Here is a 115,343-nt window from a genome sequence, read left to right on the forward strand (position 1 = left end):
CTTCAAACGGCGATCAAAGTCAGGATGCGCAAAACTCGTCATCACAAACAGCCAAAGATGAGCAGAACCCGTCCCAGCCGTCGAATCAGTCGTCGAATCAGTCGTCGAATCAGTCGGCACAAAACTCAGATTCTGCCAACCCGTCAGAGGCGCAGGCCAATTCGCAGCAAAACCCGCAGAACGCACCTGAGCGTTCCCAAGGGCAGCATTCAAAGCCACAACATGGCGAGCAAAATACGCCGAAAGGATCGCAAGCCAAAGCTGATCATGAGCAATCAGCGCAAGCAAGCCAAGCCCAAGCAGAGTCTGCCCCAGCGTCCGACCCGCATGCGCAGCCGACAACTCAGAGCGTTGATCCGCAGCTCAGAAAACTCGAACAGGTCGAAAGTGCGCGCGATCCAAGCCAATTGCTGCGCGCGCAACTCTATTTGCAGGCGCAAGACAGAGAGCCTCCACAAACTCAAGGTAAGAAGTGGTGATCATGAAATTGTTACAACCTCGTCTCTCCCCGCTCAATCGTCTTCTTGTCGGATTGAGCACCCTGCTGATGTGCCTCATCAGTGTGTCAGCACACGCTGCAACGGTTTACGCCAGTGTGAGCAAAAACAAAGTCGTCAAGAACGAAGTGTTCCAATTGACGGTGGTCAGTGATCAAAAAGCGTCCGGTGACGACCTGGATTTCAGGGCGCTGGACCAAGATTTTTTTATGAGTCGTCCGAGTTTCAGCTCATCCATGAACATCATCAATGGTAGCCGCAGCAACCGCAGCGAATGGACGGTGTCGTTGGCGGCCAATCGCCTCGGCGTGGTGACCATTCCGAGTTTCGAACTCCATGGTGCTAAAACACAGCCGATTGCAATTCAAGTGACGCAGGATGAACAAGCGCCCAGCAGTGACGATCTGGTTGAAGTTCGCAGCCAATTGTCGCGTTCGACGCTGTATCCAAACGAAAGTGCACTCTTGAAAGCACGTTTGATCATCAAAGCCGATCCACGCCGTTTGCAAGATCCGAAAATCGCGCCACCGACTATCGACGGCATGGAACTGAAAGCGGCGAGCGAGCCCAATCAATACCAAACCGTCATGGATGGCATTCAGGTCACGATTGTCGATCAAGATTTTCGCATTACCGCAAGCCAAGCGGGTGACTTCACCCTCACCGAACCGAGCCTGCAAGGCGCGCTGATCTACGGCAGCAGTTACAACGGCGGCACACGAATTCTGCCACTGAAAACCACGCCAAAGACCTACACCATTCATGTGGAACCCAAACCCGCCGACTATCAAGGCACTTGGCTCCCCACCAGCCAACTCACCTTGCGTGAGCAGTGGCTCGACAGTCAAGGCAAGCCGATTACCGGCAACCGCTACGCCACCAAAGTGGGCGATTCGATCACGCGTGAAGTGACCGTGAAAGTCACCGGTTTGACGCAAGAGCAACTGCCCAACATTCATCTCACCTACCCCGATTCGGTGCGGGTGTATGATGAAAAGCCGCAGTTTGCCACGCTTGATAACGGCGATGTCACCATGACGCTCAAACAGGTGCTGATCCCACGTCAAACGGGCGACATCACGCTGCCGAAGGTGGCGATGCAATGGTGGGACACCGTCACCAAAGCGCAGAAAACCGCCAGCGCTGATGGCCTCACGTTGAGCGTGGCGGCAGGTGAACCGAGCACCGTGACCGCATCAACGCCGCTGCCTGCTGCGCCCGTGCAAGTGAAAACGGTCACTGTCAACGATGCTGGATTTTGGCCTTACTTGACCGCGCTGTTTGCCCTGCTCTGGCTCCTCACGCTGGGGCTGGCTTGGCGCTGGAAATCCTCGTCCAACGTGACGCAACAAGCGCCCGTTTCGCCTGCCGACCTGAGCGCCTATGCACAATTGCAACAAGCGCTGAAAAATGACGACGGCATTGCCATTTCACGCGCCCTCACGGTGTGGATGCAACAGGCCACGCTGACCGATGCAGAAACGGCGCAATTAACCTTGGCGCTGCACGAACTCAACCAAGCGCGCTATTCCGCCCAGCCGAGCACCTATCGTAGCGGTGAACTGAAACGTGTGGTGAAAGCCATTGAACAGCAGCAACTCAAACGTAAGAAACAAGTCAAATCACCGTTAGCCAATCTATGAACGTGATCTGACGCCTAACTCAACGCCGATGGTTTGGTCTACGCTGTCGGTGTTGAGTGGAAAGGAGACCGACATGACGCAATTCAACACCAAATCAGCGCTGACACTCGGCGTCAGCCTCTTACTGGGGCTCGGGCTGCTGGGCTACTTCGTGCAACAGGCAGCGGTGAAGTTCAAGGAATACGACCGCATCGTCACGGTCAAAGGCCTCTCCGAGCGAGAAGTACCTGCCGACACCGTCATCTGGCCCATTCAGTTCACCTTGGCCGACAACGACCTGCCCAACCTATTGACCGCTTTGGATGCACAAACCCAACAGGTGATGCAGTTCCTGGCGCAGCAAGGTATCGATGCCGCCGCCATTTCGCTCTCGGCGCCTTCGGTCATCGACAAAAAAGCGCAGCAATACGGGGGCGAAGCGCGCATTGAATATCGCTATCTTGGCACGCAAACCGTCACCGTCTATAGCACGCACGTGGAATTGGTCCGCCAAGCCATCAGCCAAATCGGTCAATTGGGTAAACAAGGCATCGTGTTTAATCACGACAATTACAACAATCGAGTGGAATATCTGTTTTCTGGTTTGAACGACATCAAACCGGCGATGATTGAAGAGGCGACCAAACAGGCGCGTGATGTGGCCGAGAAGTTTGCCTCTGATTCGCAAAGCAGCCTCGGCAAAATAAAGCGCGCGACCCAAGGCCAGTTTTCGATAGTCGATCGCGACAACAACACGCCGTATGTGAAAAAAGTGCGCGTCGTGTCAACGGTCGAATATTTTTTGTCTGATTAATGACTTGCTGTCTGACGAACGACTTCCTGTCTGACGAATGCACTTCAGGCCTGTGCGTGGGCGCAGGCCATTTGATGCGCCCCAACCACACGGTTACGCCCGCGATTTTTCGCGTCATACAAGGCTTTATCCGCCTGGGTGTACATTTGATCAAACTGAATTTCACTTGGCTGAATGCGCGCCACGGCAAAGCCAATCGACACCGTCAACCAATCGCCATCAGGATTACAACCGTGCACAATCCGTTCATTCTCAACGCTGGCACGAATGCTCTCGGCCAAGGCTTCCACTTGCTGCGGTGAATGATCCGCCAGCAGCAAAATGAACTCTTCACCGCCAATACGGCAGAACCCTTCATCGTGCGCCGCCGTGTGCTGGCTGAGAATATTGCTGATACGCATCAACGCAATATCCCCTTCCAAGTGGCCATATTGGTTGTTAAACAGACCAAAGTGGTCGATATCGAGCAGAATCACCCCAAAGTCGACACAGCACGCCTCACGGCGTTCGCACGTTTGTTCTAACAGATGAGTCAACATGCGGCGATTGCCAAGGCGAGTTAACGGGTCCATTTTGGCCAGCAGGTCGAGCTTCTCGTTGGCTTTTTGCAGATCGCGTGTGCGATTGCGCACCTCGCGCTCCAGATTCTCGTTCAGCTCGCTAATGGCCTGCTGCGCTTTGGCGCGCAGTAACACTTCGGTGAGGTTGGACGCAAACATGCGAATCACATCGCGCAACTGCGACGATAAAGGAGAACGACGAATCAGGTTGTCCGCCGCAATAAAGGCGATCGGTTTGCCTTTGTCGGCCAGCATGGTCATCGCAGTCCAACCAAAGCCGACAATACGGCTGTCGTGATAAATCGGCACTTGCTCTTTGAAGACCACATCGCTCGGGTGGCTGCGCGCCAACGCCACGATGTCGTTGTGTTCCACCGTTGAGCGAAAATAGGATTCATCCACAATGTTGCCCTGAATGTTGGTGCCCCAAGTCCCTTGCAGATAGGTGCACGCTTCATCGGTCAGAAACACCGCCATGCGATCAATGCCCATGCGGTTGATGGCAAACCCCACCGCTGATTTACACACATCGCTGACCGTCAAACAGCGCGACAATTCCACCATGCTGGCGTGCAACATACGCACGTTCTGCTCCTGACGTTTGCGAATGTAGATTTGCGCCAACAGCGACCCAAACGACTCCAGCATCTGTTTTTGATACGCATCGATCGGCTGACGATGCAGGAAGTTATCCATCGCGATCCAACCAAACACATCCTCGCCATCGCGCAGCAGCAGCATGCCATTCCAACCTTGGCCAATCACCTGCCCCGCGGTATACAGCGGTGCATCGTCAATCACCACCAAGGTGGAATTGCCGTCGGCCATCGCGTCGAGATAACGTGCTTCCAACTGATGTAAATCGTACTGGCTGTGATGTTCGCTGATGGTTTGGCCGTGTTCATCGGTGCCATAAGTACCAATGAAACAGCGCTTTTTCATGTCGAGCAGAAAAAACGCCACGCGGTCAAAGCCCAAACGATCGCGCACCGCCTCCACCGCTATGCGATGCAATGCATCCAAACTGTCGGGGTTCGCCAGTTCCAGCGTCAGTTGGTGTACCAGCTTCATGTTGTCGATAAAGGTTTCACGCTGGGTGATTTCATCGCGGTATTTGGCTTCACGAATGTCACGATGTTTGAACTCTTGCGCCGCATCCGATTCAGCGCGAATGCACTGCCAACGAGTTGCAATCAGGTGCAAACTATCCAGCTCGCCCTCATTGAGCATCTGCGTCACGCGATCCTCATCCACTGCTTGAATCAGTAAATAGCGGCGCCGCTCGGTATGGTCGTCGAGCGTGAGTAGGTAGCTTTCGCCGCCCATCAAAGCACGATACTCCCAGCCACACGTATTGGTCGCCAGTGGAATGAGGCTATCAGACGTCTCGAATTGTGCCGCCCACGACCAAAATGTATCGGGGAACTCGCTTAACGGCGTCGCATCGCCGCACGCAAACAGTATTTCTGGGCGGTGTGATGAGGATGGCGCGTAGCAGATCGACATCGCACGCGGTGTGAGTAACGGTTGCAGAAATGCAAACGTCGCGTCAGCCAGCATCTGATCGTTGCGGCAGGAAGAGAGCGATTTCAGCAAAGTCCGTGAAAGCATAAAAAAGCCTGAAAGTGGAAGTCTTAACCAAGAGCTTAAAAAATCCACCCAAAGCTTCAATCATTCGCCGAAACCGATGTTAAGCACGCCGCAAATCAACACCGAGAATTTTTGCATTCTGGAGCCAAACGGCATTTTTGGGATGTTGTTTCCAATTATTTTCATCCTCAGATCGCCAGTCATACGCCAATCTCATAAATAAGACAGGATAAATTCACACTTTTCGAGCCAAAGCAAATCATCGCTGGCTCAAACAATCGCTTGCCACGCATAATAGCGGGCACTGTTTGCGGAATCCTGTGTATGCTCAAAATCGTCTGGCTTTGCCTCTTTTCTCTGTTGAGTACCACCGCCTTCGCCGATGTAGAATTGGTGAAAGTGGACAAATCAAAACGTCGCATGTATCTCATCGACGACGGACACGTGATCCGTGAATTTCGCATCGCGCTGGGAAAATCCCCCAAAGGCCACAAACAACAAGAGGGTGATCAACGCACGCCGGAAGGACGCTACTACCTCGACTTCATCACCGAGCACTCCAATTTTTATCGTTCGATGCACATCAGCTACCCTAACCTGCGCGATCAGCGCCACGCGGAAAGCTTGGGCGTTGACCCGGGCGGCGAAATTAAAATTCACGGCTTAAAGCTGGATTATCAAGGCCGCCCCGAGTTTATTCAGAGCTTTGACTGGACCAACGGCTGCATTGCCATCACCAATCAGGAAATGGATGAATTCCTGCGCTTAGTTAAAATTGGCACTCCCATTGAAATTCAATGGTAAAGCGGACGTCAACACGACGTCAGCCAAAGCCATTGTGTGATTCCTATTCACTTTCTCCGCCACAAAAACCACCACTAATCCTCTGATTGAGCTACAGTATTTGTTAACAACAGTTGCCAATGATGTGTTACAAAAGAACAACATCAAGAGGGTCTCCCTCTGCACATCGATCATGTTTGGTTGTGTGGTGCAGCCGCAAGACCGGTTCCTGTCACTGGGCACTGGCCATTGCCGACGTCATAAAATGCACGACATGCCATGTTCAACAGGGAAAGGTTGAAGGGAATAATGCCTAAGCAAACGCCCCCCATTTACAAAACTCTGCTCAATGTTCTCTGGTTACCGCTGATCATTTTTGGTCTCGGTTATCTGGTCGCCACCTATCTGGATAGTCAACAACAGCAGCAAAACCGTCAGACCATTCAACGCGAGCTGGATGTGCGCCTCAAGCAAATCAGCGAAGGGGTGGTCGAACGCGTGACCCTCTACCAATACGGCATTCGCGGCGTGCGGGGCGCGGTCATGACCGCGGGGCTAGACAACTTCGATTACGATCAAATGCAAACCTACACCAAAACGCGTGACTACCCGTTGGAGTTTCCCGGCGCGCGCGGGTTTGGCTTGATTCGCTTTATTCTTCCCGATCAAAAAGACGCGTTTGTCGCCAAAGCCGCGGCGGAGCGTCCGGATCAACACTATGACATTCGCACCCTCACGCCGCACAACGATAGCCTGTTTTTGATTCAATACATTGAACCAGAAAATCGTAACCGAGAAGCCGTCGGGCTCGACATCGGTTCGGAATCGATGCGACGTGATGCGGCGCTTAACGCAGCGCGTTATAACGAAGTGCGCCTCACCGCCCCGATCACACTGGTACAAGCGAGTAAAAAAACCAAACAGGGCTTTTTGATTCTGATGCCGATCTACCAGCACAACGACGTGCCGGCACGCATCGACCAGCGTTTACAAGAACTGGCAGGCTGGAGTTACGCCCCGATTCTGATTGATGAAGTGCTCAGCTCGGTGTCTGGGCTCAAAGACGATGTCTCCCTGAGCATTGCGGATGTCACCAACGGCGCGCCGCAGCCGTTTTTTTCACGCGGCACCAATGAAGCCGATACGCCCTATCAAACCCAACAAATTATCTGGCTGTTTGGCCGTGACTGGGCGCTGAACCTGACCGCCAAACAGAGTTTTGTCGATTCGCTGCCGTTGCCGCCGAATGAGTATATTTATCGCGAAATTCTTGGCAGTACCTTGGTGATTGTGTTGATCGTCTTCAGCTTGCAACTGGTCACCACGCGTCGCGCGCAAGCCGCGAAGCATGAAGCGGAACTGGCGCTTGCCACCGAACAAGCGCTGAAAGAGGCCAACGCCAAGCTTGAACAACAAGTTGCCGAGCGCACCGAAGCGATGGCGCAGATCAACGCCATGCAGCGCACCATTCTCAGCAGCGCCGGTTACGCCATCATCGCTTCCGACCTTGATGGCATCATTACCGTGTTTAACCCGTCGGCAGAAAAACTATTGGGCTACACCGCCGCCGAAATGGTCGGCGTGTGCACCCCGTCCCGCTTCCATCTGATGGAAGAAGTGGCCACACGCGCCAAGCAATTGTCCCAAGAGCTGGGCGAAACCATTCACCCCGGTTTCGATGTGTTTGTGGCCAAAGCGCGCCTTGGTTTTGTCGACATCACCCGCTGGACCTATGTGCATAAAAATGGCCATCACATTCCGATTCGCCTGATCGTCAGTTGCCTGTTGGATGACCATCAAGAACCGGTGGGTTACCTAGGCATCGCTTACGACTTAACCGAAACGTTGCAGCGTGAAAAAGAGCTGGCAGAAGCCAAGGAACTGGCTGAGCAAGCCAACCGCGCTAAATCCGACTTTTTGGCCAACATGAGCCACGAACTGCGCACGCCGATGAATGCCATTCTCGGTTTGCTGCAAATTGCGCAGAATACCGATCTCAACAAACAGCAGCGTGATTACCTCAACAAGACGCAAAATGCCGCGCAATCGCTGCTGGTGCTGCTCAACGACATCCTTGATTTCTCCAAAGTTGAAGCGGGCAAAATGGAGATTGAGCAGCAACCCTTTTCTCTGCCCGAACTGATGCATGAAACCGGCATTCTGCTCTCCTCCAACCTGCAGCATAAGCATCTGGAGATCATCTATCAGATTGATGAAGACGTGCCGACGTACCTGATTGGCGATAGCTTGCGTCTGCGTCAGATCCTGCTCAATTTGGCGGGCAACGCGATCAAATTCACCGAAGCCGGAGAAGTCAAAGTATCGATCCAAACCGAATCTCACGACGGCGATCGCTGCGTGCTGCGCATCACGGTCTCCGATACCGGCATTGGCATGACCGAAGAGCAGCAGCGCATCGTGTTCCAAGGCTTTAGCCAAGCAGAATCTTCCATCAGTCGCCGCTATGGCGGCACGGGGCTTGGACTTTCCATTGTGAAGCACTTGGTCGGCTTAATGGAAGGCAGCGTGCAGGTGAAAAGTGAGCAAGGTGTAGGCAGTGAATTTAGCTTTACCGTCAACCTCGGCTGCGTTGATGAGGAGCGTCAACCCGAGCCCATTGCGGAGTTACCCGACGGCCTTCAAGTCCTGATCGTGGAAGACAACAACACCGCGCGCCTGATTTTCGACGATCTGTTACAACGCTTGGGTTGCCATGTCATCGCGGTTGCCGATGCCGAACACGCCCTCGACACCATTGAACAAGCGGATGCCAATGGCCAGCCGTTTGATCTGCTGTTTATCGACTGGAAACTGCCCGGTATGGACGGCCTGAGCCTGACGCAATCAGTGCGCCACGGCATGGCGCTGAGTAAAACGCCGTTGGTGGTGATGGCAACTGCGTTTGGCCGTGAGCTGTTGGATGAGCACTTGGAAGAGACCCAGTCACTGCTCGATGCGCTGTTGGTGAAACCAGTCACGCCCGACATGGTGAAAAATACCCTGCTGGATGTGGTCAACAACCGCAATCAGCCACGCGATGAGCAACTCGGCTACAGAGCACAATCGCAAGCGCTGTTAGGCTTGAAACTGCTCTTGGTGGAAGACAATCCGACCAATCGCTTGGTCGCCACCGAACTGCTCAGCCAGCAAGGGGCCACCATTGTCGAAGCGGAAAGTGGCGTGGAAGCGCTGGCGGCACTCGACCAACAGGAATTTTCGCTGGTCTTGATGGATGTGCAGATGCCGGATATGGATGGTTACGAAACCACGCGGCGCATTCGCCAAATGGCGCATTTTGCCGACCTGCCGATTCTGGCCATGACCGCCAATGCCATGCCGGAAGACAAGGTGGCGTGTCTGAATGCCGGCATGAACGATCACATCGCCAAACCCTTCCACATTGGTGAAGTGGTCGAAAAAATCCTGCAATACACCAGCGCCGTGCAGCAAGAAGCGCCTTCGGTCGCAGCCGAAGAGACGCAGTCGGCGCGCCCGTTACAGGCGATTGCATACGGAGAGACCCATCATATTGATGTGACGACCGCCATTGAACGCCTTGGCGATCGCAGCATTTACGCACGCGTTGTGCAGCAATTTGCCGATGACATTCAGCAGGCGATTCCACAATTTCAGCAACCCCATCTGCCCGCGAAAACGGCGCGTTTGCTGTATCACAGCCTGAAAAGTGGTGCGGCCAGTTGTGGGCTGGCCTCTCTGGCGAAAAAACTGCAACAGGCCGAGCAATACTGCGCGCAAGATCCCGACAGTGTCATCGCACGCAACAGCAGTTTGCTGGCAGAGGTCTTGGTGGCACATTCTCGCTTGCGCAACCTGCATGAATTGCTGCTCGCCGACCAAGCCGACTCAAATCACCCTGACACCACTGGGGTTAAATTTTCTGAACTGGATTCAAAAATCGAGCAACTTTTCCATTGTTTGAAGACATCGAACATGGCTGCAATGAGTTTATTTGATGAAATTCATGAGCAACTTCAATATATTGATGCATATCAGACAGAGGAACTGTCTACGCATATGCAGAATCTGGCGTTCGAACAAGCCGCTGCAATTTTAGGACAAATCAAAACGAAAAAAGGCTTAGCCGATGCATCATAACTCTTTTTCTCCAGAGTTAATGGCAGAACCCAAATTCACCGTGTTAGTGGTCGATGATCAGCCCACCAATATTCAGTTGATCTACCAGTTACTAAAAAAAGAGTACGATGTTCTGATGGCCACCTCCGGCCAACAAGCGCTCGCGGTATGCCGCGAACACAAACCGGATCTGATTTTGATGGATGTGTTGATGCCAGACATGAACGGCTGGGACACCTGTCAAACCCTCAAACGCGATCCGGACATCGCCACCATTCCGGTCATTTTCGTCACCGCCCTCACCGATCAAGACGATGAAAATGCCTGTTGGGATGCGGGCGCAGTCGATTTTCTACAAAAACCGATCAACGCCAATACCCTTAAACACCGCGTTCGCGCGCACCTGACCTTAAAGCATCAATCCGATTTGCTGCGCTCACTGGCTTATGTCGATGGCCTGACGGGGGTGAGTTCACGCCGCCATTTTGATCAGTACCTCGACACGCAATTGGGCCATGCCTTTCGTAAACAGGAAAGTTTGGGCGTGCTGTTAATCGACATCGACTTTTTCAAGCAGTACAACGATCGCTACGGCCATATCGCCGGAGATGACGCGCTGCGCCAAGTCGCGCAAAACCTCAAGCAGAGCTGCCTGCGTTCTACGGATCTCGTGGCACGTTACGGCGGTGAAGAGTTTGTGATGGTGCTGCCCGATACCGACGAAGCGGGGCTGGCGCACATTGCCCAGCGCATCAAACATCAACTTGAACAGCAGGCGATCGCGCACACCGGTTCGCCAACTGCGCTGCTCACCGTCAGCGCGGGCGGCGCGATTTATTGGCCGGGAGAGCAGCCGGGCAGCACCGAAACGATGTTGATGCTCGCCGACACCATGCTCTACAAAGCCAAAGCGCAAGGACGCAATCAAAGCTGCGTCGAAGCGCTTCAGCTCAAATAACGCCCCGCAAAATAGCGGGCAAAAAACGGAACCCCAGCCTAGCTGGGGTTTTCTCTAGACAAAAAAGAGCCACGACTTAGCGTGGCTCTAGGTGACCGTGATGCGACTCAGGTAATCCATTCATCTAGCGACGAGCGGGTCAGCATCAATCCAGCGCGTAGGCCCGGACGAACGCCGCTATTCGGGAAGATCAGCCATTCCTTTTCCTGCTGAACGCGGTATTCCTTGTCCCCATCTTGCGCCAGCAGTTCACCCCGTTCAAATGCGGTAAAGTTCTCGACGCTTTCGGCGAAATTGAGCCTGAACGCTTCCGAGTGTTTCGTCAGTTCCTGACTCACTTTGTACACCAGCATGGCCTCGGCGCTGTGATCTGGCGTGACTTCATCGCTGACCAGCGCCTGCAACCCCTGCTCGATACCGACAAACTGGCTGAGGTCGTTTTCGCCAAACGGCAATGCTTTCCCCAGCTCCAAGGTGCAGCTGTCTGCACCGCATTGTTGGCTGGAGAAGTAGCTGAACGTCGCGGCAGGCGCATGGTTGATCACCAGCGCTTCGAGGCCCACACGGCGCAGCCATTCGAGGGTTTCTGCCGGATAGGTGCCACAGTCGACATGCGGCATCAGACCAAAGCGGACATGGAACGACGGTTTGCGCGCGGTGTGCAGGTCAAAGTGCACGCGTTGCGTCTCTGGCGCAACCTGATAAAAAGCGCTCACCAGCGTTTCAATCAGTGCGGCGCGACGGGTTTCGTCACACGGCTCATAATTGTGATGCTTGCCACTGAACAAACGGTTCATGTCCACATCCAGATAGCGTTCACCACGGCGCAACGCCGGCAGATTTCCCAGAATCACCAGCAAGCGCACCGCCAGTTTGCGCTCGCCACTGAGCAGATCCTGCACCAGTTGCGCCACGATCTCGACTGGTGCCGTTTCGTTGCCGTGAATACCGGCAGAGATCACGACACTCTTGTCGCACGCGGCTTTCGGCGTGAATTCAATCACGCCGAGTGCACTGCGCTGCCAATGTAGCGCTGGTGTTTCACCAGACTGCGGGGAATCGGCATCCCCCGCCAATGTTTCGTGCAGAAATTGCATCATCGCAACCTCTTAGCGCTGGAACGGATAAATTGAACCCAGACCCATGATTTGAGTCAGCTCGTCCAGTGCAGTGCGGTTTTCCACCAGCAATTGTGGGTCTGCCAGATCCGCCTCGGTCAGACGATCACGGTAGTGTTTCTCAACCCACTGCGTCAGGGACAGATACAAGCCATCGTTCATCAGGGCTTTGGGATTCGCCGCGCGCAATTCGTCGTCGTTTAAGACCACACGCAGACGCAAACACGCAGGACCACCGCCGTTGCACATGCTTTCACGCAGGTCGAACACTTTCACTTCGTTGATCGGGCCGCCGCTGGTCACCAGTTCATTGAGGTACGTCCACACGCGCTCGTTCTTGCGTGACTCTTCCGGGACCACAATCATCATGCGACCGTCAGCTTTGGTCAGCAATTGGCTGTTAAACAGGTACGTCCCGACCGCATCTTGCACCGACACTTTCGCGGACGGCACTTCAATTGGAGTGAATTCACAGTCAAAACGGCCCAATTTGTGGCGAATTTCGTCAAACACTTGCGCTTGATGAATAAACGCTTCCTGATGGTGGAACAGCACCGGACCATTGCTCACCGCAATTACATCGTTGTGGAACACACCTTGGTCGATCACCTCCGGATTCTGTTGCAGGAACACAGTTTGCGATTCATCCAGTTGATGCAGACGCGCCACCGCTTCACTTGCTTCACGGGTTTGACGCGCTGGGAATTTCTGCGGCTCAACCTGACCACCAAACGCCTGACGACCATAAACAAACACTTCCACACCCTGCTCGCCGTAGCTGCGGCACAGACGGTTGTGGTTCGCAGCGCCTTCGTCGCCCATCAGCGCTTGTTGAGGCAGCGCCGCGTGGTGCGCAAAGTGGTTTGCATCGGCAAAAATCGCCTGCAGCGCATTACCGGTGGTGATGTCTTCAATCGAGCGGTGGAACTTGTTGTTCAGGTTCGCCACGGTAAAGTGCACTTTGCGATCCGCCGTGTCAGCTGACGGTGACACCGTCGCCGCGTTTGCGACCCACATGGAAGAAGCCGAGCTTACGTTCGCCAGCAGTTGCGGCGCTTTCTTCGCGGCCTGCGCAATCACTTCAGCATCGGTGCCAGAAAAGCCCAGTTTACGCAGCGTGTGCACGCATGGACGTTCTTGGGGTGGCAGTACGCCTTGTTTGAACCCCATGTCGGACAGGGTTTTCATCTTTTGCAGACCTTGCAGCGCCGCCACTTTCGGGTTTGCGACCGCATTTTTGTTGGAAGTCGAGGCCACGTTGCCAAACGACAGACCGGCATAGTTGTGCGTTAAACCGACGAGACCATCGAAGTTCACTTCATACGCTTGTTTCACTGACATAGGGGAATACTCCTTCTCGCCTTTTTAGTTAAATTGTAGGCCGGGTAAATGTTTTTCTGGCAGGGTCAAATGATCCTGTTCCAGTGACGCCATCGGCCAGGAACAGTAATCCGCGGCGTAGTACGCGCTCGGGCGGTGGTTACCGGATGCGCCGGTGCCACCAAATGGCGCGTTGCTGGAAGCGCCAGTCAACGGCTTGTTCCAGTTCACAATCCCGGCACGCGCTTCAATCAGCAGTTGTTCGTATTTTTCACGTTGTGGAGAAATCAGGCCGGTCGCCAGACCGAAACGGGTACGGTTCGCCAATTTGATGGCTTGATCATAGCTGTCGTAGCGAATGATGCTCAGCAGCGGACCAAAATATTCGTCATCCGGCAGCTCGCTGACCGACGATACCTCAAGAATGCCCGGCGACAGCATGGCGCTGTGATCATTGAGCTTTGCCATACGCAGCAACGGCTCAGCACCAAGGCCAATCAGTGTGTCCTGCGCCGCCAGCAGTTGCTCTGCCGCCGCGGTTGAAATCACCGGGCCCATGAATGGCGCCGGATCGTCGTTCCACTGACCGATGCGAAGATCACGCGTCACGGCAATCAGGCGACGAATCAGTGCATCACCCTGCGCGCCAGCGCGCACCAGTAAACGACGTGAACAGGTACAACGCTGTCCGGCACTGATAAAAGCCGATTGCACCACGATGTTCACAGCGGCATCCAAGTTGTCGTATTCATCAACGATCAGCGCGTTGTTGCCGCCCATTTCCAGCGCCAGAATCTTCTCCGGCTGGCCGGAAAGCTGACGATGGAGCAGATAACCGGTATTGGCCGAGCCGGTAAACAGCAGACCATCGATATCGGTATGTGAAGAGAGGGCAATCCCAGTCTCTTTTGCGCCCTGAACCAAGTTGAGTACGCCAGCCGGTAGACCCGACTGCTGCCAGATTTCCAGCGTGACTTGCGCCGTCCACGGCGTCAGCTCACTTGGCTTAAACACCACGCAGTTCCCCGCAAGCAGCGCGGGCACAATGTGACCGTTTGGCAAATGGCCCGGGAAATTATACGGACCAAACACCGCCAGCACGCCGTGAGGACGGTGGCGCAACACGGCCTGACCTTCGGCCATCGCCGTCACTTTCTGCCCGCTGCGTTCGTGATACGCCTGCACGGAGATCTGCACTTTGTTCATCATCGCCTGCACTTCCGTCAGCGCTTCCCATTTGGGTTTACCCGTTTCTTGAGCAATCACGTCCGCCAGGCGATCGCGCGCTTCATTCAGGTTGGCAACAAAACGGTTCAGAATCTCGATACGCGCTTCTAGCTCCGTGCGCGCCCAGCGTGGGAACGCGTCACGGGCGGCTTGCACCGCTTGATCCACCTGCGCATCGCTGGCCGCATTGCCCGACCAGATGGTTTGCAGATCGCCCGGGTTGTATTTCGACAGGGCAGCGCCTTGGCCTTGCAGCCATTCGCCGTCAATCAACAGATCACGCGAGGTCATGACGTTTCTCCTTGGCAAACAGCGGCGCAATGCGCACATGGTCACCATCGCTCACCTGCAGCGCTTTCGCCTGCGCTGCCGACAGCACAATGTCCGTCTCGGTGCATGGCTGATTGCCAATCAGCGCGCGGTAGTTCTGGTAGCTTTCGTTGCCGATCAGTAAGGTGGTTTCAGTGTCTTCGATGTGCTCAGCAATGACGACTTTACGGGTTTCAAAATCACGCACGATGCGCAGATCTCGGGTGTACGCTTCCAGCGTCGGGCCCGCATCAAAGATGTCGATGTAGCCTTCGTAACGCATGCCTTCACCTTCCAGAATCTTACGGGCTGGCAGCGTGTTTTCATGCACTTCGGCAATCACGGCTTTGGCTTCTTCCGTCAGGAAATCGACGTACAGCGGGTGCTTTGGCATCAGTTCGGCAATGAAGGCTTTCTGGCCGATCCCCGTCAGGTAATCCGCTTCGCTGAAATCAATCGCAAAGAAATGGCGGCCCAAACTTTCCCAGAATGGCGAGTGGCCGTTTTCATCCGACACGCCGCGCATTTCAGCGATCAACTTGTCAGCAAATTTGTCCTGAAACGTCGCCATAAACAGCATGCGCGACTTTGACAACAGGTGACCGTTCTTACCCTGGCGGTAATCCGGGTCAAGGAACAGCGTACACAGTTCGCTATAACCGGTGTGGTCGTTACTCAGAAACAGCGTCGGCATCTGCGTATACACGTTCAGCTCTTTGGAGGCATGAACCAGTGTGCCGACACGAAAATCGTACCAAGCTTCCGTCAGGCCAATCGCGACTTCCACGCCGCTGATCCCCACCACTTCACCGGTTTCGGTTTCTTCCAGCACAAACAGGTAACCCTGATCGTGCAGTGGCGCGTCCCCTTCCCAGGTCGCCATCATCCGTTCGATCCGATCGGTCAGACGCGCTTCGTTGTTTGGCAGAGACGTAAATCCTACCCCGGTTTTGGTCGCCAGCTTCAGCAGCGCCTGTTTGTCATCCCTCGTTACCGGGCGAATTACCATCATAGTCCTGATTCCTTGTTCCTTGTTCCTTGTTGACGATGAAAGCGTTACAGCGAGACAATCCACACCGGCTGGCCAGATTGCAGCCCCGCTTCTTCCATCATTCCTTGCTCGATACTCAACTGGTTCCCTGACAACGTGCCTTCAGCAATCATGGCGCTGAAGCCGTGCAAACCTTCAAAGCCGACCAAAAACGGCATGCCTTTTCCACCGAGTGGTTGCGCTGCAATTTTGCCGCGCTGCATGCCATGCCACACCGACAACGTATTGCGCGGTGCGGTCAGGATTGGACCTGCATCGAAGATCTCAACGTATTTATCTGGTTCAAACCCTTCATCGCTCAGCAGCTGGCACTGCAATTCCGCATCCGGGTGAACCTGCCCCATCACCGCTTGCGCTTCTTCATCAATCAGCGGCACGTACAGCGGGTGGTGTGGCATCAGCTCGGCAACAAAGGTTTTGTCGCGCGTGCCGTTGTAGTACTCGACTTGGTTGTAATCCATGCCGAAGAATTTTCTGCCGACATGCTCCCAGAACGGGGCTCGACCGTTCTTGTCTGCAATACCGGGCAGAACCGCCATCCACTCACTGGCAAAACGAATCGGAAACGCGCTCATATAGAGCAGACGACCGAGGGTGATCAGTGAGGGGTAGGTGGTCGCTTTGAGTGAGGGAACCACATAAAACGAGCACAATTGGGAGTGATCACTCAGATCGTGATTCAACGTCAGCGCATGGATGCGGCTGTGAACATTCAACGCTCGTGATGAGTGGATCAGAATGTCATTGCGAAACGCGTAAAACGGTTCGCGGTAGCCCGCCAGTGCGTTGATCGCTCCCGTGCCCAAAAGGCGTCCGGTTTGGGTCTCTTCCAACACAAAGAAGTAAGACTCTTCTCCCGGACAAATCACATCCTGCTCAAAGGCGGAAACCGAACGTTCCACTTTTTTCATCAGGTGATCACGCATGGCGGGCAAGGTGCACACCATCGGCCCACTGTCGTGTGCCAGACGCTCGATCTCGTTCAGATCACCTAAGTTTGCAGGACGCAATAAAATCATGATTTATTCCTTATGCGTAAAGGCTTCCAGTGCCTGTTCCAATCGATCCAGACCGGTATCGATTTCGTGGGTTGTGATATTCAGTGCCGGCGCAAAACGAACCACGTTCGGGCCGGCAATCAGCGTCATCAGGCCATGCTCGGCCGCCATGTTGCTGATGGTTTTCGCCTGCCCCGCGTGTTCTGCAGTCAGTTCGCAGCCGATCAACAGACCAAGACCACGCACTTGCTTGAACACGCCAAGCTTGGCATTGAGACTTTCCAGACGCGTTACAAAGTGATCGTGCTTAGCTTTCACGCCTTGCAGGAACGCGTCCTGATTAATCTCGCTCAGCACGGCACCCGCAACAGCCGCAGCCAGCGGGTTACCGCCGTAGGTCGTGCCGTGCGTGCCAACCGACAGCGCCGGGGCAAATTGATTGGTGGTCAGAATACCGCCAATCGGGAAACCGCCCCCCAGAGCTTTGGCCGTCGACAGCACATCCGGCGCCACGCCATAGTGCATGTACGCATACAAGTGTCCGGTGCGGCCAACGCCCGTTTGAACTTCATCGAAAATCAGCACGGCATCGTGCTCATCACACAGCGCGCGCAGGCCTTGCAGGAACTCAGGCGTTGCCGGAACAACACCGCCTTCGCCTTGCATGGGTTCCACAATGACCGCACACGTTTGTGGGCCGATCACCTGTTTCGCCGCATCCAGATCGTTGAAATCAACGTGGTGAATCCCCCCTGGCAGCGGCGCGAAATCTTGTGAGTATTTTGGCTGACCGCCCGCGGTCACGGTAAACAGCGTGCGGCCGTGGAACGCATTGCGAAAGGCGACAATCTCATTCTTATCGCTGCCGTGTTTATCCAGCGCGTACTTACGAGCCAGTTTCAGCGCCGCTTCATTCGCTTCCGCACCTGAGTTACAAAAGAACACTTTGTCTGCGAAAGTGCTTTCCACCAGCGTGCGAGCCAGCGCCAGCACTGGCTCGTTGGTGTAACCATTGCCGAGATGCCACAACTTGTCCGCTTGCTCGGTCAGAACCGCTTTCAGCAGCGGGCTCGCATGACCCAGTGCGTTCACCGCAATGCCGCCAGCGAAATCGATGTATTGTTTGCCTTGCTGGTCGTAAACGGTCGAGCCTTCACCGCGAACCGGAATAAACGGTGCAGGAGAAAACATTGGGATCATGTATTGGTCGAAATCGGTTCTGTTTGGCGTGAGCGTCATGTTGTGTGCCTCATTGTGTTATTCCATTGCCACCAGATTACTCAATCGGTTACCAGAATTCGTTCGGATTTCCGACCAAAACTTATAGATTTTCACCCCCGATTTAAACGGACGACTTAAACGAGCTGCTTTATGAAACGGACTGTTTTATTCAATGGACGACTTTAAAACGGACAGCTTTAAAACGTTTTGAAGCGTTTTGCCCGCTCATCCCGCGGCGTCATGTCGTAGTGTGCCTTATAGGCCGAGGAAAAATGAGGCCCGCTGGAAAAGCCACACATCAGGCCAATCTGCACCACCGACTGGTTGGTGGTTTGCAGCAGATGACGCGCTTTTTTCAGCCGCAGCTGCAAGTAGTAGCGCGCTGGCATGGTATCGAGGTAACGCTTAAACAAGCGTTCTAACTGGCGACGGGAAATGTGCACCAGCTCTGCCAGTTCATCGCTCGACAGCGGCTCTTCGAGGTTGCTCTCCATCAGCGCGAGCGCCTGTTGCAGCCTCGGTTGCATCTCTGCGCCGCTGGTGACGCGCTGCTTGTCACTGCCCAGTCTGATCCGTTCGAGACACAATGCATCTGCCAACGTTTGAATCGTCTCTTCGCTTTCAAAACGGCGGAGATAGGCCAGCAGGCAATCGAGCGCGGCCGCCTGACCGCAGCCACTACTGAGGCGTTCACCGAGCACGTAAAGTTCGTGACTGAGCGCCAGTTGCGGATAACGCTGCGCCGCCGCATCCAGCGTGTGACCATGCCACGCCCACGTCGCGTCCAGCCCGATGCCACTCTCCACCAGCCACCAGCCGCCGTTATCCAGCGCCAGCAGGTGTGAATCGCCGCGGGCGGCATACACCGCCAGCGCTCGTTTGACGTCATCGCTCAACGCTGCTTGCGGCGCATGGCTTGCTAGTACAATCAACAGTTGGCAATCGAGCGCGTCGCTGATGACCTGTTCGGTAGGAAGCGTCAGCCCCGCAGTCATCGTCACGGGTTGGTCGGTTTGTTCGGCGATGTAAAAGAGCGTGTATTTGTCTTCGTCCAGAATCTGGTTGATGCAGGCCAGCGACTCGGTGATCGCACCCAAGGTCAGCAGTGAGCAAGGTTGAGGGACATAGAGTCCGATTCTGTGAGGCGAGGAAGATGAGGTCATATCGTGATTACTACGTTCCATGTTGAGTGGCCGACTCACGCACCCATTTTCGGTTGACCATTCACCTTCACTCACCGCAGCAATCTGCTTGCTCGGCCAAGACGGGGCAACACACCGAAAGTCCTTTCGCGTCGATTTGCATGAGCGGTGATCGAATCACCTAGGCAGCGACCTAGGTAGCGACCTCAGTCCAGCCTGAACCGGTTTGACCAAGAAAAAGCGAATAATTAATCAGCTTTATTTCTTCATCATGAAAACTCATGCAAATAAAACAAATAAAATGAATTTTTATATTCCATTCCGCCCATAATAAATACCCACAGGGCTCGTCACATAGTAAATTTAAACACAATAAAATATCAACACATTAAACAAAATCGAAACATATTCCTTTGAATTCATTTCAAATTAATTCAATTAACCAGTTGTTTTATAATGCTTATTTATAGAATAAATCGAGAAGAGAAACGCAATGATAAGATTATTTTCAACTTGCGCATCAATGCAACACTTTGATTAATTCAAATTCAGATTTTTATTTAATTATTTTGAATAAAACATCAAACTAAATATGAGCTATAAATAACAGTTCAATCCGAATGGCGATAGATTCAAGAAGAGACGTCACGGCGAAAATTCATCCGCAAAAACAAAAAAGCCATGGCGAATGCCATGGCTCAAGGGGAATAACAAACAATCACACCGTGGCAGGCAATCCGCCTCAGCCCCACACGCCTTCACTCGGTTCCACCACACTGTCACGGTAGTGGAGCGAGGGAGAGCGATCTTCTGACAACAATAAAGGCCCGTCGATGTCCACCCAGCGCGCTTGCTGCGCCAGCAGAAGTGCCGGAGCCATCGCCAGTGACGTCCCAATCATGCAACCGACCATCACCTCAAAGCCCATCGCTTGCGCCTCTTTGAGTAGTGCCAGCGCTTCCGTCATGCCACCGGTTTTATCCAGCTTGATATTCACTGCCTGATAGCGTCCTTTGAGCGCCGCCAGCGAGGTGCGATCAATGCACGATTCATCAGCGGTGATCGGCAGAACCGGCGTAATGGTTTCCAGCAGATGCTCTTCTTCAAACGCCAGCGGCTGCTCCACCATTTCCACCCCCAGTTTTGCCAGCTCAGGCAGATAGTCGCATAACTGAGCAAAGCTCCAGCCCGTGTTCGCATCAATCACCAAACGCGTATCAGGCGCGGCGGCGCGTACTGCTCGTACCCGCTCTAAATCGCCGCTGCGGCCCAGTTTGAGTTTGAGGATCGGTCGATGCTTCTGCGCGGCAGCGGCGCGGCCCATATTCTCCGCGCTGTCGAGTGACAAGGTAAAAACGGTCGTCACGGGGTGCGGTGCGGCATCAAATCCGGCCATCTGCCAAGCAGGCTGCTGCTGTAATTTGGCTTCAAGTTCAAACAGCGCGCAGTCAATGGCGTTGCGTGGTGCGCCGGAAGGCAGCAGATCGCGCAGTGCATCACGGCTGATGCCGCCTTCAACCGCCGCCACTGCAGATTGCACATCCGCCAGCACATCGAATGGATAATCGGGCTCGAAAATGTCCATGCGCTCGCATTCGCCGCGCCCCACACAACCATCCTGCTCAATTTCAACCACCACGACTTCGCCATGCAGCATCGGCGCCATGCGAGAAATGACAAACGGCTCGTGCAGCGGCCATTGTTCAACGCGTACGCTCATCTTACGCATAACACACCTCAGTCAGGCCATCGACGATCTTCGCCACGCCTGTGCGCACTGGATCAACCACGGGTACACCAAACTGCTTCTCAACGCGGGCGATTTCAGCCAGCGCTGCTTCCTCAGTCAGGTTGACCGTGTTCAACGCAATGCCACCTAAACGAATGTTCGGGTTCGTCACGCGGCCCATGGTCAGGTTGATGTCGATGGTGGTTTGTAGATCCGGCACGCTAAAGCCCGGCATTTCGTCCATCTGCGTGCGGCCCGCTTCGTGGCACACAATGATCACATCCGCCTGCGCGCCATGCAGCAGACCCAAACTCACGCCCGCATAAGCCGGATGCAGCAGCGAACCCTGACCTTCAATAATGTCCCAGTGCTCCGGTGCGTTGTCCGGCGACAGGTTTTCCACCATGCCGGAGATAAAATCAGACACCACGGCATCGACCGGAACACCGCTGCCTTCAATCAGAATGCCGGTCTGACCGGTCGCGCGAAACGTCGCGGCCACGCCACGTTGTTCCAGTTCACGATGAATCGCCAGCGTGGTGAACATTTTGCCTACACAGCAATCGGTGCCGACACTCAGCAGACGTTTCCCACCACGGGGTAACCCCGTGCCACACACCATCGACCCTTGGGGAACACGCACATCAATCAGTTTTTGCCCAGTGCGTTCAGCCGCCGCCACCAGCTCAGGAATGTCGTTGAGGCGCATGTGCAGGCCGCTGGCGATATCCATGCCCGCTTCCATCGCATCAATCAGAATATCTAACCACGCCATTGGCAAAGTACCACCCACCGGTGCCAGACCGAGAATGAAGGTTTTGGCGCCGCACGCCGCCGCTTCACGCGGGGACATTTCCGCTAAGCCCAAATCGGCTTTGGCACCCGGCAGACGAAATTGCGCCAGGCATTTTTCTGGGCGCCAATGCGCCACACCTTTCGCCACTTTCGCCATCAGCAGGTCGTTGGCATCGCCCAGAAACACTAAGTAAGGGGTTTTCAATTCAATCTTGTTCATTGTGTTAGTCCTTTTTAAAGTCAAACGAGCCCACAAGAGCCATCACTCCCGGTGCCATCAGGTGGTGGTAAACGTGGAAAAATCAGGTCGCAGCAGCGGTCACGGGATTTGCTTCCGGCGTTCGCTGAATCTGATGTCGGTAGAGGTAACGCTCTGCCTGACGCCAGACCATCACAAACACCGTTGCGATGATGAGGTACAACCCTGCCGCCAAAAAGTACGTCGAAATATCAAAAGTTTGTGAGAAAGCGCGCCGTGTTTGGCCCATTAAATCCATCACGGTGATCACGCTGGCCACCGCGCCGCCTTTGAGCATTAAAATGCATTCATTACCCAGTGCCGGAAACGCAATCCGATACGCCAGCGGCAGCACAATGTGGCGATACAGCAGGCTGTTGTTCATCCCCATCGACTTGGCCGCTTCAATTTCACCAGCGTCGACCGACTGAATCGCGCCGCGCAGAATTTCCGTCTGATAAGCCAGCGAGTTGAACGTGAACGCCAGTAGCGCGCAGTTAAACGGGTCGCGGAAAAAGTGCCACAGCCCCATCTCCATCAGCCACGGACGAAATTGCCCGGAGCCGTAATAGAGTAAAAACAGTTGTGCAATCAGCGGCGTGCCGCGAAAGAACGAGATGAACCACTGCACCGGCCAGCGATACACGCGCGCACGCTGAATGCGCAGCAGCGACATCGGCAGCGCCAGCAACGCCGCCAGTGACACAGAGATAAAGGTGATTTTAAGTGTCATCCATGCGCCATCCAGCAACATCGGTGCGACTTTAGCGATAAATTCGGTCATGACGGTCTCCTTATCGACTCACGCGAATGCCGCGTTTGGAACGCACTTCCATCGCAGCCAGTACCCGCTCACAGCAAACGCATACGGCCCAGTACGCCAGGCACACGGTGAGATAAAACAGGAACGGTTTCTTGGTTGCGCCTACCGCGATATTCGCCGCGCGCATCAAATCATCCAGCGCAATCACCGACACCAGCGCGGTGTCTTTGAGCAGGTTGATCCAGAGGTTGCCCAGCCCCGGCAGTGCCAAGCGCAGCAGTTGTGGGCGCTCAATCAGCCAAAAAATCTGCCCGCGGCCCATCGCCAGTGAATAGCCCGCTTCGCGTTGGCCTTTATCCATGGCTTTCCACGCGCCACGCAGCACTTCCGCCGCATAGCCACTGAAGACCAAGCCCAGCGCAATCACACCCGCACCAAACGGATTGAGTTCAAAAAAGCCGTTGCTCGGATCAAGCCATTTCAGGGTTTTGTTAATCAACAGACCGACGCCGTGGTAAATGATGAACAGCGTCAGCAGCTCCGGTAGGCCGCGCAGCACCGTGGTGTACACGGTGGCAAACCAGCGGTGGCCTTTGTGCTTGCTGATCGACAGTGCGGCAACGCCCGTGCCAAGCACCATCCCCACCGGTAACGCACACAGCGCCAACCCGAGCGTAATCGCCAGCCCTTTGAGCAGTTCGTCGCCCCAGCCACTGTCACCCAGACTCAGATACATCAAATCATCCATCGCGTCGCTCTCTTCGTGATTCCATTCAAGTGGCGACTCACGCCGCCACCCGTCGGCTGACTTATTTCAGCGTCAGCAGGTTAATCTTGAAAAACTCGTCGTTGATTTTCTGATAGGTGCCATCTTTGATGATGTTCGCGAGCGCCTGATTGACACGCTGACGCAGGGCGTCGTCTTCTTTGCGCAGCGCAATGCCCACGCCGTCGCCTACGTATTTGCTGTCGGTAATCAGATCGCCCGCTTTGTGGCAACACGCGCCGTCGTCTGAGCTCAGCCAGTCGGTCATTGGCATGATGTCGCCCGCCTGCGCATCAATCCGGCCACTGGCCAAATCGAGATTCACCGCGTCCTGAGTCGGATACAGGCGCACATCCGATTCCGGATAGTTGGCCAGCAGATATTCCGCCTGCGTCGTCGAGCTTTGCGCACCGATGATTAAGCCTTTCATCGCTTTCGGCGACACATCTTTGATGCCTGAGTTTTTATCAACCACAAAGGTCATCGCAGAAGCCTGATACGGCGCGCTGAACGAGACCTGCTGTTTACGTGCTTCGGTAATAAACATCGAGGCGAGAATCATGTCGTACTTACCCGCGAGCAGCGCCGGAATAATGCCGTCCCAATCCTGAGCGACAAATTCACATTCCACTTTCATTTCGCTGCACAGCGCCTTACCAATTTCAATATCAAACCCCGCCAACTGACCATCAGCGGTGTAGTAATTGAACGGCGGGTACGCGCCTTCGGTGCCAATTTTAATTATTTCTGCGCTGGCTGACGCCGCGAATGCCACTGAGGTTGCGAGTAATGCGCCCCATCCTTTTCCTTTTGTCATCATGGATTCCCTTCTACTTTTGTTATGCCCGTACGACTCATAATACGCCCGGTCGTTTGGGTGAATGATTTCATTCCAGACTGTCGTTTGCCGTGAAGACCGCTTCCTTTCACAACCGCAAACGATGCAAGCTCACTCATGAGTATGTTGAAAGTTGGATAAAATCCATAATGATGAATAAGTATGATATACATAGCGTATCGCTATGGATAACTCATCAAGGACATCACGCCATGCTCAACGCCAAAGATCGCCTGCTGCGCAATCTCGACTGGAATCTGCTCTATACCTTTCTCACGATCGTGAATGAAGGCGGCATCAGTGCGGCGGCGCGAAAGCTGTCACTCAGCCAGCCCAGTGTCAGCAATGCGTTGAAGCGGCTGGAAGAGCATGTCGACAAGCGGTTGATCCTGCGTAAAAAAGGTGTGTTCGCCCTGACGCTGCACGGCATGCGAGTGTACGAATACGCCTCTTCGGTGGGACGAATCATCGGCAACATGGCGGATCAGTTTGTCGATCAAACGGATAATATTCAGGGCGAGCTGAATATTGAGATTGCCAGCCATCTACAATGCCCGGCGTTTGACGCTACCCTCGCCCAATACCATGCGCTGTTTCCCAACGTCATTTTCAACGTCAACACGCACCCGAGTGCCGACATTGTCAGCCATGTGGCCGATGGCCTGCTGCATATTGGCCTCAGCAACAAAAAAATCGCTAAAACCGGGATCCGCTGCGATTTTCTCGGCTATGAGCAGATGGGTTTTTACTGTGGTCGTACCCATCCCTGCTTTGGGCGCGATGACCTGACCTTGGACGACATCAAAGGCCTGCCCTATATCTCGTTTGAAAGTGACCAACCCGGCGAAGGCTTGGACGCGATTGCTCACTTTCGCGATCAGCAGCAGTTTTGGGGCAAATTGGTTGCCGTATCATCGAATTTAGAGGAAGTTCGCCGCATGATTATGGCAGGACTTGGTTTTGGTGCGCTGACGGTGGAAAGCGCCAAGCCGTATGTGGCGCAAGGGTTATTATGGCCGCTACCGCCGTATGAGTCGCTACCGGTGACCGAAATGTATCTGGTGACGCCGGACACCGTTTCGCTGAATGATATCGAGGTGCATTTTGTGCGCCTGCTGAAACAGCAAACCCAAGCGCTGGTGCGCAGCACGCTCAATGCGATTCAGAGCGCGCATCACCAGCCATTGAGTGACTCACCATTGAGTGAATAACCGATGCATACTGTGTGAATATCGCGCAGTTATGCGTCAATAAAGGGCAAAATCACCGACATCGCGTGTTGCACGGTCTGCTCCTTGACTGATAGATGAGGTTAAGGTGTCAGTGGTTTTCCATGCGCTCTTTTAACGCGTTGAGATCGTTGATGACCGCCATTTTGTCGCGAAAGAAGGCTTCATCGCTCATGCCATCGCGGCGAAATAGGGTGAAGGTGAATTCGCAACCTTCGCCATGGGGCACAACGCGCATCGGGTTATACACCCGTTCGCCATCTTCAAGTTCGACCGTGTGGTCCATGACACCAAAGGGATTGGCCGGAGCGAATTCAATCCGCACCTGGCCAAACGGCGCCTCAACCAACCAGAGGTTGCCCTCTTGAATCACGTTGGACTGCGCCAACCCAGCCGCCCACAAAGGCAGATTGACGGGGTTCGACGCAAATTGATACACCGTCTGCACGGGGCAGTCGATGTAAAGACTGAGGTGGTGCACTTCGTTCATACGACGCCTTTCAAGACTGGCTATTTTAACGCCAGTCTACGAGGTAAAAAGTGCACAAAGCAAGCGAAGAACGTGCTTACTCGCCGTGGTTGATGTCAACCAGTGCTTCCACCTGCACCTGTGAGCAGATCGCGTGTTCGTTCAGCCACTTTTCAACCGCTGCACGGTCTTCATCCGTTGCTGAATCGTAGCGGCCTTCGGCAACCACAAACCCATCAAACGACTCGTGATTCGCGCCACCGCCCATCACCAGATTACGGCTTTCAATGAAATCGATGAAGCTGTCGAGCAACACGTCGTATTGCGTGTCGTCATCGGCGTTCACCTTGCACGAAAACGCGAAGCCCAGTACCTGAAATTCGCCCACGTAAAGTTTCTTTCTCAGTCGTTTGCTTCTGTTGGTTGTCATTGTTATTTCCTCGTTACTATCAAAAGTGCAATGCGCTCGTTACCGCGGTTATCGTGTGGATAATCGCTGTTTTTTCGAGCATTTTTCTTCAATCTGTTACCGCTGCGACACAATTTTTTTTCGCGCGTTCTATGATGACGTTATCGCCCGATCACGCCCCGCAAAAGTTTGCAAACCCAGTCATGGTGCGCAATCTGTTGATCGGCAAACCGTGTCTAAGCATAAGGAGTGTCGTGATGAAATACCAACATATCCTGGTCGCGCTCGAACTCTCAGACGACAGCAAGCCGCTCATCGATAAAGCGGTGTCGTTTGCCGAGGGAACCGGCGCGGATGTGTCATTTATCCATATCGATGGCACCATTGGCGAGATCTACAAAGAGTTGATCGACATTCAGGCCGATCCGAACCAGAAACCGCTCAATGACCACTCAAACAAAATGCTCAAATCGCTACAACAATACAGCGATTTTCCGATCAAACATTTCTATGTTGGCACGGGCGATCTGAGTGACAAACTCGGCCAAGTCATCATCGATAACGGTTTTGATCTGCTGATTTGCGGTCATCACCATGACTTTGTCAGCAAGTTAGTCTCCTATTCTCGCCATCTGATCAACAAATCCCCCATCGATATTCTGGTGGTTCCGATCTGACTTCTGGTCATCAATACGCGAAAAAAAACGATAACCCCAAGCAACCTCAACCGACTTGGGGTTATCGTCTCTTCACTTCATTCAATAATCGACTTTCTTTCTCAAGACTTTGGTTTCGCCACGTTTGGATTTACCATCCATACGGCGGCGTTGTGAGCCCAACGTCGGTTTGGTCGCGCGACGCTTTTTCTGCACGACCATCGCGGACAAGATCAGCTCTTTGAGTCGCTCCAACGCGGCTTCTTTATTCTGCACTTGGGTGCGAAATTCCTGCGATTTAATCACGATCACGCCCTCGGTCGTGATACGGCTGTCGGACAATTTAAGCAATCGTTCTTTGTAAACCGCAGGCAGCGACGAACGCTTGATATCAAAACGCAAATGAATCGCAGTGGCAACCTTGTTGACGTTCTGGCCGCCATTGCCCGCCGAACGAATCGCGTTGATTTCGATTTCCCAGTCGGCCAGCGTGACGCTGTTTGAAATCACCAACATGCCGTTACATCCGTTTCAGTGGCTTGACCACACTGTCGAGACCTTCGATTTTCAGCGCCAAGCACAACTGCAACAGTTGCCCCAACTCGCCTTCCGGAAAGCCTTTTTTATCGAACCACAACAGATACTCTTCCGGCAGGTCAATCAGCACACGTCCGGCGTATTTGCCAAACGGCATTTGCATCCGAGCCAGTTTCAGCAGGTTTTCTTTTTCTAACATAAGCTTGACGGCCTTTTGTTTCTGTTCCGATATTGAGGAAGTACAACGTAATGGAGCGAAGGGCCAAGTCTAACCCTTAACGATGTGTAAACCAAAAGGTCTCGTATGAAAAAGTTCGTAATGCCTTGCCTCGGTCTGATTCTACTGGCCGGGTGCGATCAGGCTCAGCAATCGACAGCAGAAGGCAACTCGACCCAAAATGCAGCGCCGCAGGTGACCGACAATGCCAGCAGTGCCATGTGCAGCAATGAGAAGCTGGCCGGAGGCTGGCACGACGCCGAAGTCTCTCCGGAATCAGAACAAGCGGTAGACGCAGTGCTGGCGCAGATGGGCAACAATGTGCGGCTGAAATCGATTCTTGCCGTGAAAACGCAGGTGGTGAATGGCACCAACTACGCACTGGCGTTCGACACGCAGGATGGCCAAGTGTGGCACGCGGTGGTGTATCGCACGCTCGATGGTGAGCTCACCATCACCCAAGGCGCAACACTGGGCGATTTATGTGGCTAAACGCGTGTGAGGCGACACAAGAAAAAGGGGCGAAAGCCCCTTTTTGTCATATTCGGTCAGATTACGCCGCCTGAGATTGCGCGGGCGGCGCTTTCTGTGCGATTTTCTGGCAGATGTATTCCCCAATCGGCATCGCCGAGGTTGCGGCGGGCGATGGTGCGTTGCACACATGCAGGCTGCGCGGGCTTTCGGCAAACAGAAAATCATGCACCAAAGTGCCATCCGACAACACCGCCTGAGCGCGAATCCCCGCCGGATAAGGTTGTAAGTCCGCCAATTCAATGCTCGGGCAATATTTGCGCACCAGTTGCAGGTAGCCCGGCTTCCACAGCGAGTTTTTCATCTCCACCAACCCGGTCTTCAGATTCTTCGCGGTGACTTTCCAAAAACCACTAAAGCGAAGCATCTCCCACACATCGCGCACGCTGATGTTCACTTTGCCATAACCTTCGCGCTTAAACCCTTGCACTGCATTCGGCCCAACCGTGACCGAACCATCAATCATGCGTGTTAAGTGCACGCCCAAAAACGGCAGTTCCGGATCCGGAATCGGATAGATCAGGTGTTTCACCACCTGATTGTGTTTGGGCGCCAAGCGATAGTATTCACCGCGATACGGAATGATCTGAAAATCCGTCGCCAGCCCCAGCATCTTAGTCATGCGATCGGCCATCAGGCCAGAGCACGACACCAGAAACTGACTGTGGAAGGTGATCGGCGAGCCTTTGTAACGACACTGCACGCTGATCTCCTGCTCGGTTTCGTTCAGCCCCACCACTTCGGTGCTTAGGCACACTTCGCCACCCAATGCTTTGAACTCTTCCGCCATTTTCTCGGTCACTAAACGGTAGTTGACGATGCTGGTTGTTTTGACATAAATCGCGCCAAGCCCCGTGATGTTGGGTTCCGCCAATTTGAGCTGCGCTGCATCGAGCAGTGCCACATCGAGTTCGTTTTGCTGGCAACGCTCAAACAGCGCCTGCATGCGTTCCAGCTCAACCGCATTGGTCGCGACCAAGAGTTTGCCGCAGTTCTCCACCGGAATATCGTGTTTGGCACAGAACGACACCGTGCGCTCGACGCCGCGTTTGCAAAAGTCGGCTTTGAGGCTACCGGGCGCGTAGTAGACGCCCGCGTGGATCACCCCGCTGTTGTGCCCGGTTTGATGGCGGGAGAAGCCCGCCTCTTTCTCCACCAGCAAAATCGACTTGTCGGGGTATTGCTGCTTGAGTTGCCAAGCCGTCGAGACGCCCACAATGCCGCCGCCAACAATCACATAATCAAAATGAGTGTTCATGTGTACTCCTTAAGCCGACGCCGCTTTCATCGCGACGTTCGGACGTCGACCACTGTAGATGAAAATCGCCACAAACAATGCCACACACACCACGCGAATCGCCAATGGGATGTTTGGCCACACCAGCGCAATCCCGATCACCGCCAAGACAGCGCGGATCAACCAGTTGAGCGGGCCTTCCAAGAAGCCTTCGATCGCCCCGATCATGGCGTACGTGCCCACGATGGCAAAGAAACCGATCGTCATCACGGTGACCGGATCCCAGTCGATCAACTGCGTGTACGCAATCAGCAACGGCACCAGATACAAGCCTTTGGCAATTTTCCACGCCGTCAGGCCGGTGCGCATGGGCGGTGTTTTGGCAATCGTCGCCGCGGCAAACGCAGTCAGACACACCGGTGGCGTCACGTTACTGTCTTGCGACAACCAGAAGATGATGAGGTGCGCAGAAAGGAGCGCTAAGCCCACCGCTTCAAGACCCAAGCTTTGTTGTAGCAGCGTATCAAGGAAATCCGCCGGCACCAGATCGACCAACGCTTTGGCGTTTTCCAGCGCCATCGGCGCATTGAGCAGTTCCAGTTTATCCGGCGCTGCCAGCATGAAGATCGCTTTGGCCTGTTCAGGCAACTGGCCCGCAGCAATCATGTCGACCAACTGGCTCTCTGCAATCAGTTTGTACAGCGCAGGCGCAGAGAGTGTACCCAACACAATGTACGCCGCCGTGACCGGTAGCCCCATCCCGAGCACCAAAGACGCCAGCGTGATCAGCACCAACATGGTGAGCAGATCGCCGCCCGACCAGTTATCGATCATCAGTGAGAAGGTGTTACCGATGCCGGTGGTACTGATCACGTTAATGACCAACCCGATGCCCACCAAAAGCACGGCGGTCGTGGCCATGTTCTTCGCGCCTTGCTCCAGCGCATCAATGATTTCCTTGAAGCCCATACGATGCTCTTTCGAGAACCAAGAGGCAACAATCACCGACAAAATCGACAGGCCCGCGGCATACGTCGGGGTAAATCCTTTGACCAACAGCGTCACCAACACCACCAAGGGGATCAGGTTATGCCAGCCCGAGACCAAGACTTTGAGGAACGATTCCTCACTGGTGGTCACCTTCTGCACACCGCTGCGTTTGGCTTCAATACGGACGAAAAAGGCCACAGACAAGAAATAGATCAGCGCCGGAATAAACGACACCGCGACAATATCGACATAAGGAATTTGCGTGTACGATGCCATGATGAACGCCCCCGCGCCCATCACCGGTGGCATCAACTGCCCACCCGTGGATGCAGCCGCTTCAACCCCGGCGGCAAATCGCGATGGGAAACCCGCTTTCTTCATCATCGGAATAGTGATCACGCCCGTCGAGACGGTATTCGCCACACTAGAACCCGACACCGATCCCATCAAGCCCGAGGCAAGCACCGCAATGAATCCCGGGCCGCCAATCACTTTACCTGCCGCCGCTCGGGAAACGTTGATGATATAATCGCCCACCCCGGAGCGCACCAAAAAGGCGCCAAACAGAATGAACATGAAGACAAAGCTCCAACTGATACGGGAAATCGACCCGAACATCCCTTCCGACGAGTAGAAACTACGGTACAGCAGGGTTTCCATACTCAGTCCCGGAAAGTGGAAAATGCCACTCGCCCATTTGCCCCACAACACCACGTAGCTTAAACACACGAGGATTAACATCGGAATGAACCAGCCCATGGTGCGGCGAATCATTTCAATCACAATCACAATCGCCAGAATAGCAAACACCCAATCGCTGGTGACGAATTTCACGCCGCGCGCATAGAGTGCATCTTCCGCCAAAGGGATATAAATCAGACATGCCAACGCCGCCAAGGCGATGATCACATCAACGCCAAGCGCGATTTTGCTATCGCGCCAACGAATATTGGCCGGGTACCACAGCGCGCAGATCATCGCAAAGCCAGCAAAGTGGGTGGCAGAGATCCACAGCTCCGGTAAGGTTGAAAAGGTATTAAACCAGATGTGCGCCAGCGACAGCAGCACCCCCAGCGTGGCAATGGTTTTGGCGACCCACGGAAACGCATCGCGGGTCGGCAGTTCATATTTTTGTAGTTCTTGATCCAGTGGTTCACTCATCATCATACTCCACGGCTCTACAGCTAATGCCCGTTGCACGCCGGGCACAATTAACCATAGAAAATGAGAAATACCGCCTCGCACGACACGAGGCGGCTTGCAGCATTACTCAGCGATTAACTGAGCCGGAATGTTGATACCCACTTCTTTGTAGTAACGCGCCGCGCCCGGATGCAATGGCAATGGCAGGCCAGCGATGGCTTTTTCAATCGCCATGGCTTTGGTTGCTTTGTGAATGCCTTGCAGGAACGCGAGGTTTTCGTACATGGTTTTGGTCAGTTGATATACATCTTCATCAGAGACGTCGTCACGCACCGCCAGGAAGTTTGGCTGCGCAATGGTGGTGATCGGCTTATCCAAACCCGGGTAGGTATTGGCTGGAATCACATATTTGGTCCACAGCTCATAGTTGCCGTTCGCCTGTTTAATTTGCTCATCGGTGAACGACAGAATTTTGATGTCGTTGCCCAGCGCCGCAAACGCCTGAGTCACCGCGCCCACAGGCACACCCGCTGGCGTGTTCATGCCATCAATCGTGCCGTTTTGTAGCGCGCTTGCACTGCCGCTGTAACCTAGATAGGCCAGATTGAAGCTATCGGGATCAACATTCAGCCCTTTCATGATCTGACGACCAGAAAATTCCGTGCCGGAGTTTTTTGACCCGATAGAAAACTTCTTGCCAGCCATATTACTCATGTCAGCAATGCTGCCGTTGGGCGCTAAATCAGAACGCACAATGAAGTGCTCGACGTTTTGCCACAGCATGGACACTGAACGCAATTGAGTTTGACGCTCTTTGTAAGGGCCTTCACCCGCCCAAGCCCACGCGCCGTACAAGCCTTGCAGAATCGCAAATTGCGCTTCATTTTCGTTGAGCATTTTGACGTTTTCGCCCGACCCCGCAGAGCTGATCGCAGAAAGGGAGAAGTGGTAAGTCGGGCTAAGTTTAACTTTGCTCAGTGTCGCCAGAGCAACACCAACTGGGTAATAGGTTCCGCCCGTTGAGGCAGTCGCCATAATGTAGCTGCGTTCTTCTGCCGCGTGCGCGCCAGCAAGCAGGCCAAAAGAAGCGGCAGCAGCCAGTAGGGTTTTGGCAAGGCGTTTGTGTTTCATCTTTACTCTCCGTGTCATTCTTGTTGTTCGCCGGAAATAGCGAGTCACCCTTCCGATCAACCGCGCGGTGATGGGCTGAAAACGAATGCCCGCCGCCCGAGTCGATTGTTTAGGTCTATCCCGATAGAGCAAAGAAGATGCCAAAAACTAAGTGATTGAATTGATTTAAAATAATGAATATAAAGCAGCAAAATGAGCAAAAATCCGCTGATTCGCCCGATGAGGCATAAGCAAAATTTCGCCGATGGGGACGCATAAAAAGCCGTGCTGATTGCGGTTTTTGATCACAACTCATTAACGAATTGTGATCAATGTTAATAAATACCTCAAAATCTATATGAGCAAAATTTTGCCTATCCCAAATTACTTGCCGTTGGATTGGGAACGCGGCTCCTCTTCATCCTGCGTATAATCGCTGCGATTGAGGCCATACTTCTGCATTTTCTGATTGAGCGTGCGGCGCGGCAGATCCAGCTCTCTCATGGTGTCGCTGATGCTGCCGCGATGGCGAGTTAATGCGTCGTGAATGACTTTGCGCTCAAAGGTTTGCAACTGAATCGACAGCGGCAGCCCGGCGCTGGCTTCTTCGGTGGTGGTATTCGGGCGACTGGCCAGAATTTCCCCCACCGTTAGCGATTCATCCAGTGCGAAACGCATCGCAACGTTGCGCAGCTCGCGCACATTGCCCGGCCACGCATAACTGAGTAGCGCATGCTGATCTGCATCACTGGCCACACGGGTGTGTGGGCTGGCTTGCTGCGTGAAGTGTTCAAACAGCAGCAACACGTCTTCGTCACGCTCACGCAGCGGCGGCAAATAGAGCTGCGCCACGTTGAGGCGATAGAACAAATCTTGACGAAATTCAGGATGCTCCAACAGATCGTCTTTGGCCGCCGCAATCACACGTAAATCGATCGCCACTTTCTGATTCCCGCCGACGCGTTCCACCACATGCTCTTGCAGCACCCGCAGCACTTTGACCTGCATCGACAGTGGCATACTTTCGATTTCATCGAGAAACAGCGTTCCCTTGTCGGCAAACTCCAACTTACCGATGCGCTTTTTCACCGCGCCGGTAAACGCGCCCGCTTCGTGGCCAAACAGCTCGCTTTCAAACAAACTTTCCGGAATAGCGCCGCAGTTGATCGGCACAAAATTGAAATGTCGGCGCGGACTTTCCTGATGCAAGCACGTCGCCACCAGCTCTTTACCACAGCCAGTTTCGCCGTAGATGATGACGTTGGTGTCAATCGCCGCCACTTTGGCGATTTGTTCACGCAGCGCCGTCATCACTTTGCTGCGCCCAATCAGGACTTGCTCCAGCCCTTGCAGGGTGGAGAGATACTGGCTTCGGTCTTGCGACTGCGCTTCACTGTGAAACTTGTTGACCGCATCCGCCACCGTGCTCGACAGGCGATCCGGATTGAACGGTTTTTCAATAAAATCGTAGGCGCCTTTTTGCAACGCTTTGACTGCCATGTCCACATCGCCATGACCGGTGATCAAGATGACCGGCGTATGCGGCTGCAAGCGGTTCAGCTCAGACAGCATCTCGACGCCATCGTAATCCGGCAAACGCACATCACTGATGATGGTCGCAAAGCGCTGCGTAGCCAACCCTTCCAGCGCCGCTCGCCCATCGGCAAACCCGCACACATCAAATCCCGCCAGTTGCAACCACTGACTGGTGGCCTGACGGACAATGTCATCATCTTCAATTAACGCGATCGGTAATGCGTCCTGACTACTCATGCCATGCTTCCTTTTCTTATCTCGCGATACGGTAAGGAAAAAGACGCCGCAAAGAAAGGAGCTGCTTCTCACTTCTGGGTTACCAAATACAAAGCCGCGAATCACCCCATGCGCCGAAAAGCAAAAAGGCAGCCGATGCTGCCTTTTTTCATGCCCGAGTTACGCCCCTGAAACATCACGCCACGTCGAATATCATTTGCCAGTCACGCGGCTATTTATCCTGAGTGCTGTGTATTGAACACCGTTGTACCACGCGCGTCGTGTTTCAACTCTGCAAATAGCAAAAATTAACTCACTTCTTCCATCGCAATATTATTCTTCGCCCAGATTAATGCTTGCAGGCGATTCTTCGCATTAATTTTCTTAAACACATTGTGTAGATGTGTCTTCACCGTATTTTCGCTTACATACAACTTGTCGGCGATTTCGATATTGGATGCCCCACTGCCAAGCAGCTTAATAATTTGCTGTTCGCGGCGAGTTAATTTTGTATATGCTTGCGACGTCACGGCCGGGGCGCCCGCACGATAGTGCATGATGTACTCTTGCGCCAGCTTGCGCGTCAGCCACATTTCATCTTCCAACACTTTGTTCATGCCTTTCACGAGCGCATCAATGTCGTCATCGGCGAAAAACACACCCGAAAGTTTTTGCCACTTAAACAATGACTTAGAATCCGCCTCCGGGGGGCAATTAATCACGACTTCTTTGGCTTCAGGGCATGACATCTGTTTAAAGGTGTAGTAATCGCTCAGTGTGGTGCTGTCGATGCACGAATAGTCGATGATGATAATTTTAACGTCGTGACACGCGGGATCATTTTCGTGCTGCCACAATTCATTAAATGGCGAAATGTCGATGCCAATCGGAAGCCGCGATTCTAACGCGTCTTTTAATAATCTCGATTGCATGCATACGTCAGAAAGTAATCGTACGTTTAGTCTTTTTCCTTCGCTCATTACAAATACTCCTAAGCCTTATGACTGACATAAGTAAAACTAACCTTCAGAAAGAGGAAGTCAATGTGCCTATTTTGGCGTAGCGTATTTATATACGAATGACGCACACTTTAGTTGAAATAATTCATCAACTTAATAGTACGTCTTAAATATGAGAAGCATTGACAGTTTTAATTATAATTGTCTATTAGCGAAGCTTAAATAACGATGCAATTCACAAATATTAGTAATTATATTGATTAATAAATTAATAACAGTTGCATTCGACCGATGGATTCACGCCCCAACATTAGGCCGTCAGGGCGAATTAAAGTACATCTAACGTTGCTTTGACCCGGTCTAATGCGACCATGGTTCGAAACCATTTCACATTAGGATTACTGTGGAACAATTTATCGCAAATCGCCTGAAAGCGTTGCATGTTGGGCACCACCAGCACCAGAACGAAATCCACATCGCCGGTCACGTAATAGCACTGTTGCACTTCTGGCCCTGAGAAGCTTTGCTTGAGCACGTCGAGGTCTAGCGCGTAGGTTTTGTCGGCCTGAACCTCCACCACAATCGTGATCACTTGATTGAGTTTGTCGGGGTCGAGCACGGCCACGTTGGCTTGAATGTAGCCTTGCTCTTTGAGCTTTTGAATACGCCGCTGCACCGATGCAGTCGATAAGTAAACGGCGTCCGCCAACTCACGCAGCGGAGTTTGGCAATTGCGCTGCAAGCATTCCAACAGCGCATAATCGTATTTATCCAATGACATCAGACTCGTCCAGTGAGAAATTTTCTCACTCACGTTATGAATTTCGAGCACCTTTATCAAGGCCGACGCAATAAAATATCGCCATTCCCCCTGACTCGGTCGATAACGATGCCAAAAACCATGCACACGCCACTGGGTGTCACGCTCAATGTGATTGCCTCTGCCCTCTTCGCGCTGATGTTTGCCTACACCGCTTTATTGCGCGATCTGCAAGGCGAAGAAATTTACGGCTGGCGAATCCTGCTCACCTTTCCACTGCTCACGCTGTTCATTCTGCTCAGAGGTTACTGGCCCCAAGTCGCGACGCTGTTTCAGCGCCTGCGCACGGAACGTTATTTCTGGCTGACGCGCGTGGCATCATCGTTTTTGATTGGCATTCAGCTGTGGCTGTTTATGTGGGCACCGGTGAACGGATACGGGCTGTCGGTGTCTTTGGGGTACTTCATCATGCCCATCACCATGGTGGTGGTCGGGCGCGTGGTGTTTCACGATCGCATGTCGCGCTTTCAGCAATGGGCATGTTTGTTTGCGTTGCTTGGCGTGATCAATCAATTGGCCATTTCTCAAACCTTATCGTGGCCAACGCTAGTAGTATGTTTGGGGTATCCCATCTATTTTGGGCTGCGCTACAAAACCGACACCAATCACATCGGCGGGCTCTGGTTTGACATGCTGCTCAGCCTGCCAGTCAGCCTCTACTTTGTGGGTCACGGCGGCCATGTGTTGCAAGCTGTGAGCGCGAATTTGGATCTGCTGTGGCTGATTCTCGGTTTGGGCGCGATCAGCGCGTTGGCATTGGCGTTTCAATCGCTTTCGGCACCGCATCTGAACATCACGCTGTTTGGCTTGCTGGTTTACGTTGAGCCAGTGTTACTGCTGCTGGTTGCGCTGCTGCTTGGGGAAAACATTCACGCCAGCGAATGGCCCACTTACCTTGCCATTTGGCTGGCGGTGGTGGTGCTGATGCTCGAAGGCGGATTGAGTTTGTGGCGGGCGAAAGCCGCAAAGCGCGCACGGCGTCATCACCAGCAAGGTCTCAAGCAAAGCCACGAGCAAAGTGTCGAGCAGAGCGAAGAGTTCAGTCATGAACCGAGTCTCGAACAACCCAATGACCCGATTCAATCAACGAAATAAGTGGCGGTATTTGCTTTCCAACGCGTGAAGCGCGTGTTCGAGATTGGGTTCCGGCTTACTCAAATGGGTAATTAAGGTCATGAAATAGCAATCGAGCAACACGGGCATATTTTCACCCCACGCCGCCGGAAGATTGGCCGTCTCAAACAGGGTTTGATTGAACGATTGGTAGTAATCCATGTCCCACACCACTTCTTTGAGCAGCGCACGACTCAAGTTTACATTGGCAAAATAGTAACCGTAGTAGGTACGGGCAAACTGCATCGCCAATTCAAACGCATCTTGCGAAGGGGCGTTGAATCCTTGTTGCGACAGTCGCTCAAGTTGATTCATCACGCCTTCGCGTAGGATGGCCAGTTTGGTCTCGAAATGGCTAAACACCGTGCCATCGGCCACGCCAGCCTGGCGCGCAATTTGGCGCGTTGACGTTTCTTGATATCCCTGCGTTTCAAAGAGTTGCCACGCCGCAGCCAGTATTCGTTCTCTCGTTTGCTCTCGTTTACCCATCATCGGCTCATCATTATGTCATGCCGTTGCATCATACCTTTCCCCTCTCGCATTGACAAACTGAGCGCGCTCATTTATAAAATTGAGCACGCTCAATTAAAATCATAACGAGGAGAAAGGAATGATACATCTGCTTAAAACCGGCATGCTGACACTTTGCCAATGGTTCATTTTCTTACCCGGCTTACTGTGCTTTTCATACCTGCTCAGGCCACTGTTGATTGTGGTCTTGGTGCCCGGCGGTCTGTTACTTTTGGCCGTGATTGGCGGGCAAGAAGTCCGCTCTGAAATGAAGAGCCTATTCAAAGGCTGGGTGACATCACGTTGATGGATGACGCACAGCGTGCCCGCGTGCGGTCATCAAGCCCCGCAACGGACATAGCGATAAAACACGGCAATAGCGGCAAGCATCATCAGGCGTTGTCCAAATCACGACGATGCTTGTCCACTTCTGCGCAGATCGCCCAGCAAAGCCCATTTAGGATGAATGTTCGACTCACTGCTCCACGGACGAATTCATCATGTTAGAGAACCCAGCAAACAAATACCGACCGGCGCCGGTTATTCACTTCCCGCAACGCACTTGGCCTTCAAAAGTGCTGACACAAGCGCCGCGTTGGTGTTCCACGGATCTACGCGACGGCAATCAAGCGCTCGCGAATCCCATGAATCAAGCACGCAAGCTGAAATTCTTTCACCACTTGGTCGAATGCGGATTCAAAGAGATCGAAGTCGCGTTTCCTGCTGCCTCACAAACCGATTTCGATTTTGTGCGCTGCCTGATTGAAGAGCGCCGAATCCCCGACGACGTCACCATTCAGGTCATCACCCAATCGCGACCAGATTTGATTGAGCGCACCATCGCCGCACTCGACGGGGCGCCAAAGGCCATTATTCATTTATACAATGCGACTGCGCCGCTCTTTCGCGATGTGGTGTTCGAGCAAGATAAGCCAGCCACCTTGGCTCTCGCCGTCAAGGGCGTGAAACAGATCAAAGCCTTGTGCGACCAGCACCCACACACGCAGTGGACACTGGAATACTCGCCCGAAACGTTCAACTTTACCGAACCGGAATTTGCGTTGGAGATTTGCGAAGCCGTGGCCGCCGCTTGGCAGCCCAGCCAGCAGCGCCCGCTGATCTTAAACTTACCCACCACGGTGGAATGCAACACACCGAATGTGTTTGCCGATCAAATCGAACACTTTATTCACTCGTTCTCATGCTTGCAGTGTGTCACCCTTAGCGTGCATCCGCACAACGACCGCGGCACCGGCGTTGCAAGTGCTGAACTTGCCATGTTGGCGGGCGCCACACGTATTGAAGGATGCTTGTTTGGCAATGGCGAGCGAACGGGCAATGCGGATTTGGTGACGATTGCGCTCAATCTCTATTCGCAAGGTATCGACCCAAAACTGCGCTTTTCAGACATTCGACGCACGGTCGAAGTGGTTGAAGAGTGCAATGAACTGCCGGTGCATCCACGTCATCCCTATGGCGGCCGATTGGTGTTTACCGCGTTCTCCGGTTCGCATCAGGACGCGATTAAAAAAGGCTTTGCTCGCCATCATCACATGCCGCAACCGCTATGGTCGATCCCTTATTTGCCGCTCGATCCAATGGATCTGGGGTGCAATTATGAAGAGGTGATTCGGGTCAACAGCCAGTCGGGGAAAAGTGGCGCGGCATGGTTACTCCAAGAAAACCACGGCTTATCACTCCCCAAAATGCTGCAAGTGGATTTAAGTCAACGTGTGAAACGTCATACCGACCAAACTGGGCGCGAAATCTCGATTGCCGAATTGTGGCAGTTGTTCAGGCAAGCCTATGGATTGATGCCCTCGCCCGAGATGCGCCTGCTGAGTTATCAAAGCCAACCGGCGGCAACAGGCCAACAGATTGAGAGCCGTATGGGGTTCAACCAAGAAGAAATGGTGTGTTCGGGCATAGGAAACGGGTTACTCTCGGCAATGTTAAACGCGCTAACCGAGCAGTTTGGGATAACCTGCAACATCGTTGATTATCACGAACACACGCTCGGTTCGAACACTCGCAGCAAAGCGGTGAGCTACGTTCAATTGCAATCGGCGACGTCAAATGTGACCCAGTTTGGTGTGGCGATTGATGAAGATGCCACCAAGGCATCGCTGCAAGCTGTCATGAATGCCTACGCCAACATGCTCAAGACGCAGCCCCATTCGCGCTCCGTAGACTGACAGACCGTTAATCAGATTGCCGTGGAATCAGGTCACCGTTGACTGAAGTGACATTGAATTAAAACAAGATAGACGCCGTGTATTCGCTCGGCGTCAGCCCGATACGGCTTTTGAACATGGCGCTGAACGCACTCGGGCTGTCATATCCAATCGCCAGCGCGCTGTCGAGCACGCTGTGGCCGCTGGCTAATAATTCAAGCGCGTGAACCAAGCGTTTCTGACGCAGCCATTCGGTGAACGTCAGCCCCAGCTCTTGCTGAAATTTGCGCGACACGGTGCGTTCACTCTGCCCCAAATACTTCGCCGCGTCAGTCGCCGTCCAAGGGTGAGCAATGCGATCCGAGACGTAATCACACAGCATGATTAACCCATCGGAGCTTGGGTTCGGCAGATAGAAATCGACCGGTTTGAGTCGGCGCAATTCATCCAAAATCAGCTCGAAAATACGCTCTTCCCGCGTTCCAGCAATCCGTTCCTCGGGCAGCGATACGGCTTCAACAATGAGATGTTTCAGTAAAGATGGCACTTCCGACAGCACGCACGTGTTGGGCAGATCGGCTCGTGCCATCGCATCGACAAACAGCGTGCGCACTTTGACATGGCCCGTAATTCGCAGGCTGTGCGAAACGCCAGCTGGAATCCACATGCCTTTATTTGCCGTCACCACCCATGTTCCGGCGGCGGTATCGACCCGAATCACCCCGTTTAACGCATGCAAAAACTGCGCACACTGATGTTCGTGTGCGGCTTCAGTGTCCCCATGCATGTAATCGTGAGCATAGGCCAGCACGGGCGGCCCCAACGTTTCGTCGCAAAATTTCATGGTGTGTTCGCGAAAGCGAGCCTCATTGAACGTGGCAGTAGCATCATCAAAAAATCATACTAACGACACCACCGTGAGATGCAAGCCTTCAGCACCGCGCTTGGTAATAAGCAACCAACTGATCGAGAAACTGGTACAGCGTTTGGTTCATGTCCTCATAGTCATGCTGCATGAGGCGCTGTGGCGATTCCACGAACGGATGATGGCCAGACACGTCAACTGCATCATGTTCAATCAATAGCGCCACCACCTCTTTTGTCAGTTCCATATGGCATTGGAAGCCAAAAACGACATCGCTGTAAGCGACAATCTGCCGTGGGCACCCGGCGCTAAAGGCAAGAACGTGCGCGTCGGGAGTCAACCCGGGCATATCATTGTGCCAATGCCCGACCGGTAACGTGGCACCAAAATGTGCCATCAGCGGATGGTGCAACCCCGCTGGCGTGAGTGTGATCGGAAACTTACCGATCTCGCGTTCCGGGCTCGGTGCGTAGCGCGCTCCCAACGCTTCCCCAATAAGTTGCGCGCCCAAACAGACTCCAATCACCGCTTTTCCGGCACGAATCGCCGACAGAATGCAGGCCTGCTCCGCTTTCGCGTTAAAGTGAGCGCACTGCGCTTGCGTGGTCGCGGGATTTTGCGGCCCGCCCATCACAATCAACAGATCGATCGCGTCAACATTCAATGGCAAAGGCTCGCCTTCGTACACGCGAGAGTAACCGATATGAAAACCACGGCGAGTCGCCCAGATTTCATAAGCGCCTGGCGCTTCAAAATGTTCATGAATAATAAAGTGAATTCGCATGATGTTGCCTTTCTCGTTGAGTAGGCCATTGATGCTATATCAAGCGAAAGTGACGTGTTATATACTATCTGCCATTAAACATCGATAAGTCGCCAATTATGCAAGCCAACCACCTCATTCAATCGTCCCCTCATCAGGTGTTCATCACCAAAACCACTCACATGCGAGCGGGCTACATCGATGATTTTCACACGCACCCATGGCACCAAATCATCTTTCCGCTCAGTGGGTTATTGCAATCCTCGATTGAAAACAGATCGGTCATCGTCCCTCACAACGCCATGTTGTATATCCCCGCCGACACGGTGCACAAATCGGTATCGGTCACCGACACGCAATTTTTGGCGATGTACCTCAACCCCAAAAGCGGGGTGAATTACGGCGTTGAGGCGAAATCGTGTTTGGTGACGCCGTTTCTCAAGGCCTTGATCTTGCTGTTGTTTAATCGCTCGACTCAAGCACTGCCGCCCGAGAATCTCATCCATCTTTTAACGGTGTTACGCGATCAAATCGACACCGCCGGGCAGTATGCGATCCCATTGCTGATCCCCCGCGACAAACGCCTCAAAGCCATTTTCGATCAATTGAAGGCGCAACCCGATATGAAGTTCAGCTTAAACGAATGGGCGAAGCACGTTGGGGCGTCAGAACGCACGCTCTCTCGGCTATGTGCCAAAGAATTTGATCAATCGTTCTCGCTGTGGCGGCAAAATGTGCGACTCGTCATGTCTCTACAATTATTGAGCACCCCGAGAACCATTCAAGATATTGCGCTGGAGCTGGGCTATGCCTCCGATTCCGCATACATCTATGCCTTTAAGAAACTGTTTCATCACACCCCAAGTAAATACCGCCACAGCCTGTTAAACCACGGGCAGGATTTGACGCAGCTTGTTACCGAGGGAAGGATTGATGAAGAGATGGTTGATGAAGAAGTCCTTGATGAGGGCATTTAACGAAAGGATGCGACGAAGCGGTTTGATGCCGGTGTAGCGCCCGTTCGTTCTCCGGGTTTATTGAAAAGCTATTTTTTATTGAAAGGCTATTTTGAGGAAGGCCAAACTTGCCTGATATGCTGAGGTTCAACATATCAGGCAGCAATACGATTATTTTGTTGGCGGCGTGCCTTCAGCATTTGAAACAACCGCATCAATCTGAACCAATGCGCCTGATAGGATCTTTTCAACGCCAATCACGGTTCTGGCTGGAAGTTTGCCATTGAAAAACGTCGTGTATACCTCATCAACCAAATGCAGATCAGCGACATCAGTCAGTTGAATGTTGACCTTCACCAAATCATCCATGTCATGACCAATGCTTTCAACGATGGACTGAATGTGCGTGAGGCACTGCTTGGCCTGCTCGCCCGCATTGCCTGCGACCAGTTTTCCTGTCTGTGCATCCACAGGAAGCTGCGCCGAGATGTGGTTGTAGTGAGAAAAAGCAACAGTTTGCGTTGAAAGCTCACTCATCGGTGCCAACTCGGTATTGTTCGCCCAAATCACAAGCCCGTGTCTGTCTTCCACGGCTTGTGGGGGCGTGCCGTCGCCATGAGAGATAACCGCATCCATTTGAACCAATGCATTCATTGGCAGACCTGCCGCTTGGGTCACGGTACGCGCTGGAACATAAGCCACGCTGCGCGCGATGGCCGAATCAGGGAAGAACGTCATATACACTTCATTCACTTGCTCGATGTCGGCAAGATCGCTCACCTGAATGCCCACTTTAACAATGTCATCAAACGGCACATCAATACTTTCTAAGACGGTCTTGAGGTTACGCAAACACTGAGCCGCTTGCGCCTTGATTCCCCCTTCCACCAACGCGCCTGTAGTCGGATCAATGGGCAGTTGCGCAGAAAGGTTGTTGTAGTGTGAGAAAGCCACTGAATGAGTTGATGTTGCGCTCTGAGCCACGCGATCACTGTTTCTCGCCAGCTTAATCAAAGCGCAAGGGGCTTGGGGCTGAGTCCCTTCACCGTTCGAGATCAAAGCGTCCACTTGAATCAGCGCATCACGGTGAGGGAGTTCGGCCACGGCAGACACGGTTTTCGTTGGGAAGTATGTTGTAAAGAACGCCGCCATCACGTCGTTGACGGCGTCTGCATCGTCAATATTTTTCAGGAATACATTCACTTTCACCACGTCATCCATCACGTGCTCAATGCTCTCTACGATAGATTTGATGTTGTCAAAACATTGCTTCGCTTGCGCTTTGATGTCCCCGATCACCAACTCACCACTTTGAGGATCAATCGGCAGTTGCGCCGAAATATTGTTGTAATGAGAGAAAGCAACGCTTTGTGTAGAGAATGCATTGATTGGCGCTTGGCCTGTATTTCGAGATAGCTTGATGATCTTACCGCTCATGATGATAGGTATCCTTATCGGTTTGTAGGGGATTTTAATCGTGATGATTTAGGGCTTATCTTTCTAAGAGCGCTGATGGTAATTCAAGGCTATATTCATGAGTGTGATGGAATTCAAAATTAAATTTCGCTAGCAACCCGACACGCGGTGGATAATTAGTCAGAGCAAGATTAAATATCCGCATCATCCAGAATAAATCGTATTATATTTATTCAACAAGCGTATTCATTCCCTGAAAATGAATATATAGCATTTAAAATATGCCGTTTATTTTATGTTAGATGTTCAAATATGATGGCTGCTTCACAACATACTCAGTAAACGACCCGCCCGTGACCAAATTGAGTGATTTGATACCCGAATTTCATGAATAGATTTTTATTTGAAATATCAAAGATACAAAAAAGCAACCGTGCGGCGCACTTTTAAACAATTTATCTACATTTACTTTAGCGAATGAGCACCACTCTCCAAGATTCCACGGTTGGTGCAAGATCGTGTTTTAGGATTTGACCCAGTTCCCTTCGGGAAAACCCTTTTATGGAGGAGGTTTCGATGAGTTGCTTTAACTTGTAATTGGACATATGCGAGTTATCGGTTTTTCTAAATTAGCTTTTTACGGATTACTCTAAGTATTGATGCTAATGTTCTTAGCCATTCCATCAAGCTTACCCCATTCAGGTTCTGTGTTTTACCAACTGAATCTCAAACAGGGTAAGGATATAAACCTAAACTTTATTAAGCTGCGAATGTTTTCTTCAGAAATTCACTTACTGAAACAGGATTACGATCTAACAAGCCAGCTAAGTCATTAGATGGTTTATCGAAATACCCAGACTTCACTTGGCTCGCAAATCCCACCAATGCTTGTACTGCAACATCAGGAAACGAAGCATCCGCTAAGCTCTTGATGTAATCATCTGTGTCAGGGGAAGAGAAAGGAATGTCTTTCCCCGTTACCTTACTTAACTCATCAATAATTGCACCAAAACTAACTGATTCGATCCCTCCCAAATCGTATGTTTTGAAATCATGCCCCTCAGAACATAGGACATTGGCTGTTGCTAAAGCCATGTCGCTGCGTGTAGCAAACGAGATTTTACCTTCTCCAACAGGCGCATGATACCCACTCTCTAAAACGTCTTGACCTAAGATTTGAGGGATAGACTCCATGTATGGAGCGTTACGTAAAATGACATAATTTAGCCCCGATTTTTTTAAAGTGTATTCAGTCCATCCATGCAGGTCTTCTGACAAACAATTTTCATCAATAGCGGTGCTTCTTTGAGTGCTCGTGTAGATGACTTGTTTTACATTGGCAGTTTGTGCGGCTTTGATGACATTTTCATGCAGTGTAAAGTCGGCAAATGCTTCCCCACTTGAAATAAAAAGCAATTTGTCGATGCCTTGAAATGCAGATACAAGGGAGTCATAGTCATTGTAACTACCAAATCTGATGTCTATACCTCTACCCGATAAATCATTCGTTTTATCATTGTGGCTTCTAGCAAGACCTGCAATACCATTTGAAGGCACATGTTTATTCAGTTCGTTAATCGTTGCAAAACCGAGTTGACCAGTGACACCTGTTACTAAAATCATTTTACCCTCACTATTTCGTCTTTATATTTATATTCATATTCTTAATTTGGTATTTATTCGGAAATGATGCAGCCAGCATCCCCACAGCTTCTTGCAGAAGGCATGTTATCTAGCTTTTCTTTTTCTAATACTGACTGGATGTAGTGTTTGAACTGCTCTTTTGAGTTAGCTCCTGAAATCTCGTATCGATTATTGATGCGGTAATAAGGAACACTTTTAACCCCCATTCGTTGACCGTTTGAGATGTCATCCGCAACACTGTTTTTGAATTGCTTATTGAGTAAGATACTTTTTACGGGTTGCTCGTCTAACCCTGCATCGACGGCTATGGCTATCAATCGATCGATATCTGCAATATTCCATCCTTTAACAAATGCAGCTTCCATGAGTCGGTCAGAAACTGTGTTCTCAACCCCTTGAGTTTTGGCATAAGCAACCAAACAATGGGCATCAAATGTATTCACCATCTGTACTTTATCCATATGAATAATGAGTCCTGACTGTTTGGCAGACTGCTCTATTTGCTTCGCTCTATCGCGAGCACTATCAAGATTCATCCCATATTTCAGAGCAACTTCGTAAATAGACTCTGGAGCGTCTTGTGTTGGGTTTGTTTGGTAGCTTCTGTGCTCCTTGGTGAAGCTTACGCCTAGCTCATTGAGAGCGTTAGTCATGTTCCATTCTCCAATGAAACACCAAGGACAAAGATAGTCTGACCAGATTTCCACGGTAATTGAGGGTTTCTGGTCTGCCTGATTCGCTTCTTTATAGTTATCTTGGATCGTCATAACTTGCTATCGCCTCATTAATACTTAAAATAAACAGATGTTCATTAATCAACACATGTTGTTTATCTTCAAATTTACGAGACACCTGTAAGAAGTGCAATGGACAGGTTTTTCTCTAATGTTGGTTAAGCAACACTAACCAAGAAAGTGTTGATAAAAAGTTTTTAAGGGTGAGTTGTGGATAGAAGAATTGAGCGAACACAGAAAGCCATTTTCAATGCGTTGTTAGAACTTATGAATGAAAAAGAGTTTGATAAAATATCAATCAACGAAATCGCCCAAAGAGCCAATGTAAATCGTGGGACTATCTATTCCCATTACACAGACAAAAATGACCTGTTAAAAAAATACATCGCTAGCTGTATCGCTCCATTTAAACAAGAATGTTCTGTAGAAAGCCCAGAAGTGCTAATGCTGGGAACATTTGAATACATTGAAGAAAATGTCGATGTCTTTAAAACATTACTCATGAATGGTGGTGCCACATCATTCAAAGAGACGTTACAGGAAATGGTATTTTCAGGTTTAACAAAGGCAAATCGAAATCAACAAACTGAAGATTCAATTCCACAAGAAATAAAGTACCATTTTGTCGCTTCTGCTATGACTGGCACTATTGAATGGTGGGTTAAAAGCCCAACACGTTACAAACCAGCGATTATGGTTGAACATATTTTGCACCTTCTAAACAAGTTGCAATGACCACTAACTGACTCTTTTTCTCATAGTAGATAGATTAGATTAATTTGGGGACAGTTGGCCTGTTACTGGCACATTGTCGACTGTTCGAAACACAGAATGGGGCAAATTCGTGTTACCAATGGCGTCCGTCGTGACTCTGCACGCATGACCAAAAGCATGGAAAAACTCTATACACGTGGCCAGTTTTAGTTCATCACGACAAGATGTCTGGAACATCTTGACCAGAATAGTGGCTCCTAGCTGGCTTCAGGTTTTAGCTTGGGTTTATCTTGGTAGGGTCATCGGGGGCGGTGTGTATCTTGATTCTAAAAGCCGACCAGATTTCAGCGTGGTTTGATAGGTATCTACTGAAGAAAGACAAAGAGTAGACGTGATTGTGAAGCTCTCATATCGGTCTTTAGCATGAGAAAAGCGAGTAACCAAATAAAATGGTTCTCGCTTTTTAATCAATGACCACGTTCGATTCGAGATAAAAAATTATCCAGTAAACTCTTCAGAATCGGGACGATTGGTAAACTGCACACCGTTTAAGAAGTCGCACAGCAGTTGGTCTTCACACTGTTTGTAGTTTTTGTTGTTTGGCTTGCGAAAATACGCACCAATTTCGTATTTACTTAAACTAATACCAACCACTTCTAATACGTCCAACACATCTTCTGCTTTCATGTCTAGCGCAATGCGCAGCTTCATAAGAATCATGTTGTTGGTCAACGTGACTTCTGGCTTAGGTTGCTCGCCGTCTTTTTTTCCTCGCTTGAGGTTAATAAAGCCATTTAAGAATACCGCTAACTCTTGATCCTTCATCTTAACGGAAGATTTGTCGCTTTCATCTTTTAACCAGTTTGCCACTTTATCGTGAGCCACAGTGACTTCTGCCTGCCCGAAAGCTTTCATGATCTGCGCGTTTTTCAGGTTTAACGCGTGTTGGATACGACGTAAAATTTCGTTGTTAGTCACTAGGGATTCCTAAAATGAGTTCTAAGGGTGAATAAAAATCCATCAATGACATGCGTTCTGTGAGTGTCTTTATTCAATAGCGTAGTTGACGGTGACTCTAACAGAGAACACGTTTCTTCGGTAGGTTAAAAAATAGAAATAAGACGGCCTATTCGAACTAGTTGGCTAAGTTGGTAAGACCCCACTTTCATAGACACGATGCTGATTAGAAGAAATCGGTCACACCACCTCACTGTGATTTGTGAGGTAGAAGGTTACTGGCAAGGAAAGGGGCACAACTAACTCAACACAGCTCCCATCGACTCGAAGTAGATAAAACTCAGTGAGCATGTTCAACCCCATCTGCTCAATCAATACATTTGAACCAATGCGCCGGGAAGGGAGAATGAATAGCCGCCCAACGAAATAAGACAACATCACCCATTGACTCAGCAAATGAATCAAGTAAGGTCATGTTTTTGTCTATTTACTATAACGTCATGAATAAATTAGGAATTCCTTTTATAGCGACCGTGAGCTTTACTCTGTTCGGTTGTGCAGTAAAGCCGGTTGAATTACCCCAAGAACCTTATTCTTTGGATCCCACCCACTCTTATGCATTCCATTTATCACACGCCATGGGATTAAGCTCTGCGGTGGATTTGCCCAAAGGCGAAGCCGAAACACTACTGAAAGAGCGAAAAGAGTCCATGATGGAAGCCGGATTGAGTTCGTCGCTGTCGGGTTATCTTGTGTCGTTCACGCTGGCCAAATCTCTTGGTCTGCCACTGACAACGGCTCATGACCTCGCTTCCGATTCAGCCGAGAGCAGCTTTATCATGGGGGCTGGGACTGCAGAGAAAAAAACCATCACAGACTACGAAAACTTTGCCATCTATCTGCCCTATGAGTTCGCTCAAAACCAAGAAGATGCGCGCGCCTACGTATTCAATTACTTTGTTCATGTGATGAAAAACAATGAGATGGCGCTAAAAGAGACGGATTCTGAATTTGAATACGGCACAGGCCATGAGTTCTCACATCCGCTCTGCCAAAAGCTAGACACGCAATGTCGGTACCAAATCAGAATTGAAGAACCAGTCATCGCATACGCACCAGAGGGACTCGGTGGATACAAATCATGGGTTTGGAGCCCTAAATCTCGCAATGCGCCGATTGTACGCACCTATACGGTCGCGACTTGGGGTCAATTAGGGACATTCGATATGATCACCGTGAAGAACAACCAAATGGCCATTCAAGATACTTTCGAGAAGCCGCTGATGAAACACTACCCTGAGTGGCTTGTTAAGTTTGTTCCGGCGACTTATGACAAACCACCATTCGTGATATGGCATGGTCGTGAATATCAATTTGAACGTCCATAGAAAGCTTTATAACAACGCTCGAAAGAATAAACATCGGTTCAAATGAACGTTGATATCATCCCCGCAGCCAGTGAATTGATTGTGGGGATGGAACACTTTCTATAAACACTTTTTGTGAATAGAACACTCGTTCATGGTAAACGAACGATCACGGCTTCACGCTTCGTAATCACGACGGGGTCGCGTACCTTAAATGAAGCGCTCTCCTATCCACTGATAAACCGAAATCAAGCATGCTGGTATCGCAATGATGGATATCATAAATAACGCGCATCCTTTATTGAGTTGGCGTGCACGCGCTTCACTTTCGATTCGGACGATTTCCTCAAACTTGTGGTTAAATAAAGTTTTTCGGCTTTTAACCCGCGCCAATGCGTCCCGAGCCTCACCTTCAAAAGTACACGGAATCTTTTCGGTCACTAATGCTAAATCAGCGGTAAAAGCATGAACGGTGTACTTATAATTACCATCGTTAAATGTGTCTTTCTCATGTTTTAGATTCAAGACAGCGTTTGCACCAACGCTCCCCGCTAAATCCTTGAGGTGGGCTTTGGCTTCGTCTAAATCTTTAAAAAATCGTGTGGCGATCGTCGCTTGATGCACAACATCCCCATACTTAGGCTTACTTGATTTCGTAATAAAAAAGTCCACCAGTTTGAGCTCAAATATTACCTCAGGAATGGATACTTTTTTTGTTGAAAGTCCTTTGGGAGTAGGAATCGGATCGAACTCAACCGTGACGCCTTTAATTAACTTTGATTCGTCGGTTTTATCAACAAGACTCGATACATGTAAGAAATAGCTCTCGCCATCTTCTCCTTTGACAAAACCATATTTTTTAGTTTGGACATATGAAACCAACGTTCCTTTCAAAATGTGCCTCTATATATTCAAATAAATCAACAAACCAAATCACTATATAGAATAATTCTTCTGCATCAATCATTATTGGAATTGATAGTTAAATGAACGCTATTTACCGTACAGGGTGGAGTGGCATCGTAACTAGAATAACCCCCATCTCCACAAATAATTTATCTGATCATTCAAATTAAGATGTGACTCATATATCGTCGCGGTTCGAAAATAATGGATAATATTTAAACAAAATCTGATTCACGATAAAGCGACGAAACACAAACCCACCAACATATTTTCGAATTCAACCTGCCATCAATCTCCTCAAATATGGCCAAGAGGGTTGTCGGCCACGCATACGACCATTAGACTGCACGAGTTAGAACATGTGATTTTGGGTGCGCACTCATCATGAATCATTGATGATGCGATGCCAAAATCAATATGAAATAGGATGGAGATAGAGAATGAACGGCAGTTGGGCGAACTTCTTTCCGTATTTTGCTGGTGCTTTTAAGCTGATTGTCTTAGGCATTGGCGCCTACTTAGCGATCAAATGGCATTTTGATGAAGACAGACGCGTCAAAGAAGCCGCAGGTGTGGTATTTGATGAACCCAGCGCAATGAGAAAGTGGGCGAGCATGCTTGCCATTCCAACCCTACTTACACTGCTGGTGATTGTTGTCGTGTATGCGACGAACTGGTATCTCGACCTTCCCTAACGCGCTGGATTGACCCGTTCCATGTTGCGCTGTTTGGATGCATGGGTGTGCGGTAAGAATACAACTTGAGAACATCGAACCATCCAACCGCCACAAAAAATGGGCCCACATAGGAGCCCATTTAAAATTCAGTACAAATGATTGACTCTGCCAATCGTCACGCAGTGTGACCAAAGCAGCCACCTGTCCTCACGTACGATACAGCACCTTAATCACGTGCCAACCGAATTTCGTTTTCACGAGTTGAGGCGTGAGGATTTCCCCTTTAAAGCAGGCTTTATCGAATTGCGGCACCATTTGTCCTTGGCGGAATTCACCCAAATCACCACCTTTTTTACCTGATGGACACAGTGAATATTTCTTGGCTAGCGTTTGAAACTTGGCGCCTTTTTTGAGCTGCTGCATGATGTCATCAGCTTGTTCTTTATGCTTCACCAGAATATGAAGTGCGGCTGCGGTTCTTGCCATTTTCGACCCTCAAACAACGTCGTTCGGTTAAAAAAGTGGCCTAGTCTAGCGGAACTGAGCCTCGGTTGCACTGGGCATTGTGCGTTACTTTTTTGTATCGGCGTATCTTTTTCTGCTAGCGAGCGCAAAACGATTTGAAACAAAGGGACGATGCTGATGACGTAAAGCCTCACTCATCGGCAAAATTCGGTTGATACCGTTGCTGATACGATATTTTCAGTTAGTATAGTGACCTAGGCGTTTAGATTAAGAATTTCGTTATGGCTAAAACCATCAGTAAGGCAAATCAGTCACAAGGCATGTTGATGTTCACGCTGAACATGCAAAAGCAGTTGTTTGCGATTGGTACTCTCAAAGTTCGAGAAATTGTTCCTTACCTCCCAATGACTCAAATTCCGTATTCACACCACCATGTGGTGGGTACTGTGACGATCCGTGATATGACGGTGCCGGTGATTGATATGGCCGCCGCAATTGGTTTTCGTCCCATTGCCCCGCAGGAATACAAACAGTGCTACCTGATTGTCACCGACTGCCTGCGAACCGTCGTGGCCTTTATGGTGCGCGGGATTGAGAAAATCATTGAGTGTGATTGGCGAGCGATTGAATCGGCCCCGCCAACAACGGGCCACAACGTGTTTGTCACAGGCATCACCCGCTATCAAGAGCAAATTGTTCAGTTGCTGGATGTAGAGTTGCTGCTGTCGAAAATCTATCCGCAGTACGAATCCACCAAAGTGCCGATGCTGACCGACATCGAACGCGAACGTTTGAAAGCGCTGAATATTCTGCTGGTCGACGACTCGTCCATTGCGCGGAAGCAGCTCGCGGATGCGCTCGATCGGATCAACATTCCGTATCAAATCTGTAAAAACGGCTTAGAAGCCGCCGAGCTGATGAAGCAGCGCGCCAATGAGAATCAGGCAATTGATATTTTGGTGAGTGATATTGAAATGCCAGGCTTGGATGGATACGAACTGGCCTTTGAAGTGCAAAACGATCCGAAACTCAGCCACGCGTACTGTATTTTGCACACCTCACTGTCGAGCGAAATCTGTGTCGATCGCGCGCATCAAGTGGGCGCACATGAGGCATTAGAGAAGTTCAACGCCACCGAACTCATCGAAGCGATGCTGCGCGGTGCGAAAAAGCTCGAAGCTCAAAACACATCCCACACCGCTTAACGAACGGCGCCTTGCAAGGTCAGGCTTTGCAAGGCTTCCCGGTCGGACTTTTTCAATTGACTCACCACCAACTGATACGACCGCTGGCACAAATCTTCAATCATGCCCGCTTCCACATCACCATCTAGATCGACGGAAATCCAATGGCGTTTGTTCATGTGATAACCCGGTCGAATGGATGAAAACTGGCTGGTCAACACCTCTCCATCCTGCGGCGTGCATTTCAACGTCACAAACGTCGGCGCGCGATCTTGCGCAATGTACGCAAACATCTTGCCGCGAATTTTATACACCAAAAACTCTGGCCCGAACGGATAACAAGCCTCGGATTGAAGCAGCGTATCCAAATAATCAGTCAGTTGCGTTACGGTCATCATGATCGCGTCCTTATGCCACACGGCATTTACGGGTTGAGTTATTCGAAATTAGATAGCCACAGTTTCAGCAATTGAGTCAGTTGTTCCTGCTCAGCGCCGGATAAACCTTCAACCAATGCCTCTTGAATTTTGACGTGCTCAATCACCAGTTCATTGACCAAATCCAACCCGTCGTCGCTGAGCTGCACTTCGATGCTGCGCCGGTCGGCGATGCTGTGCAAGCGATGCACCAGACCTTTTTGTTCCAGTTTGTCCAAACGGTTGGTCATCGCCCCCGATGTCAGCATCATGGAGCCAAGCAGCTCCGACGGCGTCAATCGATACGGCTCTCCTGAGCGCAGCAAGGTTGCCAACACATCAAACTCACCCATTTTGAGCCCGTAACGTTTATGCACCTCCGCCACGGCGACTTCTAAATGCTTGGAAAGGCGCATCATGCGTCCCATAATACCCATCGGTAACGTATTGAGTTGCGGTCGTTCGGTTTGCCACTGCGCTAACACGCGGTCAATCGCATCCATCAGTGTTGAATCTCCATTAATTCGCTGAAAAAATACTTTAACATAAAGATACTTTACAAAAAGCATTTATTGCTTTAGCTTTGCAATTAGATATCTCAACATAAAGATACTTTACATGAACATTTTACTTGCTATGATTCCTGCCTTCTTTTGGGGGACCACTTACGCGGTCACCAAATACACACTCGCCGATTGGCCGCCGCTGCTACTCGGTACCCTTCGCGCGCTGCCTGCCGGATTATTGCTGCTGGCACTGCGCCCTCGCCTGCCAGAAAAATCAAGCTGGCGCCCACTGCTTACCATTGGTTTGGTCAACATCGCTGCCTTTTTCAGTCTCATTTTCGTGATGGCGTTGACTTTGCCTTCGGCCATTTCTGGGGTGGGAATGGTGTCGGTTCCCGTGTTTGCGATGTTTTACCACTGGCTGGTCAGCCGTCAACGCCCGTCATCGATGCAACTGCTGAGTGGCGCAACCTTAATTGCGCTGGCATGGTTTCTGTTTGACCCGAAATCCTTAAACCTCAATCCGATTGGTTTGATGGCCTTATTTGCCGCTATTTTGTGCATTATTTTCGGCTCTACATTAACCAAATCACTGGGCGGTAAAACCCATTGGTGGAGCGTGTTGAGCTGGCAATTGATCATCGGCGGTGTGGCACTGGCGATCGCAACCTTGGTTCACGCGTATTTCGCCCCCCAAGCCTACCTCAATGCCCTCACGCACTTCAGCCTGCGCAATGGATTCGGCATCGCGTGGATTGTGCTGCTCAACACCGCGCTGGGTTACGGCCTGTATGTGTGGTTATTGCAACGCATGTCGGTGGTCGATTTTACCTTCGCAGGCGTTGCCAACCCGGTGGCGGGCATTGTGTGTGGTAGCGTGCTACTCAATGAAGTGTTCCGCGCCGACCAATACGCACTGATGGCGGGTATGATCGTGATGTCTCTGCTGCCACAAGTGGTTTCACTGCGCCGTCGGCGTCGCAAAGTCACGCTGGCATCGCCATCATAATGAGGATGGGCAAGTGTCATAAAGCGCTTGCCCGCCCCCTTTGCAGCACACAAGAATGCGTGCGATTGGTCACAGAGAGCAACGATAAACCTACAATCGTTCGAATTCCCCTCACTTTCCCTCGGTTTTTTTGCGGCGTTTAGAGGCGAGATCCGCTAATCTTAGCGTATTGAGTTTAGGTGCCTAACATTACGCCCCATAATGACTGACGACGACTTTAAGAAATCCACATCGAATCTAAAAAAGGCTGTTCCGCTGATGATGAAACATCATGTCGCGGCAACACCGGCTAACTACGCCCTTTGGTACACCTATGTCGATAACACCATTCCTCGCCTCAACCAGGAAATGGATGTTGTATTAGACAACTTCGGGCTGTGCCCGCCAGCATCTGGCGACTACCTTTACAAACAATTTATTGCCAGCAAAGCCGAAACCAGCGTGGGCGATCTGCGCGCCAATATTGAGCTGCTGGTGAGCGAAGTCGCCAGTTCCATGTCGGACACCATGACCGACACCACGGCGTTTGAAGCCATTATTGATAAAAGCTTTCGCGATCTGGAACGGGTTGAAAACGAGAACTTGTCGATTGAAGAAGTGATGACGCTGATCCGCCAACTGGTAAGTGAATCACGCGATATTCGCCACTCGACACGCTTTCTCAACAGTCAGTTAAAAAACGCCAGCGAAGAGATCACGCGCCTGAAAACCCAATTGGCCGAAGTGCAAAAAGATGCCCTGTTTGATGGCTTATCCGGATTGTACAACCGTCGCTCATTTGACGACGACTTGAGCGCCATGCTGCATGCGCAGCAATCTATCAGCATTGTGTTGCTTGATATTGACCACTTCAAAACCTACAACGACGATTTTGGCCACCTGTTTGGCGATACCGTCATTCGCGCACTGGCCAAACGCATTCAATCGAGCTGCCGTGAAGGCATTACGGCGTATCGTTTTGGCGGCGAAGAGTTTGCCTTGCTGGTGCCAAATCGTTCACTGCGCAGCGCGCGTCAGTTTGCGGATGCCCTGCGCCGTTCCATTGAAAAGTTGAGCGTGCGCGATCGCCGCACTGGCATGCAAGTCGGGAACATTACGGCGTCGTTTGGCGTAGCAGAAAGCGAACCCAATGACACGTTGGATATGCTGATCGATCGCGCCGACAAGATGCTCTACGAAGCAAAAAATCTTGGCCGTAACCGTGTGATGCCACTGTAGCTGTTCACAGTCAGCGCCACCGGTGCGACATCAACAGCAGTAGAAATAGATAGATATAGATATAGAAAATCCTCCCAGTTGGGAGGATTTTTTTATGGAGAGCATTTCATCAGGAAGAATGAATTACAGGTTGAAGCAGTAGTTTAAGTAGTAATCTTCGCCGCTTTTCGCGGTGTATTCTTTGTCTTCACTGCAAGCCTGCGGTTTACCGCGTTCATCCCCTTTGATCAGACTGATCCAGTGACGCATCGCGGCGGTAGGCGTGGTGTCTTCGCTCATTTGTGTGAACGTGGTGCAGGTTTCCAATTGAATGTCGTCAATCTCTACCAACTCAACACACCCCGTGCCTTTCTGACACCCCAGCATCACTTCCACGTGGCATCCGCTGCCGTCACGGAACAGAATCGAACATGGGTTATCTTTGCCACCGGTAAACGCAATGAAGTGTTTCGGATGCTTCAAGCCACTGTGGCGACCGTCTTTGAAATACGCCAAGACATGGTGGTAATCAATCACGTAGCTGGTAACGTCCTGGTGTGACCCTGTTTCCAACGGGAACAAACGGTCAAGCAATTGCTTCGCTTTCAGCTGTTTTTCACGTTGCTGGTTTGCGCTGATTGTCTCGACGGCGAAGACTGCTTCAGCGATAAAGGGTTTCTGTTGTTTTTGGATTTCTGTTTTATCGAAAGTCAGCATATTCATCGTCTTTCCCTCATGGATAACATTAGATTTCGTCCTAGAGCAAATATTCCAAACTTGCGTTTAATTTTCGGTCAAGTTTGTGACTTGCTTAATTTGTAGACTAGCGGATTTTTAACTACAATTTCACAACAAAAATTTTACAATGTGAATTTTACAAAATGGCCGTGTCAAAAAGCTTAGTTAGACAATCTCATTTTTTGGGAACAAAAGTGAGAAACTTAAGGAAACGCAACCACTTAACGATGGAAGATCTGTCGGCGCGTTGCATTCGCATCAATCCGGAGTACGCCCCTTCGGTTTCGTATCTGTCGATGATCGAACGCGGAAAACGTGTGCCCAGCGTTGAAATGTTGGAAGTGATCGCCGAAGTGTTCCAAAAAGATCCCGCGTGGTTTCTGGACGATGAACCCGAGCAAGCCGACATCACCCCCGACAAAGGCAACCGCGGTGGCATCAGCGGTATGGCGTTGGAACCGAGCTTTCTGTTCTCCAACGACATTCTGCAAATTGCGATTCCCGAAATGCTGTCTCAAACCGGTATCACCGGACGCCAGTTCGCTCACTTGCTGATTCGCGCGCACCAAGAAAGCTTGCAAAACCACTTTCCAGACCTGGAACGAGCGGCAGAAGACGTCGGTTTAAAGCGACTGAATTTAGCGGTGGAAGATCTGTTTGATATTGCGAAAAGCCTTGGCCTGACCATTCGCTGGGTACAACGCACGCCGCATGATGTGGTTGATGAATTGGGCGTGAGCGCGAAACAGTTGGTGACATCGTTCTTTGAACCGCCGGGCACCATCTATCTCAATGAGATTTTGCGCCACTACCCCACGCGGCTCAAATACGATTTGGCGGTATACATCGGCCACAACGTGCTGCACAGTAAAGATGGCCTCAAGAGCGTCCTTTCTGTCGGCCATACGCAAGGGTGGGAAGAGCAAGACGTACAACCGACCTCAGAACTCAACTCGCAAGATATTTTGCAAGCATGGCGCGACTTCGAATCGAGTTTCTTTGCTGGCGCTTTGCTGTGCCCTAAAGTGCCATTTCGTCAATTACTTGACCGCAATGGCTATGAAATTGACGTTCACAAAAAGGCCGGCGTTTCACCGTCGGTGGCGATGCGCCGCATGACGGTGGTTTCTCCGTATCCGCATTGGCACTATTTCGACGCCTACGGCGAAGGCAAACTCAAAGCCGTTTATCGCGGTAATGGCATTCCGCTGCCTTGGGGCAACATGCGCAAAGTCAACGACCCCTGCCAGCACTGGGCAGTGTTCCGCCGTCTCTCTGAACCGCAAGATGTCAGCTCCGCGCAGATCTCCATTTTGAATGTTGGTGATGAGCCGCGAATTTACTGCTGTGAATCGGTCAACATGATTGATCCTGCGGGCAACAACCGCGTGCTGTGCGCGGGCATCGACCTGAACCCAGCCATTGCGGCGCAAGGCGGTGATGCGCGTTCAATCGCTGAAGAACTCAAAGCCTCTTGCGTGAGTCAAGGCGGCAGTACGGTGATCCCACGTCATATCAAAAAAGATCTGCTGACCATCGCCAAGATCTTAAACATCAACTGGATCGAACGCGGGATTGAAAATGATGCGCGATTGATTTGCTCGCGCGGCGCAGTGTGTCCGAGAAAGCCGAGTTGTTATGAGAAATGCGGTGGATGACAGGCATAAAAAAAGCCAATCGCAATAAGCGCGATTGGCCATATATATGTGTGAACAAGAAGGTTCACTAACAACGTCAGTTGGCTAGGTGACCCTCGGCTTAGAAGGGTCGATTTATATAAAGCACATAGCGTGCCAACTTTTAAACCCACGAAAACGGCGGGTTTCGGTTACTTTTTCACCGGTTTCATTACAACAGATATCATAATTGAATTGCAAATTGCGAATATATGCAGTTTGCAAATAGCATATGGGACTTTTTGCTTGCACTTTAATGCTTATAGAACACCCACAACGGGCCGATAAGCAGAAACTGTAGGTCGGCAAAAAAGGACGGTTTCTTGCCTTCAATCCGATGGCCAACAAACTGTGCGCCCCACAGCAGTACAAACAGTGCAAACGACAACGCCGCCAAGGGGAGCGCCATCGCCTCAACGCTCCACGCTAATCCGATGCACACCAGCGTAAACCCCAGCATCATCAAACACACCACCATCGAGAGTCGGGCGTAAAACCACAAGACTGGCACACTTACCAGCCAAATCCAGTGAATGTCCATTCCCAGCAGTGAGAGGGACGGTAACGACCAGATCAACCCCACGATGGATAAATAGATCCCCGGCACCGCGATATGGTGAATGGCTTGATTGGTGGGATGTTGGTGGCTGACGGCATACGCGTCCAGCCACTGTTCGAGAGTTCGCATGATTCATCCTTGAATAACGAGAGTTCGACGGGGCTAATGGCGGCTTTGTCGCCGTTTGGCGTGGTACATTCGCTCATCAGCCAGTTTGAGCAGCGCATCGATGCTGTCGATGTCATCTGTATACACAGCGTGGCCAATGCTGATATGTAAATCAATCAGATGCCCTTCATAAATTACCGGCGTGTGACAAAGCGCAGTGTCAACCATGCCCATCAAGGTTTTCACATCGTGTTCGACAATGCGTGGCAACAGCACCAAAAATTCGTCGCCGCCGATACGTGCAATCACATCCGACGCACGCAGCACCGATTTGAGCCGTTCTGCACACGCAACCAACACTTTGTCCCCCGCGGCGTGGCCGTAGGTGTCATTGATGAGTTTAAATTTATCGAGGTCGATGTTGAGCAGCGCAAAGCTGTCGCCCCCGGCAGATTGACGCGCACGTTCAAAGAAGCTTTCCAGCGTAAACATAAAGTAGCGACGGTTCGGCAACCGTGTCAGTTCATCGTGCATCGCCCGTGTATTGGCCGTGCGATACAAGCGATAAATGACCACAAACGCCATCGCCAACAGCAGCGTCACGGGGTAGCCAATCAAACGCATCAAGTTCAACTGATACCAAGGAATGGTCAGCAACTGATCGTGCTTGTCTGCGGCGGCGATAACCCAACTGCCATAAGGGAAATGCACGGTTTCCGTGGCAAAGGCGTTGTCAAACGTACTTTGCAGGCCATAGAACACCTTCCCGTCCATCCCCGAACTATCAATGCCGCGGATGGCGAAATCGTAGGAATAATTGAACGATTCAATCCCCGACGCCAAAAACAGCGATTCCCAATCCAGCACAATGCTGCACACACCCCAATAGTTCTGGTTGGCGGGTGGATCGGTAAAAATCGGAATACGCACGATCAGCGCGCGACCGCCTTGAACCAAATTCACAGGCCCGGCAATGAAGATCTGTTTCACGTCGCGCGCCTTCACGATCGACGCCCATTGACTCGGCACCGTGCGATAATCAAGCCCCATGGCGGCTTTGTTGTCTTCGTAGGGGAAGATGTAGCGAATCACGTCATTGGGAGCAAGGCCAATCACCTTCAAATGTTTGCTTTCATGCAGGATGCGCGTGGCGAGTTTGTCCCAGTCCGGCATGCGGACATCGGGCCTGAGCGTGACTAAGGTCGAAAGGCTATTGGCCACGTAGATATCGGACAAAATCGACGCTTCCAGCCGAAATCGAATCAATGAGAGCTCTTCACGTGCATGCGACCGTAAACTGTCGCGAATGTACATGATCTGATGATTGTTGAGCAGCTCTATCAATCCAATACAGGAGAGAATAAACAGCAGAAACAGTGCTCGAAAAGACTTCCTTTTGCCTGAGATGTGACTCATGCAGCTCCTCGCTTTGCCCAGCTTTCATTGCGCCAGGTTCGATATCTATTATTAGCATAGCGGTTACTCGGCTAGAATAACCAAATCACGCCGCAAATCTATCACTAAACGACAATTTTATTGATATAAACTATGGAATCTAAAACCTTTAGTCTGTTTGCAAACGAACCTCAATGGCTCACGTTGCCCAATAGTCGCCTGTTGTGGGTCGAACATTTTCTCACGGAGCAAGAGGCTGATCATGCATATTCCGTACTCACTTCAGAATTGGATTGGCAGCAACAGGCGATCACCTTGTTTGGCAAGTCAGTGCTACAACCGCGCTTACAAGCTTGGTATGGCGAGAAAGCTTATACCTACTCAGGTTTGACCATGCAGCCAACGCCGTGGACACCATTACTGGCAGCGTTGAAAGTGCGCTGTGAAGCCATGGCGGGGTGCACGTTCAATTCCGTACTTGCCAATTTGTATCGGGATGGGCGCGATTCCATGGGCTGGCACCAAGACAACGAGCCCGAGCTCGGGCGCCAACCGGTTATCGCATCGCTCTCATTGGGGGAGTCGCGCCGTTTCGTGTTACGCCATCTGCACACCAAAGAGAAATTTGAGCTGACGTTAGGTCACGGCTCGCTGTTGGTGATGGCAGGCGACACCCAACATGATTGGCAACATAGCCTTCCCAAAACCGCTCGCGCAAAAGCCCCACGTATTAATCTCACATTTCGTCATATTCGAGATGACTGTTAACCCCACACTTCGGTGGTTTTTTACACAACGCTGACTCATTCCTCACGCGAATGTATTTTCACCGGCGTAACGTGTGACGTTATGTTCGGTTCACTCTCGGTTCACTATGTCGTTGCGTAAAACCAGTTTGGCGCTCCTGTTGAGCAGCGCTTTGTTGATTCCCTCGATTGGCGTACTAGCCCAAACGGTTCCTGCCACCGCAGGCACACCGTACGCGCGCACCGCCGATCAAATCCGTCATACTTACGAAAGCCAATTGTTCACCTTGCCGGCCTTTAAAGAGGGGCATTATGGCCTGCGGATGTATCGTCAAACGCTTGATCACAAATACTCAGCCGCAGTGTGGAGTGACATGGCACGAGTCGCGAGTCGTTTGAACTATTTTGCCGCGGAGGTGCACACACCTGAGCAAATTGCCCGTTATGCACAACAAGAATTAGCAGACTACCAAGATGAGACAGACGAGCGCTCCATGCTGCGTTATCAGGTGTCGCAGAGCATGCCCGAATACCTGTATTTGGGCATCGACTTACTCGGTTCGATGGCCAGAGCCAACGAGTACGGCCTCAAGCACATCGACGATCAAAAGCTGCGAGACGTGATCCGCCGTTATGATTTTCGTAAGTACGCCACCAACGCCCCCATGATTGAAGCGTGGGCTGCGCAGCTCGCCAACCAAGTGTACTGGCTGCGTCAATTGGGTGAACAAGACGTGGTGGACGACTTCATTGAGGCGTTCCGCAACACCTATCCAGACCACAAAGACAGCGCGCTTTCAAGCCAGCAATACGGCAACAAACTCTATGGCATGACCCACATTATTTTTGCCGATTCGCAATACTATCAACACACCGTGAGCGAAAAGCAGTATCAATGGATTTACGACTATTATCGCGCCAACATTGACACCATTTTGCAGCGCGCGAAAGAGGACATCATTGCAGAAGTCGGCATTTCCTTTCTGCTGGCAGGGTTGGATGACGATCCCGTAGTTGAGAAAACACGCCAAGCCATTCAACAGGCCGTCAACCAAGACGCAGGCATGGTGCCATCAACCACCGGCAGCACCAATGTCTCTGAAGGGGAACATCGCAATGTTTTGGCCATCATGCTGCTCGATTGGAAAGGCGTGCACGACGCGCCAACCATTCAGCATCAACCTGAAGTGTTCAATAGCCTACCTTACGGCTTAGTCGCCGATGATCGCGTGCACTAAGCCAGCCGAAACGCCGTCACCCGCAGTAAGCGGCCGATCAAAAAAGGGGCGATTCGCCCCTTTTCTCTTACTTCATCAATGACTTTTCCGCGCTTTGATTCGCTTGATTCTTTTCATGGCAAGCTCCATTGGCTTAACTCCATTGGCTTAAGCAGAATGCAATTTGTGCGTCACCGCCGCTTTCCATAACTTGGGTAACACGCTGGTGCTCACCGTCGCCACGATAATCAGCCCCAATCCCAGCTTTTGTGCGGGCGTGTAAGTAACATTGAAAAACAGCAGTTGCAGCGCCGCCGTAAACAGCAAATTGGTAAAGATCAAGGGCGCAAGTTGCGAACCCGACGCTGCCAAGCGGTAGGCTTTGGCACGGAATACCTGCGTGTTGATCACCAGCAGCGACACCGCCACCATCGTGACAGCGATCAGTGCGAGGTGACGGTCAAACACGACCTGATGCGCATCATGCCACGGCACCATGCTCAGCATCGGCAGCAGCAACACGGCCGCCATGGTAAAGCTCCACACATTAATTTCCGCCGAACGCATACTGCTTTTCGAAGCACGATACAAACTCAATTGAGATCCCGCATTAAACAGGCCCGCGAACAACCCCGCCATCAGCTCTGGTCGCCACTCAATTTGCGCGACATTGCCCGACAGCAGCAGCACACCGCAAAACGTTGCGACCAAACCCAACACTGTCGCCCAAGGCATGCGCACACCAAAGATGAGTTTTTCTAACAACGGAATGAACAAAGGCCCAGTGCTGAACAACACCACACTTTCCACCAGCGACAGATGCTGCAACGAATAAATAAAGCACAACTGACACGTGGCAAGGCAAATCGCCCGCACTGCCAACGGCTTCCACATGGCGCGATTGGGGACATTCAAACGAGTCATCGACAGCACTGCCCATAGAATCAATGCGGGCACTGCAAAACGAAGAAAACTGAGCAGGCTCACGGGAATGGCCGTGGTGAGATATTTGGTCAGTAACCCCGTGACTGACAAGCTCGCGGTTGACGACAACATAAACACAACGGGCAAAAATTTGTTTGGCATATAAGACTCCTTAACCTGAGCGTCATGGTACGCCGATGACATCGCAAAGAATAACGAGTAATATTGACCAAACCTGTTAGGAAACCTTACATATGCGCAAACTGATCCCACTCAAATCGCTCTACACATTTGTGGCCGTCGCCGAAACCGGCAGCATGACGGAAGCCGCACAAGTGCTGAGTGTCAGCCACTCGGCGGTCAGTCAGGCCATCAAATCACTGGAAAGTCAGCTCAATCAGCCTCTATTTAATCGCGTCGGTCGCACCGTCACCTTGAACAATGCTGGGCAAAAGTACTATCGCAAAGTCGCCCCCGCACTCGAACAAATCGTCGATGCAACCGAGTCCATGCTGGTCACCCACAATACCAATCGCTTGACGCTCAACATGATTAACTCACTGGCGCTGCACTGGTGGATTCCGCGGGTGCCCACCTTTCAAGCGTTCGCCCCGAACGTCGATATTCGGATTTCCACCTTAACCGGCGCGTTTTCGCTCGAAGCCGAAGGGGTGGATGTGGCGCTGATCCATGGTGTCGAGCAAGAGTGGCAAAGCTATTATTGTGAAAAGTTGGCCGATGATGAATTGGTGTTGGTCTGCCACCCCGAATTGGTGGCGGCACAGCCGACGTCCGCCACAGCGCTGTTGCAACGCTATCCGGCGATTGTGGCAGCGAACCCGCGACGCCAAAGTGATTGGGCCATTTGGTGCCAAGCCAACCAGTTGCCGCTCCCGCCACAACAGAAGAACCTAACCTTTTCCACATCGGCGCAGGCCGTGCAAGCGACCATGCGCAAACTGGGCGTGTTCGTCACCCACCGCCAATTTGTGCGCGAGGAGATTGAGCTTGGCTTACTGATTGAGATCGGCCACAGCACGCTGCATCCCGAACAAGGATTCTACTTTGCCTGTCCCAAAGACAAGCTCAAACTGGAGAGCGTGTTGTTGCTGCGCAAATGGTTAAAACAGGAGTTTGCTCACGCCGAATAAAGAATCTTTTGAAAACATTGAATTAGGTCACACGCTTTTTTTCATACCTTGCTTCAGACATTCAATTCTTAACTAGACTGTACTTGACCGATTTTATATCAAGGATGAGACAGGGAATGAAAAGTCTGGTAGGACGACAACTTAAAGAGATGGCCGAACTCGGTCGTCTGCGGAAACAGAAAGTCGTGCTGATCAGTTCCATCCTTGCTGCCACCGTCTTGAGCTTGAACGGCATTCTGCTCTACCTTGACGAGAAATTTCTCTACTGCCTGTTTAATGTGAGTTGCGCCGTGGTCGCCTTCGGCAACGTGATCTATTTGCGCCGCAAACGCTCCCGCCATGCTGACCTGATCCTAACCAGCTTGCTCTTGGCGCAAGCGATGGTACTGCTGGTGCTCGGCGATATTGAAGGCAATAAGCTGTTTTGGATTTGTCCGATTGTCGCCGCCATCATCTTCATTAACCGCTTTCAAACTGGGCTGTTTTTGAGTGTCGGCTTCTGCTTGTTATCTGCGCTGTCGGTGCTCACCCACCATGCTGAGCAGCCACCCAACACGATTCTGGCATCCGACTACTTTATTCTCAGCCTGATCTCCCTCACAGCGATCTGCAACACCTCGGCGTATTTCTACTCCAAAGCCATGCGCTACATTCATTCACTGTATCGCGAAGGCATTGAGGAGCTGGCGTATACCGACCAGCTAACCGGGCTGGCAAACCGCTGGAGCTTTGAAAACTGGGCGACCAGCAAACTTGCCGAGCGCAAAGAGCCCCACAGCATCACCGCATTGGTGTTTCTCGATATCGATAATTTTAAAGCGATCAACGATAACTATGGTCACGATGTGGGCGACCGCGTGCTGAAACACTTTGCCCAACGATTGAGAAACAATGTGCGCCATCGCGACCGCCGCACCGAGCGCCACGATTATTCTATCGCGCGCTTTGCTGGCGATGAGTTTGTATTGCTGCTGTATGATGTCAACACGCTGACCGATCTCGACAACATTCTGCATCGCATCAGCCACCTGTTCGAAGACCGCTATCAGGAAAGAGAAACGAAGTTGCTGAACCATTTAACGGTCAGCGCAGGCGCGGCATTGTTCCCGCAAGATGCCGATAATTTGGAAGAGTTGACCCGCTGCGCCGACAAAGCCATGTACGCGGCCAAGCATGGGGGCAAGAATCAGTACCGTTACTACCAAAGCGTGAGCGCGCAACACGATGGGCAAGCGGTGGAAGTGCCACGCGCCAATACACCGCTCACTGATGCATCTCTAACCGATGCACCTCGCACCGATGCGCCGCGTCATGTCACGCCGCTGGCTCACGTCAAGTCGTCACGACACTCATAACGTAGAACCCCTCACCGATGCCGTATCACTAACCACTCATGTACATGATCCACAAGCAGGTGATGGCAAACACCACCAGCCAAATGGCATAGCGAGCCGCATTGGGTTTATTTTCTTTCGCTTTGATCACCGGCCGCATCGCCGCACGCCGCGCACGTCGGGCAACTTCCACGATCGACGGCGCGTCATGTTCACGCTGCTCTTGACGTTTTTGCTGCGCGCTATTGGCCGCACGAGTAAAACGCTGCAGTTGGTCCAGCGTCATGTCGTCATCAGGGTTGTAACGCGGATTCTGGTCGGTATGTTTGGGAAGCACAGCCATCGTGACCTCCTCGTAATCAATTCATCTGTTTAAATTATAGACTAACTCAATACATCGTGTCGCCGCTGGCTGGCCGCAGCCAATATCGCCCTCTTTACTCCTTTCGGCATGCAGATTGTGGATTGTTCGAATTTATCGAATGACTGCCTCGAATGCGCCCCCTCCTTCTTTGCCCCACACTGCACTACAATTCAAACAAGTTCCACCAACGGAGAAGAACCATGAGCAAAGTAAGAGAAATTCGTCAGCTGATCCCCGCGCAGGCCACGTCTGACGGTGACGGCGTAAAAATCCGTCGTATCGCCGGATTCAATAACGCGAGCTTCTCACCGTTTCTGATGGTGGATGAACTGAAATCAGACGAACGTAAAGATTACGTCGGCGGCTTTCCTCCTCATCCACATCGAGGCATCGAAACTTTAACCTATATGCTGCAAGGGCACTTTCAGCACCGCGATCATATGGGCAATGTCGGCGAACTGCGCAGCGGTGGCGCTCAGTGGATGGCTGCGGGGCGAGGTGTAATTCACAGTGAAATGCCGATCATGGAAAACGGCGATTTACACGGTTTCCAAATTTGGATCAACCAACCGGCGCGCGACAAAATGATTCCGGCCAAGTACCACGATTTTCAGCCAGAAACCATCACTGAATATCGTACGCAGCAGCTGGGATTACTCCGAGTGATCGCAGGTGACATTCAGGCCAATGGCGAGGCGTTACAAGGCCCACTGACACAAACCGGTGTACCGGCAACCGTGGCCGATTGGCAAACTGGCCCTGGCGGTGAATTAAACGTGGCAACCATCGAGTCACACACCATGATGGTGTATGTCTACAAAGGCAGCATCAAGGTCGGCAGTCGCGTGGTGATGCAAGGCGAGATGGCATTATTGTCACGCGGTGAACAGGCGGCGTTATTTGCCAGTGATACCAGCGGCGCGCTGATTTTTATCGGCGAACCCATCAACGAACCGATCGTGCACTACGGGCCATTTGTAATGAATAGCGTACAAGAAATTGAAGAAGCGATTCACGATTACAACGCCGGTGTATTTGAAACGTATTGATGATTGATGGATGTTGGCGTCTGCATTGGGCGCCATGTCCACACACAAAGCGACCCATCCATTGCCAGCTTTTGTGTTGTTCTGCCACACTCGATGAGTGTGGCAGTTTTTTGTCTATCGACTAGCACGTTGAATGCAAGATAGGGAAGTGAAAAGGATCATTCAACCTTGTAGCCAACACCGTAAATGGTGTGGATGACCTCACCCGAACAATTGAGCTTTTTGCGTAAATTTCGCATGTGGCTGTCAATGGTTCGGTCATTGATGATGCGATCGTCGGTGTAACACGTTTGCATCAGCACCTCGCGTGAAAAAATGCGGCTTGGCCGAATCATCATCGAATGCAGCAAACGAAACTCCACGGGCGTCAGGTCAACCCCTTTGCCATCCGCAATGCATACAAAGCGGTCCATATCGAGCGTAATCGTCCCATAACTGACCCTACGCTCATTGCTGTGTTCATCTCCACTGTTTTTCTGATTTTGCACTCGACGTAAGATGGCGCTGACCCTCGCAACCACTTCGTTGGGCAAAAACGGTTTACAGACATAATCGTCTGCCCCGATATTCAGACCGTTTAACCGATCCGCTTCATCCACTCGCGCGGTGAGGAGAATAATCGGTACTTCATTTCCCATGGCTCTCAGTTGACTACAAATCGTAAATCCGCTGACTTCCGGTAACATCACGTCAAGAATGACGACGTCTGGGTTCCCATTGGTGATTTCGGCCACCGCATTTTTTCCTGAACTGAGGATGCGGCATTCGTAATCATGTTTTGTCAGGTAATCTGACAGTATTTCTGCAATTTTTATTTCGTCTTCTACAACATAGACAAGCGCCATTCTTATTATTCCTGTTTAAGCAGTGAATGTTTTGTGGCGTCTTCAGAATCAATTTTTATGGTTTTTACCGATTCCGATCCGCAATGCAACTGGCGAGCTTAACACCGTTAACATTGTTAACAAAGCGTTGTGATGCAAGGGCTCGACGTACTTAAAAGCCTAACCCAAGTTGCATAGGAATCTATTTTCTTAATAAAAAATGGTGTCTGATCCGCAAAAAAGATCGCGATGTTTCTCGTTTCCATGCGCACTTTCCGACCCCTGCCACACAACCCCCCCCCCCCCTTAATGGCGGGGCAGTTCCACGACCACCTCTAAACCGCCGCAATCCGACGGGATGGCTTTGATGGTGCCTTGATGCGCATCGGCGATGTTTTTGCAGATCGCCAGCCCAAGCCCTGCCCCGGTGTGGGCACGATTGCGCGAGCTGTCTTCACGATAGAGCGGATCAAACAGGTATTGGCAATTTGCCAATGAAACACTCGGCGCAGAGTCGCTCACTTTAATCACCACATGCTGTTTGGTTTGATACAGCATCACTTGAATCACACCCGGCGCATCGGTGTAGTTCACCGAGTTATTGAGCAGGTTCTTCATCAGTTGCAGTATGCGTGAGCGGTCGGCCGATGTGACGGCAGACTGACCAGCAAACGTCATCGTCAGCCCTTTCTCTTCCGCCTTCCATTGCATCGCATCCACGGCTTCACTGAGCACATCAAACAGGTCGACCCGCGCAAATTCATAACGCAACCCGCCAATGTCCGACAGAGAAAGTTCGTAGATATCATCAGTAAACTTACGCAATTGGTCGACTTCTTGCTCGATTGACCGCAAACGATCCATATCGAACTGGCGCACACCATCTTTAATGGCCTGAATTTCCCCCGTGAGCACGGTCAGCGGTGTGCGCATGTCATGAGAAATGTTGGCCAGCCACGTTTTACGCGACAACATCGAACTGTGTAGGATGTGCGCCAATTGGTTCACATCACGCATCAGTGTGCCCATTTCATCCTTGGAATCGTCCACCAAATGAATGTCGTAATCCCCGCTCGACATGCGATGAATCGCGCTGATCACCTCACGCGTGCGGCGCAGCAGAAAAATAGACAAGCCATAAGAGACCATAAAACTGATGATCAAGCTGATGCCTCCCAACCACAAGCTGCGTTCAAACTGCGTGCGGGAGACCTGCGTTTCCATCGTGTCTTTGAAATGACGCACCGGCAGGCTTTTCAGCCACGCCACCGTTTTTCCTTCAAATCGCAGGGGCACGCGCACCGCATTGGGTTGCTCGTTGCTTAAAATAGCTGCGCCGGCGATAAAGTGACCGTTGAGATCAAACAGCGCCGCGCTAGGCGCTTTCACGCCAGGCAGCGGCTTGTTCGGAAAGCGGTTCAGATTTGGCCCTTCGGGATGCTTGGGAAAGCTGGCCAAAATGGCGCTGATCTCATTTTTCGGCATCGCACGAATGTTCTGCCCCGACAGCACATAGAGATCGACCAGCTGAGGAGACAACATCTCCAGTCGCGTTTGTTCCAGTGCATTGGTGTAATCAAAAAATCCCTGTTCATAGCTCCAGCGAGCCATCAGTAGCATCGCCGCGGTCAAGGTCAGCATCATGGTCATCAACACCAGCTTAAGCTTCTGCATGAGGTTGAGTCGCTGCCAGATTTTCTTCAACATGACGTCTCCGTGTCGCCAAACGATGTCAGTCCACAAGACCATTGCGGTGCTGTGTCTAATTTGGCGCCTAAATCCAATCGAATCGCTGAAATCCACTGTGCCAGTGTCTCTGCGACTTCATCCGATACGCCCCAGTCCGAGGATTTCAACGCCACCAGCGTCAGCACTGCACCGACCGTCGAACATGCTGCAAGCTGAGAGGGCGCAGCGAGCAAAGCCATGCAAATCAGCAGAGCGTAGAAGTCGTGTTCCACGCTCGCCACAGGGCTAGACGACGGGTAGTGAAAGCTGGGCGTAAACTGCACCATACCACGTTCTTTCCACGGGTCACCGATTCTTCGTGCATTGGCAAAGTCAACAAAGCAGGCCGCCATCGTCGGCAAACAGAGAATGTTGCTGGGCTTGATGTCCCCATGCACCACGCCCGATGCATGCAACAATGCTAAACGGCCGAGCAGCGTCGGAAGGCTGTGCGCAAACCACTGATGGACGTGAGGAGCATCGTACCCCGGCCACACCAACGCGGCCGATTGGCCTTCCAAATACGTGGTCACCAGAACGGTTTTGTCGGCCGTTTTGTGGAGTGATAACGTCCGGTGCAACGGCATGTCCAAATGACGCAAACGCATTAACCACAGCGCTTCCCGTTGTAGCACATAGGCATCTTCCACCGTTTCACCAAACTTCACCCGCCATGCGTGTTGCTCATCACGCACCAGCAGGCAGCGGTGCCCCAGGCGGATTCGCTCCCCGTCGGGGAGCAAACCTTCCAGCCATGTTGGTATCAGGCAACTCATAGTTCGATTGGAATGTTCAGGCCGTCAAAGAAACGCGGAGCAAACGGCTGGGCCGCACTTTTCGACTTAATTTGCAGGCTGACTTCGTTGTTGGCTGACTGATAGCGCCAAGCCACATCATCACTGCCCACCACGGCGGCGCTCTGCATCTTGTCCGCAACGCGGAACCAGCTCCATTCACCGCTCAGCTTCTCGCGGGTTTCTGCCCCTTTGTCATCTTTGGTGATGATAGCGATGTCCTGTGTTTGGTTCGCCGGAATCGGCCAACTGAGCGCTTGCCACAATAACGGCCCATTGCGGTATTCAAACAGTTTGCTGCCTGATTCGAGCGTAAATCCAGTCAAGTCCGGCGACATCTTTTCCGCCCGCAGTAAAAACTCGACGCCGACACGGCCATCAATAAACAAGCCACTTTGCATGCGTTTGACCGCATCACTGAATGGTTGATATGCATCGGACAGTGGCAATGTCTGATTGACGATAAAGCCTTTGAGCTGCGTTTGACGCCCATGCGTCAGGTCAAAGTAGGCAGCGTATTTCTGCGCGAACTCATCAAACTGACCTCCGGATTGAAAGAAATCAGCAAAATCGGCCAACGAAGCATCAAACTCCGCCTGCTTATCGAAAGGATAACGGCCGGCAAAGTGACGCACATAACCGCCGTACAGCACGCTCCAGTCGTGGTTGATCACCGCTTTCATCGCACTTTGTGCCAATCGGTTGGTCGTTCGTGCCACGCCGCGCATCAACATCGGCAGAACGGGATCATTGTAATCCGCCGCCAAAGCATTGAGCTGCGCCAACGGGTTATTCGAATCGGTGTTTTGCAACTGCGCCAGGAAGTAGCTGCCGCGATCCTGTGTTTCTTTGGATTTCGCAATCCAATCACCGGTTTGTTGCAGTTGCGAAAGCGCAATGCTCAGTCGGCTTTGCCCCGCTTCGTTCACCGCCACCAGTTGATGCATCGCCTTGAACGGCGCAGCAATCGAGGCTCGCACCCGTTCGCTGGTATTGCTGATCGCAGTCACATTCGGCTCGCCCGCCTCCGTCTGTTGATCTTTGGCTTCACGGCTCTCTTTGGGCGCAGGCTCACCTTCTTTCTTCTGGCTCAGATTGGTATGCACCGCGACCAGATGGTAGAACTGGCTGAGCGGCGAGTAGACCGGGTCGACCGTCATCTCAATCTGCTTGCTGACCTCGCCCCATCCCGACACCTCCACCCAACTGACGTTGGCCATTAATGCTTGCCAATATCGGACATAATCACCGATATAGCGTTCACGCAACTGACGGTTGATGCGGTTCATTTCAGCGTCACCGCTGATATTGCCCATCACGCCCTCGTAAGATTTGATCGCCTCTGACGCCAGCTGAAAGCCGGTTTCGTTGTACAGATCCTCAAAGCCTTCGCGGGTAAACAGGTACGGAATCAAATAGCCGGTAAAACCCGGTTTGAACACGAACACGTTCTGATAAGACGGATTCAGCTTGGTGCGCATATCGACACGACGTGAAAAATCCGGGTGTTGCAAAATGTGCTGATAAAGCAATTCACTGATGTCGTTGGCCGACAACGATTTGCGCACCAGCGCCAGTAGCTCCGGTTCGGCGTCTGGCGGCGTGGCCCCGCTGCGCAGCAAATCTTCAGCCAATGCCGTGAAGCGTTCAAGCAGTGCGACATCGCCTTCCCCTTCCTCTTTGAGCGAGGTCAGGTAGTAATTGACCAGTGAATCGACATCATCGCGATGCTTGCTGTAGAGGATCTGATGATAGTTCAGCAGCTCCAGCATTTTCACTTTGTCATCCAGTGAGTTGTAGACAAACAGATCTTTGAGGATGTAGTCGCGCATCAGCGTCAGCAGCACGCTACTCAGCTCTTCATAATAAGTCTGATGCACAAAACGTCTGATACTGGAATCTGGCAGCCAGTCACTGACATACCAAGGACGATGCTGTTTGTCGTACAGATTGTTGATGTCTCGCAGCTCCGACAAGCTGAATACCGGCGATGAGAGGTCATCGGCAACCATTGTGTCCTGCTTCAGGTTCTCTTTGTATTGATTGAGTTTGATCAGCGCTTGATTGTCCAAGGCCTGCTGATAGTCGAAACTCGCCTTTAACATCCACAAAAAGCCCCCAAACAGCAGCAATAAGCCACCGAAAACCGCAACTCGCGAAGCGCGGTAACGCCATTCACGTTGGCGGTATACCCCCACCAACGGCGCTTCTTTGACAATACAACTGCGAAACAGATTCTTGCCAAATAGGCTCGGGCTGGAGGCATGTTGCTGCGTTCCGGCCAGCGATTCAAAGCCAAGATCGGAGGCATGCATGTAAGTCAAAATGTCAGTGGATGCCCCTTCTCCGCCAACGTTAACGAAGAAGAAACCACGAAAATGCAGCGCAACTTCATCAAACGCATGCTGGCTGAAGGTGAGTGACAAGAAATCTTCAATATCGTAGCGCAGCGCCGACAGTTGGAAAATGCCCGCCACCGATGCGGCGCGATAATCGGCATGTAATTGCTGCTTGAGCGATTCGCTGGCGGTGACCGCCAAGCGTCGCGTCAGGTCGTCAAATGATTCATCAAACCACGCTTTGTCATAGCCTTTGCCCTCGTCAACCGGACGCAACACGCCAAAAGGTTGCTCGCGTGCGGCTTCATCCAAGGTCGAGAACAACTCACAAAAATCACGCACTGCGGCCATATTGGTCAACACGCAGTAGGTGGGTAGCGACAATCCGGTGCGTTGGTTTAAATCACTCAGCAGCGTTCGATACTGTTGGCTGAACTCACTGACCGCCATTTCGTTTTTCTGCAACAGGTGGTCGAGGTCCACCGTGCACAGCACGCCGTTAAACGCCTGACGGTCGCGTTTTTTCATCACCAGTTCACACACCACATCCAAACTGGCTTGGCGTGTGGCGAGCGGAAAACTCATATCAACGGAGATCAGCACCGCACTGTCGGACACCCAAAAGCGCACCGCAATCAAATCATCTGGTACGGGTTCGATGGATTCGACACTTTCAAACCCCATTTGCTGCAACCAGCGAACGTCAGAACTCACATCCGCCGACACATGCACATACCAAGGCACATGATACGGGTTAGAAGTCACCTTGCTGTGCTTTTTCCAAATCAACGCAAAGCGGTTTTTGAGCACGCGCTTGCGCCACTCGTCGTGCTGCTTGAGGGTTTCATCCACTTTCGGACGACGCAAATAGGCGTACACTCCCCACCCCACCAGCGCCAGAATCAGCACCATCACCATTACTTGCAGCGCCACCGCCCACCACGGCGTCAGCCAGTAAGTCCCGGTCAGCCACAACACCACACTCGTCACGAGGCCAACCAGGCATGCCGCCAGCGTTGAAAAGAGAATGGCTTTTTTCTTATCCATCATGTTGTTTACAACCTAATTGGTATCAATGAGTAAAAAGGCATCGGAAATCCCCGCACTTTTGGCGGTAGAGAGCGTTTCAATCGCAGCCGATTTGGTCGTATAGCTTTCGCTCACCACGCGATAACGCCCGTTCACCGTTTTGACCTGAGCACTCGGTACGCGAGGTTTGTAGCGGGCAATGAACTTGGCCGCATCACTCGGATTGTTAAAACTCGCCAGTTGCACCAACCACTGACGGTTGCCTGCGGGCTGTTTTGCCACTGCGGGGGGCGCTGGTTCGCGATCGGCGATGGTTTGCGGCGTGGGGTGCCACCCTTCCGATGCCATGTCCGACGAGGTACTTTCATACACGTACTCTTGGTCCTGCACGCTGCCCTTGCTGTAATAGGTTTGGGTAAACTGCGTCAGTTGGGTGAAAGGCAGTGCTTTTTGCGGCGAGGTCGCCTCATACCAATAGCGTAAGCCGCCCCACACCAAAGCCGACATCACCACAAACAGCGCCACCGAACGCCACACGCCGACCGGTTTTTTCGGCCGTTTGGCGTGACGAGCGGCCACATCGTCGGCGGCCACTGGCGCGAGACGTTCAGCGGCCGAATACGCAACCGGTTTGGCAAACACCGCCTCTTCCAGACGTTTCATCAGCGCGGTCAGTTGATCCTTGCCTTTGGTGCGATAGCGACCACGAAAGCCCATCTTGAGCATGATGTAGATCAGCTCCAGCAGGTCGACCAACAACACAGGCTGCAGCAGCGCACGCTCGGCAATGATGTAAAACTGTTCACCGCCGTTCTTGATATTGAACAGTTCGCTGACCAGCGTTTGATTTTCCCAGCCCGCTTCATCGCCCCACGACGAGTGCAGGATCTGTTCGTCGATCATCACCGCAAACAGAAAACAGGTTTTGTCCGCCACCGAAGGCGGATAATCCAACGCGGCAATACGATATTTAAGCTCGGTGATCGCGTGCTTGATGCCCGCGCGGAACGTGTAAAGATCGGTCGGGCATTGCATGCGTTTGACCGAAATGATCAGCGACAGCAAGTCCGAACTGACGCGCAGAATGCTGTTGTCAAACAGTTGCCCCTGCTGCTGAGCCATGCTGTAACGCGCATGGTTTTTGAGCATATTGGCGTGGCTCAGACGAACGGATTTTTCCGGCTGACTGGATGCAGGCGTCGGCTCATTAGCGGCGATCGTGACGGTATCTTCATCGAACAATTGATTCATTGTTTCAACCCAGGGCGTAGAGCTTAATGGAGAGATCCGGCACACGGCTGTCGACGTGCAGCGCGATCGGCTCTCGTTTGGTTTTCAGTTGTTGCCAGTACTCATGGGCGGTATCGATTTCGAAATACGCCACATCCGCCTGCGCTTTCAGTTCATTCGGAGCAACCGGCAGCACCTGAATCGGCACACCGGACTGACTGTTGCGCACCAAGTCGGCAATCTGGCTCAACCCACTCAGCGTGCACGCGCTCGGGAACACTTGCAGCAGCGCAGCGGTCCCAATCGACGCATGCACCGCCATCACAAAACGGCGGCCTTCAATCTGATTGAGGTTCGGAATCGACAAACGCAGCAAGCGGCGACGCTCGAACAGGTTGGTATCCCAGCTGAATTCCGTCACGTTGTCGCTCTGGACCATCGACAGTTTCTCGCGCAGTTGGGCGAACACGCCCGCAAAACCCTGCTTGAGGTCATCACGTACCAGCGGCTCCGGCATGGCCGTCATCGCTGGTTTAAAGCTGTCGAGTTCAGCGGAAAAGCTCACTAGCCCTTCATACAACGCATCGACGCTGGTCTGTGGCTGTTCAAGCGTCAGATGCAGCCATGGCAGCCAGCGGTTTAACGTCTGTAACCACAGAAATTCGCGCATCAAGCTCAGATCACTTTTGGTTTGCTGACCCGCACCAATGCGTTGCACGACGCTATTGGCGCGGGCTTGCGTCAGGATGAAAATCTCTTTCAAACGCTCTTTGAGCAGTTGCGAGGCGCCGTAGTGGAGACATGCCGGAATAAAGCTGCGATCGAGAATGACCTCCCCATTTTCCTGCCGTTCCAACACTTTCGCCACTGGCAGCAAGGCCAGCCCCGTCACGTCTTCCCCTTCAAGTACCAGACGGATATTCGGCTCGGCGAGTTCGGCTTCAATCGCGCTCTGCACCACATCACTGGCATCAAACAGATTGACCTGTGACACCACGTAACGGCGCTTGTCTGCACGGCTGCCGTACTCATTTTCGCCTTCCACCGACAACGGCAACGCCAGATAGACGCGTTGGTTGAGGGTACCTTCTGGAATATCCAGCAGCAGCTCTTTGACACAATCAAACAGCGTCCCTTCTGGGAAAATCCCTTGGCAATGCACCACGCCAAACTTGCCGATTTTGAGGTAATGATGATCAAGCTCCAGCGCCGACACACCAAAACCACTGCCCTGTGAAGACAGGGCAACATATTTCTGAATGTACTGATGCGTATGGCGGTCCTGCTGCTGAAAATGCTGCGGGGCAATAAACATGCCCTCTCTCCATACGACTTTACTCTGGTGTTTCAAATGACACTCCTTAAAACACGTTCCACCACGACTTGCTGACCGGTTGAGTCAGCTCAACCTTCTGCTTGGTGATGTGGATATAAACTGGGTACTCTTCGGGTTCGCTCACCAGCGCCAGATACGCTTTGGCGGTCGCGGTTTCGTAATGTGCAAATTCGACCAATACGGCGATAAAGCGGCTTTGTTGCTGGACATCCAAGGTCAGGTTGCGCAGCTCTCCCGGCAGGACAGGCGCGAGTGTCTGCAAATCCACCAGCGAATCGGCCAGCACGCTCTGATCCGCGTTGTACAGGCTGATGAAATCGGCTTTCTGGAAATTGCCGGCATCCTGCAGCTGATACACGCGTACGACAACCGGGCGCGCTTGTTCATCATCAAACACATTGATGTCTTTACTCGCTTCGACCACCAGCGGCACTTTGAGTGTGGGGGCAAACGTGGTGGTTGAACTGCTTGAACTACAAGCACTCAGCACCAACGCGCAGCAGCCGATTGCGGCAAGGCGAATCCTATTCAGCCAGCTCATCGTTTCTCTCTCAGGGCTTCAAATAACAGGGAGGAGAACTGACGGGAAAACTCCCGACGCTCAGTTTTGCGCTGGAACTGTTTCTTATACAGCGCCCAATATTTTTTATCTTTGTTCCCCCAGCCAGAAAGATAGTCGTTGAACTCCTCTTCCAGATGACTCGGGTTGAAATTGTCGAGGAATTTTTCCAGTGTCGACTCGATGCAGGTCATCAGACGTTCACGGTCAATGCCGCCCGCCACGCTCAGTTGTTGCTGTTTGAGCATCGAACTCAGCTGTTCAATGCTGTTTTCCAGTGACTCTATCTGACGATGATCGCTGACCGTCACACTGTGCTGCGTGGCATTATTGTTGTTCTGGAACTGAGTCGCTTCAGGCATCAACACAATCTGTTCAGTGGTGTCTTCACTTTGGCTCTGCTCCAGCACCCAACGCTCATCGTCTTCAAACGGGTCGTAACCATACAGGTCATCGCCCAGCACGTTTTCCGTCGAAAACGGCGTCTCGTCTTGCACCGCATCCTGAATCTCGTCCAGATGCGCAAAACCAAACGTGGTGTCCTGACTGTCATCCAAGACCGAGCTGGCCGCAAACGGTGAATCGGCGGCGCCATTCTGGCTGGCCGTTTCGGTATCGTCGCTCTGTTGTGGCGCGCGCGTAAACAACGCATCCATATCGCTGACCAATAAGGTGTAAGCCCCAATGACAATCCGGTCGCCATCGCTGAGGCGCTGCGATTCGCCTTTACCCACCAGCACATCGTTGACAAATACGCCGTTGGTACTGCGGTCGATAATTTGGTAGCCGCCTTTCGGATGCGGTTGAATGTCAGCGTGGACACGTGACAGTGTGCGCTGAAAATCCGGCAACTGAATGGTGCACTCAAACGAGCGTCCTAACGTGCCGCCACTGACCGGCAGCGATACCTGACGGCTGCCAATTTGTTCATCTTCAGGAAGGTCGATTATCTGAAAACTGATCGTCATAATCCTGCCTATTTCGTCTCTATACATGCTTGCAGCGAGGTGTTAAATCGCGTTAAAAACCCGGGGTGATCGCTCAAGAACTGTTTGGAGAAATGCACCATCAAATCCTGTTTTTTCTCGCGAACCGTGTGGAAATAGTCGAGCGGTACGCCCGCTTTTTTCATCGCGTCCTGAAACACCAGTTCATACTCATAAGCCACATCCAAATCGCCTTCGAGCAGCATCTGCAACAATGCATCCGCATCGCGCGGTTTTTTAATCACGTTGTAGCCTTTGCGTTTCAAGCTCAGCCATTTGTTGGTGTTGAACTTAGCGCCAAAACGCAGGGTGTATTTGTTACTGCCATCATCCAAGTCTGCGGTGATATTCGGCGCGCTAAACCAAGCGAGATATTCCGACACGACAGGAATCGACGCTTCGGCGTACGTCGCGCGCTGTGAGTTCACCGAACCGGAGAAGAAGCCGTTCATCTGGTTCGATTCCACCAAGAGCTGCGCCTTATCCCAGCGCATCACACGAATCTCATAGGGCTGATCCATCTCCCCCAGCGCACACTTCACCCGGTCCACCGCCAACCCACCGATGCGCCCCTGTTCGTCGACCGTCTGGTACGGCGTCCAGATTTGCGTGGCCAGCAATAGTCGATCGGCGGCACTGGCTGAAACGCAGAAACCACCCATTAGCAGCGCGTACAACGCGCTGCGAAAATGGGTGCGTAATGTGTGTTTGCCCGGCCCGGTCATACGATATCCAGCAGCAAGGCACCGCCTTGATTGAGATCCGCACTGACCGAAACTTTCTGAATAGGCAGCCCTTCACTCAGGCGCTGAATGCACTCTTCCGCCAAACGTGGCATCAGAGAACGGTTGATGATTTGCTCCACCGCGCGGCCACCCGTGGTTGGGTCCGTGTTGCGTCCCACGACAAAATCGACGAAGGCCTGATCCCAGATAAACTCGGCCTTGTACTGCTCGTGCAGTTTTTTCGCAATGCGGTTCAGGCTGATCGCGGTGATCTGACTCAACTCGTCCTGATTGAGCGGGTAATAAGGGACAATCGTGGTACGGCCGAGGAACGCAGGCTTAAAGTGACGCAGCAGCGCTGGACGAATTTGCTCCAGCAGATCGTCATTTTCCGGACGTTGTTCGTTGTCATCACACACATCGCAAATCGCCTGATCGGCCGCGTTAGAGGTCATGATGATGATGGTATTTTTGAAATCGACCGTGCGGCCTTCGCTGTCTTTAATATGGCCTTTATCAAAGATTTGGTAGAACAGGTCATGCACACCCGGATGCGCTTTTTCCATCTCGTCCAGCAGCAGCACGGTGTACGGGTTGCGGCGAATCGCTTCGGTCAGCACGCCGCCTTCACCAAAACCGACATAACCGGCCGGTGAACCCAGCAGCATGGAAATTTTGTGCTCTTCTTTAAACTCCGTCATGTTAATCACGGTCATGTTGTTTTCGCCGCCGAAGACTTCATCTGCCAGCGCCATCGCCGTTTCGGTTTTACCGACACCACTCGGGCCACACATCAGAAACACGCCGACGGGTTTACGGCTGTCGGTTAAGCCAGCTCGTGAAATACGGATACTTTTCGCCAGCTCGTTGATCGCGGTTTTCTGGCCAATCACGCGGCGGTGGAGCGAGTCTTCCAGCGACAGCAGTGACGCCACTTCTTCTTTGACCATGTTGCCGCTTGGAATGCCCGTCCAGCCGGAGATCACTTCCGCAATCACCTGTGCATCGACCATTGGGAACACCATGGGCTCTTCATCTTGCAGTTGAACCAGCTCGTCCAGCTTGCCTTGCAATACTTGTTGGGTTTGTGGGTCCGCTGCTTCGCCAGCATGGAAGCGGGTCTCAATCTCGCCGGTCAGCTGTTTGATGTCTGCTACCAGCGCTTTTTCCTGCTCCCAACGTTCCGTCAGCGTCAAAAGTTCGGCTTGCTTGCGCGCTACGGTGTCTTTGATCGACTGACGATCAACCGCGCTGCCCACCAACACGGTATCTTCATTCTCCAGCGCTTCAAGTTCGCTGTTGAGGTAGCGCAGTTGCTGTTCAAGCGATTCGATCTGTTCCGGTTTTGCGCCCTGCGTCAACGCAATGCGCGCACAGGCCGTATCGAGCAGACTGATGGCTTTGTCGGGTAACTGACGAAAGGGCAGATAACGAATCGAGAGTTGTACCGCTGCATCCAGCGCGTCCTCACGAATGAACACCCCGTGGTGACGACGCAGCGACTGTGCCACGCCGCGCAGCATTTGCAGCGCATCGTCGGCACTTGGCTCTTCCACTTTCACCACCTGAAAACGACGGGTCAATGCGGGATCTTTTTCAAAGTACTTCTTGTATTCCGCCCAGGTTGTCGCGGCCATGGAACGGAACTCGCCGCGAGCCAGCGCAGGTTTCAACAGGTTCGCCGCATCGTTCTGACCCGCAGCTCCACCCGCCCCAATCAGCGTGTGTGCTTCATCGATAAAGACAATAATTGGCGTCGGTGAGTTTTTCACTTCGTTAATGACATCTTTCAGGCGGTTTTCAAACTCGCCTTTAATGCTCGCACCCGCCTGCAACAGCCCCAAATCCATCGTATGAATTTCCACGCCCTGAATCGCTGGCGGGACTTCACCGCTGACGACGCGCAGCGCCAGACCTTCAACCACCGCGGTTTTACCCACCCCCGGTTCACCGACCAAAATCGGGTTGTTCTGACGTTTACGACACAAGATATCAATCGCCAGACGCACTTCGCTGTTACGACCCGAAATCGGATCAATTTTGCCCTCACGCGCCTGTTGCGTCAGGTTGACGGTGTATTTATCCAGCGCGCCACCTGCGACCGGACCACTGTGGCCACTGGCAGCAGGCGCAGTAGAAGAACCCGCCTGAACGGTTTGCAACTGCGTAATCTGAGCAGACAACGCTTCCTGAGACACATTGTTCAAACTCTCCAGCGCCAGTTTCTTCACGCCAAAACTGTCGGTTTGAGTCAGGACTAACAGCAGATGCAGGCTGCTGACCTGTCCCTGAGAGAAATTGACCGACGCCTGCAACCAGGCCTCTTCCAGCAGCGAGCTCAATGCACTGCTGATCGCAGGTTGGCTGGCAGAGCCTTTCGTCAGGCGTTCAATACGCGCAGTCAGCTCGGCCATCAGGCGGTTCGCATCAATGTGCTGTTGATTGATGAACGCCATCAGATGCGTTTCTTTGGACAACAGCAATTGCACCAACCAGTGTTCAATTTCAATGGCGGCCACCGTTTGTGTCATCGCAGCACCGGCTGCTTCTTCCAGTGATGCTTTCAGCTCCGGGGCCAGTTTACTGACCAGGTTGCCCAGTTTTACCTGTGACATAGACGTTCTCCGATTGTAATAATATTTTCCGATAATCCGCAGCGCGACGCTGCGGGGAAAGACAGCTGGCTTCGCCTAGGCGAACGCCGCCAGCCACGGCCGATATCACCGGGGCGTTGATGTATTCACGTTTCACATACAGGTACAGGCGCGTTTCCAGACTTTCACGCAAGTAGGACTGCACCAGAGATTTCAGTGAACGGGCAAAGTGACGATTGCGTTCTAAGCCAATAAATTCATTGCGGTTGCGCGGCGTGATCCAGATTTCCAGCGTCTGGTAGGCCTGATTGCCCTGACGGCCCATGACCATGCCACGGCCAAGACGGTGGTTCTGACCACGGTGACCACCGATACGGGTTTGGTCTTGATTGCGAATGCGATAAACCGCCGAAGGCACCACTTTGGGGGTGATATCGAGGTCGAAATAGTCACACAGAAGGCGCTTGAGTTGCGCCAGGTTGCGGTTGCGGGACGCGAGCGCCAGACCATAGCGCAGCACACTCTGATCGACTTTCTGCCCGCGCTGCATGGGCAGCGAGAACATACAGGCCAACGCCTGCTTCTGAGTCAGACGAGACAGCGCATAACGAGACGCCGCTTCGCGCTCCTCGCGCAGCATCAGGTTCGCAGCGCTTTCCACATAGGCTTTGAGTTCGTAATAACGCTGGTTGAACACATCCAGAAAGCGCTGCAGCGCGCGATCATCCTGATGCAGACTATGCAGCATTTCTGCATACAGATAATCGGGAATGACCCCTTTGCAACCGGACAATGCTTCCAAGCCAAGCTGAACACGTACTTCGTCATGCGCTTTTTCGATACGCGTGACTTCAGTCGGCGCGCCATGCGGCATTGGATCCGATTGCAAACGCACCGACAGCGACTCTTGTTGGCTGATCGCCTGCAACAGACGAATCACCTGCACAAAATCAAATTCATGCGGGTGAGTCAGCAAATGCTGTTTGACCGTCTGGCGCGCGCTCAGAGACATAGCTGGCTCCCGTGCGTTTTGTCAAAATAAATCCCGGCCTCATCACTCCCAAACCGCTCCACACTGACCTGAACGAAACGGTCAAAACTGCAATATTGGCGGAAATAGGCATTCAGCACTTCGCTGACGACGGCAAAGTTGCTGTCGAGCAGTTCATCATCGATCAGGATCATCACTTCGGTGCCGGACGCAAAAATGCTGCGGCCATTGATCGTCAATGGCGCGACCACGTGGTTGTAGGCCACTTTTTTAATCGCATCCGCGACGGCGCACTGCGCACTGTTACTGCACAAACGCAGCACGTCCTGCAGCATTCGGGTCGGGTCTTCGTTCTGAATCAGCCCGGAAAAGTTCGCGTTGAGCATGGCCACAAAACGCCAGCTCAGCTGATTGTCCAGTGGCGGATACTGCGGCGCGGTCGGTGTTTTCAGCAGTTTGAGATCGCCCGGTAGATCAATCGCAGCCAGCGATTCCATCACCGCATTCGCCGGGATAAGGCACGGTAAACGGCCGTTACACACATGCAGACGCAGCGACAGCACCACCGACTCCTGAGCTGGTTGCAGTTCGGTATAGCTGACGGAAATGTCCATCTGACGGCGGCCACGCTCGTCCCAGAACTGATGAATCTGCCAGCGCGGTGACTCATCATCAAGCCAGTATCCGCCTTCGTAGTTCGGACTCAGCGGCACTTCGCCCGTCGGCAGCACTTCGTTGACTTCGTCCACACTGACCACCGTCAGTTCGTTGTTGGCACGCGTGTCCGCGACAACCGGCATCGACAGGCGCGTGAAATCATAACGAATCGGATCGCCATACTGTGCGTAGAGATTAATCGCCGGCGCGGTGTTGAGCGCCAACACATCACGACTAAACAGTCGCAGATATTCCGCCGGCAGTTGACGCACAAAGAAGTTGAGCGTGACGCGATTGGCGTCAAAACTCATCAGTTCCTGGCCAAGGTCAGCAATCCGCAAGTAGGCCGCTTTGTCCGGGTAAGCAAAGTAGTCACGCAGCAGGTCGAAGCCCCCCAAGTGGTTGCCATATTGCGGCAGCCAGTGAAAATCGGGATCGGCCACGCGCGATTTCAACCGCGTCGCATCGACGACACGCTGCTGACCCGACGCATCAAATACCGACAACACTTCGGTATTGAGCAGCAGCATGTCAACCAGACCACGGGCGCTGTTTTCAAACCCGCGCACATAGAAATCAAAATGTTGCAGCGATAACTGCGAAAACAACACGGAAGGATCGCTGCACGCCAGTTCAACCTGAATCACCGCTTCTGCACGGCGCAGTCCGGCTGGCGTCGGGAAATTAAACGGCGCCGACTCGGCGCGCAACGCCGCAATCACATACGGCTCAATCGTCAAGGCCTGCGCCAGCGTAAAGCGGCACTCGGCGTCGTTCACTTCCACCGCCACTTCTGAGCCTTGCGGCAACACCACCGCTTCGGTCACCGCGTTGTCTTCAAGGTTGAGCGACAGTGGCGCATAACTCGGCACAATTTGCAGATAGCCGGGATACAGGACGTGAAACAGATCCTGCAGGATCTCGGGGAACTGCTCATCCATGCGTTTTTCAGTTTTCGCGGTCAGCAGCGCCACCGCATCAATCAGGCGACTGATATTCGGGTCTTCCTGACTGCTCTGATTCAAACGCATTGACGAAGCGTGTTCGGGAAAGTCTTTGCCAAACCCATCCAGCGCACGACGAATGTAGGTGAGCTCGCGCTCGAAATAACTCAATAATTGATCAGACAACTTCTTGTCCCTCCATACGGGCGGTCTGGCTGGACAGACTGATATTGGAATCAAACAGGAACACGTGCTCGCCGTTGGCGGTTTTCACCTTGGCCATCAGCGAAAAACGCATCACGTTTTTGCCCGGCTGGCTCTCTTCGACAAAGACGCTCACTTCTGACAGGCGCGGCTCAAAGGTTCTGACCCACTTTTCCATCGAACGGGCAAACTGATCTTTGTTGATCTGGCTGCTGATGCTGTGTGCGCAGTCCAGACCGAAGCAAAAGTTGGAGGCTTCGACGGCCGAAAAGCCTTTTGGCAGTGCCATCATCGGCGCTTCAGAATTGAGCAGCGCCGTCAGCTGGTAGCGTACCGAATCAAGCAGCTCATGATTGCTGCTGCCACTTTTATCGAGGAATGTGCGCCAGAAACTCATACCAGACCTCCGGCAAATCTTGGCTCGCTTTCCGGCCCGAGATCCGTCGACAGCAGCACTTCGCCGCACACGTTGTCGAACTGGTACTGAGGCTGAACAAATACGTCACAGGTATAGCGGCCATGTTGACCAGCGATTTCACGCACCTCAACCCGGCCTTTACTGAGCGGATACTTGGCCAGCGTGGCTTCATCGGCGTTAAACAGGTTGCTGGAATACTTATCCAACCAACGGTTGAGGTAGGTTTCACACTCTTCTGCGGTTTGGAAATTCCCGATCATGCTGCGGATCTGCACTTTGAGATAATGCGCAATGCGACAGATCATGAGCGTGGTTTGGATCTGACCCATCACCGATTCGGTATCGTCTTTCGCTTCACTCCAGATGGAGTTGTTGCCGCGAAAGAAATATTTGTCCGTGGTCAGGCTGTGACAGAGCGGAATGAAGCCTTCGTCGGCGTAAAACGTGCCCATCTCGGTGATCAAACGGATATCGGGTGTGGGTCTAAGTGTGGCACTAACGCCTGCGCCGCCCGGTGGCACATTGCCGAGCGAGCCGTAATATTTGTCCTGCCAGCGTGACTTCATAAAGCCAAACCAGTTGATGCGATTGAATTCACGAATCGCAACCGAGGCAAACAGATACGCCGCGCTGCCCCACAAACCGGCCGGATTCGCGCTGTATTCCCGAAATTGAATGGCGCTGCTGGCGCTGCGGCCATACGCTTCGCGCAGGCGAATCTTCGGCACCACCAAACCAATAAAACGGGCGGAAGACAAACGTCTCACCCGCTGCCAGGCCACAAATTCCGGACCGTGTAATATTTTCTTTACCCGTTCAATGTCTGAAAACCAGTCGGCACCTGATTCGCCAAAAAAGTCATCCGACGGAGAGAGAATAAACGGACAAAGACAAAGATCACCCAGTTGAGACAACAGCTCTAAGGTGTAGAGGTCATCGTAGTCACCATCAAGACTCATCGACAACGCATGATCCACCACCACCAGACCAAACGGCTGACCACCGGAGGTATTGAGCTCGCGGTTACCAATCAGGTTATAGAGGGACGTGCGTCGCAATGAGACAGCGGTGTTAAGTTCCTGGGAGAGATCCTCCCAGGACATATTTCTGATTTTAATCTGCACTTTCTGGTAATTCACCGGCAGAGACACTAAGGCCTCGACCCCTTTCCAGGATGCTTCGAGACGAGAAAAATCAGGATGATGAATGATGGTTGACAGCTGACGCGACATGCGGTCATCAATCTCTGCAATCAAACGCAGCAGTGATGCCAACAGCACCTCACGATTACTCAACATCTGTGGGTCGAGTTTCAACAGTTGCGCCAACGCCTGAGGCAGAAAATCTTCCGCCTCAGGGTTGAGCTGGCCAAACGCGTGTTGAAAATCAGCATCAAACATAGCATTCATCTCAGCAGTCAATCTGACCTTAGCCTGGAATCTTAGTAACCATACGTACAGACGTGGTTAGCTCTTCCAGTTGTAGCCATGGACGCAGATGCGCCACTGCTGAATAAGCGCCCGGACGACCCGGTTGCTCCACCACTTGAATACGAGATTCACACAGCGGCGTTTTAGAACGTTCTGCATTGCCCACCGCACCTGAGTTGGTGTACTGATCGATCCAGGTTTGCAGATCTTTCTGCACGTCCGCCGCTTCCAGATTTGAACCCAGCATGTCGCGGCCCATCACTTTCAGGTAATGTGCGATACGGCTACTGGCCATGATGTAAGGCAGACGGGCAGAAATTGCCGCGTTACCCGTTGCATCAGGGTCGGTATACGTTTTTGGTTTCTGCGCAGTTTGGCTGCCAATAAACACGCCGTAGTTGGTGTTCTTGTAGTGCACCAGAGGCAGGAAGCCCAGATCGCTTAGCTCTTTTTCACGCTCGTCGGTCAGGTTGACTTCAATCGGACACTGCTGCATCAAATCGCCTGCTTCTGACTTGTAAGTCAGGTTTGGCAGGTTCTCGACTTTACCGCCGTTGTCCAGACCACGAATCGCGGTACACCAGCCAAACTGAGTGTGCGCCTGAGTCATCTTCAGACCCAGTTCGTAAGCTGCGTTTGACCACACCAGTTGCGCATTGTTTTTTGGCTTTGGATTGCCATCCGCGTCGGTTGCCAATTCTTCGTATGCGAACGATTTGGTGCCCAGACCTTTGTCGCCGTATGGCAGACGTGCCAGCGTCTGAGGCAGCGTCAGCACCACGTAGCGTGAATCATCGCTTTCACGGAAGGCATTCCATGATGCGTAGGCTGGTGAGTCAAAACCAGACGCAACAGGTTTACCCTCGTTGAAGGTTTCAAACGAGTCAAACTCAAACATTTCCGGGTTCGCCGCCGCGATAAATGGCGCGTGGCTTGCTGCTGCGGTTTCGCCCATGTAACGCATCAGCGCCACATCTTCATCTTTGTGCGAGAAGGTGTAGTCGCCAATCAGCGCGCCGTAAGGTTCACCACCCGCCGTGCCGAATTCTTTCTGATACAGCGCATCAAACAGCGGGCTGCGATCAACCGCAGGTGCGTCTTCAAATTGCTCAATCAGTTCATCTTTGGTGAAGTCCACCAGCTTGATCTTGAGCGACTGACCCGTTTCACTTTCAGTGACGAGCTTGTTCAGACCACGCCATGACCCTTCCAGACGACGGAACTCATCCTGCTGCATGATCGCAGACAGCTGACGAGACATCTGCTTGTCGATTTCCGCGATCGCATTTTCGATGGTTTTGGTCAGGTTTTTATCCCAAGTCACAGTGCCGCTCAGCGCTTGTTCAGCCAGAACGGAAAACAGTTCCTTGGTTTGATCAGCCGGCGTCTGATTGGTCGCGGCAATCGCGCGATCCAATAGGCTGAGTGACTCGGTACCCGCTTCAGGGCTAACCTGATTCTCTAACTCAGTACTCATGACTCTTCTCCTTTCGTCTCAAGGCCCAGTTCGCTGGACAGCGCGTTGATCTGGTCTGCGCTTTGCAAGACTTCTTTGAGCAGTTTTTCCAGATCACGCGAACGGTCAGCCTTGGACAGCAAGGTTTTCAGTTGCTGGCGTGTTTCAGCCAGTTTCTTCAGTGGGTCAACTTGCTCGATCAGCGCATCCGGCTGAAAATCCTTCATTGAGGAGAAAGACAACGCAGCCTCAAATTGGCTGCCGTCTTCAACCAGCGTATTGTCCACTTTTAGCTTGAGTTCTGGACCGATGCGGTTCAGAACAGCGTCAAAGTTGTCTTTATCGATTTGGTAGAACGTGCGATCTTCCAACTCTTCCCTGTCTTCTTTGTGCGCCGAAAAATCCCCGATCACACCGACGACAAACGGAAGTTCTTTGGTTTCAACGGCACCATTCGTTTCAACGTCGTAAGTAATACTGACCCGGTTTTTGCTGACACGTTTATGCTGAGAATTTAAAGCCACGTTGTGTCTCCTTCCTTGCTAAATTAAGCTGCTTTTGACTCTAATTTGCCTGTCGTACAGTCAAACTTCACCGTATCGCCTTTCTCGATTTTGCCGCCTGCGCTTTCTTGGTAGTAAACCTTAGTAAGCGTGGTGTACGTCATGGCAAAGTCTTCCACTGGCAGGTTGCCGTCTGAACCGTGGATGTTGTAGCTCGCGATACGTGCCTTCTCCAGAGTCAGCACCATGTATGGCTCAGAACCTGCACCGTCACGAGATGGTTTGGTCAGCAGAATCTCAACCGTTTTACCTTCTGCACCGGGTGCAAACAGGAACGTCGTCAGGTGTGGTGAAGCGCCGTCAGAGTTACGCGTAACCGACACTGCATCCAGAGAGACCATGCCTTTGTCTGCGTTGTTTGCGTTACCCACATCCACGCTCACACCGCGGTTGGCACCCCAGTTCATGGTGTCAATCGCAAAGAAACCTTTCTTGCCGCCAATGTCGCCGATCGTCGCTGCACCTTTGATATTGTCCAGTCCGTCAATTCGCATGTAGATAGATGCCATAGTTATTCCTCTTTCGTTTTCCGTTTGTCATAGGTGTTATGACGGTTGAGTACCGTTACGAGTAAGTAACAAATACTGTTTAAGTAACGACGACTTCGTCGGATTACTCATTGTTATTCGGTTCCCCACCCCATTGAGAGTGAGTGAACACTACCATTCAATCGCTGACAGACCGCTATCGCTGCCGTTTGTCGTCGATGAAGTCGGAGATACCGAAGGCGCAGCCTCCGGCATCGTCATTTGTGGAGCAGTGGCAACGGGGGCCGCCGCTCGGCTGGCCTGATGCTGCGCGCTTTCCAGACCGGCCAATTGTTCAATGCGTTGCTGCACCGCGTTGTTGTCGCCCACCAGCTCTTCCAACAGTTCAGGAAGAGACATCCCCCCCCAACGAATCGCGCGTTTCAACAACAAATAGATCGGGCTGTGGGGTTCGGTGGCGAGAAAGTAGTCCGCAATGCGTTGCAGTTCGGCAAATGCCTGTTCACGTGACGCCAGCGCCTCCTGAGACGCCACAGGCACTGCCATCGGCGCCGCAGTTTGCGCCATGACAGGTTGTGACTGACCCTGCGTTGGCTGATGGACAGATTCAGTTGGCGCAAATTCAGAGGATTGAGAGTCAACGGCGGCCATGGTTTGCTCCGGCGCGGCTTGTGGCGTTTCAGCGTCAGCGATAACAGCGTCCAGAGGCCAACGGGCAAATTGATCGCCCACCAGAAAATGAATCGCGTTGATCAGGCGTTCGACCGCCTCTTTCACAAAGCGAAAATTAATCGACTGGGTACCGGCCGCCGCACATTTTTGCTGCAGCGTGGTTTCCAGCGCATGCAACGCATCTTTACTTGCACCGAGTGCCAGAATGCGCGCTTCCACGTCCGCCTTCTCACGCGCAAAATCCGCCAGCGCGGCCGCTTTCAACTGCGGCAACGAACCCGATTTTTCTGCCGCAAAGAAACGGCCATAATCAATGTCACCGATCAGAGGCAGCATTTGCAGCGGCATGTACAGCAAGCCACTTTCAGCGGAATCGCCAACCAGTTGCAGCAGCGGCTTCACGCGGTGTTCTGCCACTTCTTTGCGCTGTTCGGCGTCGCCGTCTGCTTTGCGTTTGTTCTCCGGCAGTGTGGGCTGGAGTGAGTCCCAGAAATGCTCAATCATCTGCTCCAGCGTATGGAGCGCCTGCGCCAAGGATTCGAGAGGCGAGGCAGAAAAGAGCTGCGCCATGGTGAACCAAGAGTAGATTTCGACATCTTTGGACTGCTCAGTCAGACAGCTTTCACACAATTTGGCCAAGGCATCCCAGTTCTCCGCGTTGGTGTGGACCACCACCGCGTCCTGCATGGCATCCGGTGTTTCTACCAGTTGGCGAAACGAGGATTGTGCAACGTTGAATGCATTCCGATAGGTGCGATACAAGGTGCGATTATCTTTGAGATATTCGCCACTCGGGTGTTCGTCAGATATCGGGTTGAGCAGATGTTCAAACATATCGGTTCCTAATCTTTTCTATCGTCTGCGGATCAACGCTTGGCGTGAATATTGGACGCCAACCCCGTCACCCCGGGCAGGTTCTGGAACTTGGTGAACTTGCTCCAGATGAAGCTCGACAGATACGCGATAGCCCAGGCTTGCGCGCCCTGCAAACTGATGTCGGGCCGGCCGTTTTTTAGCGACAGCGCGAAGGCCTGACCACCACGGATCACCAGAGGTTGCGTACCATTGGCAAACACATTGTGCTCGGTGACGGTTTTCATGCGATTGGTCTTTGAATCGAGCTTTTGCGTTTCGCGCGTACTGAGAAGACGCAGCTTGAGGGTCAAAAATTTGGACAGAATTTCGCAAGCCAGCAGCACATTTTGATCGCCTTCGGCCATGCTGCGGCAGTGGGTAATCGACGTGCGCAACTTGTCACCGATTTTGCCTTTGATGTCGCCGCCAACTCGAATGATGCAGTCGTCGTCATCCCAAACAAAACGTTGCTCGCCTTCGATATAAGCCAAACGCGTCAGGTTATAAAATGCATGACCGTAGGCTTTGCCGCGTGACATTTGTGACACGTTCAATTGCAGCTCAACGATGTGTGGAATGGTTCGGCCTTTGAAATCGATATCCATCGCCAGAAAGAACTTCACATCTTTGTACACATCTTCAATGTTCTTGGCCCACAGATCCTTAACCGCCGGAGAGCGATCAAACTGAGGCTTTTTCAGCGCGGTAAATTCATCCGTGGTGTAGATGAAATCGCGAAACGCCAACATCTGCGCAATGGTGCTGAACACAATCGTGGCGCGTGCGATGTCTTTGACTTCCAGCGGGGTTTTCACCCCGGCACCCGTGATGTCTGTCGTCGTGTCATCCCAGTTGGTGATGCCACATTTCTCGGCGATACGTTGACGGGTTTTCAGCGGGCCTCGCGAGTACGTAATGCGTTTGCCAGACTCGTTATTGACCTTTTGGGTCAAGCCTTGCATGAACAAATGCAGCTTGTTGTTGGCCAGTTTGGCTTGCTCGACCAGTTCTTCAATCTGGCCACGCTTGTCATACGTGCTGGTGAATGTCGTCTGAGAGATACGATCTCCCCAGGTGTAAGTACTTGGCATAACGATTCCTATTTTTCTTGTCGCCTTTTCAGGCCGTCCGAGTTCCGATGGATTAACCGATCAATACGGTTGCCGCTCCGGCCACAATGGCACCGCCGTGGCTGGTGCTGTCGCCCAGCCGTGCCGCAGGAGTACTGTTGATCAGCACCGTGGTACTGCCCGCCGCAATGGTGTCGGGTGTGCCGACACAGGTAATTGAATCACCCACCACCGCAGCAGGCAGGCTGCATATCAGTACGGTTGCCGCGCCCGGTTCGAGAGAATCGGTCCGCCGACGTGGGGCACACTCCCTGTCGCCATCGGACAGGTATGCATATCGGTTAATCTGGCTGCGCACATGCCCATTACAATGGTTCTCCGTTTGCGGAGCCGTTCCCGCCCTCGGCTAAGTCACGGGCCATCCGAAAGACATTGCGGTAAAAGGTTTTATTGCCTTTCCACTCGGGCACCACGGCAGCGGTGTTGATTGCCCCGGCGACCGCTTTGGCATACAAAAACTCCGCCGGCATCACCATCGGGTTACCCAATGGTGCGATACTGCCCGTGCCGCTCCAGAACACCGCTTGCCCCAACCAGCGCGGCGCGCGATCATTGGCCAGCGACTTGATGTCACTTTCAATCCGGCGACGCAGTGCTTCATTGGGTTCCATCACCCAGCGCATGCAGTCATCAATCAGTGTTTGCTCTTTCGGCTGCCACGCTTCTTGGCGTACTTTTAACGCCAACGCCGTCCACCAGATCGCTTCTCGCATCGGTAGGGCGTGAGCCAGAAAATGAGTCAGGTCAACGTTAAGCCCCGCCTCTTCCAGCGCGGTCATGGCCGCTTGTGGCGTATCCTGCAGTTCAATTAAATCCATCGCATCGCCAGATAACTTGGTGCGTTTCACGACACTGGACGCTGCCGGATAAGGAATCTTTTTCATCATGTTTAGTTCACCATCACCAATGTGCCGCTGATAGACGCCTGACCATCAGAACTCAGTTCCGCCGTCGCACTGCCCGACACGGTCGCGGTGACATCTGCGCTCAGTGTCGCGTTGAGGCCAGACACGGTGGCCGAACTGCTGGCTGAGGCGGTAAAGCTGCTGCCCGCACTGAGAGACATCGAACTGCCCGACGACGCGCTCAGAGAACCATCAGAATCGAGACTGATCGAATCACCCGATTGGCTGATGTCGCCACCCGACAGAGAAATGGCAGAATCTGCGGTTAATGCGATGGTGCTGCTGGAAATCTCAATCTTGTCGCTGCTCATCACAATGCTGCTGTCACCCACTTTTAAGGTCAGTGAATCACTGCCCGTGAGGGTGATGTCTTTGCCGTCTTGCGTGATCGACTCGGTCACCGTCAGCGCATACGATTTTTCCGTCGTCAGCGTGATGCCCTCTTTGGCAGACAGGCTGTGTGACTGCTCAATGGTTTCCGTCAGGTTCTTGGTGACCGCCAAGGTCATTTCTCCACCGACGGTTTCGCTGTGATCGTTCACGACTTCACTGGTGAAATCCTTGGCGGCGTGCAGATACAACAGCTCGTTGTCTTTCTTGTCGTCGAAACGCAGCTCGTTTGACTCGCCCGCCAGCTTGGTTTTCACGCCGCTTTCAGTGGTGTTTTCCGTTGGGTATGGCGGTGTGTTGGTCGAGTTATAGACGCTCGCCACCACCACGGGCTGATCCGGGTCGCCGTTGATAAAACTCACCAGCACTTCCTGACCCGCGCGTGGCAGAAATTGCATGCCGTAGCCGCTACCGGCCATACCTTGGGCAACGCGAACCCAGCAACTGGTTTTGTCGCCGGTTTCGTCATCCCAATGGAATTTGATCCGCACGCGACCCGACGTATCACTGGCAGGTTCACTCTCGGTACTACCCGCCACAACCGCAGATTGCAGGCCGTGTAATACGGGCCGAGCTTTCGCGGGCGGATAGAACACCTGATCTTCTGGCACGCACACCAACTCAGCCTGAGCGCTGAACGCGTTGCCTTTTTGGTTTTCAAACTGGTAATGCAGCTCGGTCACCAGATAGTTGCCTTCTTCAGCACTGTCTGAATGCGCCGCCAGTTTCAGATACTGACCGACACACAAATCTGCCGATGGTGTCTTGGCGTGAATACGGTCATAGCCAGAATCGAGCTGACCACGCTGCAGCGTGCCAAGGGTTGAGGTCAGGCTACTGAAATCATTGGTGATCGATGCCGTCGGATAACGGTACTCTTTGAGTTTGGTGTTGCCCGCAACAGCGTAGCTCGACGCCTTGGCGCCGCTGGTCACCACTTTCGATTGCGAGTAGTCGTAACCAGCAATTTCCAGTGACGCGCTGTGAAACGCATACTCACGCTGCCACGTCTCCAACACGTCGTAATCACCCGACGGCGCAGCGGCGTAATCCAGCGTCGCCATGCCGCTTTGTTCAAACGACATCTGCGCTTCCTGCAGATAGAGTTTTGCCGCGTTGGCATCTTTGCCGAAGTAAAAATGCACGCCATCTTCAGCAAGTAAGCGCGTGACAAACTCAAAATCCGACTCACCGAACTGCACGCAATATTCACGACTGGTCGATGGCATGCTGTTGACGGTGTACTGACCGCTAAAGCCCAGCTCATCGAAAATGGACGTCACGATGTCTTGCGCGGTTTGCTCCTGAAATACGCGGCACTGGCGTGAATGCTTGAGCAGGAACAGCCATGGCTGAACGGTCAGTTTGATGCCGTAGTAACTGGAATCAATCCGTTGCGACTGAGCCTGCGCTTTCACCACATAGCCTTGGTACTGACGCAGGCTGGTGCGCGAATCGCCAATCACGTTGTAGACCGAGCAGCTGACTTCAGTGCCAATCCAATCCGCGGGCGAAGAATCCGACACGATGATGTCGGCTTGCCACTCATAGTGCTGGTTGATCTGCTCAGTCACACTCAGGGTTGAAGCCACAAACTCATTGCCGTTGGCGTCCTGAACCACCAGATAGCTGCCTTGCGCATCAATCAATTCATTCATCGGCGACGCCTCTTAATGCCGTGTCTTTGCGGTCAGTCATCATTGCGCCTGCTCCTGCTGCACATTGACCAGATCGGCAAATCGCAGTAGCTGAATGGGCGGAAACAGTGACATCTTGCGGGCAACATCCATATTGATGGTGATGGCGTAGTTGCTCAGTTCAGCAATCGGTAAATCACCGGGCTTGGCATCATCAAACAAAATCTTGCTCGCTTGGTTGGCGGCCAACTGCCCCACACGGTAATACTTGTTGGACACCGAAATCAGCGCCGACGAATTGGTCACCATCGAGTCATACGCGCTCGCGACGGGCAAACCGTATTTCATCGCGGCTTGTGTAAAACGGTCGCTGTTCGCCAAGTTGTACGAGCTGGATCCGACGTACACAACGTCGACACCCTGCTCGGCAAGGTGCTGCATTTTTTCGTCAAACTGATTCGGTAGTGGCTTGCCCGCTTTATCGAGCGCATAGGTCTCGGTATACACCGCAAAGCCCATCGATTCTGAAAGCTGCTTGAGCTCCTGCGTGTTCAGTACAGAGTTCAGCTCCGCCGTCGAATAGACCACGCCGACTTTGGTCACCGGGAAATATTCACGCATGGCACGAATCTGAGTGTCTTCGCTGATGCGGTTGCGAATGCCCGCTACCGTTGGGCGACCCGTTTTATCGGCGGCGGCACTGATGTCTGCGCCGACCGGGTCAGCGACAACCATAAACATCACTGGAATATCGCCCAGCTTGGTTTGTTCGCCGAGTTCAGCACGTGTGCCGATCATGGCTTTGCTCACGCTGGTGCCCCAGGTCACCACTAAATCCGGCGACATGGCTTTGGCTTCATCCAGAAAGCCCGCCAGTTTGCTGGTGTCGCGCTGCGCATCGCGCACAATGACATCCACCGGCAAGCCATTATTTTTTAGGTAATCCTGAAAGCCCTGACACGACTCTTCGCATCCGCGCCACACCGTCATCAGTACCGTTTTGTGTTCTTCAGCCGCCAGCGTTTGTGCACAAACCAACAGCAACAGACCCGAAAGAATAGATTTCATAGTTCGGCCTCCATGCCACGGCGGCGAGCAGGCATATTGAGGAAAAGAATCATCATCACACCGCAGAAAATAATGCCGCACCCCACAATCGCCATCGCAGCGCCAAAGTCATACATCGCCAGCAACGAAGCGACGATCACCGGGCCAAGCACACTACCGATACGTTCCGCGGTGCGCAGCACGCCCAGCACTTCCGTGCGGCCAACTTCAGGTGTGTCTTCCGACGCTTCCAGCGCACACGCGATGAGTGGTGCTTTCAAAATGGAGTGCGCAATCCCCATCAGTGTCACCGCCATCAGCATTTTGATGATGGACGCTTCGCCATAGAGCGACACCAGAATGCCACCCGACAAAATGGTACCGAGCACGATCAGTTCACGCATCTTCTTGGTGCGATCAGCAATGCCGGACGCAATCGGGCTGAGCGGAATGATCACCAAAGAGTAAATCATCATGATGCGGCCAATTTCAGACTGGCTGGCATCGAGTGACACCAGATACAGCGGCACGGTGAAGTAAAGGAAACCGGTCAGGACAATTTTGGCGGGAATCGCGCAGCACACGGTCACGGCCACAAAGCGGGCGTTTTTGGCCAACAGTTTGATACTGCCTTTCTTTGCGCCCTGCTTTTTGCCATCGTTGACGCTGCCCGAGAACATACGCCACGCCAGCAGACCAGCAAACGCGGCCAGTGCAGCAGAAATCAGGAACACCGGTTGATAACCAATGCGGTCCGCAATGATGCCGCCCAGCGCCGTGCCACACATGGTGGCGGTCATCAGCACGCCGACAAAGATAGACATGCCTTTGGCGCGGTTTTCTGAAGTGACCACCGCAGCGATGTAGCTCTGACAACTGATGGTGATCACCGCGTAACCGAACGCGGTCACGCCGCGCGCCATCACGATGTCCATACTGTTGGTCGCAAAGGCGCAGCCAAAGTAGCCACCAATCGCCGGGATCAATCCCAACAGGAACAAGCGTTTCTGGCCCCAACGATCCACCCACTTCGCGGCGAAAGGCGTACACGCAGCGATCACTAGCATGAAGACCGAAATCGGTAGGCCCAGCATCACATCTTTGGAGATCCAAGAAGAAGGCTCATAGAATTCTTCCACGAACAGCGGCATGAATGATTTTTGCAGCTCTTCGGCAAACGAAAACACAAACAGCGGAATTCGCGCATCGACAATGTCGCCTTTGCGCATGCCCAATCGGCTTTGCAAGCGAAAACGTTCTGCAATCGATTTAAGACGGTTTTGCAGCTCTAGCGCACTTTCGCTGTTGAGCAACCCAAACAGGCGGCTGAAGCGGCTTTGCAGTTCACGTGAATCCTGATTGAGGCGGTCAGCAAATGTGCCGATGGTGCCGTGAGTCGCCACATTCTCATTGACGGAGAAGTCTCCTTTCACCTGGCGCTTAAGGATCGATTCGGACTCTTCCAGCGGGCCGGAGATGTAGAACATCACCACCACCATGACGACTTCGAAACAGACCAGCAGCACGGCCACCAGCACAATAGCGATATCAAAGAAAATATCCGTCAGTTGCGACTGTACGTAAGTTGCGCTCAGGCCGACATACACGCGGCCAGCGGTTTGACCCGACGTATCAATATCAAGGCGAAACACATCACTTTGCGGTGAGTTGCCCAGAAACGACGATTCAAACAGCAGTGGCAGCTCTTTCACCACCACGCTCAAACGATCGAGTAGTGACGCGCCGAGATACTGAGTCGATGATTTTTCAAACGTCTTGTCGTCGGCCAGATCCAAATTGGACACTTCGCCCGCTTTGTAGAGCACGGTGTCGCCCTGAGTCACGGCAACAAACGTCAGCTCCGGGTACTTATCCAATGAATCTTTCAGGTAGGCATCCATCCCGCGAATCTGATCAAACGGCACGCCCGCATCCACCGCCGTGGTCAGATCATCATGCACGCTCTGCGCAATGGCATTGGCTTTTTTCAGCAGCTCAGGTTTCACCGAAAAGTTGAATTCCACCAGCGTGTAAACCGCGCTCAGTCCCGAGGCAATAAAGGCGCTCAGAATCGTAATCAGAATCAGACGGCGGTTAATAAAACTGGCCATACTTTTGGCTTTGTTCATGAACGCACCTCAGTGTTTTGCGTCGATGGCTGACTGACCGTCAGGTCCTGAAGTTTTTCCAGCTCTTCCGACACCAGTGACTTCATCTTTTCGCTTTGCTTAATTTGTTCGGCCAGACTTTGGGTCATCTGACCTTGCGGAATGTGGTCGAGGCGTTGTTGATCGCCGGTTGAATAGCCGTGTATCAACTTGATGACGTTGGTGACATCCCCAAAGCCAAGACGAATGATGAAAAACACCAGCAACGACGCGAGCAGGAAAATCACCACGGTGGCTTCTAGCAGATGCAAACGCACCAACGCATACACGCCAAACAGCGCAGATTTGTCGTACACGATGACGATGCTGCCGGCGAACGTGCCAAAGCTGTCGTAAATTTGCAGGCCACTGTAGAGCTCGGAATCATCGCTCAGCGTCCACCTTGGTTCACTGGATTTGAGGGCGCGGCGAACCACATCTTCTGGTAGGGTCTGCACCGGGCTGTTGTCAGCGTAAGATTGCACCAAGGGTTGACCGTGCTGATCAATCAAGGCCACCGCGACCACATTCGGTTCGCGAATTCGGGCTTGGTCGATTTGTTGTTTGAGGTTTTTGGCGGATTGATAAGGAATGCCGAGACGTTCGACCCGTTCCACCGAATTGGCGAGTGAGGAGGAGATCACTTCCAGTTTTGAAGACACCACGTGCGACATCAGGCTGTCGAACTTCATGTAGTTCATCAAGTACAGCAAACTGAGTACGGACAGCAAGATCACCCAAACGGTAATCACCAACCGCAGATGCACTTCAAAGAAAGCTCTCATAAATACAGTTACCCAACCAATACTTCATGTTCGAATGATTCACATGCGAGATACTAGATTGGGAATTTGCATAAATTGTGCAGCTTGTGATTTTTCTCACCTAGAGTGAACTCAGATCACAAAAATATATCTATTTTGCTGATTTATTAATCGTTAATTAGCATATTCTTATTCAGATAAATCTAAATCGATTAAATTTAACTAGCTCATATATAAGGGAATTTTAATATAGAAAGGTCATTTGACTGTTCAAGCGAAATAACGCCATCACGAGACAAAAAATGAATGATTTATTGGGCCTGTTCGCCACCCCCGCGCAATAAAAAAGGCCACACCTGCGTGTGACCTTTTCATTCATCCGTCGACGAAGCGCCAACGCAATACTTAAAGATATTCGCACAAGTACGCGGTCGAGACCGCCACTTGGAGATCAAACGACGAGTTGCCTTCCACTTCAAATGCTTCGCCTGAGTTGAACGTCACCCAATCGGCGTCTGTTGTACGTTTGATGGTGAGCGCGCCTTTCACGACCGTCATGCGCTCTGCTGCGCCCGTACCGAAGGTGTATTCACCCGGCGCCATCACGCCAACCGTGATGTCATTATTATTCTGCTGAAAACCCAAAGACTTCACGTTGCCTTCGAAATAGCTGTTCTCTTTAATCATTGTTCTTCCTTGTTGAATTGAATGCATGCCGTGCGCAGCCAGCGCACGGATGCTCTGTTTTTAACTCAAGAACGTCGTCGACACAAGGTTTAGCTGCCGCTTTCTTTGACTCTTTTCATTGAGGGCGTCACGCGCCATCTTGACCTATATTTTGTGGCACGGACATCACCCGAGGCGTCCATTGATAGAAAGCTCAATTCTTGAAGCAAGATCATACTTTGCTGACCACGAATTGCGTTCTGTTTGCGCCGACGCCAAGCTATTTCACGCTTATTTTGCGATAATTTTTCGGCAGAGCAGCGCATGTGGCTTGACGTGATTTCCGGGCTGAACATTGATTCGGGGCACCCCGCCCAAACGATGTACACGCGCACAGGACGATGCTTTCAATTCAACCTCCCCATCGACAGGAGGAGAGCCGGGAACAGGAGTAAACCAAGGTGGCGACAGGGAAGAAACGAACGCGAACGGATGCCGACAGCACCCGACCGCCCATCGTCTCGAAAGAGACCGTATTCAAGACCGTGTTTTGGAGCGGTTTAACGCTGCTCGCCTGTGGCTTTGGCGCGCTGCTCCTGTTCAGCTACAAGGATTACGTCGACCCCAAACATGTGCATGGTTCATGGATTGAAATTGGCGCGCCCAGCTACCAGACCGAAGTGCTGACGTTCGATGAACGCGGCGTGTTTCGCAACAACCGCTTGGTGAGCACCAATTTTGATTACAACGGCAAAAATATCGAAGTCGAGACCGGCCTGGGCATCACCATTTACCAAGTCACCGGCACCATGAAATCGCCGCAACTGAAACGCATCGAGCCCAGCAGCCCCATTCAACGCTTTGTTAAACAGGGCTATGAAGACACCATCACCGACAGCGAGGGCAACGCCGGGCAAACGCGCCGAGCGGCACTCTCAGCGCATTTCAACGATTGAGACGAAGCGCCTCAGATTTAGCCCGTCAGCACATTATCTTCCGGATATTTCAGCAGCGTCGCTTGTGGCCTTGCCAACATGTACGCCAAGGTCAGCGGCCCAATCCGCCCAATGATCATCACCACAATCATGATGTATTTACCCGGCTCTGACAGCTGCGCGCTAAGGCCCGCCGTCAGTCCCACGGTGGCAAACGCCGAAATGGTTTCAAACAGCACCGCTTCAAAACTGGCTTGTTCCGTCAACATCAACAGGAACATCGCGATGGTCAATAGCGCGCCACTGACCACGATGATCGCCAGCGCTTTGGTGACGGTCGGCCAGTTGATGGTGCGCTTAAACATCACCACGTGTTTCTTCTGACGCAAGAAGGTCCAAGTCGCCAAAAACGCCACGGTAAACGTCGAGACTTTGATCCCGCCCCCGGTTGATGTCGAACCCGCGCCAATCAGCATCAGAATAATCATGATCAGCAGCGCCGGTTGGCTCATCTGCGCAATGTCGACGCTGTTAAACCCAGCCGTCCGCGCTGTGGCCGATTGGAAGAAAGCCGACAGCCATTGCTGCCACAGCGGCAAAGGTTGCATGGTGTGCGGATTATTGTGTTCTAAGCACCAGAAGAACAAGGTGCCGATCAGCAACAGCACCGGCGTCGCCACCAACATCAACTTGGTATGCAAGCTGAAATAGCGCCAGCCCGAGCGCCAATGTGCCCACACATCACCCACCACCGTAAAACCGAGGCCGCCGAAGATAAATAGCCCGGCGAGGGTCAATAGAATGGTTGGATCATCGGCATAGCTGATCATGCTGTCAGAGAACAACGAGAATCCCGCGTTATTGAATGCAGAAACCGCATGGAACAGCGCACTAAACAGCCCCTGCGACCAGCCCAATTCCGGCACCCACCGAAACGACAGAATCGCCCAGCCGATGCCTTCGGCAATCAGCGCAAAAATGATGATGCGTTTGACCAACTTTTGCAGGTTGACCGCGCGGTCTTGCCCCAAAGCATCTTTGGCGATCGCTTGTTGTTTGAGGCTCAGACGCACCCCAAACATGTAGAGCAGCACCGCCGACAAGGTCATTTGGCCAAGGCCACCGATTTGCATCAACAGCAGCAACAAAATCTGACCGTGAATAGTGAAATGGGTGCCAGTGTCGACCACGCCCAAGCCCGTCACACTGATGGCAGAGGTTGCGGTAAATAAGGCATCGGTAAAGCTGAGTCCGGATTTTGAAAATACGGGCAGGGTCAACAGCACAGCCGCCGGCAGCAACACCGACAAAAAGCTGACCAGAATGATCTTGGGTTCTGAACCGTTGTTGCTGTTTTTGTCTTTATCCAGCGCGTAGAAAATACCGCTGCGTTCAAGCGGGTTCATAAGGTTTTCAACTGCTTAGTCAGCGTTTGTTGCGGGCCGACAACAATCAACATATCACCAATTTCAAGCACGGTATCAAGCGACGGTGCTTTGGTGACTTCCGGGCCACGTTTAAAGCCCAGCACTTGCACGCCCGCTTCCTGACAAATGGGCATTTCGGCAATTTGTTTGCCCATCATGCGCGAGCCGATCACCACTTCCGTTAACGCCAAGCCGCTGCCCAGTTCAATGAATTCCAGCACGCGGCGATCGAGCATTTTACGCGCCACGCGAATCCCCATGTCCCGTTCCGGCATGATGACGTGGTCGGCGCCGACCTTGTGCAGAATCTTGACGTGGAACTTATCGTTGGCCTTCACCCACACCGATTTCGCGCCCGACTCTTTCACCACCAAAGTAGCGAGAATCGATGAGTTGATGTCTTCGCCAATCGCGACCATCACCATGTCGTAATCTTTCAGTTTCAGCTCAAACACCGTTTCTTCAATGGTGCAGTTGGCCACAATCGCTTGCGTGGCGTAATTCATCGCCGCTTTGACTTTCTCTTCATCGACATCCACCGCGAGCACTTGCGCCCCTGCTTCCGTCAGCTCCTGACACACGGACAAACCAAAACGACCTAAACCAATGACTGCGAACTGCTTATCACGAATTTTCATTACGTTGCCTTTATTACCCTACTGACAATAACAATACTGAGCCTTGCAGCGTTCAAGCGCTGCGTATCCAAATCATGTGCTCTCCATTTTATATACCAAACGCGTATGGGATGGAAACGTCACAGTGACGCCATCTATAGAGAATCCCTGCATTTTCTGGTAGTTTGGGCAACAAAATTCACCGACTGAATAGTGCAACCATCCGATGAGCATTGACGATTTAATTCTTCGCTTTCAGGCATCGCCTTATTTAAAAGACTGGGACAACAGTGTGCTGTTTATCACCCTTGCCAGCTTTGTGGCTTGGGGCGTATGGCGACTGGCTTACCGCTATTTGTTTAACCTGACCGAAAAGACCTCATTCCATTGGGATGACGTGGTCCTGCACGCCCTCAAAACGCCCATCAGTACCTTGATCTGGTGTTGGCCGGGCACCATTTCTCTGGGCTTGCTGCTCGATGATCACTTCCAAACCAAATTTAACTGGCTGCAAAACACCAAGAAATTGATGTTGATTGCCATCTTCGTGTGGATTCTGCTGCGCCTGGTGGGTGAAATTGAGCACTACATCCTCAGGCAGCGCAAACGCGATGAGACCACCGTGCAGGCCGTCTCCAAAGTGACACGCATGTTGATCATCATCACCGCAATTTTGTCGGTGATGCAGGCATTTGGACTCAGTTTAAAAGGGTTGCTGACCTTTGGTGGGGTCGGTGGTCTGGTGGTCGGTTTGGCGGCCAAAGATCTGCTGTCGAACTTCTTTGGTGGCTTGATGATTTACTTCGATCGCCCATTTAAAGTCGGCGATTGGATTCGTTCACCGGATCGCCAAATTGAAGGCACCGTTGAACGCATCGGCTGGCGCATGACCATCATTCGAACGTTTGATAAACGCCCGCTGTATGTCCCGAACTCAGTATTCAGCAACATCGTGGTAGAAAACCCGTCGCGCATGCAAAACCGTCGCATTCACGAAACCATTGGCCTGCGTTATCAAGACGCAAACAAGATGGAAACCGTGATCAACGAAGTGCGCGAGATGTTGAAAAATCACCCAGACATCGATGCACATCAAACCCTGATCGTGAACTTTAACGCGTTTGGGCCATCGTCACTGGATTTCTTCATCTATACCTTCACCAAAACCGTGAACTGGATTCGTTACCACGAAGTGAAGCAAGATGTGCTGTTGCAAATCATGACCATCATTCAAAACAATGGCGCGGATGTCGCCTTCCCAACTCGCACCTTGATTATCGATCCGGCCAGCGCCGGTGATGTGCCGGCCCCATCGGTGCAGCCTTAATCCCGCGCGTCCACCGACAAAAAAACCGCCCACGTGGCGGTTTTTTTGTCGAGTAATTTGCGGTTAGTTTTGCACCGCCACGTCGCGCTGCACGGGATCGTCTTGATGTTCGGCCAGCCAGTAGAGCCAGATCATCACCAAACACAAGCCAATGCACACGCCAAATAACCAATTCGGATTGAGCGATTCAATCACCACACCGCCAATCAGCGGTGCAATGGCAAAGCCCAACGAATACAGCGCAGCAGCACCAAAATAGGAACCCCGCAGATGCGCGGGCGCCATGCGGTCGATTTGCACATTGAGGGTCGGAAACGCAATCACTTCGCCCATGCTCAGCACAAATCCGGCAATGTACCAGCCATACGGCCAGTCAGACGGTGTCAGCAAAAAGCCGACCTGAGCCAACATCATCAGCACCATGCCGATACGCGTGCGCACAAACAGCGGCACATGTTCCAGCCACTTGAGGGTTGGGAACTGAAAGATGATGATGGTCAGCGTATTCACCAACACCAAACTGGCGACCAATTGCGCGGCATCGGACACGCTGGAGCGTACGATCACCTGCGGAATGGACGACTCCATCTGCGCGTAGACAAACATCATGATGAAGTTAGCAATCATCATTTTGACGAAAATGCTGTCTTTGCCAATCACGCGCAGCGTGCGGCCAAAGTTCGGCAACAGCGAGGGATCGGGTTTGACATGGTGACCTTTGCGTTCAATCGCCATCAGGAGCCACACCGCGTAAATCAGGTAGGTAATGCCCGTGGCGATAAACAGCACCTGCGGGTGGGCCAAGCCCAGCGTGATCCCAATCAGCGGGCCAATCGCGCCGCCAAGGTTGAGCAGGAAGTAACGCACATTCATCGCCAATTCGCGATCTTTGAGGTTACTCAGGTTATCGCCCAGCACCGCTTTTGCTGGTGCCTCAATCATCGGCCGCATCAAACCGGCCAAAATCACCAAGACGTAAAAGTGCCAAATCTGATTCGCGACACCAATGCCGGTATAAGCCAAAGAAGCAATCAACGCCCCCGCCACCATCACCCATTTGCGACCAAACTTATCCGACAGATAACCCGAATAAAGCCCGGTGATCGCACCGACGACGGCTGAACTGGCAAGCATGGTGCCCACTTCCACCGCCGTCGCTCCATAATCCTGATAGAGAAACACAATCAAAAACGGCCACGCCATAAAAAAACTGGTGCGCGCAAACAGGGTGCCGGCCAAGACGGTCCAGACTGAAAAATTAAAACGTTGTATCCTCTGCCACTCAAACAAACTCTCTGGTTTTTCCATGCATTCTCCTCGCTCCCACTGACGTTATTTTTGCGCGACAATTGTCACACTTTTCGCTGTTTTATCGCCAATATAGTGAGGAAATGTAAAGAAAGATAGTGATATGTGGCATTGAATTCATAACAAAACGGAATAAGAAGAATGGTTCATAAAACCTAATTGATACAGCTAGTTAGATCCTCTTCGGTGCAAATAAAAAGCCGCACAATACAAGGTATTGCACGGCTTCGCTTGTTGATTTCCAGAATATTTACAGTGTAAAGAAGGAAAGCTGCTCTTTTTGCTTTTCGGCCAAACGGGACAGCTCGGTACTCGCGCTGGCACTCTGGCTGATCCCGGTGACATTTTGCTGCACCAGCTCCGACATATTGACCACGTTGCGGTTGATGTCTTGCGTCACTTGCGATTGTTCTTCAGCAGCAGTGGCCACTTGCGCGTTGGTGTCATTGATGGCCGAGACAGATTCGGTAATCCCAACCAGTGCATCGTTGGCTCGCAGCGCCAGTTCATTGTTACGATTGAGCATCGCCAAGCTGGTTTGCATGCTTTCGTTGGCGAGCACCGATTGACCTTGCAGTTCCTCAATGATGGCTTGAATCTCTTCCGTCGATGCCTGCGTGCGCGCGGCCAGCATGCGCACTTCATCGGCGACCACCGCAAATCCACGGCCAGATTCGCCTGCGCGCGCCGCTTCAATTGCCGCATTCAGCGCCAATAGGTTGGTTTGGTCAGACACGCCGCGAATCACTTCAATCACGTTGCTGATTTGTTCCGACTGCTCTTTCAAACGCTGCACCACTTGCGCCGCATCGTTAAGTGCCACCGACATCTGCTCGCTGGCTTGACCACTTTCCAAAAAGATCGACAAGCCCGATTGCGCCAAGCCATCCGCTTCGCGCGCCGTTGCATCGGCAGAGGTCGCGTTGTCGCTGACGTTGTTGGCGGTGCTCGCCAGTTCGTTCACCGCCGAAGCCACTTGCTCGATTTCCATCAGCTCTTGCTGCGCGTTGCTTTCGGCCTGCGTCATGACAGCCGCCAGTTCCGTCGCCGCCGAGGCCACGTCTTCACTGATGCGCGTCAGTTGATCGACCGTGGCATGCAACTGCGCTGCGGTTTGGTTGACGTCTTTGTTTAAACGCGCAATTTCGTTGTTGCCGCTCGCATCAGCACGCACCGACAAATCGCCTTGCGCCAGTTTGCGCATCACCGTTTGCAAACGCTGAATCGGTGCCACAATCGCTCCCGACAGCAACCAAGCGGCGCCCAGCGACACCACCAAGACCGACAACACACTCCACATCGCGTTTTGCATGACGACATCACTGTCTTTCGCGCTTTGTTGCATGGATTGAGTCGCGTAGTGATTGACCTTTTGTGACAGGTTATTAATGGCTTCCACCATGCGGTTTCCCACCACACGGTATTCTGCGATGAATTGGCGGTACTCCTGTTCGCTGACTAAACCAGCATCACGACGGGTAAAAAACGCCACCGCACGCTGCGACATTTCTACATAATCGACGATGCGCTGCTGCACGCGTTCAATTTCTTCATCATATAGCTTTTGTTTTTGCATCGCTTCCAGGGTGTCGTCTACCGTTTTCAAGCCGCTGGTGAGCTCTTGCAGAAACACGTCACGACGAGCGGGGTCGTAAATCGCATACACCGCACTAATGCGCAGCGGGTAAATGGTGTCATCCACTTGCGCCAGCGTGTCTTTGTACTGCACTAAGGTCTGCGTGTTCGCCTCGACGGATTCTTGTTCTTGAACCAAGTTCGATTTGGTGATCCAGAGTGCGATGAGCAACACCACCGTGAGAAAAGCCACGGGTAATAAAATCTGAACGCGTATTGATATGTTTTTCAATGAAACCTGCATGGTACAACCTCACAATAAAAAGTATGCGTCCATGCAGCGGGCGTTCGCCCAAAAGAGTGTATTCGGCGCGGAGAGTAGGCAAAGATGATATTCATGTCCAGTATTAATTTGCACACGAATCATACTGTTAACAAGGTAAACGTTTGGCCTATGACAACGCTGACAATGATGAAACAATCATGACAATTTATGAAAGAATGTATAAAAAACGGCCACCCCTTGGGGTGGCCGTTTCAGCAGGTGATAACAATCATCCGTTTACTTGCGCAGTGCGTTCAGTTTCGCTTGCGCCAACCCAAAGATGGTATCGACTGGGTAGCTGCCGTCATCCGTTGCCACCCCTGCCGATTTACCGGTCAGGATTTCAATCGCTTCGGTGACATGGTCAATCGTCCAAATGTGGAACTCTCCTTTTTCCACCGCTTTCACCACATCCGCCCGCAGCATCAAGTTGTGGCGGTTGGAGCGCGGAATGATCACCCCTTGAGTGTTGTGGCGACCTTTGATGCCACACACATCGAAGAAGCCTTCAATCTTCTCGTTCACCCCACCGATCGGCTGAGATTCGCCAAACTGGTTCATGGAGCCAGTGATGGCGATGTCTTGGCGGTTGGGCTGTTTGGAGAATGCCGACACAATGGCACAGAATTCAGCCATGCTGGCACTGTCGCCGTCCACGCCGCCGTACGATTGCTCAAACGTGATGGTCGTGGTCAGTGGCACGCGTGCGGTGCGACCAAACACTGAACTCAAATACGCCGACAGAATCATCACCCCTTTGGAGTGAATGCTGCCGCCCAGATCCACGCTGCGTTCGATGTCGATGATGTCACCGTCGCCGTACGATGTGGTGGCGGTGATTCGGTTGGGCACCCCAAAAGCGTGATCGCTGGTCGCCAGTACCGACAATGCGTTCACTTGACCAATCGCCATGCCTTCGGTTTCCATCAACGTGGTGCCGTTGACGAAGCTTTCCATCACGCCTTCTTGCAAGCGATTGACGCGCATTTCTTGATTCTGCAACGCTTCATCCACGTGGTTCTGACGAATCATGTTGGAGTTCGCCTGACGCGCCACGTAGTTGGATTCGCGCAGCAAGTTGGCGATGTGCGCCGAGTGCAGTGACAGCTTGTTCTGATCGCCGGTGATGCGTGAGCTGTGCTCGATGATGCGCGCAATTGCTTTGCGGTCACAATGCAACATGCTGTTGTCGTGCACAATGCTGGAAATAAAGCGCGCGTAATGTAGCTCGGTATCTGGCGTGCGCTTCATTTCATCTTCGAAATCGGCGGTCACGCGGAACAGCTCCCCAAACTCTGGATCGTAATGCGTCAGCAGCTCGTAGGTGCGGTAATCGCCAAACAGGATGATTTTCACATCAAGTGGGATCGGTTCTGGGTCGAGCGACACGGTGCCCGTCAGTGTCACTTCTTTTTCCAACGAGGTGAAACTGAGCTGGCGCGAACGCAGGGCGCGTTTCAGGCCATCCCACACATAGGGTTGTTCCAGCACTTTGACCGCGTCCATCAGCAGCACGCCACCGTTGGCTTTGTGCAAACTACCGGCACGAATCAGTGAGAAATCCGTAAACACGGTGCCTTTGTAGGTGGCGGTTTCGATGTAACCAAACAGCGAGTGGTAGTTCGGGTTCTCTTCCACCACAATCGGAAAATCTTCTTTGGTGCGACTCACCAGCACGTTCACTTTGTAACGGCGTGGCAGCTTTTTATCCAACGCCGCACTGGCCAATTCACCTTGCTCACCGGTTTCATCCAAAAAGATTTCGACGTTTTCGACGATGTCTTTTTGCAGATCGGTCAGATAGGTTTTGACCTCCGCGTACTTGGAATAATCCTGCTTTAACTGTTTGATAAAGTGGCCGATCACATCCAGCGTCACGTCGTCATTCAGCTTTTTAATCTTTTCACTGTATGACTCTTCCCACTCCGTCAACTGGCGCACCATATTGCGCAGTGCCACTTCCAACTCATCGATGGTTTGGCTGAACTGCTCTTGCTCTTTTTTGCTCAGTGCATCAAAGGTTTCTTCGGTGTGCAGCTCTTCCCCGTTCATGGCAACAAACTGGTAATCGCCTTGGGTGGTGATCGTCAGGCTGATGCTGCGCTCTTTGGCTTTGCGGGTAATCTCTTCCAGCTCATCTTGCTGTTTTTGCGCCAGTTGATTTTTCAGCTTTTCAGCGCGAGAGAAGTAGAGCTCATTGTCAAACGCCAGTGGAATCGCGTTCATCAATTTGACCATCAGTTTTTCAATGTCCTGACGGAACGCTTGCCCGACGCCACACGGCAGCTTCAGCACGCGTGGCACACGAATATCATCAAAATTCGCCACATAGCACCAATCGAACAAATCGATGGGGCCGTGTTTATGACGGCTGAGGTAGCGCAAAATCATGGTGCGTTTCCCCAAACCATTCCGCCCGATGGCGTAAATGTTGTAACCTTTTTCCTTGATGGACATGGCGAACTCGACCGCTTTTTGCGCGCGTTCCTGGCCAACGATTTCATCAATGGGAGCCAATTCTTTGGTCGACTTACACGGCAGTTGCTCAAGCTCTGCGACGTGGTAGAGCTGCGCTGCGTTCAATTGTTGAATCGTCATACTCCCCTCCTTCGGTGTTTATACTTCTTGTTTTGTAGCCTAAGTGTAGATGTAAAGCATTGACTTTTTAGTGACTTAGACTGGATTCGCGCTCAATCGAACAAATAACAATCAATTTCACCGCCAAACGAGCGTTCCTCGCCAATCACTCGCCTCAATTTAAAAATGACAATCATTTGCAATTGATAGTTATTTGCATTTAAATATTCTTCATCATTGCACAGGAGGCGGACGATGAATCTGCAACAATGTTGGACCACCTATCTACAGGCGGAAAAATTGCTCGAACAGGGCCATTGGCCACAGGCTCACTATCTGTTTGACGATGTGCTGCATCATCTGCCGCACCACATTCAGCATGCGACGCACGACGAGAACACCAAGCCGTGCCAAATGAGCTGCCTGATCGCCGGATTGCGTGACGCCGCCGTCGCGCAGTCGGAAATTCTCAACAACATGGGGCAATATCAGCGCGCGTTTGAGGTGCTCAATCAAGCCTATGCGTTGCTGCAATTCATGTCGATTGAAGAGTTGGATTTGGTGGCCGCCGTCTCTCCCGTGCTGGAAAAACACAGTCATGATTTGCTGCGTCACATTGGCGCGTTCTGCCTCGCGCAGCGCAATGCGTCGTGGCAATTGGAATATGAACAGGTTGAAAAAGCGCACCACTATTTCACCCAGCTAAAATCGTATCGCGAGCTACAAAGCCGCGTGCCCGTGATCAATTGATAAGGATGCACAATGTCACACTCCCCTCTGTTGCAGGTTCGACACCTGTCGGTCAGCTTTCAAACCAACGATGGCGTGGTTGAAGCAGTCAAAAACGTCAACTTTGAGCTGAATGTCGGCGAAACACTGGCGATTGTTGGCGAGTCCGGCAGCGGTAAGTCAGTCTCTACCAACGCATTGATGCAACTGCTGCCCAACAACGCGCGTCTCGATCCGCAATCCAGCATTCGCTTTGAAGGTGAAGAGCTGTTGGAAAAAAGCGAAGCGCACATGCAGCGCATTCGCGGCGATCGCATTGGGATGATTTTTCAAGAGCCGATGACCTCGCTCAATCCTTACCTGCGCGTGGGCATTCAAGTGGCAGAGGCGATGAGGTGTCACCGCAACGTGTCGATGGCTCAGGCCAAACAGCGCGTGTTGGAACTATTTGAACTGGTGCATTTACCCAATCCGCAGCAGGCGTACAGCAAGTATCCGCACGAATTTTCTGGCGGCCAATTGCAACGCATCATGATTGCGATGGCGCTGATCAACGAACCCGACATTCTGATCGCCGACGAACCCACCACCGCGCTGGATGTGACGGTACAGGCCGAAGTCCTCAAGCTCATCAAAGAAATTCAAGCCAAAATGGGCATGGCGATTTTGTTCATTACCCATGATTTGGGCGTGGTGCGTTATGTCGCCGACCGCGTGCTGGTGATGTGCAAAGGCGATGTGGTCGAAGAAGGTGACACCCAAGAGTTGTTTACCAACGCCAAGCACGACTACACCCGCATGCTGATTAACGCCATTCCCAAAGGCAGCAAAGATCCGGTGAGCGCGGATGCGCCCGCGCTGCTCAAAGCAAGCGACATTCGGGTCAAATTCCTCATCAAGCCGCATTTTATTGCCAGCCGGAATCAGTACTTTGAAGCGGTGAAAGGTATTTCACTCGAACTCAAACAGGGTGAAACGCTCGGCATTGTCGGCGAGTCCGGCAGCGGGAAATCGACACTGGGCCGCGCGCTGATTGGCCTGTTGCCATCAACGGGCGAGATTGAATTTAAAGGCATGGACTATCGCAAGCTGAGCGACGTGCAGCGATTGGCGCTGAAAAAAGACATTCAGATGGTGTTTCAGGACCCTTACGGATCGCTGTCACCGCGCATGACGGTTGGCGAGATCATCACCGAAGGATTGCTGGTCCATCAACCGCACATCAGCAAAGCGGAACGTCTGCAACGGGCACGCAAAGCACTGGAAGAAGTGCGTTTGGATGCCAGCGCGATCAACCGCTACCCGCACGAGTTTTCTGGCGGTCAGCGCCAACGCATTGCAATCGCACGCGCGCTGATCCTCGAACCGTCCTTCATTTTGCTCGACGAACCGACCTCGGCCCTCGACCGTTCAGTGCAGCTCACCGTGATTGACTTGCTCAAAGACATTCAACAGCGCCGCAACATCGGTTTTCTGTTCATCAGCCACGACCTCAGCGTGGTGAAAGCGCTGTCGGATCGCGTGATGGTGATGCAAAAAGGCGAAGTGATGGAACAAGGCAGCGCCGAAGACATTTTCCATCGTCCACAGCACGACTACACCAAGAAATTGATTGCCGCCTCGTTTGATGTGGATGAGGAAGTCGCCGCGTAATCAAACTGTCATCGACCCTTGCCATACTGGCGGAGTCAATCTCAGTGACATCGGTTTGGCCGCCGATCGAACATGCCGCACGGATGCGGCATTTTTCTTTTCTGGAACGGGCGCTCACAACGAACCGATCACAACAGATAATCACGAAAAGAGAACCAAAAGCTCAGAAATAGTGGGAAATGGCCAAGTAACGGACACGAATGTGCTCAATCAGCAAACGGACTTTGTTCGGCGGCTGGCGAGTAAACGGATACACCGCGTAGATGCCGAGTTTCTTGCCGACTTGCTCCGGGAAAATGTCCACCAGCTCACCATTGCGAAAATCGTGATACACCAAGCAGCGCGGCACGTAAGCAATGCCGTGACCACCCAGTGCCGCTTTACGCAGCGCCGTGGCGTTGTCCGTCGTGAAGGTGCCTGACACGCGCACAATGTAGTTGCCTTTGGCGCTTTTGAACTCCCAATCGGTCGCCCCCGTCGTTTGGTAGGCGTATTGCAGGCAGTTATGATTGACCAAATCTTCCGGCTTAATCGGTTTACCGTTACGCGCAATGTAAGATGGCGACGCGCACACCACCCATTGTGAATCGAGAATATGACGCGCAATCAGGCTGGAATCTTCGAGATAACCGGTGCGGATCACCAAATCAAAGCCGCCTTCCACCAAGTCAACGAAGCGGTTGTCGAGCGACATTTCCACCGTCAGCCCCGGATGCAGGTTACAAAATTCCGCCACCGCGTCAGCCAGAATCAAATCACCCGAGATGCTGGGCACCGACATGCGGATGTGACCGCTGACATTTTCGCCAAACCCCGCCACTGCATCCATCGCCTCCTGAGTGGCTTGCTTCACATTTTTCGCACTCGCCAGCAACGCCTTGCCCGCTTCGGTCAGGGTCAATTTACGCGTTGTTCGATATAATAGCTGAACGCCCAATTCCTCTTCCAATCGCGCCATTCTTTTACTAACTACCGAATTCGTAAGGTTATTTTGTTCAGCCACCTTACTAAAACTGCCCAGCTCTACCACCTGAGAAAACAGAATTAAGTCATCTGCACGCATTCGATTACGCCAATTTTGGAACTAATTATTTTCATTATTTCCCTATATCGCAAAAAAATAAAGGGGTACATTCACGCCGAATTAACAAACCCATCACAACTATAAAAATTTGTAACACCGAGCTCTAACGTCTTAACCCGTATCCTACATCACGTGTTAAGCCATCATTGATGGATGGAGAGTTCAAGGACGAGGAAGTATTCCATGAGCGACACTGTATTAGCATTGGTTGCGTTTTCACCGATTGTGGTGGCAGCCATTCTTCTGGTTGGCCTGAACTGGCCAGCGAAAAAAGCCATGCCGGTCGCGTTTGCGCTGACCGTGGCGATTGCTTTGACATTTTGGGACATGACGGCCAACCGCGTGTTGGCGTCCGTACTGCAAGGATTGGGGATCACCGTCACCGTACTGTGGATCGTGTTTGGGGCGATTTTCCTGCTCAACACACTGAAATACACCGGCGCGATTACCGTGATTCGCAATGGGTTTACCAACATTTCACCTGACCGCCGCATTCAGGCCATCATCATCGCTTGGTGTTTTGGCTCGTTCATCGAAGGCGCTTCCGGTTTCGGCACACCTGCAGCCATTGCAGCGCCTCTGCTGGTGGCCATCGGTTTTCCTGCGCTGGCAGCGGTGCTGATGGGCATGATGATTCAGTCGACGCCAGTTTCATTTGGCGCGGTGGGCACCCCGATTCTGGTTGGGGTGAACAAAGGGCTGGATACACACAACATCACCGAAGCGCTGGTGGCACACGGCTCAAACTGGGACGCGTACCTGCAGCAGATCACCGCCAGTGTGGCGCTCATCCACGCCAGCGTCGGCACCTTGATGCCCGTGTTGATGGCGATGATGCTGACCCGTTTCTTTGGCAAAAACCGCAGCTGGACCGAAGGTTTGAACATTCTGCCATTCGCGCTATTTGCCGGCCTCGCGTTCACCATTCCTTACGCACTGACGGGCGTGCTACTGGGCCCTGAATTCCCCTCACTGGTGGGTGGTTTGTTCGGCCTGACGATTGTGGTCACCGCAGCGAAAAAAGGCTTTTTGGTGCCAAAACAGAACTGGGATTTCCGCCCAGAAAGCGAATGGCCAGCGGAATGGCTCGGCTCGCTAAAAATGGATCTCGATGACATCAAAGGCAAACCGATGGGCCTCGCGCTGGCGTGGCTACCGTATGTGCTGCTGGCGGTGATTCTGGTGCTGAGCCGCGTGAGTGCGGATTTCAAAGGCCTGCTGCTGAGCGTGAATTTGGCGTTCAACAACATTCTCGGCGAAGTGGGTGTGAGCGCCTCGATTGCACCGCTCTATTTGCCGGGCGGGATTTTGGTCTTCGCCGCTCTGCTGGCCGTCTTGCTGCAAGCGCGCAGCCTCAAACCGATGGGGCAAGCGCTGGGCGAATCGACCAAAACCCTGATTGGCGCCGGTTTCGTGTTGGTGTTCACCATTCCCATGGTGCGTATCTTCATCAACTCAGGCGTGAATATGTCGGATCTGGCAAGCATGCCGGTGACGACTGCGAACTTTGCCGCAGGATTGGTGGGCGATGCGTTCCCCGCACTAAGCGCGACCGTTGGGGCCTTGGGCGCCTTCATCGCAGGCTCCAACACCATTTCAAACATGATGTTCAGCCAGTTCCAGTTTGAAGTGGCACAAACCTTGGGCGTATCGAGTGTCATCGTCATCGCACTGCAAGCGGTGGGCGCGGCAGCCGGTAACATGATTGCCATTCACAACGTGGTGGCGGCATCGGCCACAGTCGGCCTGCTGGGTCGTGAAGGTGCGACACTGCGCAAAACCATCATTCCAACTTTCTACTACCTTGTAGTAACAGGATTAATTGGTCTGGCCGTGATCTACGGTTTCCACATGACCGACGCATTAATGAACGTTTAAGTCAACGAGACCCCGCCAACCCGACGCTGCACAGTCAGCCTTCATCAGCAGCGTTTCGGTTCACGGGCATAAGCAGGCATCTGACCTGCACGAGCTAACATTAGGAATGTATCTATGATTATTTCGGCATCCACCGATTACCGCGCTGCGGCGAAAGCCAAACTGCCTCCGTTTCTGTTTCACTACATCGATGGCGGCTCCTACAGTGAACATACGTTGCGCCGCAACACCGACGACCTGTCTGACATCGCGCTGCGCCAACGTGTGCTCAACGACATGTCACAGCTTGATCTGTCGACCGAACTGTTTGGTGAATCGCTGGCGATGCCGATTGCCCTCGCGCCAGTTGGCCTGACCGGCATGTACGCCCGCCGCGGCGAAGTGCAGGCTGCCACCGCCGCCAGTAACAAAGGCATTCCGTTTACGCTCTCCACCGTCTCGGTGTGTCCGATTGAAGAAGTGGCACCGGCGATTGACCGCCCGATGTGGTTTCAACTGTATGTACTCAAAGATCGCGGCTTTATGAAAAACGTACTGGAACGCGCTAAAGCCGCTGGCGTGACCACATTGGTGTTTACGGTGGATATGCCAGTGCCGGGCGCACGCTATCGTGACATGCATTCCGGCATGAGTGGCCCGAACGCGGCCGCGCGCCGCGTGATGCAGGCCATGACGCACCCAAGCTGGGCGTGGGATGTGGGTCTGCTGGGCAAACCGCACGATCTGGGCAACATCTCCACCTATCGCGGCACCCCCACCAAACTGGAAGATTACATCGGCTGGCTGGGCACAAACTTCGACCCGTCGATTTCATGGAAAGATCTGGAATGGATTCGCGATTTCTGGGACGGCCCGATGGTGATCAAAGGCATTCTGGATACCGAAGATGCCAAAGATGCGGTACGTTTTGGTGCTGATGGAATCGTGGTCTCGAACCACGGCGGCCGTCAGCTCGACGGCGTCCTGTCGACTGCACGAGCGCTGCCAGACATCGCGGATGCGGTGAAAGGCGACCTGAAGATTCTGGTCGACTCCGGCATCCGCACGGGCCTCGATGTGGTGCGCATGCTGGC

Annotated in this window: 101 protein-coding genes and 2 pseudogenes (2 of these 103 running past the window's edge); 31 read left to right on the plus strand and 72 right to left on the minus strand. The window is 52.2% G+C overall.

Annotated elements, in window-relative coordinates:
• The 3 genes from ACS18Q_RS20850 to ACS18Q_RS20860 all read left to right on the plus strand — a co-directional run.
• A protein-coding gene (locus ACS18Q_RS20850) for a VWA domain-containing protein (RefSeq protein ID WP_441257810.1) crosses the window boundary here: on the plus strand, positions 1–479 show its 3' end. 1,453 nt of this gene lie to the left of the window's left edge; the window shows 479 of its 1,932 coding nt (coding positions 1,454–1,932); the start codon falls outside the window, past its left edge; it ends in the stop codon at positions 477–479.
• Between the two features lie 2 nt (positions 480–481).
• Positions 482–2,140 (plus strand): BatD family protein, encoded by a 1,659-nt coding sequence (locus ACS18Q_RS20855; protein ID WP_441257811.1) that lies wholly within the window; start codon positions 482–484, stop codon positions 2,138–2,140.
• 73 nt (positions 2,141–2,213) lie between these two features.
• A complete protein-coding gene (locus ACS18Q_RS20860; protein ID WP_004727131.1) occupies positions 2,214–2,933 on the plus strand; it encodes an SIMPL domain-containing protein in 720 nt (239 codons plus the stop codon).
• Positions 2,934–2,977: 44 nt separating this feature from the next.
• Here ACS18Q_RS20860 and ACS18Q_RS20865 read toward each other — a convergent pair whose 3' ends face one another.
• A complete protein-coding gene (locus ACS18Q_RS20865; RefSeq protein ID WP_441257812.1) occupies positions 2,978–5,104 on the minus strand; it encodes a diguanylate cyclase domain-containing protein in 2,127 nt (708 codons plus the stop codon).
• 303 nt (positions 5,105–5,407) lie between these two features.
• On the opposite strand from ACS18Q_RS20865, the gene ACS18Q_RS20870 reads away from it, so the two are divergent.
• The 3 genes from ACS18Q_RS20870 (at position 5,408) to ACS18Q_RS20880 (ending at position 10,919) form a co-directional block, all read left to right on the plus strand.
• On the plus strand, positions 5,408–5,887 hold the full coding sequence (locus ACS18Q_RS20870) for a L,D-transpeptidase family protein (protein ID WP_014257663.1): 480 nt from the start codon (positions 5,408–5,410) through the stop codon (positions 5,885–5,887).
• A gap of 288 nt (positions 5,888–6,175) precedes the next feature.
• The gene (locus ACS18Q_RS20875; protein WP_441257813.1) at positions 6,176–9,982 is read left to right on the plus strand and encodes a CHASE domain-containing protein; all 3,807 of its coding nucleotides are present in this window, start codon (positions 6,176–6,178) and stop codon (positions 9,980–9,982) included.
• A complete protein-coding gene (locus tag ACS18Q_RS20880; protein ID WP_158141706.1) occupies positions 9,972–10,919 on the plus strand; it encodes a diguanylate cyclase in 948 nt (315 codons plus the stop codon). The genes ACS18Q_RS20875 and ACS18Q_RS20880 overlap by 11 nt, the downstream gene beginning before the upstream one ends.
• 107 nt (positions 10,920–11,026) lie before the next feature.
• On the opposite strand, the gene astE is transcribed toward ACS18Q_RS20880, so the two are convergent.
• From astE to ACS18Q_RS20940, 12 genes are all read right to left on the minus strand, one after another.
• Positions 11,027–12,019 (minus strand): succinylglutamate desuccinylase, encoded by a 993-nt coding sequence (gene astE / locus ACS18Q_RS20885; protein WP_172562605.1) that lies wholly within the window; start codon positions 12,017–12,019, stop codon positions 11,027–11,029.
• A gap of 9 nt (positions 12,020–12,028) precedes the next feature.
• The gene (gene astB / locus ACS18Q_RS20890; RefSeq protein WP_172562606.1) at positions 12,029–13,378 is read right to left on the minus strand and encodes an N-succinylarginine dihydrolase; all 1,350 of its coding nucleotides are present in this window, start codon (positions 13,376–13,378) and stop codon (positions 12,029–12,031) included.
• A 24-nt stretch (positions 13,379–13,402) separates the two neighbouring features.
• Entirely contained in the window at positions 13,403–14,875 is a 1,473-nt protein-coding gene (gene astD / locus ACS18Q_RS20895; protein WP_441257814.1) for a succinylglutamate-semialdehyde dehydrogenase, read from the minus strand.
• A complete protein-coding gene (gene astA, locus ACS18Q_RS20900; protein WP_004727139.1) occupies positions 14,862–15,905 on the minus strand; it encodes an arginine N-succinyltransferase in 1,044 nt (347 codons plus the stop codon). The genes astD and astA overlap by 14 nt, the downstream gene beginning before the upstream one ends.
• Before the next feature lie 44 nt (positions 15,906–15,949).
• A complete protein-coding gene (locus tag ACS18Q_RS20905) occupies positions 15,950–16,963 on the minus strand; it encodes an arginine N-succinyltransferase (protein WP_158164634.1) in 1,014 nt (337 codons plus the stop codon).
• A 3-nt stretch (positions 16,964–16,966) separates the two neighbouring features.
• On the minus strand, positions 16,967–18,181 hold the full coding sequence (locus tag ACS18Q_RS20910; protein ID WP_055465606.1) for a bifunctional succinylornithine transaminase/acetylornithine transaminase: 1,215 nt from the start codon (positions 18,179–18,181) through the stop codon (positions 16,967–16,969).
• Positions 18,182–18,360: 179 nt separating this feature from the next.
• On the minus strand, positions 18,361–19,326 hold the full coding sequence (locus ACS18Q_RS20915; RefSeq protein WP_441257815.1) for a GlxA family transcriptional regulator: 966 nt from the start codon (positions 19,324–19,326) through the stop codon (positions 18,361–18,363).
• A 721-nt stretch (positions 19,327–20,047) separates the two neighbouring features.
• A complete protein-coding gene (gene dgcA / locus ACS18Q_RS20920; RefSeq protein WP_143679875.1) occupies positions 20,048–21,034 on the minus strand; it encodes an N-acetyl-D-Glu racemase DgcA in 987 nt (328 codons plus the stop codon).
• Complete coding sequence (gene dgcN, locus ACS18Q_RS20925) at positions 21,027–22,049, minus strand: N-acetyltransferase DgcN (protein WP_441257816.1); 1,023 nt, start codon at positions 22,047–22,049, stop codon at positions 21,027–21,029. The genes dgcA and dgcN overlap by 8 nt, the downstream gene beginning before the upstream one ends.
• Positions 22,050–22,131: 82 nt before the next feature.
• A complete protein-coding gene (locus ACS18Q_RS20930) occupies positions 22,132–22,851 on the minus strand; it encodes an ABC transporter permease (RefSeq protein WP_020432747.1) in 720 nt (239 codons plus the stop codon).
• Between the two features lie 10 nt (positions 22,852–22,861).
• A complete protein-coding gene (locus ACS18Q_RS20935) occupies positions 22,862–23,578 on the minus strand; it encodes an ABC transporter permease (protein ID WP_014257675.1) in 717 nt (238 codons plus the stop codon).
• Between the two features lie 61 nt (positions 23,579–23,639).
• The gene (locus ACS18Q_RS20940; protein ID WP_441257817.1) at positions 23,640–24,416 is read right to left on the minus strand and encodes a transporter substrate-binding domain-containing protein; all 777 of its coding nucleotides are present in this window, start codon (positions 24,414–24,416) and stop codon (positions 23,640–23,642) included.
• 230 nt (positions 24,417–24,646) lie between these two features.
• Between ACS18Q_RS20940 and ACS18Q_RS20945 the strand changes: the two genes are divergently transcribed.
• The gene (locus tag ACS18Q_RS20945; RefSeq protein WP_158126052.1) at positions 24,647–25,645 is read left to right on the plus strand and encodes a LysR family transcriptional regulator; all 999 of its coding nucleotides are present in this window, start codon (positions 24,647–24,649) and stop codon (positions 25,643–25,645) included.
• A 109-nt stretch (positions 25,646–25,754) separates the two neighbouring features.
• On the opposite strand, the gene ACS18Q_RS20950 is transcribed toward ACS18Q_RS20945, so the two are convergent.
• Positions 25,755–26,153 (minus strand): SRPBCC family protein, encoded by a 399-nt coding sequence (locus ACS18Q_RS20950; protein WP_441257818.1) that lies wholly within the window; start codon positions 26,151–26,153, stop codon positions 25,755–25,757.
• A gap of 76 nt (positions 26,154–26,229) precedes the next feature.
• Positions 26,230–26,562, minus strand: coding sequence for a YggL family protein (locus tag ACS18Q_RS20955; protein ID WP_049781842.1), 333 nt, complete (start codon positions 26,560–26,562; stop codon positions 26,230–26,232).
• A gap of 236 nt (positions 26,563–26,798) precedes the next feature.
• Here ACS18Q_RS20955 and ACS18Q_RS20960 point away from each other — a divergent pair, with 236 nt between their 5' ends.
• A complete protein-coding gene (locus ACS18Q_RS20960) occupies positions 26,799–27,218 on the plus strand; it encodes a universal stress protein (RefSeq protein ID WP_004727156.1) in 420 nt (139 codons plus the stop codon).
• A gap of 81 nt (positions 27,219–27,299) precedes the next feature.
• On the opposite strand, the gene arfB is transcribed toward ACS18Q_RS20960, so the two are convergent.
• Both arfB and ACS18Q_RS20970 read right to left on the minus strand, forming a co-directional pair.
• Complete coding sequence (gene arfB / locus ACS18Q_RS20965; protein ID WP_004727157.1) at positions 27,300–27,713, minus strand: alternative ribosome rescue aminoacyl-tRNA hydrolase ArfB; 414 nt, start codon at positions 27,711–27,713, stop codon at positions 27,300–27,302.
• Positions 27,714–27,717: 4 nt separating this feature from the next.
• The gene (locus tag ACS18Q_RS20970) at positions 27,718–27,933 is read right to left on the minus strand and encodes a DUF3820 family protein (RefSeq protein WP_004727158.1); all 216 of its coding nucleotides are present in this window, start codon (positions 27,931–27,933) and stop codon (positions 27,718–27,720) included.
• Positions 27,934–28,038: 105 nt separating this feature from the next.
• Between ACS18Q_RS20970 and ACS18Q_RS20975 the strand changes: the two genes are divergently transcribed.
• Positions 28,039–28,443 carry a cystatin domain-containing protein gene (locus ACS18Q_RS20975; RefSeq protein ID WP_441257819.1) on the plus strand — a complete coding sequence of 135 codons (405 nt, stop codon included), beginning with the start codon at positions 28,039–28,041 and terminating at the stop codon, positions 28,441–28,443.
• A gap of 61 nt (positions 28,444–28,504) precedes the next feature.
• Here the strand turns inward: ACS18Q_RS20975 and lhgO are convergent, their stop codons facing one another.
• The 6 genes from lhgO to ACS18Q_RS21005 all read right to left on the minus strand — a co-directional run bounded on the left by lhgO (position 28,505) and on the right by ACS18Q_RS21005 (position 36,454).
• The gene (gene lhgO / locus ACS18Q_RS20980; protein ID WP_232659168.1) at positions 28,505–29,740 is read right to left on the minus strand and encodes an L-2-hydroxyglutarate oxidase; all 1,236 of its coding nucleotides are present in this window, start codon (positions 29,738–29,740) and stop codon (positions 28,505–28,507) included.
• Positions 29,741–29,749: 9 nt separating this feature from the next.
• Positions 29,750–31,870, minus strand: coding sequence for a TRAP transporter permease (locus ACS18Q_RS20985; RefSeq protein WP_038151697.1), 2,121 nt, complete (start codon positions 31,868–31,870; stop codon positions 29,750–29,752).
• 105 nt (positions 31,871–31,975) lie between these two features.
• Positions 31,976–32,983 carry a TAXI family TRAP transporter solute-binding subunit gene (locus ACS18Q_RS20990; protein WP_014257683.1) on the minus strand — a complete coding sequence of 336 codons (1,008 nt, stop codon included), beginning with the start codon at positions 32,981–32,983 and terminating at the stop codon, positions 31,976–31,978.
• A gap of 363 nt (positions 32,984–33,346) precedes the next feature.
• Entirely contained in the window at positions 33,347–34,735 is a 1,389-nt protein-coding gene (locus ACS18Q_RS20995) for a sigma-54-dependent transcriptional regulator (RefSeq protein WP_441257820.1), read from the minus strand.
• Positions 34,736–35,022: 287 nt separating this feature from the next.
• Entirely contained in the window at positions 35,023–35,694 is a 672-nt protein-coding gene (locus tag ACS18Q_RS21000; RefSeq protein WP_004727620.1) for a LuxR C-terminal-related transcriptional regulator, read from the minus strand.
• A 307-nt stretch (positions 35,695–36,001) separates the two neighbouring features.
• Positions 36,002–36,454, minus strand: a complete 453-nt coding sequence (locus ACS18Q_RS21005) for an Lrp/AsnC family transcriptional regulator (RefSeq protein WP_004727619.1) — start codon at positions 36,452–36,454, stop codon at positions 36,002–36,004.
• A gap of 108 nt (positions 36,455–36,562) precedes the next feature.
• Between ACS18Q_RS21005 and rarD the strand changes: the two genes are divergently transcribed.
• Positions 36,563–37,588 carry an EamA family transporter RarD gene (gene rarD, locus ACS18Q_RS21010; RefSeq protein WP_206980875.1) on the plus strand — a complete coding sequence of 342 codons (1,026 nt, stop codon included), beginning with the start codon at positions 36,563–36,565 and terminating at the stop codon, positions 37,586–37,588.
• On the opposite strand, the gene ACS18Q_RS21015 is transcribed toward rarD, so the two are convergent.
• Positions 37,577–38,095, minus strand: coding sequence for a TetR/AcrR family transcriptional regulator (locus ACS18Q_RS21015; RefSeq protein WP_143680086.1), 519 nt, complete (start codon positions 38,093–38,095; stop codon positions 37,577–37,579). The two genes, rarD and ACS18Q_RS21015, sit on opposite strands and share 12 nt — an antisense overlap.
• Positions 38,096–38,216: 121 nt before the next feature.
• Here ACS18Q_RS21015 and ACS18Q_RS21020 point away from each other — a divergent pair, with 121 nt between their 5' ends.
• Both ACS18Q_RS21020 and leuA read left to right on the plus strand, forming a co-directional pair.
• Positions 38,217–38,423 carry a hypothetical protein gene (locus ACS18Q_RS21020; protein WP_014257689.1) on the plus strand — a complete coding sequence of 69 codons (207 nt, stop codon included), beginning with the start codon at positions 38,217–38,219 and terminating at the stop codon, positions 38,421–38,423.
• Between the two features lie 193 nt (positions 38,424–38,616).
• The gene (gene leuA / locus ACS18Q_RS21025) at positions 38,617–40,311 is read left to right on the plus strand and encodes a 2-isopropylmalate synthase (RefSeq protein WP_441257821.1); all 1,695 of its coding nucleotides are present in this window, start codon (positions 38,617–38,619) and stop codon (positions 40,309–40,311) included.
• Positions 40,312–40,369: 58 nt separating this feature from the next.
• Here leuA and ACS18Q_RS21030 read toward each other — a convergent pair whose 3' ends face one another.
• The gene (locus tag ACS18Q_RS21030; RefSeq protein WP_143679579.1) at positions 40,370–41,134 is read right to left on the minus strand and encodes an AraC family transcriptional regulator; all 765 of its coding nucleotides are present in this window, start codon (positions 41,132–41,134) and stop codon (positions 40,370–40,372) included.
• 88 nt (positions 41,135–41,222) lie between these two features.
• A complete protein-coding gene (locus ACS18Q_RS21035; RefSeq protein WP_286212534.1) occupies positions 41,223–41,939 on the minus strand; it encodes a type 1 glutamine amidotransferase in 717 nt (238 codons plus the stop codon).
• Between the two features lie 98 nt (positions 41,940–42,037).
• On the opposite strand from ACS18Q_RS21035, the gene ACS18Q_RS21040 reads away from it, so the two are divergent.
• Entirely contained in the window at positions 42,038–42,895 is an 858-nt protein-coding gene (locus ACS18Q_RS21040; protein WP_441257822.1) for an AraC family transcriptional regulator, read from the plus strand.
• Positions 42,896–43,045: 150 nt separating this feature from the next.
• Here ACS18Q_RS21040 and ACS18Q_RS21045 read toward each other — a convergent pair whose 3' ends face one another.
• The 3 genes from ACS18Q_RS21045 to ACS18Q_RS21055 form a co-directional block, all read right to left on the minus strand.
• On the minus strand, positions 43,046–44,311 hold the full coding sequence (locus ACS18Q_RS21045) for a RidA family protein (protein WP_441257823.1): 1,266 nt from the start codon (positions 44,309–44,311) through the stop codon (positions 43,046–43,048).
• Between the two features lie 738 nt (positions 44,312–45,049).
• The gene (locus ACS18Q_RS21050; RefSeq protein ID WP_441257824.1) at positions 45,050–45,913 is read right to left on the minus strand and encodes an NAD(P)H-binding protein; all 864 of its coding nucleotides are present in this window, start codon (positions 45,911–45,913) and stop codon (positions 45,050–45,052) included.
• A 53-nt stretch (positions 45,914–45,966) separates the two neighbouring features.
• On the minus strand, positions 45,967–46,701 hold the full coding sequence (locus tag ACS18Q_RS21055; RefSeq protein ID WP_143679589.1) for a DsbA family oxidoreductase: 735 nt from the start codon (positions 46,699–46,701) through the stop codon (positions 45,967–45,969).
• 177 nt (positions 46,702–46,878) lie between these two features.
• On the opposite strand from ACS18Q_RS21055, the gene ACS18Q_RS21060 reads away from it, so the two are divergent.
• Positions 46,879–47,403, plus strand: coding sequence for a TetR/AcrR family transcriptional regulator (locus ACS18Q_RS21060; protein WP_143679591.1), 525 nt, complete (start codon positions 46,879–46,881; stop codon positions 47,401–47,403).
• A gap of 477 nt (positions 47,404–47,880) precedes the next feature.
• On the opposite strand, the gene ACS18Q_RS21065 is transcribed toward ACS18Q_RS21060, so the two are convergent.
• Entirely contained in the window at positions 47,881–48,360 is a 480-nt protein-coding gene (locus tag ACS18Q_RS21065) for a DUF1456 family protein (RefSeq protein WP_004727605.1), read from the minus strand.
• Between the two features lie 458 nt (positions 48,361–48,818).
• On the opposite strand from ACS18Q_RS21065, the gene ACS18Q_RS21070 reads away from it, so the two are divergent.
• Entirely contained in the window at positions 48,819–49,727 is a 909-nt protein-coding gene (locus tag ACS18Q_RS21070; RefSeq protein WP_441257825.1) for a hypothetical protein, read from the plus strand.
• Between the two features lie 189 nt (positions 49,728–49,916).
• On the opposite strand, the gene ACS18Q_RS21075 is transcribed toward ACS18Q_RS21070, so the two are convergent.
• Complete coding sequence (locus tag ACS18Q_RS21075; RefSeq protein WP_081454236.1) at positions 49,917–50,600, minus strand: cold-shock protein; 684 nt, start codon at positions 50,598–50,600, stop codon at positions 49,917–49,919.
• A 452-nt stretch (positions 50,601–51,052) separates the two neighbouring features.
• Here ACS18Q_RS21075 and ACS18Q_RS21080 point away from each other — a divergent pair, with 452 nt between their 5' ends.
• Complete coding sequence (locus ACS18Q_RS21080; protein WP_004727602.1) at positions 51,053–51,307, plus strand: hypothetical protein; 255 nt, start codon at positions 51,053–51,055, stop codon at positions 51,305–51,307.
• A gap of 189 nt (positions 51,308–51,496) precedes the next feature.
• Here the strand turns inward: ACS18Q_RS21080 and ppiC are convergent, their stop codons facing one another.
• On the minus strand, positions 51,497–51,775 hold the full coding sequence (gene ppiC, locus ACS18Q_RS21085; RefSeq protein WP_004727601.1) for a peptidylprolyl isomerase PpiC: 279 nt from the start codon (positions 51,773–51,775) through the stop codon (positions 51,497–51,499).
• 260 nt (positions 51,776–52,035) lie between these two features.
• On the opposite strand from ppiC, the gene ACS18Q_RS21090 reads away from it, so the two are divergent.
• Complete coding sequence (locus tag ACS18Q_RS21090) at positions 52,036–52,959, plus strand: chemotaxis protein (protein ID WP_014257707.1); 924 nt, start codon at positions 52,036–52,038, stop codon at positions 52,957–52,959.
• Here the strand turns inward: ACS18Q_RS21090 and ACS18Q_RS21095 are convergent.
• Positions 52,956–53,336, minus strand: coding sequence for an MmcQ/YjbR family DNA-binding protein (locus tag ACS18Q_RS21095; protein WP_014257708.1), 381 nt, complete (start codon positions 53,334–53,336; stop codon positions 52,956–52,958). The genes ACS18Q_RS21090 and ACS18Q_RS21095 overlap by 4 nt on opposite strands.
• A 38-nt stretch (positions 53,337–53,374) precedes the next feature.
• Entirely contained in the window at positions 53,375–53,857 is a 483-nt protein-coding gene (locus ACS18Q_RS21100) for a MarR family winged helix-turn-helix transcriptional regulator (RefSeq protein WP_014257709.1), read from the minus strand.
• A gap of 115 nt (positions 53,858–53,972) precedes the next feature.
• On the opposite strand from ACS18Q_RS21100, the gene ACS18Q_RS21105 reads away from it, so the two are divergent.
• Both ACS18Q_RS21105 and ACS18Q_RS21110 read left to right on the plus strand, forming a co-directional pair.
• A complete protein-coding gene (locus ACS18Q_RS21105; protein ID WP_441257826.1) occupies positions 53,973–54,869 on the plus strand; it encodes a DMT family transporter in 897 nt (298 codons plus the stop codon).
• 201 nt (positions 54,870–55,070) lie between these two features.
• Complete coding sequence (locus ACS18Q_RS21110) at positions 55,071–56,087, plus strand: GGDEF domain-containing protein (protein WP_038151845.1); 1,017 nt, start codon at positions 55,071–55,073, stop codon at positions 56,085–56,087.
• A gap of 123 nt (positions 56,088–56,210) precedes the next feature.
• Here ACS18Q_RS21110 and ACS18Q_RS21115 read toward each other — a convergent pair whose 3' ends face one another.
• Positions 56,211–56,789, minus strand: a complete 579-nt coding sequence (locus ACS18Q_RS21115; RefSeq protein WP_004727595.1) for a malate synthase — start codon at positions 56,787–56,789, stop codon at positions 56,211–56,213.
• A 158-nt stretch (positions 56,790–56,947) separates the two neighbouring features.
• Between ACS18Q_RS21115 and ACS18Q_RS21120 the strand changes: the two genes are divergently transcribed.
• Positions 56,948–58,462 carry a DUF3612 domain-containing protein gene (locus ACS18Q_RS21120; RefSeq protein WP_143679606.1) on the plus strand — a complete coding sequence of 505 codons (1,515 nt, stop codon included), beginning with the start codon at positions 56,948–56,950 and terminating at the stop codon, positions 58,460–58,462.
• Between the two features lie 271 nt (positions 58,463–58,733).
• On the opposite strand, the gene ACS18Q_RS21125 is transcribed toward ACS18Q_RS21120, so the two are convergent.
• A complete protein-coding gene (locus tag ACS18Q_RS21125) occupies positions 58,734–59,168 on the minus strand; it encodes an Mpo1 family 2-hydroxy fatty acid dioxygenase (RefSeq protein WP_441257827.1) in 435 nt (144 codons plus the stop codon).
• 33 nt (positions 59,169–59,201) lie between these two features.
• Positions 59,202–60,563 carry a diguanylate cyclase gene (locus tag ACS18Q_RS21130; protein ID WP_014257712.1) on the minus strand — a complete coding sequence of 454 codons (1,362 nt, stop codon included), beginning with the start codon at positions 60,561–60,563 and terminating at the stop codon, positions 59,202–59,204.
• 132 nt (positions 60,564–60,695) lie between these two features.
• Between ACS18Q_RS21130 and ACS18Q_RS21135 the strand changes: the two genes are divergently transcribed.
• Together ACS18Q_RS21135 and ACS18Q_RS21140 are read left to right on the plus strand one after the other, a co-directional pair.
• On the plus strand, positions 60,696–61,310 hold the full coding sequence (locus tag ACS18Q_RS21135) for an alpha-ketoglutarate-dependent dioxygenase AlkB family protein (RefSeq protein WP_441257828.1): 615 nt from the start codon (positions 60,696–60,698) through the stop codon (positions 61,308–61,310).
• A gap of 106 nt (positions 61,311–61,416) precedes the next feature.
• Positions 61,417–62,526 (plus strand): DUF3541 domain-containing protein, encoded by a 1,110-nt coding sequence (locus tag ACS18Q_RS21140; protein WP_395212639.1) that lies wholly within the window; start codon positions 61,417–61,419, stop codon positions 62,524–62,526.
• Positions 62,527–62,673: 147 nt separating this feature from the next.
• Here the strand turns inward: ACS18Q_RS21140 and ACS18Q_RS21145 are convergent, their stop codons facing one another.
• Positions 62,674–63,591: a DMT family transporter gene (locus ACS18Q_RS21145; RefSeq protein ID WP_441257829.1), complete on the minus strand. Its 918-nt coding sequence runs from the start codon at positions 63,589–63,591 to the stop codon at positions 62,674–62,676.
• 92 nt (positions 63,592–63,683) lie between these two features.
• On the opposite strand from ACS18Q_RS21145, the gene ACS18Q_RS21150 reads away from it, so the two are divergent.
• Together ACS18Q_RS21150 and ACS18Q_RS21155 are read left to right on the plus strand one after the other, a co-directional pair.
• A complete protein-coding gene (locus ACS18Q_RS21150) occupies positions 63,684–64,580 on the plus strand; it encodes a LysR substrate-binding domain-containing protein (protein ID WP_055465538.1) in 897 nt (298 codons plus the stop codon).
• A 116-nt stretch (positions 64,581–64,696) separates the two neighbouring features.
• Positions 64,697–65,935, plus strand: coding sequence for a diguanylate cyclase (locus ACS18Q_RS21155; protein ID WP_143679620.1), 1,239 nt, complete (start codon positions 64,697–64,699; stop codon positions 65,933–65,935).
• Positions 65,936–65,963: 28 nt separating this feature from the next.
• On the opposite strand, the gene ACS18Q_RS21160 is transcribed toward ACS18Q_RS21155, so the two are convergent.
• On the minus strand, positions 65,964–66,257 hold the full coding sequence (locus tag ACS18Q_RS21160; protein WP_004727586.1) for a hypothetical protein: 294 nt from the start codon (positions 66,255–66,257) through the stop codon (positions 65,964–65,966).
• 221 nt (positions 66,258–66,478) lie between these two features.
• Here ACS18Q_RS21160 and ACS18Q_RS21165 point away from each other — a divergent pair, with 221 nt between their 5' ends.
• Complete coding sequence (locus ACS18Q_RS21165; protein WP_441257830.1) at positions 66,479–67,327, plus strand: pirin family protein; 849 nt, start codon at positions 66,479–66,481, stop codon at positions 67,325–67,327.
• A 158-nt stretch (positions 67,328–67,485) separates the two neighbouring features.
• On the opposite strand, the gene ACS18Q_RS21170 is transcribed toward ACS18Q_RS21165, so the two are convergent.
• From ACS18Q_RS21170 to ACS18Q_RS21295, 26 genes and pseudogenes are all read right to left on the minus strand, one after another.
• A complete protein-coding gene (locus tag ACS18Q_RS21170; RefSeq protein ID WP_004727584.1) occupies positions 67,486–68,172 on the minus strand; it encodes a response regulator in 687 nt (228 codons plus the stop codon).
• Between the two features lie 285 nt (positions 68,173–68,457).
• Positions 68,458–69,858 (minus strand): ATP-binding protein, encoded by a 1,401-nt coding sequence (locus tag ACS18Q_RS21175; protein WP_004727583.1) that lies wholly within the window; start codon positions 69,856–69,858, stop codon positions 68,458–68,460.
• On the minus strand, positions 69,852–70,655 hold the full coding sequence (locus tag ACS18Q_RS21180) for a protein kinase family protein (protein WP_441257831.1): 804 nt from the start codon (positions 70,653–70,655) through the stop codon (positions 69,852–69,854). The genes ACS18Q_RS21175 and ACS18Q_RS21180 overlap by 7 nt, the downstream gene beginning before the upstream one ends.
• Positions 70,652–74,062, minus strand: a complete 3,411-nt coding sequence (gene tssM / locus ACS18Q_RS21185; protein WP_441257832.1) for a type VI secretion system membrane subunit TssM — start codon at positions 74,060–74,062, stop codon at positions 70,652–70,654. The genes ACS18Q_RS21180 and tssM overlap by 4 nt, the downstream gene beginning before the upstream one ends.
• 12 nt (positions 74,063–74,074) lie before the next feature.
• Positions 74,075–75,292 (minus strand): type IVB secretion system protein IcmH/DotU, encoded by a 1,218-nt coding sequence (gene icmH, locus ACS18Q_RS21190; protein ID WP_441257833.1) that lies wholly within the window; start codon positions 75,290–75,292, stop codon positions 74,075–74,077.
• Between the two features lie 4 nt (positions 75,293–75,296).
• Positions 75,297–76,622: a type VI secretion system baseplate subunit TssK gene (gene tssK / locus ACS18Q_RS21195; protein ID WP_041943237.1), complete on the minus strand. Its 1,326-nt coding sequence runs from the start codon at positions 76,620–76,622 to the stop codon at positions 75,297–75,299.
• 10 nt (positions 76,623–76,632) lie between these two features.
• Positions 76,633–77,148: a type VI secretion system lipoprotein TssJ gene (tssJ, locus tag ACS18Q_RS21200; RefSeq protein ID WP_004727578.1), complete on the minus strand. Its 516-nt coding sequence runs from the start codon at positions 77,146–77,148 to the stop codon at positions 76,633–76,635.
• Positions 77,145–78,134, minus strand: coding sequence for a type VI secretion system-associated FHA domain protein (locus ACS18Q_RS21205; RefSeq protein ID WP_104965049.1), 990 nt, complete (start codon positions 78,132–78,134; stop codon positions 77,145–77,147). The genes tssJ and ACS18Q_RS21205 overlap by 4 nt, the downstream gene beginning before the upstream one ends.
• 8 nt (positions 78,135–78,142) lie before the next feature.
• Positions 78,143–78,877 (minus strand): transporter substrate-binding domain-containing protein, encoded by a 735-nt coding sequence (locus tag ACS18Q_RS21210; RefSeq protein WP_238810180.1) that lies wholly within the window; start codon positions 78,875–78,877, stop codon positions 78,143–78,145.
• Positions 78,874–81,492, minus strand: a complete 2,619-nt coding sequence (gene tssH, locus ACS18Q_RS21215) for a type VI secretion system ATPase TssH (RefSeq protein ID WP_441257834.1) — start codon at positions 81,490–81,492, stop codon at positions 78,874–78,876. The genes ACS18Q_RS21210 and tssH overlap by 4 nt, the downstream gene beginning before the upstream one ends.
• Positions 81,458–82,483, minus strand: coding sequence for a type VI secretion system baseplate subunit TssG (locus ACS18Q_RS21220; RefSeq protein WP_286281570.1), 1,026 nt, complete (start codon positions 82,481–82,483; stop codon positions 81,458–81,460). The genes tssH and ACS18Q_RS21220 overlap by 35 nt, the downstream gene beginning before the upstream one ends.
• Entirely contained in the window at positions 82,474–84,249 is a 1,776-nt protein-coding gene (tssF, locus tag ACS18Q_RS21225) for a type VI secretion system baseplate subunit TssF (protein WP_441257835.1), read from the minus strand. The genes ACS18Q_RS21220 and tssF overlap by 10 nt, the downstream gene beginning before the upstream one ends.
• Positions 84,242–84,664 (minus strand): type VI secretion system baseplate subunit TssE, encoded by a 423-nt coding sequence (tssE, locus tag ACS18Q_RS21230; RefSeq protein WP_004727572.1) that lies wholly within the window; start codon positions 84,662–84,664, stop codon positions 84,242–84,244. The genes tssF and tssE overlap by 8 nt, the downstream gene beginning before the upstream one ends.
• Positions 84,661–86,094, minus strand: coding sequence for a type VI secretion system contractile sheath domain-containing protein (locus ACS18Q_RS21235; protein ID WP_441257836.1), 1,434 nt, complete (start codon positions 86,092–86,094; stop codon positions 84,661–84,663). The genes tssE and ACS18Q_RS21235 overlap by 4 nt, the downstream gene beginning before the upstream one ends.
• Positions 86,095–86,113: 19 nt before the next feature.
• Positions 86,114–87,592: a type VI secretion system contractile sheath large subunit gene (tssC, locus tag ACS18Q_RS21240; protein WP_055465525.1), complete on the minus strand. Its 1,479-nt coding sequence runs from the start codon at positions 87,590–87,592 to the stop codon at positions 86,114–86,116.
• The gene (tssB, locus tag ACS18Q_RS21245; protein WP_004727570.1) at positions 87,589–88,095 is read right to left on the minus strand and encodes a type VI secretion system contractile sheath small subunit; all 507 of its coding nucleotides are present in this window, start codon (positions 88,093–88,095) and stop codon (positions 87,589–87,591) included. Before tssB ends, tssC begins: the two co-directional genes overlap by 4 nt.
• Positions 88,096–88,118: 23 nt before the next feature.
• Positions 88,119–88,643, minus strand: coding sequence for a type VI secretion system tube protein Hcp (locus ACS18Q_RS21250; protein ID WP_004727569.1), 525 nt, complete (start codon positions 88,641–88,643; stop codon positions 88,119–88,121).
• 150 nt (positions 88,644–88,793) lie between these two features.
• Complete coding sequence (locus tag ACS18Q_RS21255; RefSeq protein WP_441257837.1) at positions 88,794–90,128, minus strand: ImpA family type VI secretion system protein; 1,335 nt, start codon at positions 90,126–90,128, stop codon at positions 88,794–88,796.
• 32 nt (positions 90,129–90,160) lie between these two features.
• Positions 90,161–91,240, minus strand: coding sequence for a hypothetical protein (locus tag ACS18Q_RS21260; RefSeq protein WP_392441472.1), 1,080 nt, complete (start codon positions 91,238–91,240; stop codon positions 90,161–90,163).
• A gap of 52 nt (positions 91,241–91,292) precedes the next feature.
• A pseudogene (locus tag ACS18Q_RS21265) lies at positions 91,293–91,585 on the minus strand (PAAR domain-containing protein).
• Positions 91,585–92,166, minus strand: coding sequence for a DUF6931 family protein (locus ACS18Q_RS21270; RefSeq protein WP_441257838.1), 582 nt, complete (start codon positions 92,164–92,166; stop codon positions 91,585–91,587). Before ACS18Q_RS21270 ends, ACS18Q_RS21265 begins: the two are co-directional and overlap by 1 nt.
• Before the next feature lie 2 nt (positions 92,167–92,168).
• Positions 92,169–94,232, minus strand: a complete 2,064-nt coding sequence (locus tag ACS18Q_RS21275; protein ID WP_441257839.1) for a type VI secretion system Vgr family protein — start codon at positions 94,230–94,232, stop codon at positions 92,169–92,171.
• A gap of 39 nt (positions 94,233–94,271) precedes the next feature.
• A complete protein-coding gene (locus ACS18Q_RS21280; protein WP_158164672.1) occupies positions 94,272–95,279 on the minus strand; it encodes an ABC transporter substrate-binding protein in 1,008 nt (335 codons plus the stop codon).
• Positions 95,276–97,387, minus strand: a complete 2,112-nt coding sequence (locus ACS18Q_RS21285) for an MFS transporter (RefSeq protein ID WP_143679646.1) — start codon at positions 97,385–97,387, stop codon at positions 95,276–95,278. Before ACS18Q_RS21285 ends, ACS18Q_RS21280 begins: the two co-directional genes overlap by 4 nt.
• Positions 97,384–98,190 carry a hypothetical protein gene (locus tag ACS18Q_RS21290; RefSeq protein WP_014257737.1) on the minus strand — a complete coding sequence of 269 codons (807 nt, stop codon included), beginning with the start codon at positions 98,188–98,190 and terminating at the stop codon, positions 97,384–97,386. The genes ACS18Q_RS21285 and ACS18Q_RS21290 overlap by 4 nt, the downstream gene beginning before the upstream one ends.
• Positions 98,191–98,574: 384 nt before the next feature.
• A complete protein-coding gene (locus ACS18Q_RS21295; protein WP_004727560.1) occupies positions 98,575–98,856 on the minus strand; it encodes a pyrimidine/purine nucleoside phosphorylase in 282 nt (93 codons plus the stop codon).
• A 440-nt stretch (positions 98,857–99,296) separates the two neighbouring features.
• Here ACS18Q_RS21295 and ACS18Q_RS21300 point away from each other — a divergent pair, with 440 nt between their 5' ends.
• Positions 99,297–99,791 carry a DUF2850 domain-containing protein gene (locus tag ACS18Q_RS21300; RefSeq protein WP_014257738.1) on the plus strand — a complete coding sequence of 165 codons (495 nt, stop codon included), beginning with the start codon at positions 99,297–99,299 and terminating at the stop codon, positions 99,789–99,791.
• 17 nt (positions 99,792–99,808) lie between these two features.
• On the opposite strand, the gene ACS18Q_RS21305 is transcribed toward ACS18Q_RS21300, so the two are convergent.
• Both ACS18Q_RS21305 and ACS18Q_RS21310 read right to left on the minus strand, forming a co-directional pair.
• Positions 99,809–101,176: a TrkH family potassium uptake protein gene (locus ACS18Q_RS21305; RefSeq protein WP_004727558.1), complete on the minus strand. Its 1,368-nt coding sequence runs from the start codon at positions 101,174–101,176 to the stop codon at positions 99,809–99,811.
• The gene (locus tag ACS18Q_RS21310; RefSeq protein WP_004727557.1) at positions 101,173–101,835 is read right to left on the minus strand and encodes a potassium channel family protein; all 663 of its coding nucleotides are present in this window, start codon (positions 101,833–101,835) and stop codon (positions 101,173–101,175) included. Before ACS18Q_RS21310 ends, ACS18Q_RS21305 begins: the two co-directional genes overlap by 4 nt.
• A 205-nt stretch (positions 101,836–102,040) precedes the next feature.
• Here ACS18Q_RS21310 and ACS18Q_RS21315 point away from each other — a divergent pair, with 205 nt between their 5' ends.
• Entirely contained in the window at positions 102,041–103,141 is a 1,101-nt protein-coding gene (locus ACS18Q_RS21315; RefSeq protein ID WP_154179532.1) for a mechanosensitive ion channel family protein, read from the plus strand.
• Positions 103,142–103,204: 63 nt separating this feature from the next.
• Here the strand turns inward: ACS18Q_RS21315 and ACS18Q_RS21320 are convergent, their stop codons facing one another.
• The 3 genes from ACS18Q_RS21320 to ACS18Q_RS21330 form a co-directional block, all read right to left on the minus strand.
• Positions 103,205–104,449, minus strand: coding sequence for an MDR family MFS transporter (locus tag ACS18Q_RS21320; protein WP_004727555.1), 1,245 nt, complete (start codon positions 104,447–104,449; stop codon positions 103,205–103,207).
• 250 nt (positions 104,450–104,699) lie between these two features.
• Positions 104,700–106,328, minus strand: coding sequence for a methyl-accepting chemotaxis protein (locus tag ACS18Q_RS21325; protein ID WP_041943240.1), 1,629 nt, complete (start codon positions 106,326–106,328; stop codon positions 104,700–104,702).
• A gap of 258 nt (positions 106,329–106,586) precedes the next feature.
• Positions 106,587–108,947, minus strand: coding sequence for a Lon protease family protein (locus tag ACS18Q_RS21330; protein WP_004727553.1), 2,361 nt, complete (start codon positions 108,945–108,947; stop codon positions 106,587–106,589).
• A gap of 234 nt (positions 108,948–109,181) precedes the next feature.
• Here ACS18Q_RS21330 and ACS18Q_RS21335 point away from each other — a divergent pair, with 234 nt between their 5' ends.
• Both ACS18Q_RS21335 and ACS18Q_RS21340 read left to right on the plus strand, forming a co-directional pair.
• Positions 109,182–109,676 (plus strand): hypothetical protein, encoded by a 495-nt coding sequence (locus ACS18Q_RS21335; protein WP_432581948.1) that lies wholly within the window; start codon positions 109,182–109,184, stop codon positions 109,674–109,676.
• A gap of 12 nt (positions 109,677–109,688) precedes the next feature.
• Entirely contained in the window at positions 109,689–111,308 is a 1,620-nt protein-coding gene (locus tag ACS18Q_RS21340) for an ABC transporter ATP-binding protein (protein WP_441257840.1), read from the plus strand.
• Between the two features lie 163 nt (positions 111,309–111,471).
• Here ACS18Q_RS21340 and ACS18Q_RS21345 read toward each other — a convergent pair whose 3' ends face one another.
• Together ACS18Q_RS21345 and ACS18Q_RS21350 are read right to left on the minus strand one after the other, a co-directional pair.
• Positions 111,472–112,371, minus strand: coding sequence for a LysR family transcriptional regulator (locus tag ACS18Q_RS21345; RefSeq protein WP_100267941.1), 900 nt, complete (start codon positions 112,369–112,371; stop codon positions 111,472–111,474).
• 167 nt (positions 112,372–112,538) lie between these two features.
• A pseudogene (locus tag ACS18Q_RS21350) lies at positions 112,539–112,616 on the minus strand (deoxyribodipyrimidine photolyase); the annotation flags it as partial.
• 4 nt (positions 112,617–112,620) lie between these two features.
• On the opposite strand from ACS18Q_RS21350, the gene ACS18Q_RS21355 reads away from it, so the two are divergent.
• Positions 112,621–114,270, plus strand: a complete 1,650-nt coding sequence (locus tag ACS18Q_RS21355) for an L-lactate permease (protein ID WP_441257841.1) — start codon at positions 112,621–112,623, stop codon at positions 114,268–114,270.
• Between the two features lie 114 nt (positions 114,271–114,384).
• On the plus strand, positions 114,385–115,343 hold the 5' portion of the coding sequence (gene lldD / locus ACS18Q_RS21360) for an FMN-dependent L-lactate dehydrogenase LldD (RefSeq protein ID WP_004727548.1). The gene runs 178 nt beyond the window's last position; the window shows 959 of its 1,137 coding nt (coding positions 1–959); its start codon is at positions 114,385–114,387; the stop codon falls past the right edge of the window.

The sequence above is a fragment of the Vibrio sp. Vf1514 genome, assembly GCF_052076135.1.
Taxonomy (GTDB): Bacteria; Pseudomonadota; Gammaproteobacteria; order Enterobacterales; family Vibrionaceae; genus Vibrio; species Vibrio furnissii.

What these genes read in the sequence shown, in the direction of transcription:
- ACS18Q_RS20855 (WP_441257811.1), top strand. Translation starts at nt 482, where the DNA reads ATGAAATTGTTACAACCTCGTCTCTCCCCGCTCAATCGTCTTCTTGTC.
- ACS18Q_RS20860 (WP_004727131.1), top strand. Translation starts at nt 2,214, where the DNA reads ATGACGCAATTCAACACCAAATCAGCGCTGACACTCGGCGTCAGCCTC.
- ACS18Q_RS20865 (WP_441257812.1), bottom strand. Translation starts at nt 5,104, where the DNA reads ATGCTTTCACGGACTTTGCTGAAATCGCTCTCTTCCTGCCGCAACGAT.
- ACS18Q_RS20870 (WP_014257663.1), top strand. Translation starts at nt 5,408, where the DNA reads ATGCTCAAAATCGTCTGGCTTTGCCTCTTTTCTCTGTTGAGTACCACC.
- ACS18Q_RS20875 (WP_441257813.1), top strand. Translation starts at nt 6,176, where the DNA reads ATGCCTAAGCAAACGCCCCCCATTTACAAAACTCTGCTCAATGTTCTC.
- ACS18Q_RS20880 (WP_158141706.1), top strand. Translation starts at nt 9,972, where the DNA reads ATGCATCATAACTCTTTTTCTCCAGAGTTAATGGCAGAACCCAAATTC.
- astE (WP_172562605.1), bottom strand. Translation starts at nt 12,019, where the DNA reads ATGATGCAATTTCTGCACGAAACATTGGCGGGGGATGCCGATTCCCCG.
- astB (WP_172562606.1), bottom strand. Translation starts at nt 13,378, where the DNA reads ATGTCAGTGAAACAAGCGTATGAAGTGAACTTCGATGGTCTCGTCGGT.
- astD (WP_441257814.1), bottom strand. Translation starts at nt 14,875, where the DNA reads ATGACCTCGCGTGATCTGTTGATTGACGGCGAATGGCTGCAAGGCCAA.
- astA (WP_004727139.1), bottom strand. Translation starts at nt 15,905, where the DNA reads ATGATGGTAATTCGCCCGGTAACGAGGGATGACAAACAGGCGCTGCTG.
- ACS18Q_RS20905 (WP_158164634.1), bottom strand. Translation starts at nt 16,963, where the DNA reads ATGATTTTATTGCGTCCTGCAAACTTAGGTGATCTGAACGAGATCGAG.
- ACS18Q_RS20910 (WP_055465606.1), bottom strand. Translation starts at nt 18,181, where the DNA reads ATGACGCTCACGCCAAACAGAACCGATTTCGACCAATACATGATCCCA.
- ACS18Q_RS20915 (WP_441257815.1), bottom strand. Translation starts at nt 19,326, where the DNA reads ATGACCTCATCTTCCTCGCCTCACAGAATCGGACTCTATGTCCCTCAA.
- dgcA (WP_143679875.1), bottom strand. Translation starts at nt 21,034, where the DNA reads ATGCGTAAGATGAGCGTACGCGTTGAACAATGGCCGCTGCACGAGCCG.
- dgcN (WP_441257816.1), bottom strand. Translation starts at nt 22,049, where the DNA reads ATGAACAAGATTGAATTGAAAACCCCTTACTTAGTGTTTCTGGGCGAT.
- ACS18Q_RS20930 (WP_020432747.1), bottom strand. Translation starts at nt 22,851, where the DNA reads ATGACCGAATTTATCGCTAAAGTCGCACCGATGTTGCTGGATGGCGCA.
- ACS18Q_RS20935 (WP_014257675.1), bottom strand. Translation starts at nt 23,578, where the DNA reads ATGGATGATTTGATGTATCTGAGTCTGGGTGACAGTGGCTGGGGCGAC.
- ACS18Q_RS20940 (WP_441257817.1), bottom strand. Translation starts at nt 24,416, where the DNA reads ATGATGACAAAAGGAAAAGGATGGGGCGCATTACTCGCAACCTCAGTG.
- ACS18Q_RS20945 (WP_158126052.1), top strand. Translation starts at nt 24,647, where the DNA reads ATGCTCAACGCCAAAGATCGCCTGCTGCGCAATCTCGACTGGAATCTG.
- ACS18Q_RS20950 (WP_441257818.1), bottom strand. Translation starts at nt 26,153, where the DNA reads ATGAACGAAGTGCACCACCTCAGTCTTTACATCGACTGCCCCGTGCAG.
- ACS18Q_RS20955 (WP_049781842.1), bottom strand. Translation starts at nt 26,562, where the DNA reads ATGACAACCAACAGAAGCAAACGACTGAGAAAGAAACTTTACGTGGGC.
- ACS18Q_RS20960 (WP_004727156.1), top strand. Translation starts at nt 26,799, where the DNA reads ATGAAATACCAACATATCCTGGTCGCGCTCGAACTCTCAGACGACAGC.
- arfB (WP_004727157.1), bottom strand. Translation starts at nt 27,713, where the DNA reads ATGTTGGTGATTTCAAACAGCGTCACGCTGGCCGACTGGGAAATCGAA.
- ACS18Q_RS20970 (WP_004727158.1), bottom strand. Translation starts at nt 27,933, where the DNA reads ATGTTAGAAAAAGAAAACCTGCTGAAACTGGCTCGGATGCAAATGCCG.
- ACS18Q_RS20975 (WP_441257819.1), top strand. Translation starts at nt 28,039, where the DNA reads ATGAAAAAGTTCGTAATGCCTTGCCTCGGTCTGATTCTACTGGCCGGG.
- lhgO (WP_232659168.1), bottom strand. Translation starts at nt 29,740, where the DNA reads ATGAACACTCATTTTGATTATGTGATTGTTGGCGGCGGCATTGTGGGC.
- ACS18Q_RS20985 (WP_038151697.1), bottom strand. Translation starts at nt 31,870, where the DNA reads ATGAGTGAACCACTGGATCAAGAACTACAAAAATATGAACTGCCGACC.
- ACS18Q_RS20990 (WP_014257683.1), bottom strand. Translation starts at nt 32,983, where the DNA reads ATGAAACACAAACGCCTTGCCAAAACCCTACTGGCTGCTGCCGCTTCT.
- ACS18Q_RS20995 (WP_441257820.1), bottom strand. Translation starts at nt 34,735, where the DNA reads ATGAGTAGTCAGGACGCATTACCGATCGCGTTAATTGAAGATGATGAC.
- ACS18Q_RS21000 (WP_004727620.1), bottom strand. Translation starts at nt 35,694, where the DNA reads ATGAGCGAAGGAAAAAGACTAAACGTACGATTACTTTCTGACGTATGC.
- ACS18Q_RS21005 (WP_004727619.1), bottom strand. Translation starts at nt 36,454, where the DNA reads ATGTCATTGGATAAATACGATTATGCGCTGTTGGAATGCTTGCAGCGC.
- rarD (WP_206980875.1), top strand. Translation starts at nt 36,563, where the DNA reads ATGCCAAAAACCATGCACACGCCACTGGGTGTCACGCTCAATGTGATT.
- ACS18Q_RS21015 (WP_143680086.1), bottom strand. Translation starts at nt 38,095, where the DNA reads ATGGGTAAACGAGAGCAAACGAGAGAACGAATACTGGCTGCGGCGTGG.
- ACS18Q_RS21020 (WP_014257689.1), top strand. Translation starts at nt 38,217, where the DNA reads ATGATACATCTGCTTAAAACCGGCATGCTGACACTTTGCCAATGGTTC.
- leuA (WP_441257821.1), top strand. Translation starts at nt 38,617, where the DNA reads ATGTTAGAGAACCCAGCAAACAAATACCGACCGGCGCCGGTTATTCAC.
- ACS18Q_RS21030 (WP_143679579.1), bottom strand. Translation starts at nt 41,134, where the DNA reads ATGAAATTTTGCGACGAAACGTTGGGGCCGCCCGTGCTGGCCTATGCT.
- ACS18Q_RS21035 (WP_286212534.1), bottom strand. Translation starts at nt 41,939, where the DNA reads ATGCGAATTCACTTTATTATTCATGAACATTTTGAAGCGCCAGGCGCT.
- ACS18Q_RS21040 (WP_441257822.1), top strand. Translation starts at nt 42,038, where the DNA reads ATGCAAGCCAACCACCTCATTCAATCGTCCCCTCATCAGGTGTTCATC.
- ACS18Q_RS21045 (WP_441257823.1), bottom strand. Translation starts at nt 44,311, where the DNA reads ATGAGCGGTAAGATCATCAAGCTATCTCGAAATACAGGCCAAGCGCCA.
- ACS18Q_RS21050 (WP_441257824.1), bottom strand. Translation starts at nt 45,913, where the DNA reads ATGATTTTAGTAACAGGTGTCACTGGTCAACTCGGTTTTGCAACGATT.
- ACS18Q_RS21055 (WP_143679589.1), bottom strand. Translation starts at nt 46,701, where the DNA reads ATGACGATCCAAGATAACTATAAAGAAGCGAATCAGGCAGACCAGAAA.
- ACS18Q_RS21080 (WP_004727602.1), top strand. Translation starts at nt 51,053, where the DNA reads ATGAACGGCAGTTGGGCGAACTTCTTTCCGTATTTTGCTGGTGCTTTT.
- ppiC (WP_004727601.1), bottom strand. Translation starts at nt 51,775, where the DNA reads ATGGCAAGAACCGCAGCCGCACTTCATATTCTGGTGAAGCATAAAGAA.
- ACS18Q_RS21090 (WP_014257707.1), top strand. Translation starts at nt 52,036, where the DNA reads ATGGCTAAAACCATCAGTAAGGCAAATCAGTCACAAGGCATGTTGATG.
- ACS18Q_RS21095 (WP_014257708.1), bottom strand. Translation starts at nt 53,336, where the DNA reads ATGATGACCGTAACGCAACTGACTGATTATTTGGATACGCTGCTTCAA.
- ACS18Q_RS21100 (WP_014257709.1), bottom strand. Translation starts at nt 53,857, where the DNA reads ATGGATGCGATTGACCGCGTGTTAGCGCAGTGGCAAACCGAACGACCG.
- ACS18Q_RS21105 (WP_441257826.1), top strand. Translation starts at nt 53,973, where the DNA reads ATGAACATTTTACTTGCTATGATTCCTGCCTTCTTTTGGGGGACCACT.
- ACS18Q_RS21110 (WP_038151845.1), top strand. Translation starts at nt 55,071, where the DNA reads ATGACTGACGACGACTTTAAGAAATCCACATCGAATCTAAAAAAGGCT.
- ACS18Q_RS21115 (WP_004727595.1), bottom strand. Translation starts at nt 56,789, where the DNA reads ATGAATATGCTGACTTTCGATAAAACAGAAATCCAAAAACAACAGAAA.
- ACS18Q_RS21120 (WP_143679606.1), top strand. Translation starts at nt 56,948, where the DNA reads ATGGCCGTGTCAAAAAGCTTAGTTAGACAATCTCATTTTTTGGGAACA.
- ACS18Q_RS21125 (WP_441257827.1), bottom strand. Translation starts at nt 59,168, where the DNA reads ATGCGAACTCTCGAACAGTGGCTGGACGCGTATGCCGTCAGCCACCAA.
- ACS18Q_RS21130 (WP_014257712.1), bottom strand. Translation starts at nt 60,563, where the DNA reads ATGAGTCACATCTCAGGCAAAAGGAAGTCTTTTCGAGCACTGTTTCTG.
- ACS18Q_RS21135 (WP_441257828.1), top strand. Translation starts at nt 60,696, where the DNA reads ATGGAATCTAAAACCTTTAGTCTGTTTGCAAACGAACCTCAATGGCTC.
- ACS18Q_RS21140 (WP_395212639.1), top strand. Translation starts at nt 61,417, where the DNA reads ATGTCGTTGCGTAAAACCAGTTTGGCGCTCCTGTTGAGCAGCGCTTTG.
- ACS18Q_RS21145 (WP_441257829.1), bottom strand. Translation starts at nt 63,591, where the DNA reads ATGCCAAACAAATTTTTGCCCGTTGTGTTTATGTTGTCGTCAACCGCG.
- ACS18Q_RS21150 (WP_055465538.1), top strand. Translation starts at nt 63,684, where the DNA reads ATGCGCAAACTGATCCCACTCAAATCGCTCTACACATTTGTGGCCGTC.
- ACS18Q_RS21155 (WP_143679620.1), top strand. Translation starts at nt 64,697, where the DNA reads ATGAAAAGTCTGGTAGGACGACAACTTAAAGAGATGGCCGAACTCGGT.
- ACS18Q_RS21160 (WP_004727586.1), bottom strand. Translation starts at nt 66,257, where the DNA reads ATGGCTGTGCTTCCCAAACATACCGACCAGAATCCGCGTTACAACCCT.
- ACS18Q_RS21165 (WP_441257830.1), top strand. Translation starts at nt 66,479, where the DNA reads ATGAGCAAAGTAAGAGAAATTCGTCAGCTGATCCCCGCGCAGGCCACG.
- ACS18Q_RS21170 (WP_004727584.1), bottom strand. Translation starts at nt 68,172, where the DNA reads ATGGCGCTTGTCTATGTTGTAGAAGACGAAATAAAAATTGCAGAAATA.
- ACS18Q_RS21175 (WP_004727583.1), bottom strand. Translation starts at nt 69,858, where the DNA reads ATGTTGAAGAAAATCTGGCAGCGACTCAACCTCATGCAGAAGCTTAAG.
- ACS18Q_RS21180 (WP_441257831.1), bottom strand. Translation starts at nt 70,655, where the DNA reads ATGAGTTGCCTGATACCAACATGGCTGGAAGGTTTGCTCCCCGACGGG.
- tssM (WP_441257832.1), bottom strand. Translation starts at nt 74,062, where the DNA reads ATGATGGATAAGAAAAAAGCCATTCTCTTTTCAACGCTGGCGGCATGC.
- icmH (WP_441257833.1), bottom strand. Translation starts at nt 75,292, where the DNA reads ATGAATCAATTGTTCGATGAAGATACCGTCACGATCGCCGCTAATGAG.
- tssJ (WP_004727578.1), bottom strand. Translation starts at nt 77,148, where the DNA reads ATGAGCTGGCTGAATAGGATTCGCCTTGCCGCAATCGGCTGCTGCGCG.
- ACS18Q_RS21205 (WP_104965049.1), bottom strand. Translation starts at nt 78,134, where the DNA reads ATGACGATCAGTTTTCAGATAATCGACCTTCCTGAAGATGAACAAATT.
- ACS18Q_RS21210 (WP_238810180.1), bottom strand. Translation starts at nt 78,877, where the DNA reads ATGACCGGGCCGGGCAAACACACATTACGCACCCATTTTCGCAGCGCG.
- tssH (WP_441257834.1), bottom strand. Translation starts at nt 81,492, where the DNA reads ATGTCACAGGTAAAACTGGGCAACCTGGTCAGTAAACTGGCCCCGGAG.
- ACS18Q_RS21220 (WP_286281570.1), bottom strand. Translation starts at nt 82,483, where the DNA reads ATGTCTCTGAGCGCGCGCCAGACGGTCAAACAGCATTTGCTGACTCAC.
- tssE (WP_004727572.1), bottom strand. Translation starts at nt 84,664, where the DNA reads ATGAGTTTCTGGCGCACATTCCTCGATAAAAGTGGCAGCAGCAATCAT.
- ACS18Q_RS21235 (WP_441257836.1), bottom strand. Translation starts at nt 86,094, where the DNA reads ATGAATGCTATGTTTGATGCTGATTTTCAACACGCGTTTGGCCAGCTC.
- tssC (WP_055465525.1), bottom strand. Translation starts at nt 87,592, where the DNA reads ATGAGTACTGAGTTAGAGAATCAGGTTAGCCCTGAAGCGGGTACCGAG.
- ACS18Q_RS21250 (WP_004727569.1), bottom strand. Translation starts at nt 88,643, where the DNA reads ATGGCATCTATCTACATGCGAATTGACGGACTGGACAATATCAAAGGT.
- ACS18Q_RS21255 (WP_441257837.1), bottom strand. Translation starts at nt 90,128, where the DNA reads ATGTTTGAACATCTGCTCAACCCGATATCTGACGAACACCCGAGTGGC.
- ACS18Q_RS21260 (WP_392441472.1), bottom strand. Translation starts at nt 91,240, where the DNA reads ATGCCAAGTACTTACACCTGGGGAGATCGTATCTCTCAGACGACATTC.
- ACS18Q_RS21270 (WP_441257838.1), bottom strand. Translation starts at nt 92,166, where the DNA reads ATGATGAAAAAGATTCCTTATCCGGCAGCGTCCAGTGTCGTGAAACGC.
- ACS18Q_RS21275 (WP_441257839.1), bottom strand. Translation starts at nt 94,232, where the DNA reads ATGAATGAATTGATTGATGCGCAAGGCAGCTATCTGGTGGTTCAGGAC.
- ACS18Q_RS21280 (WP_158164672.1), bottom strand. Translation starts at nt 95,279, where the DNA reads ATGAAATCTATTCTTTCGGGTCTGTTGCTGTTGGTTTGTGCACAAACG.
- ACS18Q_RS21285 (WP_143679646.1), bottom strand. Translation starts at nt 97,387, where the DNA reads ATGAACAAAGCCAAAAGTATGGCCAGTTTTATTAACCGCCGTCTGATT.
- ACS18Q_RS21290 (WP_014257737.1), bottom strand. Translation starts at nt 98,190, where the DNA reads ATGAGAGCTTTCTTTGAAGTGCATCTGCGGTTGGTGATTACCGTTTGG.
- ACS18Q_RS21295 (WP_004727560.1), bottom strand. Translation starts at nt 98,856, where the DNA reads ATGATTAAAGAGAACAGCTATTTCGAAGGCAACGTGAAGTCTTTGGGT.
- ACS18Q_RS21305 (WP_004727558.1), bottom strand. Translation starts at nt 101,176, where the DNA reads ATGAACCCGCTTGAACGCAGCGGTATTTTCTACGCGCTGGATAAAGAC.
- ACS18Q_RS21310 (WP_004727557.1), bottom strand. Translation starts at nt 101,835, where the DNA reads ATGAAAATTCGTGATAAGCAGTTCGCAGTCATTGGTTTAGGTCGTTTT.
- ACS18Q_RS21315 (WP_154179532.1), top strand. Translation starts at nt 102,041, where the DNA reads ATGAGCATTGACGATTTAATTCTTCGCTTTCAGGCATCGCCTTATTTA.
- ACS18Q_RS21320 (WP_004727555.1), bottom strand. Translation starts at nt 104,449, where the DNA reads ATGGAAAAACCAGAGAGTTTGTTTGAGTGGCAGAGGATACAACGTTTT.
- ACS18Q_RS21325 (WP_041943240.1), bottom strand. Translation starts at nt 106,328, where the DNA reads ATGCAGGTTTCATTGAAAAACATATCAATACGCGTTCAGATTTTATTA.
- ACS18Q_RS21330 (WP_004727553.1), bottom strand. Translation starts at nt 108,947, where the DNA reads ATGACGATTCAACAATTGAACGCAGCGCAGCTCTACCACGTCGCAGAG.
- ACS18Q_RS21335 (WP_432581948.1), top strand. Translation starts at nt 109,182, where the DNA reads ATGAATCTGCAACAATGTTGGACCACCTATCTACAGGCGGAAAAATTG.
- ACS18Q_RS21340 (WP_441257840.1), top strand. Translation starts at nt 109,689, where the DNA reads ATGTCACACTCCCCTCTGTTGCAGGTTCGACACCTGTCGGTCAGCTTT.
- ACS18Q_RS21345 (WP_100267941.1), bottom strand. Translation starts at nt 112,371, where the DNA reads ATGCGTGCAGATGACTTAATTCTGTTTTCTCAGGTGGTAGAGCTGGGC.